This window comes from Bacillus fungorum, from assembly GCF_002746455.1.
Taxonomy (GTDB): Bacteria; Bacillota; Bacilli; order Bacillales; family Bacillaceae_G; genus Bacillus_A; species Bacillus_A fungorum.
The window spans coordinates 57,672-151,676 of the sequence record NZ_NWUW01000011.1 but is presented as its reverse complement, the minus strand read 5'-3'; the positions used below and the strand labels follow the sequence as shown (position 1 = coordinate 151,676).

Below are 94,005 nucleotides of genomic sequence, written 5' to 3'. Positions count from 1 at the left end.
CCGCTAACTTCATAAGAGCAAGCTCTTAATCCATTCGCTCGACTTGCATGTATTAGGCACGCCGCCAGCGTTCATCCTGAGCCAGGATCAAACTCTCCAATAAAGTTAGTTTGTCTAGCATCTAAAAATAAAAATTGACGTTTCACGTTGTTTGTTTCGTTTAGTTTTCAAAGTTCAACATCGCGTTTCAGCGACTTTTATAATATATCATAGTATATTATTTTCGTCAACAAGTTTTTTCAATAACTTGTATGTCTCATTTGCTGACTCTGCCTATTATATAAGCTTTCTCTTATCTATGCAAGTATTATTATAAAAAAATAAAGAGGGGAGAAATCCCCCTCTCTTATTCTTCTGAAGAAACCTCTTCGCTCGTTTCTTCTTCGTCATCTTTTTGTGCTTTTGCTACCGTCGCTACCTCTTGCTCATCTTCTAATCGAATTAGACGAACACCTTGTGTATTACGTCCCATTTGAGAGATTTGATCAACTGGCATACGAATAATAACACCCGCTGCTGTAATTAACATAATGTCTTCTTCACCTGTTACAGACTTAACCGCTACTAATTTACCGTTCTTATCTGTAATGTTACAAGTCTTCAGACCTTTACCACCACGACTCTGTAGTCGATACTCTTCAACCGGCGTACGCTTACCATATCCATTCTTCGTTACAATTAAAACATTCGTATCCTCTTCAACAATTTCCATACCTACGACTTGGTCCTCTTCGCCTAGTGTAATGGCTTTTACACCAGCTGCATTACGGCCCATAGAACGTACATCTTGTTCATTGAAGCGAATTAACATACCATTACTTGTCCCTACGATAATATCCTTATCACCAGATGTTAAACGTACAGAAATCACTTCATCTTCTTCACGAAGCGAAATTGCAATTAAACCGTTCGTACGTATATTTGCAAATGATGAGAGTGGCGTTCTCTTAGAGATACCTTGTTTCGTTGTAAAGAATAGGAACTGGTCGTCACCAAACTCACGAATTGGAATAATGGCGTTGATCCATTCACCCTTATCTACCCCTAATAGGTTAATAATCGGTAGCCCTTTCGCTGTACGACTATACTCTGGAATTTCATATCCTTTTGTACGATATACTTTACCCTTGTTTGTGAAGAATAAAATATGATCATGTGTAGAAGTAGTCAATAAATGTTCTACGAAATCATCATCGTTCGTTCCCATTCCTTGTACACCACGTCCACCACGGTTCTGTGTTTTGTACGTAGAAGCTGGTAACCTCTTAATATAACCGTTATGAGTTAACGTAATTGCAATATTTTGCTCTGGAATTAGATCTTCATCTTCAATAAATTCCATACCGCCGATTGTGATTTCTGTTCGTCTCTTATCATTGAAGCGCTCTTTTACTTCTGTTAATTCTTCTCGAATAATCTCAAGAACTTTCTCTTCATCTGCTAAGATCGCCTTTAATTCAGCAATTAACTTCATTAAATCTTGATATTCTTGCTCGATTTTTTCACGTTCTAATCCTGTTAAACGTTGCAAGCGCATATCTAAAATCGCTTGTGCTTGTTTCTCACTTAAACCGAAACGTTCCATTAAACCTTGCTTTGCGATATCAGCTGTTTTTGAACTACGGATTAAAGTAATAACTTCATCAAGGTGATCTAACGCAATGCGTAATCCCTCTAGAATGTGGGCACGTGCTTCTGCTTTCTCTAATTCGTAAGCAGTACGTCTACGAATTACTACCTTTTGATGCTCTAAATAATAATATAGATTTTGTTTTAGATTTAGGACTTGCGGCTCTCCATTTACAAGAGACAACATATTAATACCGAAGCTCGTTTGAAGTGCCGTGTGTTTATATAGATTATTTAATAGTACATTGGCATTTGCATCACGACGTACTTCCATAACAATACGCATACCATTTCGATCTGATTCATCACGTAAATCTGTAATACCTTCAATTTTCTTATCGCGAACTAATTCTGCAATTTTTTCAATTAATCGCGCCTTATTAACTTGATAAGGTAGTTCCGTTACGATAATAGATTGTTTACCATTTGATTTCTCTTCAATTTCAACTTTGGCACGAAGCATAATAGAACCTCGTCCTGTTTCATAAGCTCTACGAATACCACTTCGCCCTAAGATTAAACCTGACGTTGGGAAGTCTGGCCCAGGAATATATTCCATTAATTCCGCAATGGTAATGTCAGGGTTATGGCTTAATGCCAATACACCGTCAATTACTTCGCCAAGTTGATGCGGCGGAATGTTTGTTGCCATACCAACTGCAATACCCGTCGTACCATTTACTAGTAGGTTAGGGAAACGAGCTGGTAATACAATTGGCTCTCTTTCAGAACCATCATAGTTATCTTGATAATCAATTGTATTTTTTGAAATATCACGTATTAATTCCATAGAAATCTTAGACATTCTTGCTTCTGTATAACGCATTGCTGCCGCTGAATCTCCATCAACAGAACCAAAGTTACCATGACCATCAACAAGCATATAACGTTGACTAAAATCTTGCGCCATACGTACCATCGTTTCATAAACAGCTGAATCTCCGTGGGGGTGATACTTACCAATTACTTCGCCGACAATACGCGCCGACTTCTTATATGCTTTATCAGCTGTAATTCCTAAATCATTCATCGCATATAAAACCCTACGATGAACTGGTTTTAACCCATCACGAACATCTGGTAATGCACGAGATACGATAACACTCATCGCGTAATCTAAAAATGAGGTACGCATTTCATGACTAATATTAATTTCTCGAATTCGTGCTTGTTGTTGATTGTCTGACATCAACGAGCACCTCCTCTTACATTTCCGTTACACATACATTGATTTATATGTAGAAGACAGGAATACTTAGATTCCTGTCATTACTCATTTAAATATCAAGGTTTTTCACGTATTTTGCATTTTCTTGGATAAAGTTACGGCGTGGCTCTACTTTATCACCCATTAAAATTTCAAATGTTTCATCTGCTTCAATCGCATCTTGAAGAGAAACTTGAAGTAACGAACGTACTTCTGGGTCCATTGTTGTCTCCCACAGCTGAGTTGGATTCATTTCCCCTAGACCTTTATAACGCTGAATTCCAGGTTTAGGTTGAGCTGGTAATTCAGCTAGTATTTTTTCAAGTTCTTTATCGTTGTAAGCATATTGAATTTTTTTACCTTGTTGTACTTTAAACAATGGTGGTTGCGCAATATAGATATAACCACACTCAATTATTTGACGCATATAACGATAGAAGAACGTTAATAATAGGGTACGTATATGTGCACCATCCACGTCGGCATCCGTCATAATAATAATTTTATGATAACGGGCCTTCTCAATATCGAAATCCCCACCAATATTTGTACCAATTGCTGTAATAATTGTACGCACTTCATCATTAGATAAAATTTTATCTAATCGCGCCTTTTCAACATTAATAATTTTACCTTTAAGTGGTAAAATCGCTTGAAAATGACGGTCACGTCCTTGTTTCGCAGATCCGCCGGCAGAGTCACCCTCTACGATGTAAATTTCACTGATTGCTGGATCTTTCGAAGAGCAATCCGCTAATTTACCTGGTAAACTCGAAACTTCTAACGCACTCTTTCTACGTGTTAATTCACGAGCTTTTTTAGCAGCTACACGCGCACGCGCTGCCATCGTACCTTTGTCTACAATTTTACGCGCAACATTTGGATTTTCTAGTAAGAACTTTTCAAAGGCTTCCGAGAATACAGATTCTGTAATCGTTCTCGCTTCACTATTTCCAAGTTTCGTCTTCGTTTGTCCTTCAAATTGTGGATTTGGATGTTTAATTGATACGATCGCCGTTAAACCTTCACGAACATCTTCACCAGTTAAATTACTATCCGCATCCTTTAAAATGTTATTTTTCCGACCATAATCGTTGATTACACGTGTTAGGGCAGTTTTGAATCCTACCTCATGTGTACCACCTTCATACGTATGAATATTATTTGTAAATGAGTAAATATGATTTGTATATCCTTCGTTATATTGCAACGAAACTTCAACCTGGATTCCATCTTTTGAACCTTCCACATATACAGGCTCTTCATGGATTGGTTGTTTTGAACGATTTAAATGCTCCACATAAGATTTAATTCCACCTTCATAATGGAACTCTTTCTTTTGCTTATGTTCACGCTTATCTTCAATTGTTAATTTTATATTACGATTTAAAAACGCCAACTCACGCATACGAGTTGCTAACGTATCAAATTCATATTCTGTCGTCTCTTTAAAGATTTCTGGATCTGGCTTAAAGCGAGTTATTGTTCCTGTTTGATTTGTATCACCGATAACTTTTAAATCAGCAACCGGAATACCTCTTTCGTATTTTTGGTAATGGATTTTACCATCACGATGTACAAATACTTCTAGTTCTGTTGATAATGCATTTACAACAGATGCTCCAACACCATGCAAACCGCCAGAAACTTTATAACCGCCGCCGCCAAATTTACCACCAGCGTGAAGGACAGTCATAATAACCTCTACTGCAGGACGTCCCATTTTTTCTTGTATACCAACTGGAATACCACGTCCATTATCGGTTACAAGAATACTATTATCTTCTTCGATGCTAACATTAATTTCATCGCAATATCCTGCTAATGCTTCATCGATACTATTATCGACAATTTCCCATACAAGGTGGTGAAGTCCTTTTCCACTCGTAGATCCAATATACATACCCGGACGTTTCCGAACTGCTTCTAGTCCCTCAAGCACCTGTATCTGACTTTCATCATATGCGTTTTCTTGCATTTGTTTTTGGTCCATTGACACAAAGATCACCTACTTTTCCATTTAAACAGGGGTTATGCCCTATCTATTTCACAATCTACCGTGCCGTTCGTTACATGAATTGTTTTTGCTTCTTTCAATGTTTCGTGTTCAATTCCGTCGACACTCGTCGTTGTCACAAATGTTTGCACCTTACCTTGAATTGTATTTAACAGATGTGATTGACGATAATCATCTAGCTCTGATAAAACATCATCTAATAAAAGAATTGGATATTCCTTAACTTCTGAGTAAATCAATTCAATTTCAGCTAATTTTAGGGACAGTGCGGTCGTTCGTTGTTGTCCTTGCGAACCAAAGACTTGAACATTTTTACCATTAACGAAGAATTGTAAATCATCACGATGAGGACCTATTAAAGTCGTACCACGAAAAATTTCACGTTGTTTCACAGATTGAAAACTTTCATAGTATACTTCTTTTATTTTCGACAACTCCATTGATTCTGATACATCTACGCTTGGTTTATAGATGATTTCTAACTCTTCTAATCCTCTACTAATCCCACGATGGATTGGTGCAGCCCATTCTTGTAGTAAGTGCAAAAACTCAAAACGTTTTCGCAATATTTTTGTACCATGTTCAATAAGTTGAAGTGTAAATACATCCAACATCGTTTCCTCATTTTTGCTATTCCCTTGCATTTTTTTAAGCAAGTGATTTCGTTGCGTGAGCACCTTTTGATATTGACTTAGTTCATACAAATAGACGGGTGCTATTTGTCCAAGTTCCATATCTAAAAAGCGTCTTCTTACTTGAGGGCTTCCTTTTACAAGATTTAAATCTTCTGGGGCAAACATGACAACATTCATCACGCCAATATATTGACTCAATTTTTGTTGTTCAAGTTGATTTAATTTTGCCTTTTTACCTTTTTTCGAGATATTTAATTCCAAAGACAAAGAACTATTTCTCTTTTGTAACTTCCCTTTAATTTGACCGAATTCTTCATCCCAACGGATAAGCTCACGATCATTAGAGGTTCTATGAGATTTCGCCATCGCTAAAACATAAATAGCTTCCATCAAATTCGTTTTCCCTTGCGCATTTTCGCCGATAATTACATTTACCTTATCTTCAAAGGAAAGCTCTAACTTTTCATAATTGCGATAGTTTTTTAATTGTATTTCTGAAATAAACAAAGGGCTCCCCCTTTATGACTGAACTTGGAAACTTCCGCTTCCTGGAATTTCGATAATATCGTTCGCATATAGTTTGCGACCTCTTCTATTTTCAAGTTCTTGATTCACGTACACTTCATATTCTTGTAAAAACCATTTTACAGCGCCACCTGTATCAATTACATCGGCTAACTTTAAAAATTGCCCTAGTGTAATATACTCTGTTGAAATTTTAATATGTTTCATAAAATCGCTCACTTTCTGAAAGTGTTCATTCTTTCATTGTACTAAATAAACTAGCATTAGGAAAGTAATACCCAAAAATCAAATAAGGGCTACTAGCATCTGAAAACTAGCAACCCTTATTTCTTACTTAGTAAGTACGAACCGGTAAAATTAATTGAATAATGGATTCATCATTTACTGTACGAATTAAGAATGGTCTCATTGCTCCAGTAAAGCTAATCTTAATTTCAGTACTATCTAATGCCTTTAGTGCATCCATCATATATTTTGCACTAAAAGATATTTTTAACTCTTCCCCATCTACTTTTTCACATTGAACTTCTTCAACTACTTTTCCGATTTCTGGTGAATTCGAAGAAATTTCTAACATTTCCTGTTCTAAAGTTGATAATTTCACAACATTATTACGACCATCTCTTGCTAACAGAGATGCACGATCGATCGCTTGTAAAAATTCTTTTGTATTTACAAAAATATCTGTTTTACTCTCCGCTGGAATTAAACGAGTTGTATCAGGGTAATTTCCTTCTAACAATCTTGAGAAGAATAATAAATGCTTTGTACGGAATAATACTTGATACTCCGTAATAACGATATCTACCATCTCTTCAGACTCATCTAGAATTTTGCTTAATTCATTTAAACTTTTACCTGGAATAACAACATTCGCTTGGAATTCATCTGCGATGCCTTCGATTTTTGCTTTTCGAAGAGCCAATCTGTGACTATCTGTAGCAATGCAAGTTAGTTCGCTGTTATATACCTTCCAGTTTACACCTGTCAAGATCGGTCTTGTTTCAGAAGTAGAAACGGCAAATACAGTTTGTCTGATCATATGTTTAAGTAAATCTGTTGGAACCTTAAAAACATGATGTTCTTCAATTTGTGGTAACAATGGATATTCTGCAGAATCTAAACCATTTAAATTAAATTCTGATTTTCCAGAAGTTATTTTTGTCATCAAATGATTTTCCACAGAAATTTCGACAGTTTCTTTCGGTAATTTTTTTACAATTTCACTAAAATATTTTGCTTGTAAAACGATACTTCCTGATTGTTTTACTTCTACGATTTCTTTTCCATCTTCTTCGACTGGGATAAAAGATTCGATAGAAATATCAGCATCGCTTCCTGTTAACGTAACGCCTTCTTCTGTAGCAACAACTTTAATTCCTGTAAGGATCGGGATTGTTGTACGAGAAGAAACAGCCTTCATTACATCTTGTACACTCCTTACAAGATAGTCTTTTTGTATTGAAAAACGCATAAAGAAAAACCTCCGGTAAGTATAAGATTTTATTTAATTAATAAAGATAAAAAATAGTAGTAATAGTAGTAGGGCTTGTGGATATGTGGATAACTCTGTTAAAGGATGTAAAAACAGTCTATCTACATGTGGATAGACTGTGCGTAAAACAAGGGAAGTTATTCACACTATTCAGCTACTACTTTAAAATATCGTTAATTTCTTCAACTTGCTTTTGTAATTGCGTATCCGTTTTAAGTAGCTTAGAAATTTTTTCATGGGCATGGATAACTGTTGTATGATCACGTCCACCGAATTCTTCACCTATTTTAGGTAAGGAGGAGTCTGTAAGCTCGCGTGATAAATACATTGCAATTTGGCGAGGAAAGGCAACTGATTTTGTTCGCTTTTTAGCCTTGAAATCTTCCAATTTTACTTGATAAACATCCCCGACAGCCTTTTGAATGTCATAAATAGAGATAATTTTTGGTTTAGAATTTGGAATAATATCTTTAAGTGCTTCAGCTGCTAAATCAGCATTAATATCTTTGTTAATTAAAGATGAATAAGCTACAACTCTGATGAGTGCACCTTCTAGCTCACGAATGTTTGAATCGATTTGATTTGCAATGTAAAGCATGACCTCATTTGGTATATCAAGTCCTTCAGCCTTTGCTTTTTTACGTAAAATTGCAATTCTTGTTTCTAAATCTGGTGGCGTAATATCCGTAATGAGTCCCCATTCAAAGCGAGAACGAAGACGATCTTCTAAAGTTGGAATTTCTTTTGGTGGCCGATCACTAGAAATTACAATTTGTTTACTTTCTTCGTGTAATGCATTGAATGTATGGAAAAACTCTTCTTGAGTTTGTTCTTTTCCTGCTAAAAATTGAATATCATCTATCAATAAAACATCTACATTGCGGTATTTATTACGAAAATCGACCGCTTTATTATCGCGAATAGAATTAATGAATTCATTTGTAAATTTTTCTGATGATAAATATACAACCTTTGCGTTTGGGTTATGTTCAATTACATAATGACCAATTGCATGCATTAAATGGGTTTTTCCAAGTCCGACGCCCCCGTAAATAAAGAGGGGATTATATGCCTTGGCTGGTGCTTCGGCTACAGCCAAGGAAGCAGCATGAGCAAAACGGTTACCAGAGCCAATAACAAATGTATCAAATGTATATTTTGGGTTTAGCATACTCTGTGGTAAATGATTAGCATCATCTTGTGCTGAATTTGGTTTAGAAGAAGGAAAATCAATTTCCTCTTCAGCTTGACTTTGGGGAATAATAAAGCGAATAGCTAATTTTGCCCCTGTTAAATCATAAAGTGTTTCCGAAATTAACTCTGAATAATGAGATTCTAACCAATCACGGGCAAATTCATTTGGAGCCGTAATTGTTAATACGTCTTTCTTTAAATTATGTGCGGTTGTTGATTTTAACCATGTTTCATAACTCGGTTTACTGACCTTTTTTTCTAATTCTTTTAAGGCACTGTTCCATAAATCAGATATGTTTTCCAAAGGTGTCCCTCCTTTACTAAGTTGGTAAAAGAATAAAGTTGTGCAACAAATGTACAACTTAAATAAATATAAAATGTATATTTATACGAAACGTATTTTAAAACCTAAAAACGTCGTTTGTATATGAGATAGGGTTTTCGACAAAAAAAGTAAATGTGGATAATCATTTACCCACATGTGATTAAAACTGTCCACATGTTATACACAAATTGTGGATAAGATAAAGATGTGAAAAACTTATTCAAAGTGAAAACACAACTATAATATCAAAAAAAAGTAGCTATAGCAATGAAATTAAGAAAGTTATCCACAAAATCAATACCTTGTGGAACAAACTTGTCCACAACACGATATACTGTGTAAAAGTACGAAAAGGGTTTGTGGATATAAAAAACAAGAAAAACATTTATCCACAAGGAAATATGAGGTCTGTGAAAAAGTATGTGAATAGGTTCAAAATGAATATTTGATGAAAATTTCGAGAACCATTGACATTTTCCTAGTTGATTAACTATAATTTATAAGACTGTCTTTAACAGATATTCCTCAGGGAGGTGTCATATAATGAAAAGAACTTACCAACCAAATAAACGTAAGCGCAGCAAAGTACATGGTTTCCGCAGCCGTATGAGCACAGCGAACGGACGTAAAGTGCTAGCAGCTCGTCGTCGTAAAGGAAGAAAAGTATTATCTGCGTAGACCACTGATCGTTCAGTGGTCTTTTTTTCTAATAATAGTGAATTTCCGCTGATGAACTACAGGAGTGTCAATTGATATGAAGAAAAAACATCGTATAAAAAAGAATGATGAATTCCAGACGGTTTTTCAAAAAGGAAAATCAAATGCGAATCGTCAGTTTGTTGTCTATCAACTAGATAAAGAAGAGCAGCCAAACTTTCGTATTGGCCTTTCTGTCAGCAAGAAAATAGGGAATGCAGTAGTGCGTAACCGAATTAAACGTATGATTCGCCAGTCGATCACAGAATTAAAAGATGAGATAGATTCTGGAAAAGATTTTGTTATAATAGCAAGGAAGCCTTGTGCAGAGATGACATATGAAGAATTAAAGAAAAGCTTAATTCATGTCTTTAAACGCTCTGGTATGAAAAGAATAAAAAAGTAGCGTAAGGAAATGAATTACACTATATACATACCGATACAAGGAGGAGTAGGCTTTGAAAAAGAAATTAGGTTTACTAGCCATGGTTGTTGTATTAATGGCGATTACTGCTGGCTGTAGTGAAGTAAATCAGCCAATTACACCAAAAAGCACTGGAATTTGGAATGAATACTTCGTATACCCGCTTTCTCAGTTAATTACGTATTTTGCCAACTTATTTGGTAGTAATTACGGTTTAGCAATCGTTGTTACGACTCTTATTATTCGTTTTGCATTATTACCATTAATGATTAAACAAACGAAGAGTACGAAAGCAATGCAGGCGTTACAACCAGAAATGGTGAAGCTAAAAGAGAAATATAGTTCTAAAGATCAAGCGACACAGCAAAAATTACAACAAGAAATGATGCAGTTATATCAAAAAAATGGTGTAAATCCATTAGCAGGATGTTTACCAATCTTTGTTCAGATGCCTATTTTATTCGCGTTTTACCATGCGATTATGAGAACATCAGAAATTAGTAAGCATACATTCTTATGGTTCGACTTAGGACAGGCAGATCCGTTCTATATCTTACCGGTTGTTGCGGCAATTACGACATTTATTCAGCAAAAGCTTGCAATGGCAGGAACTGCTGGACAAAACCCGCAAATGGCAATGATGATTTGGCTTATGCCGATCATGATTTTAATCTTTGCAATTAACTTCCCAGCTGCATTATCACTTTACTGGGTTGTTGGTAATATCTTTGGTATCGCTCAAATGTATTTGATTAAAGGGCCAGAAATTAAGGCTAGTAAGGCTGAGGGATCAGGTAAGTGAGTGTAATCACCACTAAAGGTCAAACAGTTGAGCAGGCAGTAGAGGATGCTTTAAGGCAATTAAATGCTTCAAAAGACCGAGTAGATATAAATATTATCGATGAAGGTAAAAGAGGATTCTTAGGTTTATTTGGGAATAGACCTGCAGTAGTAGAAGTTGTATTGAAGAAAGATCCAATTCAAGAATGTGAAGAATATTTAAAAAATGTTATTCACGATATGGGTGTGGAAGCTGAGATTAGTAAAATTGTAAAAGGACGCGAAGTTGAATTTACAATTTCTGGCGGAAATATAGGTGTTTTGATTGGAAAAAGAGGAAACACCTTAAACTCTTTACAGTATTTAACAAAACTTGTAGCGAATCGTAATACGAAGCAGTATATTGGTATCACACTAGATGCTGAAAATTATCGTAGTAAAAGAAAAGGTACATTAGAAGCACTTTCTTATCGATTAGCAAAACAAGTAGTAAGTACGAAAAAAAGAGTTGTGTTGGAGCCTATGCCATCTTTTGAACGAAAGATTATCCACCAAGCATTATCTAATCATCAAAATATCATTACAACTTCTGAGGGAAAAGAACCACATCGACATGTTGTAATATCTTCCAAGTGACCGGTTACTCAATTGAGTGCCGGTTTTTTTGAGGGGAAAATAGATGTGGATAACTAAAAAACACTAAACTTATCCACTGTGAATAAGTTTAGTGTTTTTTACATGAGGACATAATAAAATGAGTTATTAATCTTTTGTAGATAGGTTCGTTATGGTATTCTAATAATTTAGTGAAGAAAATAATCATGTTGAAATAGAGATAAATAAGCAAGTGAGGTGAAAGGACATGGAATTTGATACAATTGCCGCGATTTCCACAGCGCTTGGAGAGGGTGCAATTGCCATTGTTCGAGTAAGTGGGGATGATGCGGTTGAAAAAGTTAATCGTATTTTTAAAGGGAAGGATTTAACAGAGGTTCCTTCTCACACAATTCATTATGGTCATATTGTTGATTTAGATACAAATCAGGTTATTGAAGAAGTGATGGTGTCTATTATGCGTGCACCAAGGACTTTTACACGTGAAAATATAGTAGAAATTAACTGTCACGGTGGACTTGTTTCCGTAAATAAAGTATTGCAGCTTATTTTAGCGCAAGGAGTACGATTAGCGGAGCCTGGTGAATTCACAAAACGTGCTTTTTTAAATGGCCGTATTGATTTATCACAAGCAGAAGCTGTTATGGATTTAATCCGTGCAAAAACAGATCGTGCAATGAACGTAGCAATTAATCAAATGGAAGGCCGATTATCTAAATTAATCGGCCGTCTGCGTCAGGACATATTAGAAACGTTAGCTCATGTTGAGGTAAACATAGATTACCCGGAATATGATGATGTGGAAGAAATGACACATAATATTTTAATTGAGAAAGCTACACATGTTCGTGCTGAAATTGCAAAAATATTAGAAACATCGAAGCAAGGAAAGATTTTACGTGAAGGTATTGCTACTGCAATCATCGGTAGACCTAATGTTGGGAAATCATCGCTATTAAATAGTCTCGTTCAGGAGAAAAAGGCAATTGTAACTGATATTGCAGGAACAACTCGTGATGTTATTGAAGAGTACGTTAATGTGCGTGGTGTACCACTTAAGCTTATAGATACAGCCGGGATTCGTGAAACAGAAGATGTTGTTGAACGAATTGGTGTAGAGCGTTCAAAAGAAATGATGAACCAAGCTGATTTAGTATTAGTTGTCGTTAATTATAGTGAAGCTTTAACGAATGAGGATGAAGATCTATTCCGTGCCGTACAAGGAAAAGATTTCATTGTTATTGTAAATAAGACAGATTTACCGCAAGCAATCGATATGGAACGTGTTACAGAATTGGCAGCGGGAAATCGTGTTATTACAACGTCGTTAATTGAGGAACAAGGAATAGATGAGCTTGAAAAGGCAATAGCTGATTTATTCTTTGAAGGAACAATTGATTCTGCAGATGTGACATATGTTTCTAACGCGAGACATATTGGATTATTAACACAAGCAGGAAAAACAATTGGAGATGCAATTGAGGCAATAGAAAATGGTGTTCCAATTGATATGGTGCAAATTGATTTAACAAGAACGTGGGAAATACTTGGTGAAATTACTGGTGATACCGTTCATGAAAGCCTAATTGACCAGTTGTTCTCTCAATTTTGTTTAGGAAAATAATATAGCGATGTGTTAGAAAGATAGAGATTATTAGGAGGAATAAACAATGGGATACAATGCCGGTTCATACGATGTCATAGTAATCGGTGCAGGTCATGCAGGATGTGAAGCTGGTCTTGCGGCAGCACGAATGGGCTCCAAAACATTAATGTTAACAATTAATTTAGATATGGTAGCGTTTATGCCATGTAACCCTTCTGTTGGTGGACCAGCAAAAGGGATTGTTGTTCGTGAAATTGATGCATTAGGCGGAGAAATGGGACGAAACATTGATAAAACGCATATTCAAATGCGTATGTTAAATACGGGTAAAGGGCCAGCTGTACGCGCACTTCGAGCACAAGCAGATAAGTTCTCTTACCAGCATGAATTAAAGAAAACAATTGAAGAAACACCAAACTTAACGTTGTTCCAAGGAATGGTAGAGCGTTTAATCGTTGAAGATGGCGAATGTAAAGGGGTAATTACGCAAGCTGGTGCTGAATATACAGCAAAAACAGTTGTAATTACGACTGGAACATTTTTACGCGGTGAGATTATTATGGGGGATTTAAAATATTCGAGTGGTCCGAATAATCAACAACCATCTATTACTTTATCAGAACATTTAGAGGAACTTGGATTTGATCTTGTTAGATTTAAAACAGGTACACCTCCGCGCGTAAATAGTAATACGATTGATTACAGTAAAACAGAAATTCAGCCAGGTGATGATAAACCACGAGCGTTCTCTTTTGAAACGACAAAATTTATTATGGACCAAATTCCATGTTGGTTGACGTATACAAGTACGGAAACACATCGTTTAATAGATGAAAACCTACATCGTTCAGCTATGTATTCTGGTATGATTAAGGGAACAGGACCTAGATATTGTCCGTCAATTGAAGACAAAGTAGTAAGGTTTAATGATAAACCACGTCATCAAATTTTCTTAGAACCAGAAGGACGTAATACACAAGAAGTGTATGTACAAGGTTTATCCACAAGCTTACCAGAAGACGTGCAGCGTGATATGCTTAGAACAATCCCTGGTCTAGAAAATGTTGAAATGATGCGTACAGGTTATGCAATTGAATACGATGCAATCGTGCCAACGCAATTATGGCCAACACTTGAAACGAAAAAAATTAAAAATTTATATACAGCAGGACAAATTAACGGAACTTCTGGTTACGAAGAGGCGGCAGGACAAGGACTTATGGCTGGGATTAATGCAGCATGCCGTTCTTTAGGTAAAAAAGAAGTTATTTTAGGTCGCGAGGATGCTTATATTGGTGTCTTAATTGATGATCTTGTAACGAAAGGTACAAATGAACCATATCGTTTATTAACGTCTCGTGCAGAATATCGTCTATTATTACGCCACGATAATGCTGATCTTCGTTTAACTGAAGTTGGTCGTGAAATTGGATTAATTAAAGAAGAGCGTTATGAGCGATTTACAAATAAAAAATTACAAATTGAACAGGAAAAGGAACGTTTAGGCAGCATTATTATTAAACCACGTCCTGAAGTTCAAGAATTAATTCGTAGCATTGGTGGAAGTGAATTAAAAGACGGAATACGTGCAAGTGACTTATTACGTCGTCCAGAGATGACATATGAGCATATTCATCTTTTAGTACCAAGTGAAGTAGAATTAAGTGATGAAGTGACAGAACAAGTTGAGATTCAGATTAAGTACGAAGGATATATCGAAAAATCTTTACAGCAAGTAGATCGTATGAAGAAAATGGAAAACAAAAAAATCCCTGTGGATATTGATTATGATGCGATTTCTAGCCTTGCCTCAGAAGCTAGGCAGAAATTGAAAGATGTTCGTCCACTTTCAATGGGGCAGGCTTCACGTATTTCTGGCGTAAATCCAGCGGATATTTCCATCTTACTTGTGTATATTGAACAAGGAAAAATTGCGCGAGTATCGAACCAATAAATAGTAAGGAGATATTGTTAGATGAACATAGAACAATTTCAATCTATGCTAGAAGAGAAGGGTATCACCCTCTCTTCTAGACAGTTAGAGCAGTTCGAAATCTACTTCGAAACATTAGTAGAGTGGAATGAAAAAATGAATTTAACGGCTATTACGGAGAAAGAAGAAGTATATTTAAAACACTTTTTTGATTCCATTACAGCTGCTTTTTATTATGATTTTTCAAAACCATTCTCAATTTGTGATGTTGGTGCAGGAGCTGGATTCCCAAGTATTCCTTTAAAAATCTGTTTCCCGCACTTAAAAGTGACAATTGTAGACTCATTGCAAAAACGTATTAATTTCTTAAATCATTTAGCACAAAAGTTGGAATTAAGTGACGTCGCGTTTTGTCACGATCGTGCTGAAACATTTGGGAAAAAAGAAGGTGTACGTGAATCGTACGATATTGTAATGGCACGTGCAGTTGCGCGTCTTTCAGTATTAAGTGAGCTATGTTTACCACTTGTAAAAGTTGGGGGAACATTCATTGCAATGAAAGGTGCCGCAGCAAGCGAAGAAATTGAAAATGGCAAGTATGCTTTAGAGGTGCTAGGCGGGGATCTAAAAGAAATGTCTACGTTCCAATTACCATTTGAAGAAAGTGAACGTAATATTTTATTAATTGAGAAAAAGCGCAAGACACCAAAGAAATATCCACGCAAACCAGGAACACCCAATAAATTACCTATTGAAAAATAAATCTTATTAGACGTAAGATTAAATTATATAAATGAAAACGTAAATGTTTCATAGGAAACATTTTATGGAGAATAGTCAATAGGCCTAAAAGGTGGTGGAATATGTATGAAAAATACGTTTTCTCGTTTATTTGGCTTTGGAGATAAAGAGAGCGAATTCGAATTACAAGACGAAAGCCATGAAGAAATAGATAAAAAGGTATATGAAGAAATACAAGAAATTCCGATAGTAAATATTACCCCTAACCGTTATCAACCACGAACAGTTTTTGACGATGCGCGTATCGAGGAGCTAGCATTAACAATTCGTACACACGGACTTATTCAGCCAATTGTTGTGAGGCAATATGAGGATGATAAGTACGAAATTATTGCTGGAGAAAGACGTTTCCGTGCGGCAACGAAGTTAGGATGGGAAAAGGTTCCTGCAATTATAAAGAACTTAAATGATACAGAGACAGCTTCTGTAGCTTTAATTGAAAACTTGCAACGTGAGGAACTAACAGCAATCGAGGAAGCTGTGGCATATCAAAAGCTAATTGAGTTACATAATCTAACACAAGAAGCATTGGCACAACGACTTGGAAAAGGACAATCGACAATCGCAAATAAGTTGCGATTGTTAAAGTTGCCTGAAGAAATAAAAAGTGCGTTATTAGAAAAAAGCATTACAGAACGCCATGCCCGTGCGCTCATTCCTTTAAAGAATGAGGAATTACAACTGAAAGTTTTACAGGAAATTGTGGAGAAACAACTGAATGTAAAGCAAACAGAGGAACGAATTGCGAAACTACTAGAGGAAGCAAAACCGAAGCGCAAGGCAAAGCAAAAAGCAGTAAGTCGAGATACGAGAATTGCCATGAATACAATTAGGCAGTCATTACAAATGGTTGCTGACAGTGGTTTAAATGTTAATTCTGAGGAAGAAGAATTTGATGAGTACTATCAAATTACAATTAAAATTCCGAAGAAAAAATAATAATGGCGTGTTAGAGACCTGATCCTATTGGATAGGTCTCTTTTACTATATTTTCTTGTGAGATGAAGAAGGAGTTTAGAAATAAATTTTGAAGTTTAATAAGGACGTAAAAGAAAAACTTTTATTTCATGTTACAATAAACGTAATTGTTACTAGAATAAGATAGAAAGGTTGAAAGTAGGTGACATCATGGGAAAAATCATTGCTATTGCCAATCAAAAAGGTGGCGTTGGGAAAACAACAACATCTGTTAATTTAGGGGCTGGATTGGCACAAGTAGGTAAAAAGGTCCTTCTTGTAGATATTGATGCTCAAGGAAATGCAACGACTGGTGTGGGAATTGAAAAATCCGAATTAGATCAATGTATTTACAACGTTCTTGTGGAAGATGCAGATGTTCAAGGAGTTATACGGAAAACCGCAACTGAAAACTTAGATGTTCTACCCGCTACAATTCAATTGGCAGGTGCCGAAATTGAATTGGTACCGACTATTTCCCGGGAAGTACGTTTGCAAAGGGCATTACAGCCAGTTCGTGATGAATATGATTATATTATTATCGACTGTCCCCCGTCCTTAGGGTTATTAACGATTAATGCGTTAACCGCAGCAGATTCCGTTATTATCCCTGTTCAATGTGAATATTACGCACTAGAAGGATTAAGTCAGCTATTAAATACAGTACGACTTGTGCAAAAGCATTTAAATAAAAATCTAGCAATTCAAGGTGTATTGCTAACAATGTTGGATGCCCGTACGAATTTAGGGATTCAGGTTATAGATGAAGTGAAAAAATACTTTAGAGATAAAGTATACCGTTCGATTATTCCTCGTAATGTTCGTTTAAGTGAAGCACCAAGTCATGGGAAACCAATTATGCAGTATGACGCTAAATCAAGAGGGGCAGAAGTATATATAGATTTAGCAGAGGAAGTGATTGCAGGTGGCTAAAGGATTAGGAAGAGGAATCAATGTGTTTTTTCCTGATTTAGATGTGAAAGAAGAAGAGACAATTCAGGAGATTGTGATAACTGAATTAAGACCGAATCCATATCAACCACGTAAACACTTTAATAAAGAAGCGATTCAGGAGTTATCGGCTTCTATTAAAGAGCATGGCATATTACAACCGTTAATTGCTAGGAAGAGTATTAAAGGATATGAAATTGTTGCAGGTGAAAGAAGATATCGTGCTGCCAAAGCAGCGGGACTTGAAAAGGTACCTGCAGTTGTAAGACAATTAAATGAGCAGCAAATGATGGAGTTTGCATTGCTTGAAAACCTACAACGAGAAGATTTAAATCCAATGGAAGAAGCAATGGCGTATCAAATGTTAATGAATGAGCTAAATGTAACGCAAGAACAATTAGCAAAACGTCTTGGTAAGAGCAGACCTTACATTGCAAATTATACGCGGTTATTAAGCCTCCCTTCTTTTGTGCAAGATATGATTGCAAATGGTCAACTTTCAATGGCTCATGGGAGAACTTTACTTACGATAAAAGATGAAGAACAATTGAAATCTTTATTGAAACGAATTGAAAAAGAAGGATTAAATGTTCGTCAATTAGAGAAAATTGTTCAGGCAATTAATCAACGCGTTTCACGTGAAACAAAACAAGTGAAAAAAGAGAGAAATATATTTTTCGTAGAACGCGAAACGTTCTTAAGAGAAAAGTTTGGCACAGATGTAAAAATTAAAGAAACGAAAAAAGAAAAAGGTAAAATCGAAATTGAATTTTTTAATAAAGAAGATTTAAATCGTATTTTAGAATTATTAGCACAGAAAAACTAAAAAGCAAACCATCTTATTATTTATAGATGGTTTGCTTTTTTTAATACAGATAATTTTTGGTCTGTTTCTTTTATACTCTGTGCAATCACATCAGCCATTTTCATGACTAAACTTAATCTTGTATTTTGCAGGACGAAAAACTCCATAAAACCATTTAGATTTACGATGCCATGAATATGTAAATCACCAACTGCAGGTAATTTCTTATTCATCGCAGCTCCAGGTTTACTAGGTCCCATTCCGGTAGTAATAGAACCGATACTTTGAGATTTTCCTAGACAGGCATCAACCGCAATTATAAATGAAGTAGGATTATCTTTCTGTATATTCTGGATTTTTTCTTCTAAATTTAGTGCATGTACTGGTTCATCTAGTGTGCCGAACACCTGGAAGTTTTTAATTCCTACTTGTTCTAGTTTTGTACCAACTAACGGGCCGAGTGCATCACCTGTAGAACGATCTGTTCCGATACAAATGAGAATAATTGGTATATTCGTTTTAATAGGGATATGGGAAAGTAAGAAGTTACTAATTGTCTCGGAGGCTTCTAAGTCTTGGTGCATAACATTTTGAGTTTCTTTTTCGAAAAAAGGTAAGCGAAAACTTCCAATATTCATGAAGCACCCATCCTTTTAATAAATTTTCAAAATATGTTATATGGTGAGTAAAATGGAAAACTATAAGTGCGTACTTTTTGTAAAACTTAAGTGAAAACGGAAATAATAGTACTAGTATATATATATTCGTTCCATTTTATACCTGCATAGAAGTTAACAAATGTAATTAAAGTCATAAAATTTTTTCAGCAATTAGGAGACTTCTGATACAATAAGAAGGATAACTAAAAAGAAATTTTGGCTGGAGAGGTAGAGGTACATGGATGTATTAACAAAGTGGTTTAATGCCACGAAACAGTATTTATTAAATGCTGATCGTTGGGCTGATATTGGAACAGCGACATTGAAAATATGTATTATTTTAATCATTGGTGCAGTTGTTGTACGAGTTGCGCGTGCAATTGTACGAAATGCATTTCGTATGGGAAGTCGTTCTCCAATTCAAATCTCAGAACGTCGTACAGTTACAGTAGCGAAGTTACTTGAAAATATTGTGGCATACGTTGTTATGTTCATTATGTTAATTGCGATTTTAGGTGTATTCAATATTAATGCATCAGGTTTATTAGCCGGTGCTGGGGTAATTGGTTTGGCAGTCGGATTTGGTGCTCAAAGTTTAGTGAAAGACGTTATTACAGGTTTATTTATTTTGCTAGAAGATCAGTTTTCAGTAGGTGACTATGTAAGAATTGGTCAGTTTGAAGGTGTTGTTCTAGAAATTGGACTTCGTACAACGAAAGTAAAGAGTTGGACAGGTGAAATTCATACTTTACCAAACGGAAGTATTATTCAAGTTACGAATTTCTCAGTGAGTAATAGTGTAGCATTTGTTGATGTATCTATTTCGTATGAGGCTGACATAGCAAAAGCAGAGCAAGTCATTGAAGAATTATTAGAAGAATTACCTGCAAAGTATGAGAAAATGGTAACAACGCCTCAATTGTTAGGTGTACAAACATTAGCTGCTTCAGAAGTTATATTACGTGTTATTGCTGAAGTAGAACCAATGCAACATGCAGTTATTGCAAGAGCACTTCGTAAAGAAATTAAAAATCGTCTAGATTTACATGGTATTGAAATTCCATATCCACGTATGGTTTTATATAATCGTGAAGAATTGGTGAGTGGAAAAGCAATTTAGTATGGAGAGGGGTTTGGAGAATGGAGCAAAAGCAGTATAACTTGTACGATGTTGTGGAAATGAAGAAAGCACACCCATGTGGTGAGAATCGTTGGAAAATTATTCGTATGGGAATGGATATCCGCATTAAGTGCGAGGGATGTGACCATTCAGTAATGATTCCTCGACGAGAGTTTGATCGTAAGGTGAAAAAAATACTTGTGAAGCACGAAGAATAGAGAGAAAGTAACAGTTACAGTGGGTAGCTGTTACTTTTTTTCGTTTGGAGGAAACTTGTCATTTTTTTCGTTACTATCTATAATGATGAAAGATTGAGACATAGGAGTGAAAAATATGGGATTAACGGCTGGGATTGTTGGATTACCTAACGTAGGGAAGTCCACTTTATTTAATGCAATTACACAAGCAGGAGCAGAATCTGCAAACTATCCATTCTGTACAATTGATCCAAACGTAGGGATTGTAGAAGTACCAGATGAGCGTTTAAATAAATTAACGGAATTAGTAGAACCGAAAAAAACTGTTCCGACTGTATTTGAGTTTACTGATATTGCAGGTATCGTAAAAGGTGCTAGTAAGGGTGAAGGTTTAGGAAATAAATTCTTATCGCACATTCGCCAAGTTGATGCAATTTGCCAAGTTGTTCGTTGTTTTGAAGACGAAAATATTACGCACGTTTCAGGGAAAGTAGATCCGATTGATGATATTGAAACAATCAATTTAGAGCTAATCTTAGCAGATTTAGAGTCTGTTGATAAGCGTATTGAGCGTGTTGCGAAATTAGCAAGACAAAAGGATAAAGAAGCAGTATATGAGCATGAAATTTTAGTGCGTTTAAAAGAAGCTTTTGAAGAGGGAAAACCGGCTCGTACTGTTGAATTTACAGAAGAGCAGATGAAGATTGTTAAAGGTCTTCATTTACTGACAACGAAAGAAATGTTATACGTAGCAAACGTAAGCGAGGACGATGTTATCGACCCTTCTGAAAATAAATACGTACAAATGGTAAAAGAATTTGCTGCAAATGAAAATTCTCAAGTAATCGTTGTATGTGCAAAAATTGAATCAGAAATCGCTGAGTTAGACGAGGAAGAGAAAAAAGTATTCCTTGAAGAACTAGGCATTGAAGAGTCTGGTTTAGATCAATTAATTCGTGCTGCATATGATTTATTAGGACTTGCTACTTACTTCACGGCTGGTGTGCAAGAAGTACGTGCATGGACGTTTAAACAAGGTATGAAAGCACCACAATGTGCTGGTGTCATTCATACAGACTTTGAGCGTGGATTTATTCGTGCGGAAACAGTTTCTTACGAAGACTTAATGACAAACGGTTCTATGACAGCGGCAAAAGAAGCTGGTAAAGTTCGTTTAGAAGGAAAAGAGTATATCGTAAAAGACGGAGACGTTATGCATTTCCGTTTCAACGTTTAATTTAATATTTCCTAGGAAAAATAAAGATATGAGCTTGGCAAATATATTATGTGTTTGCCAAGTTTTTTATGTATGGGTCAGTTGATTCATCTAACTTACTATGATATAATCTAAACTCGTGAGTAATTACTATAAATTAATTGCTCCTTGCCCATTACGGGCCGTTTAGACCAAAAGGAGGTGAAAGTGTAATGAGAAAGTACGAAATTATGTACATCATTCGTCCTGGCGTTGAAGAAGAAGCTCAAAAAGCTTTAGTTGAACGTTTTGCAGGTGTTTTAACAAACAATGGTGCAGAAATCATTAACACGAAAGAGTGGGGTAAGCGTCGTTTAGCTTACGAAATCAACGACTTACGTGAAGGTTTCTACATGATCTTAAACGTGAAATCTAACGCAGAAGCGATTAACGAATTCGACCGTTTAGCTAAGATCAACGAAGACATCCTTCGTCATATCGTTGTTAAAGAAGAAGAAAAATAATTGATATATAAGGGAGAGTGGTTCGATTGATGAATCGTGTTATCCTCGTTGGTCGTTTAACTAAGGACCCTGACTTACGTTACACGCCCAATGGTGTTGCAGTAGCTACTTTTACGTTAGCTGTGAATCGCGCATTTGCCAATCAACAAGGTGAGCGTGAAGCTGACTTTATTAATTGTGTAATATGGCGTAAACAAGCAGAAAACGTAGCAAATTATTTGAAAAAAGGTAGCTTAGCAGGCGTAGATGGACGTCTTCAAACTCGTAATTACGAGGGACAAGATGGTAAACGTGTATACGTAACAGAAGTTCTTGCGGAAAGCGTGCAATTTTTAGAGCCGCGTAATGGCGGTGGGGAGCAACGTGGTTCATTTAATCAGCAACCATCAGGAGCTGGTTTCGGTAACCAAAGCTCTAACCCATTTGGTCAATCTAGTAATTCGGGTAACCAAGGTAATCAAGGAAACTCTGGATTTACGAAGAATGACGATCCATTTTCAAATGTAGGTCAACCGATCGACATTTCCGACGACGATTTACCGTTCTAATACAGTAAATTTGTTAGTTTTAACAAAGAATGGAGGGAAATAGACATGGCAGGACGCAAAGGTGGACGTGCGAAACGTCGTAAGGTGTGTTTCTTCACAGCTAACGGCATCACTCGCATCGATTATAAAGATGTTGATTTATTAAAACGTTTCGTTTCTGAGCGTGGTAAAATTTTACCTCGTCGTGTAACAGGAACAAGCGCAAAATACCAACGCAAACTTACAGTTGCAATTAAACGTGCTCGTCAAATGGCACTTTTACCATATGTTGGTGAATAATAGCGTATGAAATGCACAGTAGAGTCCGACTCTACTGTGCATTTTGCTATGCTTTTCTTTTTTTGAAAGAGAGGTTAGAGGATGAAAAAGACGAAATTTATTACTGAGGGTGCAGCGTTGTTGGCAATATATGCAATGTTGTTGCTTATATCTATGTATGTTCCGATTTTAGGTAGGGTTGTAACGTTTGCGTTGCCATTGCCATTTATATTGCTAACGATAAGATATAAATTATCTAACGCCTTTGTAATTTTTACAGCGGCGCTTTTTATTACTGTTATTGTCAGTCAGCCGATGAACCTAGTGAAGACAACTATGTTTGGATTGATAGGTATCGTTTTAGGATATATGTATAAAAAACGAAAAAAGCCGGTAGAAATTTTGATGGCAGGGACACTGGCTTACTTAATTGGTATTATGCTCATTTATGTTGCGAGTATAAAGTTTTTTAACATAGATTTAATGAAGCAAATGCAAAATATGTTTAATGAAAGTATGACGCAAAGTGAAAAGATAGTTAGTGCTGCGGGTATGCCGATTAGTAAAGAGCAAAAAGAGCTATTTTCACAATTTAATGATGTGTTACAAACGTTATTCCCAAGTTTACTTGTCATGTTATCAGTATGTTTTTCTTGGATTACAGTTATGATATCAGGTAGTGTTTTGAGAAAGCTAAAACACGATGTTATACCTTGGCCTAAATTTAAAGATATACAATTACCAAAAAGTATTGTTTGGTATTACGTTATATTTATTTTGCTATCAACTTTTGTAAAAGTAGAACCGACATCATATTTACATATGGTATTTTCTAACCTATATGTCATATTTGCTTTACTACTAGTATTGCAAGGTCTGACATTTATCGCTTTTCTAGCGCATAGCAAAGGTTTTACGAAAGGGGTTCCCATTATTAGTTTTATTGTATGCATGTTTATTCCGATGCTGTTTCCTCTTGTGACAATCTTAGGTATAATTGATTTAGGGATTTCATTGCGTTCTAAAATAGGAGGATAAAGTAATATTCCTTATACTATTTTAATCTGTTTAACTAACTGGAAGATGAGTTAGTTTTACTTTATAGGAGTTGTATACATGCCTGAATTTTATAAGAAACAGTGGTTTTTATATCCTGTTTATGTATTGGCATTTTTTGTATTTGTGCTCATTTCAATCCTCTGTTATTTTCATTTAATGATGGGGATAGTCTCCTTTTTTATTTTTTGTATCGTCCTTTTTGTTGTTGTACGATTTGAACTTACCTTTCAAAAGAATTTCGAAAAACATACGACAGATATGATTACAAGGGTAAAGAAAGTGAGTAACGAAGCATTTAACCAAATGCCAATCGGTATTTTGTTATACAATAAGGATTATGGGATTGATTGGGCGAATCCTTATTTATCTTCATGTCTAGGGCAGCATGCATTAGCTGGATGGCACCTTTATGATGTATCAGAAACGTTACTTCTTTTTATTAAAGGAGAGACTTCCGATGATATAGTCTCTTTAAACAATCGAAAGTTTCGTGTGTTTGTAAGGAAAGAAGAAAAGTTAATTTATTTCTTTGATGTAACGGAACAAACAGAGATTGAAAAGATGTACGAGGATCAACGCACTGTTTTAGCTGTAATTTATTTAGATAATTACGATGAGGTTACACAAGGGTTAGATGATCAATTACGTACGAATATAACAAGTCTTGTAACATCACGACTAAATGAATGGGCCGTTAAGTATGGGGCATATTTAAAACGTGCATCTTCAGAAAGATTCTTCGTCGTACTAAATGAAAGTATTTTAGCGCAGATGGAGAAAGGGAAATTTAGCATTTTAGATCAGGTGCGTGAAGAAACATCCAAAAGGAATATACCACTCACCTTAAGTGTAGGTGTTGGATCAGGTGATTTACCTTTATCAGAGCTTGGGGCAATGGCTCAATCCGGTTTAGACCTTGCGCTTGGCCGTGGTGGAGATCAAGTAGCTATTAAACAAGCAACAGGTAAAGTTAAATTTTATGGCGGTAAGACAAATCCAGTTGAAAAACGTACTCGTGTACGTGCCAGAGTTATTTCGCATGCATTAAAGGATTTAGTATTAGAAAGTAGTAATGTCATTATAATGGGGCATAGGGCTCCTGATATGGACGCGATTGGTGCTGCGATTGGTATTTTAAAGGTAGCTCAATTAAATGAGCGCAAAGGATATATTGTGCTAGATGAAAATGATTCTGATAAGGGAATTAAGCGTTTGATGGATAAAGTGAAACAAAACGAAGAGTTATGGTCTCACTTTATTACACCAGAACAAGCGATGGAATTTGCAAATGATGATTCTTTACTTGTTGTTGTTGATACGCATAAACCTTCAATGGTGATGGAAGAAAAGCTGTTACACAAAATTGAAAATGTAGTTGTTATTGACCATCATCGCAGAGGAGAAGATTTTATTGAAGATCCATTGCTTGTTTACATGGAGCCATACGCTTCTTCCACAGCAGAACTTGTTACAGAATTACTTGAATACCAACCGAAAAGTTTAAAAATGACAATGTTAGAAGCAACAGCATTGTTAGCAGGTATTATTGTGGATACGAAGAGCTTTACATTCCGGACAGGTGCTCGTACGTTTGATGCGGCTTCTTATTTACGCTCACATGGTGCAGATACTGTACTTGTACAAGAGCTTCTAAAAGAAGATATGGATCAGTATTTACGGGTTGCAAAAGCTATTAAAAATGCGTACATTTATACAAATGGAATTGCGATTGCAAAAGTTGATAGTGATGATTATTATGATCAAGTGCTTATTGCACAATCAGCGGACACATTATTAACAATGACAGGAATTATTGCGTCATTCGTTATTGCGAAACGTGGCGAGAATTTCATTGGAATTAGCGGCAGGTCTTTAGGTGAAGTGAATGTGCAGCTAATTATGGAAAATTTAGGAGGTGGCGGGCATTTAACGAATGCAGCCACACAAATGAAAAATGTTACAGTAGATGAAGCTGAGGAGAAGCTTCGATTTGTTATTGATGACTATTTACAGGGAGGCACACAATCATGAAAGTAATTTTTCTAAAAGACGTAAAAGGTAAAGGGAAAAAAGGGGAAGTAAAAAACGTACCAGATGGTTATGCAAATAACTTCTTACTAAAACAAGGATTAGCTGCTGAAGCGACAAATAGTAGTATGAAAACTTTAGAAGCTCAAAAACGCAAAGAAGAAAAAGATGCAGCAGCAGAGCTTGAAAGTGCAAAGCAATTAAAAGAAACGTTAGAGAAACTAACTGTAGAATTAAAGGCCAAATCTGGCGAGGGTGGCCGTCTATTCGGTTCAATCACAAGTAAACAAATCGTAGATGCAATGCAAAAATCACACAAGATTAAACTTGATAAGCGTAAATTTGAAATGGATGATGCAATTCGTGCATTAGGCTATACAAACGTTACTGTGAAATTGCATCCGCAAGTAACAGCAACAGTAAAAGTTCATGTTAGTGAACAATAAAAATAAGTTAAGCAAGGAGGATTGCGTATGAGTGATGTAATGGCTGATCGTACCCCTCCGCATAATATAGAAGCTGAGCAGGCAGTCTTAGGTGCTATATTAATTGATCAGGATGCGTTAACATCAGCATCGGAACTATTGGTACCTGACTCATTTTATCGAACGAAACATCAAAAGATTTTTGAAGTCATGCTTGGGTTGTCTGACAAGGGAGAGCCGATCGACTTAGTAATGATGACGTCAGCGATGGCTGATCAAGGATTACTAGAAGAAGTTGGTGGGGTTTCTTACTTAGCAGAATTAGCAGAAGTCGTTCCGACTGCTGCTAACGTAGAGTATTATGCACGAATCATCGCTGAAAAAGCACTGTTACGTCGTTTGATTCGAACGGCGACTCATATCGTGTCTGATGGATATGAGAGAGAAGATGATGTAGATGGCCTTTTAAATGAGGCTGAGAAAAAAATATTAGAAGTATCTCATCAAACGAATGCGAAAGCATTCCAAAATATTAAAGACGTTCTTGTAGATGCTTACGATAAAATCGAGCTTTTGCATAATCAAAAAGGTGAAGTTACCGGGATACCAACTGGATTTACTGAATTAGATAAGATGACGGCAGGGTTCCAGCGTAATGATTTAATCATCGTGGCGGCACGTCCATCGGTAGGAAAAACGGCATTTTCATTAAATATTGCACAAAATGTAGCGACGAAAACGGATGAAAATGTAGCGATTTTTAGTCTAGAGATGGGTGCTGATCAGCTTGTTATGCGTATGCTTTGTGCAGAAGGGAATATTGACGCACAAAGGCTTCGTACCGGGTCATTAACTTCTGATGATTGGGCGAAATTAACGATGGCAATGGGTAGTCTTTCTAATGCCGGTATCTATATTGATGATACGCCAGGGATTAAAGTAAATGAGATTCGGGCAAAATGTCGTAGATTAAAACAAGAACAGGGTCTTGGTATGATCTTGATTGACTACTTACAACTTATTCAAGGAAGCGGGAAATCAGGAGAGAACCGTCAGCAGGAAGTATCTGAGATTTCTCGTACACTAAAAGGAATTGCACGTGAATTGCAAGTACCTGTTATTGCCTTGTCACAGTTATCTCGTGGTGTAGAATCTCGTCAAGATAAACGTCCGATGATGTCTGATATTCGTGAATCGGGGAGTATCGAGCAGGATGCTGATATTGTAGCCTTCTTATATCGTGAAGATTACTATGACCGAGAAACGGAAAATAAAAATACGATTGAAATTATTATTGCAAAGCAGCGTAACGGTCCTGTAGGCTCAGTAGAGCTTGCATTCGTTAAAGAGTTCAATAAGTTCGTTAACTTAGAACGTCGCTTCGAGGATGGGCATGCGCCGCCTGCATAAAGATAGTATAAAAAAGAAACACATTTCTTATAATAAGATGTGTTTCTTTTTTTTTATAGGAAAGATAAGGCTTTCACAATGTAAAAATATAATTCTTACGAACAAAAATGTTTTTTAATAAAAAAATGTTCGCTTTTTGGTTGACTTCTTTTTCCGTTTTGGTACAATTATATTGTTTGAATAGATCGTTTGAAAATTGCGGAGGTGCTTTAATAATGTCTTCAGTAGTAGTTGTAGGAACACAATGGGGCGATGAAGGAAAAGGTAAAATCACTGATTTTCTTTCTGAGCATGCGGAAGTAGTTGCAAGATATCAAGGTGGAAATAACGCGGGACACACAATTGTTTTCGGCGGAGTTAAATATAAATTACACTTAATTCCATCGGGTATTTTTTATAAAGAGAAAATTTGTGTAATCGGAAACGGCTTAGTAGTAGATCCGAAAGCATTACTTGAAGAGTTAAAATACTTACACGATCGTGGTGTAAGTACTGATAATTTACGCGTAAGTAACCGTGCGCACGTTATTTTACCTTATCACTTAAAACAAGATGAGTTAGAAGAAGCAAGTAAAGGTGATAACAAAATCGGTACAACGAAAAAGGGTATCGGTCCTGCATATATGGATAAAGCTGCTCGTATTGGTATTCGTATGGCTGATCTTTTAGACCGTGAAGCATTTAAAGAGAAGCTTGAGCGCAATTTAGCACAAAAAAATCGTTTGTTTGAAAAAATGTACGATACAGAAGGTTTCAGTGTAGAAGAAATCTTCGAAGAGTACTTCGAGTACGGACAACAAATCGCACAATATGTATGTGATACGTCTGTTGTATTAAATAATGCACTAGATAACAATCACCGTGTATTATTTGAAGGTGCACAAGGTGTTATGCTTGATATTGACCACGGTACGTACCCGTTCGTTACATCTTCTAACCCGATTGCTGGTGGTGTAACGGTTGGAACTGGAGTTGGTCCTGCGAAAGTTACTCGCGTTGTGGGTGTATGTAAAGCATATACAAGCCGCGTTGGTGATGGTCCATTCCCTACTGAGCTTCATGATGAAATTGGTCACCAAATTCGTGAAGTTGGTCGTGAGTATGGAACGACAACTGGTCGTCCACGCCGCGTAGGTTGGTTCGATAGCGTTGTTGTAAGACATGCACGTCGTGTTAGTGGTTTAACGGATCTATCATTAAATTCTATCGACGTTCTAACAGGTATTCCAACTCTTAAAATTTGTGTTGCTTACAAATACAATGGCGATGTTATCGATGAAGTTCCAGCAAACTTAAACATTTTAGCGAAATGTGAGCCTGTATACGAAGAGCTTCCAGGCTGGACAGAAGATATTACTGGCGTAAAATCATTAGATGAGCTTCCTGAAAACGCACGAAAATACGTAGAACGTGTTTCTGAGTTAACAGGAATTCAATTATCTATGTTCTCAGTTGGACCAGATCGTAACCAAACAAATATCGTTCGTAACGTATACGAAGCTTAATTGATATTTTTAAGAAAAAACTCATGTTCGCATGAGTTTTTTCTTATTCTTTTATAAAAAAACAAAAAAGGTATTGCAAAAAATAAATAAAATATGTTATGATACATCTTGTCGTCACGAAAATATGACGTTGGTGAACATGAGCCATTAGCTCAGTTGGTAGAGCATCTGACTTTTAATCAGAGGGTCGAAGGTTCGAGTCCTTCATGGCTCACCATTTTATTTTTCGTGGCCCGTTGGTCAAGTGGTTAAGACACCGCCCTTTCACGGCGGTAACACGGGTTCGAATCCCGTACGGGTCATGTTTTTTTTATGTTCATTTTTGGTCCCGTGGTGTAGTGGTTAACATGCCTGCCTGTCACGCAGGAGATCGCCGGTTCGACCCCGGTCGGGACCGCCACTTTTGTTTATACCACCATTAGTGGTTTTATATATAGTTTTGGCTCGGTAGCTCAGTCGGTAGAGCAGAGGACTGAAAATCCTCGTGTCGGCGGTTCGATTCCGTCCCGAGCCACTCTCAGGATATTAAGTGGGCCCACTTAATATCCTTTTTATTTGTGTAATTTTACAAAATTGAGTAGTTATTTTAAAATAGAATGAGGAGCCTCTAGCAGTTGAAGCTAGAGGTTTTTCTATAGATCGTATAGGATTCCGTGTAAAAGTGGATCATACATGAGTCTGTGAGAATAGAGGAGAAAATACTTAAACAAAAGATGTGGTCATATATGGATATACTATGTAAACATCAATGTGTTTAAGGATTATTGACCATATTTTTATAAGGAGGAAATAGACGATGATGGGAAAGAAAATTTTAGTAGTTGATGATGAAAAGCCGATTGCGGATATTTTGAAGTTCAACCTAGAAAAAGAAGGTTTTGAAATTGTAATGGCGCATGATGGTGATGAAGCGATTGAAAAGGCGAATGAAGAACAGCCAGATATGGTTTTATTGGATATTATGCTACCGGGTAAGGATGGCTTAGAGGTTTGCCGTGAAATACGTAAAAACTCAGAAATGCCGATTATTATGCTTACAGCGAAGGACTCTGAAATCGATAAAGTATTAGGGCTTGAGCTTGGGGCAGATGATTATGTAACGAAGCCATTTAGTACGAGAGAATTACTTGCTCGCGTGAAGGCGAATTTACGTCGCCATCAACAAGGTGGTGCTGCAGAAAAAGAAGAAAATACGGAAATGGTTATTGGACCAATTGTTATCAATTCAAATGCGTATAGTGTAACGAAACGTGAGGAAAATATTGAACTTACACATCGTGAATTTGAGTTGCTACATTATTTAGCAAAACATTTAGGACAAGTTATGACACGCGAACATTTATTGCAAACAGTTTGGGGTTATGACTATTTTGGAGATGTACGTACAGTGGATGTAACGGTGCGTCGTTTACGTGAAAAAATTGAAGATAATCCAAGTCATCCTACTTTAATTGTCACTAGACGTGGAGTAGGGTATTACTTGCGTGACCCAGAGCAGGAATAGTATATGAAGAAAGTTGGTTTTTTTCAATCTATTCATTTAAAGTTTGTACTCATATATATGCTATTAATATTAATAGCTATGCAGGTTATTGGGGTATATTTCGTAAGAGAGTTAGAAAAGAGCCTTGTACAAGGCTTTAGAGATTCTTTAACGCAGCAAACGAACTTATTATCGTATAACTTGAAGCAAGAGTTTAAAAAAAGTTATACAAAAGCAGAGACAGAGTCAACAGATGAAACGATTAAAACTTCAATTCGAAAATTTGCCTCTGATCGAAAGAAAGATATCCAAGAGGTAAGTGTATTTGATTCGAATAGAAAGCTACTCGCTATTTCAGATGAGTCAAAGCAAAACAAGGTAAATAGAACATCAACTGATATAGCTGTTCAGCGGGTGTTGGTACAAAAAAAGCCAGAAGTGAAAATTGAGAAGGATGGTCGTACAGGGCATCGTGTACAAGTTATGCTTACTCCTATTCTAGATGATAACGGCAAAGATGCACTTGGTGTTATTTACATTGTTGCATCTATGGAAGATGTTTATAAACAGATGAAGGATATTAATCAAATCTTTGCGACTGGAACCGTTATTGCATTGCTCGTAACAGCTGTACTGGGAATTTTGTTAGCTCAAACGATTACAAGACCAATCTCAGATATGCGAAGACAAGCGATTGAAATGGCAAAAGGAAACTATTCAAGAAAAGTAAAAGTGCATAGCCATGATGAAATTGGACAATTAGCATTATCTTTCAATAATTTATCAAAAAAATTACAACAAGCTCGTTCTTCAACGGAAAGTGAAAGACGTAAATTATCATCCGTTTTATCACATATGACAGATGGAGTAATTGCTACTGATCGAAAAGGGGACATTATTTTATTAAATGATCCTGCGGAAAAGATGCTAAATGTTTCGCGTGAAACGGCGCTCGATCAATCTGTTTTAGAAGTATTAGGGATACAAGAAGAATTTACGCTCGATCATTTATACGAAGAGCCTGATTCTGTTTTATTAGATTTTAGTACAAGAAATGAGCCATATATTTTACGCGCTAGTTTCTCTGTTATTCAAAAAGAGACAGGGAAGGCAAATGGTTTAATTGCCGTATTATATGATGTAACTGAGCAGGAGCGTATAGAAAGGGAACGCCGCGAGTTTGTGGCAAACGTTTCCCATGAATTAAGAACGCCATTAACAACAATGCGCAGTTACTTAGAAGCACTTACGGACGGTGCATGGCAAGACCCGAATATTGCACCGCAATTTTTAACAGTTACACAAGAAGAAACAGAAAGAATGATTAGACTTGTAAATGCGTTATTGCAACTATCTAAACTTGATAGTACAGAACATCGTTTAATGAAAGAATGGGTCGACTTTACTGACTTCTTTAATAACATTATTGATCGTTTTGAAATGTCTAAGGAGCAAAACGTAAGTTTCAAACGATCTTTCTCTAAAAAATCTCGATTTATTGATATGGATACGGATAAAATTACACAAGTATTGTATAACATTATTTCGAATGCATTAAAGTATTCACCAGAGGGTGGAACAGTAACATATCGCTTACGTGATCGCGGGGAATTATTAGAGATTAGTGTAAGTGACCAAGGGATGGGTATTCCGAAAGAAAACGTCGATAAAATCTTTGAACGTTTTTATCGCGTAGATAAAGCACGTTCAAGACAAATGGGTGGTACAGGACTTGGATTAGCAATTGCGAAAGAAATGATTGAGGCACATGGTGGCTCGATTTGGGCGAAGAGTGAGGAAGGAAAAGGGACAACTATTTATTTCACATTGCCAATGGCAGCGGATGAAGAGGACGATTGGGAATGAGTATGGAAAATGTTAAAACGATAGTTTTAATTAATTTGGTTGTAATTAGTCTATTTCTTACTTTTAACTTATGGACGTACGTGCCAGATTCCACGTCTATGCAAAACGCAAAGTTTGTGCAGGGGAATGAAGGAACTACTCAAACTAAAATCGCTGATGTTGTCCGCCCTACTTCTATCATCGTGCATAAAGATAAAAATCATTACGGGAGCAAAAGAGAGGGAGATATAGAATCAATCTATAAACCTTTGGAAGCAGGGGAATTACATGCTTTCAAAGAGATATCGATTGCTAAAGCTGATTTCCTTTCTTATGTGCATGGTGAAGGGAAAATTGAGCTTATTTTCCCTACCAACATCCCATTTGATGCAGTTAAATCTATGTTTAGCATGAAAGAAAAAAGTATAGATAAGCCTAAACATTTTAATCGAATTATTCTTGACCCTTCTAGAAGTAGGGAGCAAGAAATTAAAATTAATTTTGTTTCTGATGGTGATAACTCTAGAATATATGAAGCTAAATTAAGTGGTGTATATTTAAAAGACATTGTAAATGCACAAAATCAATTTATAGTATCGGCGAAACCTTATTTTGACTATCAAATTAATGATATGAAAAAGATATTTTTACCAGATGGAACGACAGAATTAAGTAATATAACATATATTTCATCTAATTTAGCGGTTGATACATTTAAGAATGCTCTTTTTAGTGACCCACGTTATTTAAGCCCTATTACCGAAAAATCAAAAGAAATATTTACAGATGGTATTAGGTCCATGGAGATTGAAAACGATCAGCATATGCTAAAATATAAAAACTCTTCTGTTTCAAGTGAGAAAACAACTGATAATTTAATGCTTTTACAAAAAAGCTTTGATTTTGTAAATGGTCATAGTGGGAGTTTGGATTCATATCGTTTGGACTATATGAATAAAGGACAGACAGTATTCCGTTTACATGAAGATGGATATTCCGTATTCAATACAGATGGATTAGCTGAATTGAGACAAATATGGGGATCAGAGGAAGTAATGGAATATGAAAGACCATTATTGTCTTTAAACATGAAAGGTATAGAACAGAAGGTTACTCTTCCATCAGGTCACGTTGTGATAGCATCCTTGGAAAATAATGAAGCTGTAGATAAACGATTCATTAAAGACATTGGTATTGGATACAAATTATTACTAGATGGGCAAGTAGCTCGACTACAGCCAATTTGGTATGTAAAGTTTGAAGATGAAGCTGGCAAACAAAAAATATATGAGTGGAGTGAGGGAGGACTAAATGGATTGGGATCGGATTAAAACTATATTTATTGTGACCTTTTTTGTTTTGGACCTCTTTCTCATTTTTCAATTCATTCAAAAGCAAGATAGTAATCAATTGGAGCTTATTGCAGAAACAAAGATAGATCAGGAATTAAAAGCAAACAAAATTACTATGGATAATTTCCCTAAAGAGCCGAAAAAAGAGTCATTTATTAGGGCGGAAAACAAGGCGTTTAAAGAAGAAGATGTACAGTCTTTAAAAAATCAAACAGCGCGTATACAAAATATGTACAAGATAGAAAGTAAGCTAAAAGAGCCCTTTTTAAATACAAAATCATTATCTAAAGATAAGTATAATGATTTTTTGAAGAACTATGTATTGGATGGACAAAAGTATGAGTTTGGCGCGATGAAAGACTCTAAAATTTATTTCTTCCAAAAATATAAAGATAAGCCTATTTTCTATAACGATCAAGCAATGATTGTTGTGGAATTAAATGAAAAAAATGAACTGGTGTCGTACACGCAGACGATGCTAACTGATTTAAAAGAAATGGGCGAAAGTGAAAAAACGAAACAACAAGAAATTATTACCGCCCAAACGGCTTTAGAAAACCTGTATTTAAAAAATAAAGTTCATGGGAATACACATGTAAAAGAAGCACAAATTGGTTATGCGACCCTTACCGCATCTACTTCTAATAACCAAGTACTCGCTCCAACATGGAATTTAAAAACGGAGCAGAAGCAGGATTTCTTTGTAAATGCAATTGAAGGACAAGTTATGGAATTAGGGGAAAGGGAAAATCAAGTGGTTGATGAACATACTGGAGTGAGAAAGAATGGGTTTGCATTTTAGCGTACTTGCAAGTGGAAGTACAGGGAATATGCTATATGTAGGAACAAATGAAAAAAAATTACTCGTCGATGCGGGTTTAAGTGGTAAAGCAACAGAGGCTTTATTTAAACAGGCAGAACTAAATATAAATGATGTGTCAGGTATTCTTGTCACACATGAACATAGTGACCATATTAAAGGATTAGGTGTATTGGCACGTAAATATGATTTACCTGTTTATGCAAATGAGAAAACATGGAATGCAATGGAACACTTAATAGGAAATATCCCAACTGAGCAAAAGTTCATTTTTTCAGTTGGGGATGTGAAAACATTTGGTGATATTGAGGTCGAGTCATTTGGAGTTTCTCATGATGCGGCAGAGCCGATGTTCTATGCTTTTCATAACAATAATAGAAAGTTAGCCCTTATTACAGATACGGGATACGTAAGTGACCGTATGAAAGGTGTTATTAAGGGGGCTAATGCTTTCGTGTTTGAAAGTAATCATGACGTGGAGATGCTTCGTATGGGACGTTATCCATGGAGTATTAAGCGACGTATTTTAAGTGATGTGGGACACGTTTGTAATGAAGACGCTGCATTAGCAATGGCAGATGTAATTACAGATGAGACTAAACATATTTATTTAGCCCATTTAAGTTTAGATAATAACATGAAAGAACTAGCTCGTATGTCAGTATCACAAGTATTAGAGGAAAAAGGATTTGGAGTGGGAGAAGCCTTTGAAATTCACGATACAGATCCAAAAATGCCTACAAAAATTCAATACGTATAATTCTTCATTTTAGTAAACAATAAAGGTGAATATAGTTGTTTTCAGGAAGATGGGTGAACAAATATGTCCTTTATTGATGAAGAAAGTTATCGTATGAAACGTGCAAGGAAAAAGAAGCATAAAGGTATTGTTATTTCTAGTATAGCAGGAACAATTGTAGGAGCTTCGTTATTTGCATTTGGAGCTCCTTTATTTTCAAATGATGGGCGCGCGCTTCCGCAAGCTGAAGCAAGTGGAAGTAATGTGGCCGAAGCTCAAGGAATTAAACAGATTAGCTTTGTGGATGCTGTTGATCGTGCGTCTGAAGCTGTTGTTGGCGTTATTAATATTCAACGAGATAATTTTTCAGAGGCAGATTCAGAAGCTGGTACAGGATCAGGTGTAATTTATAAGAAGACAGATGGCCAAGCTTATATTGTAACGAATAATCATGTTGTTGCTGGAGCAAATCGCACTGAAGTAAGTTTAAGTGATGGTAAGAAGGTTCCAGGAAAAGTATTAGGAACCGATGTAGTCACAGATTTGGCGGTACTAGAAATAGACGCCAAGCATGTGAAAAAAATAATTGAAATTGGCGATTCTAATACAGTTCGTAGAGGAGAACCAGTTATTGCGATTGGCAACCCACTCGGGCTGCAATTCTCTGGAACTGTCACACAAGGTATTATCTCGGCTAATGAACGTATTGTCCCTGTAGATTTAGATCAAGATGGACATTATGATTGGCAAGTAGAAGTATTGCAAACAGACGCAGCAATTAATCCAGGTAATAGTGGTGGTGCGCTTGTAAATGCAGCAGGTCAATTAATTGGTATTAACTCAATGAAAATTGCTGCAAAAGAAGTAGAAGGAATTGGACTAGCTATTCCAGTTACTAGAGCTGTTCCAATTATGAATGAATTAGAGAAATACGGAAAAGTAAGAAGACCTTATATTGGAATTGAACTTAGATCGTTAAATGAGATTCCAAATTATTATTGGTCAAAAACATTGCATTTACCGGGCAATGTAACAGAGGGAGTTTGCATTTTAGATGTGAAAAGTCCTTCGCCAGGTGCAGATGCTGATTTACGAGAACACGATGTGATTGTAGCAGTAGACGGAAAACCGGTTCGCGATATTATCGGATTCCGTACGGCCTTATATGATAAAAAAATTAATGATAAAATGACTCTTACGTTTTATCGTGGTACAAAAAGAGCAACAACAACGGTTAAACTAGGCATTCAAAAGTATTAAAAACAGGAGGGCCTACCTCCTGTTTTCTATTGTAGAAAAGTGAGGTGAAGAATATGAATTTACCTTGTTGTTTAGAACATGTTGAATTAGCTTTAGATATTATTGTGGATGAGTGTGAAGTTGCGCCGGTTATCAACAATGTGGATAACTCAGAAAAAGATAAAAAAACATGTGAATTTTGTCAAAATAAGGCGACATATGTTGTATCGAACACAGATTCTCACACAATATGTGGGTAACATTTGTGGATATGTGGATAAGTTATGTGGATAACATGTTTGTAAGGTGGGGAATACGTGTGAATATCTCGATTATTTCAATTGGGAAATTAAAAGAAAAATATTTAAAACAAGGTATAGCAGAATACTTAAAACGATTATCTGCATACGCAAAAGTAGAAGTAATTGAATTGCCAGATGAAAAAGCACCAGAAAATTTAAGTGAAGCAGAAATGTTAATTGTAAAAGAAAAAGAAGGTATACGTATACTAGATAAAATTTCTGATGATACGCACGTGATTGCATTAGCAATAGAAGGTAAGCAAAAATCATCAGAAGAATTTGCAGTAAGTCTAGATCGTCTTGCTACATATGGAAAGAGTAAAGTTGCCTTTGTAATTGGTGGATCACTTGGACTAAGTTCAGAAGTAATGAAGCGTTCAAACGAATCGCTTTCTTTTTCGAAGATGACATTACCACATCAATTAATGCGATTAGTATTGCTTGAGCAAGTGTATAGAGCATTTCGTATTAATCGTGGTGAACCGTATCATAAATAGTAATAGTACATTCAAACGGCTACAGATGTGGCCGTTTTCTATATTTCATCATATGTAATAGGAGAACTGTATGAAGCCAAAACAACTACTAAGTTTACATATAGAAAATTTTTTAGTGGATGAACTACAAAGATTGAAGAAGTATTTTATGCAGTAAACGCTTATTTCCTAAAATAAGTATGTTTCTATTTCTAAAAAAGTGTGATGTAATATGAAGAGGAAAAAAGTATAAGTAGTCATAGAAGTGAGGAGTTAAAGGTGAAGAAGTTTAAGAAGTTTTACTTGGAGATTACGAGCGTATGTAATCTTGCGTGCAGCTTTTGTCCGCCGACGGAAAGGCAGAAGCAATTCATTTCTGTGGAGGATTTTGCTAAAAGATTAGACCAAATTAAACCTCACACAGACTACATTTATTTGCACGTGAAGGGTGAGCCGTTGCTTCATCCGAAAATAGATCAACTGTTAGATTTAAGCCATGAAAAAGGTTTTAAAGTTAATATTACAACGAACGGAACGTTAATTAATAAGAGAAGGCATAGACTGTTAAATAAGCCCGCTCTAAGACAAATGAATTTTTCACTGCATAGTTTTGATGGACACCCAGGTTCGCAAGATAAAGAGGGCTATGTAAGAAGTATACTTTCCTTCATTAGAGAAGCGACAAGTCAATCGGATTTAATTGTTTCACTAAGGTTATGGAATTTAACGCAGGATAATAAAACAAATGCTGAAATCCAGAAAAATAGAGAATTATTATCCATTATTGAAAATGAGTTTGATTTATCTTATCAAATTGAAGAGAAGCTTACACCAGGAAAAGGTATAAAAATTGCGGAACGTGTCTTTATTAATCAAGACTATGAATTCCAGTGGCCAGCATTACATGAAGAAGAGGATGATGGAAGAGGATTCTGTCACGGTCTTCGAAATCAAGCTGGAATTTTAGCGAATGGAACGGTTATACCTTGCTGTTTAGATGGTGAGGGAATTATTAACCTTGGGAATATTAATAATGATTCATTTTCTAACATTATAGAAGGTGAAAGAGCAACAAACATTGTCGATGGGTTTTCGAAAAGAGTTGCAGTCGAAGAGCTATGCAGGAAATGTGGATACCGTAAAAGATTTGGAAAGTAAATATGAAATAAGCCCTCATAAAGCGAGGGCTTATTTTTTATTCTTGATAAGAGCGCTCTAATTCATCAATTAAGGCACCGACGTAAGAAACAGCTTTACGGATTGCATCTGGTTTGGACATATCTACTCCGGCGTGTTTCATTAATTCAAGTGGTTTCATCGTACCACCAGCGCGAAGTACATCTAACCAGCGATCAACGGCAGGTTGTCCTTCCTCTTTAATCATGTGGGCTACCGCAGTAGATGCAGTGAGGCCTGCGGAATAGGTGTAAGAATATAAGCCCATATAATAATGAGGTTGACGCATCCAGGTTAAGCCAGCGCCTTCGTCAATTTCTACGGAATCTCCCCAGAATGTAGAAAGTACATTTGTTTTTATTTCAGTTAAAGTTGTAGCTGTAAGTGCTTCTCCTTCTTCTGCTAGGGCATATACTCTTCTTTGATATTCACCCTCAAGTAGATGAGTAACGAAGTTGTGGTAATATGTTCCAAGTAGTTGTAGAATCACCCATCTGCGCATTCTCTTATCATCAGTAGTCGCTAATAAATGCTGGGCTAATAGTAATTCGTTCATTGTAGATGGTGCTTCAACAAAGTACATAGATGGACGTACATTCATAATACGCTGGTTTTTATTTGCTAAATAAAAATGACCAGCATGCCCAAATTCATGGGCTAATGTAAAGCATCCACGCATCGTATTTTGCCATGTAATTAAAATGTATGGATGAGAACCATAGGGGCTTGAACAAAATGCTCCAGTTGATTTGCCAACGTTATCTGCAAGATCGACCCATCTTTCTTTGAATCCTTTTTCGATAATGGAACTATATTCATCCCCGAGTACTTGTAAAGAGTCTTGAATGAGTTTTCCGGCTTCTTCGTAAGTAATCGTTGGATTAAATTCGGGATCTAAAGGTGCATGTAAGTCGCAAAACAGCATTTGATCGATTCCTAATACTTTCTTTTTTAAATCTGCAAAACGGCGCATATGAGGCGCTAATTCGTTATAAATAATATCAAGTTGATTGTTATACATTTCAAGTGGGACTTTTTGTGGTTCTAAAAGCATATGCGTAACAGATTCAAACTTGCGTAAACGAGAAAGTGTTACTTGTTTTTTTACTTCAGTAGCATATGTTGTTGCCACTGTATTTTTATATCGTTTCAAGGTGGAAACAAATGATGAGTATGCTTTTCTACGTATGTCTACGCTTGGAGAAAACTCATATTTGCTCTCAAATAATGCAAATGAGACAGGGAGTTCGTTTCCTTGTTCGTCCTGTATGGAGGTAAAATCCATATCGGCTAATTTAGTCATACCGTAAATTTTGTATGGAGAACTATGTACTTCGCCAAGCGCAGCAAGAGCTTCTTCTGTTTCAGGAGAGAGCGTGTGCGACCTTTTTTGTAGTATGTCTAGTAATGATTTACGGAAAGGTTCAAGCTGTGTTTCTTCAGTTAAATATTTTTCAATTGTACCTTCATCGAATGAGAGGATTTCATTATGAATAAAGGATAGTGCCGTATGTACTTTCGTCCATAAAGCAGCAATTTTGGAAGAGTTCGCTTGAATAACTGGATTTGTACGATCAGTAGATTCTTTTAAATTTGCATAGGAGTATAGTTTTGTTAACTTCATTAAAAGCTCTTCTTCTAAAAGTAGGCAATGTAATAAGGTAGTAGGGCTAGTATGTAATTGTCCTTTAAACGCATCAAGTTTTTTTATATCATCTGTTAATACACGTAATGCAGTTTCCCACTCTTTATCAGATTCGTATAAATCAGAGAGGTCCCATGTTAGTTCAGTAGGAACTTCTGCGCGAATATGGCGTTTCTCAATTACATCTTTCATTTATTATATCCCCCTTATTATAAGTATATAAAAACATGATACTAGAAAATTCAGTTAAATTAAAATATTTAACATTTTCATACATAAAAAGAAGGACAAGCATAAAAATACTTGTCCTTCGAGTTAAATTTAAAAATTAATATACTTTATCACCGTTGAAAATAGAGTTTTTCACGACTACATAATCTACAGTACGAATTGAGTCTAATTTTGTTCCACCAGCGTAAGAGATAGAAGATTGAAGATCTTGTTCCATTTCGATTAAAGTGTCTTCTAAAGAACCTTTATGCTCAACGAACATTTTCTTACCTTCAACGTTTTTCTTCTCGCCTTTTTGGAATTCAGAAGCAGAACCGAAGTACTCTTTATAAAGTTTGCCGTCTTTTTCGATTGTTTCCCCTGGAGACTCTTCATGACCAGCGAATAGAGAACCGATCATAACCATAGTCGCCCCAAATCGAATAGATTTAGCTACGTCGCCGTGTGTACGAATACCACCGTCAGCGATAATTGGCTTACTTGCAGCTTTTGCACACCAGCGAAGTGCAGCTAGTTGCCAACCGCCAGTTCCAAAGCCTGTTTTAATTTTAGTAATACAAACTTTACCAGGTCCAATACCAACTTTTGTTGCGTCAGCACCAGCGTTTTCTAATTCTCTTACCGCTTCTGGAGTTCCAACGTTTCCAGCGATAACGAAGCTTTCTGGTAAATGCTTTTTAATATGTTGAATCATGTTGATCACAGCATTAGAATGTCCGTGCGCGATATCAATCGTGATGTATTCAGGTGTAAGTTGCTCAGCAGCTAATTGTTGTATGAACTCATACTCGTCCTCTTTTACACCAACGCTAATAGAAGCGATTAATCCACGTGATTGCATATCTCTAATGAATGAGATTCGTTTCTCTGGTTGGAAACGATGCATGATATAGAAGTAATTGTTTTCAGCTAAATAAGTTGCAATTCTTTCATCAATAATCGTTTGCATGTTTGCAGGTACGACAGGTAATTTAAATTTATGTTTTCCTAAAGTGACAGTTGTATCACATTCAGAGCGGCTATTTACAATGCATTTTGCAGGAATTAATTGAATGTCTTCATAGTCAAATACGTTTTCCATCATTTACACCCCTAAAATACGAATGTTTTATTCGTTTTGTTTAAAAATGTTCGTCCAAAGGATAATTTACATTATTTTCACTCATAAGTCAAAGGTTTTCATGTTTATATTTAAAAATTGAGTCTATTTAAGTTAATTATAGGTTTTGTTGTCAAAATAATGTTTCAATAAAGAATTTTCTGATATAAAATTATGTGTGGCAAAGAAAAAATTAAATATACAAAATTGGGAGAGATTTTAATGAAGCGATTAATGTATATGGACTGGTTGCGAGTATTAGCGACAATCGCAGTTGTTACAATTCACGTTGCAGCTGGTTATGTTTCCGTTTTAGATGCAAATAACGTTTCACGCTGGATGGCTGGTAATCTATTTGAATCGATTTCACGTGCGAGTGTTCCGATTTTTGTAATGATTAGTGGAGCTTTATTGTTAAAGGGGACAAAAGATATTTCAGTCGGGGAATTTTTACAGAAGCGCGCAAGTAAAGTGATTATACCTTTTGTAGCTTGGAGCGCTATATTTTATGCATATGGAGCATATGCAGGATATTTCCCAGCATCTTTAAAGCAAGGGATCAAGCACTTTTTAACGGATACTATTGGGGGACATTTGTGGTTCTTATACATGATTGTAGGGATATACTTGATTACACCTCTACTGAAAATCTTTGTGAAGAACGCTAAAAAAAGAGAAATAGAATACTTTTTAATTTTATGGCTATATGCATCTGTTGTAGTCAATTTAGCGAAATATTATTATCCTATCAACTTTAATATTGAATTATTTTACGTTACGAATTATGTAGGGTATTTCCTACTTGGTTATTATTTATCTAATTTTGATATTTCAAAAAAATGGAGAAATATTTCTTACATTGGAGGATTTGTAGGATTTATTAGTACATTCTTTATTACTTATTACTATACAGTAAAAGCAAACGGACAGTTAGAGCAGTTTTGGTACGGCTACTTTGCGCCAGGCGTTGTACTGATGGCAATTGGATTATTTGTATTTTTCAAATATGCTTTCCAAAATTCAGAACGAGAATTACCGTTCTTATTACGTTTTATAAATCAAGCAAGCCTTGGAATCTATATTCTTCACTTCTTCTTATTAAATAACTCATTGTACATGGTTTTCCCTAAAGTAAATGAGCGTGTACATGCAATATTGGCAATACCTATTAATGTAACGATTACAATTGTTTTTAGTATGGTAATCACGTTAGTATTGCAAAGAATACCAGTTGTGAAAAAACTAGTTCCGTAAAAAATGAATATGGTATAGATAGGGCAGACTTATTATTAAGGCTGCCCTTTACTATTTTAAAATTATACTTAAATAAATTTAAGTTGAAACGAATTAAAAACAGTGGATTAATATAGTATCTTACTATAGTCTAAAGTGAGACATGAAGAACACAATTAGTTAAATATAAAATCAAATGAGGTTAACATATGAGTAAAAAAAGCTTTAGTAATTATGCATTAAGTAAAGAAATAATACGAGCACTTACTGGTTTAGGGTATGAGCATCCAACAGAAGTGCAAGGAGAGGTTATCCCAGTTGCATTGCAAAAGAAGGACCTTGTTGTAAAGTCGCAAACGGGAAGCGGAAAAACGGCTTCGTTCGGTATACCACTTTGTGAAATGGTAGAGTGGGAAGAGAATAAACCACAAGCATTAGTTTTAACACCGACGAGGGAACTTGCTGTTCAAGTAAAAGAAGATATTACAAATATAGGGCGATTCAAAAGAATTAAAGCTGCTGCAATTTATGGTAAATCTCCATTTGCACGTCAAAAATTAGAGTTAAAGCAAAAGACACATATTGTAGTAGGGACTCCAGGACGTGTGTTGGATCATATTGAAAAAGGGACCCTTTCTTTAGATCTGTTAAAATATTTAGTAATTGATGAAGCAGATGAAATGTTAAACATGGGCTTTATCGATCAAGTAGAGGCAATTATCGATGAATTACCTACAAACAGAATGACAATGCTATTTTCAGCAACACTACCGGAAGATGTTGAAAGGTTATCACGTACATATATGAATGCACCAACTCATATTGAAATTAAGGCAGCCGGGATTACAACAGATAAAATTGAACATACCCTTTTTGAAGTAAGGGAAGAAGAGAAGCTTTCACTCCTTAAAGACGTAACCATGATTGAAAATCCAGACAGTTGCATTATTTTTTGTCGTACACAAGAAAACGTAGACCATGTGTATAGACAGTTAAAACGAGTTAATTATCCTTGTGACAAAATACACGGTGGTATGGTACAGGAAGATCGTTTTGAAGTTATGGATGATTTCAGAAAAGGAAAGTTCCGTTATTTAGTAGCAACGGATGTAGCTGCGAGAGGGATTGATATTGATAATATTACACATGTTATTAATTACGATATTCCATTAGAAAAAGAAAGTTATGTACACCGTACAGGAAGAACGGGACGAGCTGGGAATAGCGGAAAAGCCATTACATTTATAACGCCGTATGAAAATAGATTTTTAGAAGAGATTGAGGCGTACATTGGTTTTGCAATTCCTAAGGCACACGCACCTTCAAAAGAGGACGTTATGAAAGGGAAAGCTGTATTTGAAGAGAAAATACACGCTAAACCAATTATAAAGAAAGATAAAAATGCGGATATAAATAAAGGAATTATGAAACTGTACTTTAATGGCGGGAAGAAAAAGAAAATTAGGGCGGTGGATTTCGTCGGTACCATTGCTAAAATTCAAGGTGTTTCCGCTGAAGATATAGGTATTATTACAATACAAGATAATGTTTCGTATGTTGAAATATTAAACGGAAAAGGACCGCTCGTTTTAAAGGTCATGAAAAATACAACGATAAAAGGTAAGCAATTGAAAGTCCATGAGGCAAATAAGTAAATAAAAAACTATCCACCTTAATAGGTGGATAGTTTTTTATTTAAGATTCTTTTAAGTCATCGACTAACTTTTCTGCTAAACGTCTATACATATTACTCATATTCACTAAGGAGTTTAGTAATAGAAACTTTTCTAGTTTTGGATCTTCTAAGGAAGAAATCTCACTTACTTCTGAAACACGGTTATTTACGTCTTGTTTAAAGCTTTCGACGTTGTTTTCGGTAAGAGTAAGATAATCTTTATATAGCGTATTTAATTCGAATGAATTATCGCTTAATAAGGATTCATTTATATTTTCTAAGGAGCTTTTTATGTCATTAATAGAAAGGACCCCTTTTAATTGATAAATTAAGCTGATTAAAATCATATGATCTTTTGAGTATTTTTTATTTTTGATTGGAATAAACAATTTCCCTTTTGCATAATTGTTAATCATTGTTTTTGTTAATACTTTTTCATCATCGGTTCTTGTTGTATCCCCATAAGTATTTTCAAATAGTTGGACAACCTGGTCTACATACAAGTCGACATTTGGAATATCCTCAAGCGTAATATTTTTTTCTAAATGTAATGTTTCAAGTAATTTATTTATATTTTCCACGTAGAACCCCTCACTTTTATAACTTAGTGGAGCATAATGTTTAGTTTATCTCTAAATATGGTATTACGAAACAAATGAATTGTAAATGTTGACCTCTAATAATAATGTGTATATAATTACATGTAGTTATCAAAACTACATGTAATTATATGAGGGGTGTTTATATGAATGCGTATATAAGAGAACCAGTTAATGCTTTTACCCATTTGGGAGGAGCTGTATTATCATTTATTGCATTATTAGCTATGCTTGTAAAAGTTTCTGTTAAGATGCCATCTTTTGCGTCAATTACAGCTGTTATTTTGTTTGGTATCGGAATGATGGTTCTGTATACAGCATCAGCTGTATATCATAGTGTTGTAGCCAGTGAACGTGTTATTTATTTCTTTAGGAAGCTTGATCACTCTATGATTTTTATATTGATTGCAGGTACATATGCACCATTTTGTTTAATTACATTACATTCCGCAAACGGTTTATTATTATTTTGTTTAGTTTATGCAACTGCCATTTGTGGTATTGTTTTTAAAATGTTTTGGTTTAGTTGCCCCAGATGGTTATCAACAGCAATTTATATTACGATGGGCTGGTTAATTGTTCTATTCTTTGCACCGTTAGCAGCTAACTTAAGTGTAGGAGGTATGGTGCTCCTAGTGTTTGGAGGTATTCTTTATACAATAGGTGGATTTATTTATGGAACAAAGCTAAAATGGTTAGAGTTTAAATATATGGGGCATCATGAAATTTTTCATGTTTTCGTGTTATTGGGAAGTCTTGCCCACTTTTTAAGTGTATATTATTACGTAATTTAATAATGTGAAACTTCCAAGTGATTGTTATGTTTCTTGATTAATAAAAAAATATATAGACACATATGTATGTTGAAGAGTTGCATAACGTAAACGTTATGTGGCTCTTTTTTGTATAAAAAATAACCGAAAATTTTTTAGAATTATCAGTCTCTTTGTGATAGGATAGATGTGTATTAAGGTATAAAATTTTATAATTAATAATTAGTGGGGGACTATATATATGGCGATACTTATAACAGGTGGAGCAGGATATATTGGTAGTCATACGTGTATAGAATTATTAAATAATAATTATAAAATTATAGTCGTAGATAATCTTTCAAATAGTTCAATAGAGTCTCTAAACCGAGTAGAAGAAATAACAGGAAAACAATTTAAATTTTATAAAGAAAGTGTTTTAAATCGTGAAAAAATGAATGAGATTTTTTTGAAACATAACATTGAAGCGGTCATACATTTTGCTGGATTTAAAGCAGTGGGGGAATCGACTACAATTCCGCTTACATATTATTATAACAATATAATAAGTACAATCATACTATGTGATGTGATGCAGAAACACAATGTTAAAAAATTTATTTTTAGTTCATCTGCAACTGTATATGGAATTCCAAAAACATCACCAATTACAGAAGAATTTCCGTTGAGTGTGACAAATCCATATGGGCAAACAAAATTAATGATTGAGCAAATTATGCGTGATGTAGCAAAAGCGGATGATGAATGGAGTATTGCGTTACTACGTTATTTCAATCCATTTGGAGCGCATAAAAGTGGTCGTATTGGAGAAGATCCAAATGGGATTCCGAATAATTTAATGCCATATGTAACGCAGGTAGCGGTAGGTAAGTTAAAGGAGCTAAATATATTCGGAAACGATTATCCAACAAAAGATGGGACGGGTGTCCGTGATTATATTCACGTTGTTGACCTTGCAAAAGGACATGTAAAGGCACTTGAGAAAGTACTTGAGACGGAAGGAATCGAGGCATATAACCTTGGCACAGGTAAAGGGTATAGTGTATTGGAGATGGTAAAGGCTTTTGAGAAGGTTTCGGGTAAAAAAATACCTTATAAGGTGATAGGGCGCCGTCCTGGTGATGTAGCAATATGTTTTGCTGATGTATCTAAAGCGAAACGAGAATTAGGATGGGAAGCTGAATATGGGTTAGAAGAGATGTGTGTAGATTCTTGGAGATGGCAGGTAAATAATAAAAATGGCTATCAAATGATTTAGGGTAGTTACTAAAGTATTCTTTTATAGGATACTTTATTTTTATTGTATGTATATAATGAATTCTGTGTTTTATGATGTTACCTGAGGTCAGTAATATGCATCTAAATTTACAATGTTTATTACTGCTGAAACTGTTGTAGGATCTCTTGTTAATACACCTGTTGAATGAATAATAGATTCATTTGGATAATGAGGAGGTATATATATCAAACCTTTCTAATTTAATATGATTGTACAATATTTTATACAGATCATTGATAGAATGAGATAGGGAAAATGCATCATTCTATTAATTTTTTCTAGAAATAAAAAATGTAATATTGAAGAGTATTCTAATACTTGTATCATTGTTAAAGTGCGTTTATAATCAAATAATCCTATTAGCTTTTAATTGAGTTATGCATTATTGAAAGCGTTTTTACCATGTGATACATTTCGATTGACATGATTACTGTATGGCATGTATTGAAGGGGTTTTTTATTGGTTTTTAAGGTAGGAAGTCTGACTTATTTTCGAAAAAACTTTGTATGTAGTTGTAAATAAGAAGGAGAATAAGAAATAATATAATTTTTACAAGATGGGGAGGGTACAGTGTGAAAATGTAAGGTTTTCACATGAGGATATATGGGTTACGTAGGATTATTACTTTCGGGTGCAGCTTTATTTTTAAACAGTCTTGTTATATTAGGAAAAGCAGAGATGAAAAGTGCGGGTGTTTTTAATTTATTTGTAGGTGCACTGCAAATTATTATTCCATTCTATTTGATCATGATTTCTGACCAAAGCAATTGGACAGTTTATTCATATGCAGCTACTTTCTTATTTGGATTAACCTATTTATATGTAGGTGTTACCTTTATAAAAGGAATGGATAGTAGCGGTCTAGGGTGGTTTTGTATTTGGGTAGCAATTATTGCTTTATTCTATATGGTTGTTTCATTTGTTCAATTCCACGATGTTGTGAATGCGTTAACGTGGTTTATGTGGGCATTACTGTGGTATTTATTCTTTGTATTAAATACACAAAAAAAGAATATCAATCAATATCTTGGAAGGATTGCCTTCGTACAATCATGGGTAACATTGACATTGCCTTCACTCTTTTATTTTATGGGAGTATGGGGAGAGGGATTCGTATATGAACTATGGGTTTATGTATCAGTAATTTCTATTTTATACTTCTGTTATTGTATTTATAAATATCGAGTACGTTAATATATGTTCTGTAGAAAAGCATGGAATCGTTAAACGAATTCCGTGCTTTTTATATATGAGCATTTATAATAGAGAGGTAGTATTTTACATTTTATCAAAATGGGGATGATGAAGTTGAAAAAAGTATTGGTGCTAGGGGGAACAAGATTTTTTGGTAAACATTTAGTAGAAGCGCTTTTGCATGATGGACACGATGTAACGATTGCGACGAGAGGAATTACAGAAGATTCTTTCGGAAGTACAGTAAAAAGACTGATTGTAGATAGAGAAGACGAAAAACAACTAGCAGAGCGTCTAGAAGATAAAAGTTATGATATTGTATACGATAATTTATGTTATAGCTCGAATGCAGCGAAGTTAATATGTGAAGTGTTACGAGGAAAAACGAAGAAATACGTTATGACATCTTCAATGGCTGTTTACGAGCCAGAAATAGGCTTGTTAGAAGAGAACTTTAATCCGCATGAGTATGCCATTACGTATGGGGATAGGAAGGATTTTAATTATAGTGAAGGCAAGCGATTAGCCGAAGCGGTTTTATTTCAACAAGCAACATTCCCTGTTGTTGCAGTGCGTTTTCCAGTTGTTATTGGAGAAAACGATTATACGAAAAGGTTACAATTTTACGTTGAACATATTGCGGGGCAAGAGCCTGTCGCGGTGAAGCATTTAGATGGAGAGTTGTCATTTATACATGAGAAAGAAGCAGGAGAATTTTTAGCTTGGTGCGGGATGAAGGACATAGAAGGGCCAATTAATGCTTGTAGCAACGGAGTAGTTTCTACTAGAGAAATGATTCATTTCATAGAAGAAAACATGGGAATAAAAGCACTCGTTCAAGAGGTAGGAAATAATGTAGCGCCTTATAATAAAGTGATTAATTGTACATTACATAATGGAAAAGCTAGTGAATTAGGATTCCCGTTCCGAGAGTTGAAAATAGAGATAGAACAAGTATTACGTTATTACATACATGCAATGAAATAATCATAAATCCCCCGGTGGCAATCCGGGGGATTCTGGAGGATTTCGACAATACTAATTTTACATTACCAAACTTACCTTATACGCACGACTAATGTTTTTGTGATTGAATTGCTTGTAAATACTTTTCATTTACCTGGTCCCAGTTCACTGTATGCCACCAATTGGTAACAAATTCTGGACGCCGATTTTGATACTTTAAATAATAGGCGTGTTCCCATACATCGATGACGAGTAATGGAATCTTACCTTCTTGCAGAGGTGTATCTTGATTTGGTGTACTCATAACAGAAAGTTTTTCACCGTCAAGAACAAGCCACCCATATCCACTACCAAAACGACTAATAGCTGCTTTGGACAGCCGATCTTTTAAGTTGTCAAAGGTATTGAAATAATAATCAATGACTTTTGCAACGTCTCCATTAGGCTCACCGCCACCTCGTGGGCTCATTACTTCCCAAAAAAGACTATGACAATAATGTCCACCACCGTTATTTCTGACAGCTGTAACAATTTCCTTTGGTAAAGTATCTAAATTACATAGTAACTCTTCTAAAGATTTATTATGTAATTCCGTATAATTTTCTAAAGTAGCATTTAAATTGTTTACGTATGTCGCATGGTGCTTTCCATGATGAATAGAAAGCGTGTTGCTATCGATATACGGCTCTAGTTCATCATAGTCATATGAAAGCTTTGGTAATTGAAATGAAGACATAACATTACCTCCTTTCTTTTTAAAAGTTGGTCAAGGTAAAAATAATTTACCTGAGTCAAAAATACACCTATTTTTCATGTAAGTCAATAGTAATCCTTTTAATTTTCTGAAAAATATTACAATAAAAGTAACACTTTCACTTTCATTTGTGACTCTTATCCTTTTTGCTTATACTGTAAAGTAGTAACGTTTTGTTGAGATAGAAGGAGATCGTTTATGAGTAAAACGAAACAATTAATAGAGGAAGCAAGTCATTTTATTACGATTTGCTATAAAGAGCTTAATAAAGAACAATTCATAGAAGAGCGTGTGAAAGAAATTCAAGTTGAGATAGAGAAGACGGGGACGTATGAGCATACATTTGAAGAACTTGTTCATGGATCGCGCATGGCATGGCGCAATAGTAATCGATGTATTGGAAGACTATTTTGGAGTAAGATGCACATATTAGATGCACGTGAAGTAAATGATGAGGAAGGTGTATATAATGCATTAATTCATCATATTAAATATGCAACGAACGACGGAAAAGTGAAACCGACAATTACAATTTTTAAGCAATATCAAGGTAAAGAAAATAATATACGAATTTATAATCACCAATTGATTCGATATGCAGGATATAAAACAGAAATGGGAGTGATTGGTGACTCTCATTCCGCCGCATTTACAGATTTTTGTCAGGAACTTGGCTGGCAAGGAGAAGGTACGAATTTCGATGTATTACCACTTGTATTTTCTGTTGATGGAAAAGAACCTGTATATAAAGAAATTCCTAAAAAAGAAGTGAAAGAAGTACCAATTGAACACCCAGAATACCCGATTTCATCACTTGGAGCAAAATGGTATGGAGTACCGATGATTTCAGATATGCGATTAGAAATTGGTGGCATTTCCTATACAGCTGCCCCGTTCAATGGATGGTATATGGGAACGGAGATTGGGGCGCGTAATTTAGCGGATCATGATCGTTACAATTTACTGCCAGCCGTTGCGGAGATGATGGATTTAGATACATCGAGAAACGGTACTTTATGGAAAGATAAGGCATTAATTGAATTAAACGTGGCTGTGTTACATTCCTTTAAAAAACAAGGAGTTAGTATTGTTGATCACCACACTGCTGCACAACAATTTCAGCAATTTGAGAAGCAAGAAGCTGCTTGTGGTCGTGTTGTAACGGGCAATTGGGTGTGGCTCATTCCACCGTTATCTCCAGCTACCACTCATATTTATCATAAACCGTATCCGAATGAAATTTTGAAGCCGAATTTCTTTCATAAATAGTTAGTAATATAGAGTTATCAATCGTGAAATTTAAATTTTTTTAATTCCTGTTAGATAGCAGTTTTGCAGCGATTCTTTTATACATGGGTGAGGGAAGTATGAATGCGTTGCAATCATTCATCGTCGTAACAGCTGTCACAGTATCAATTCTGTTATTCCCAATGCTATGGCTAGCACCTAAAGTTGCAGGGGAATTAGCATTAAAACAAGGTATTGTAAGAGAAGAAGATAAAACTTCCTTCTTGTTCCAAAAAGCTAGTAAATCAAAATAAAGAATAAACAAATTGTATGTTTTATTTATATAAAAAGAGGAAGCATTTCATTTGAGATGCTTCCTCTTTTCTATTTATCCAACTACTCTTCCTGAAGGGGATAGTACTTGAACAAACATTTCGTATAGTTTTAATCTATTCTAATACTTTATCTTTTGTCTCTGGGACACATAATAGCATTGTAACTAAACCGATTGGATAGATAATAAAGATGAGAGATAGTGCTCCCATTATATTACCACCTGCAGCGAGTAAACCGATAATAACAGGTCCAAATCCAGCTAAACCACGTCCTGTACCGAAAATAAAATTTTCTGCTGTAGAACGAGCTTCAGCAGGATAGTTTTCAGCTAAAATTGCTCCGAATCCTCCCATCATGCCATTTGCAAAGAATCCAAGCAATGCACTTCCCCATAATAATAGTGTTGAATCTGTGAATAAGAAGAAGTAAATGAGACAGTATATAGTACCACCGACATAATAGATTGTAAAAGTTTTACGACGACCAATTTTATCGGCTAGAATACCAAAAGTTGCAATTCCAATTAGCATGCCGATTGTAGAGATGAACATCCAACCGCTCGCTTTTGCTAATGTATAGTTATATTTATTCGCTAAAATAGTTGGCATCCATGTGAAAATCCCATAATATCCGAAGTTCTGGATGAATGACATAATAATAAGACCAATTGTCGTTATCGTTACTTTTTTATTTGCAAATAACTTTCGAAGTGGGAACTTTTTCATTTGCTTTAGTTGCTCTGCCTCAGTAGTTGTTAAAGTACCTTCAACTTCTTTTTGTAACAATTCTTTTTTATATCGTTGTTTTTGTTCCCATATTTTCGGCTCACTTAAACTTTTGCGGACATAAACAGCTAATAAAGCGGGAATGAGTCCAAATAAGAAAACAGCTCTCCATCCAAAATGTGGGACGATAAATGCTGGAAGGAGTGAAGCGACTAATACGCCAAATTGCCATCCAAGTGCAACAACTGATGTCGCCTTAGCACGCATTTCTTTAGACCATGTTTCAGTTACGATGGCCATTCCAATCCCGAATTCACCACCAACTCCCATTCCAACTAAAAAGCGAAGAATTAATAATTGCCAATAATCTGTTGCGAAATAAATGAGTGCTGTCGCTAGTGAAAATAGTAAGATTGTGAAGGCCATCGTACGAATACGCCCAAATAAATCAGCAATAAATCCAAATAAATAAGACCCGATTAGCATTCCTATTGTGGTGGCTAATGTTAAGTTTCCACCTTCAACAGGGCTTAAATGAAATTCCTTTAAAATGTAGACGAGTACGAAAGATAAGAGTAACATATCTAAACCTTCCGCTGCATATCCTAGCGCAGAACCAAATAATGTTTTATATCTTTTCTCTTTCGTCTCCTCTATTGTTGATTGTACATCAGTAGTGACGTTCATTATTACTCCTCCTTATTTTTTTCTACAGTCGCTATGGAAGAATAACAAAAGGCCTTCTCACCAGATATGATGAGAAGGCCAAAAAAGCATACGTATCCCCAAAAAAGACCATACGTATAGTATATTCCGACTTCCTTCTCAACCTCACGGGGTTGGATTAAAGGACTGTATTATATTACTTTATTTTTATCACTCTTCTATTACATTGTCAAATAATGAGGGAATTGTGATGTGTAAAATATTTCAAAAGATATTTCATTCTTCTTGACGCACACTTCATTATTTTCCCATAATAAAACTAACTCATATAAAAAGGGATGAATCACAGATGCTAAATTTAGTACTTATGATGATTGAACGTGTCGGACTTATTGTTATTTTAGGATTTTTACTTTCTCATATTAAAACGTTCAGGCGCCTTCTTCATAAGCAAGATGGGTATGTAGATAAGCTTAAGCTTATTTGTATTTTTTCAGTGTTTACAATTGTAAGCAATTACACAGGAATTGAAATTGCAGGGAATACAATTATGAATGAAAATTGGCTACAAGGTGTTTCATCATCGAGTACAATTGCTAATACACGTATTATGGGTGTTGGAATTAGTGGATTGCTTGGTGGCCCTATTGTCGGAATTGGAGTAGGAGCAATTGCTGGTATTCACCGTTATATGCTTGGCGGGACGACAGCGCTAAGTTGTGCAATTTCATCAATTTTAGCAGGCGTTATAACAGGGTATATTGGATACATTTTCAAAAAATATAATCGTACAATTACGCCTAAGTTTTCAGCGATTTTAAGTGTATTTATCGTTTCTTTAGAAATGATTATGATCCTATTAATCGTAGAGGATGGAATTAATATTGTGAAAACAATTGCGATACCAATGATCCTTGTAAATAGTTTTGGGAGTTTTATTTTACTGTCTATGATACAAGCTATTTTGCGCCAGGAAGAAAATGCGAAAGCTTTGCAAACGCATAAAGTATTACGAATTGCTGACAAAACATTACCATATTTTCGCCAAGGCTTAACAGAAGAATCGTGTAAGCATGTGGCACAAATTATTCACCGCTTTACAGGAACAGATGCGGTATCCTTAACAGATACAGAGAAAATATTAGCTCATGTTGGATTAGCATCAGATCACCATATTCCTTCACATAGTTTAATAACCGGTTTATCGAAAGAAGTGTTAAACACAGGGAAAATAATGAAGGCGAAATCACGTGAGGTTATTAATTGCCAACATGAAGGTTGCCCTTTACAAGCTGCTATTGTTATTCCACTAACTTCACATGGAAATACGATAGGGACATTAAAACTGTATTTCAAAAATCCTAACCAGTTAAGTCGTGTGGAAGAGGAATTAGCAGAAGGGTTAGCAAAAATATTCTCTACACAACTGGAATTAGGTGAAGCTGAGTTGCAAAGTAAATTATTGCAAGATGCGGAGATAAAAGCATTACAAGCACAAATTAATCCGCATTTTTTATTTAATGCGATTAATACCGTATCAGCTTTATGCCGAACAGATGTAGAAAAAGCAAGGAAGTTATTACTGCAGCTTAGCGTATATTTCCGTTGTAATTTGCAAGGGGCACGTCAATTATTGATTCCACTAGAACAAGAATTAAACCATGTACAGGCATACTTATCACTAGAACAAGCAAGGTTCCCAAATAAGTATGGAGTAAAGATGTATATCGAGGATGAACTAAAGACAACTTTAGTACCACCATTTGTTCTTCAACTATTGGTTGAAAATGCATTGCGACACGCTTTTCCGAAGAAGCAACCAGTATGCAAAGTGGAGGTACATGTGTTTGAAAAAGAGGGTATGGTTCACTTTGAAGTAAAAGACAATGGACAAGGAATCGAGCAGAAACGTCTTGATCAATTAGGAAAAATGGTAGTTTCCTCAAAGAAAGGGACTGGAACGGCTTTATATAATATTAATGAACGACTTATCGGGTTATTTGGGAAAGAGACAATGCTTCAAATTGAAAGTGAATTAGAGCAAGGGACAAAAATCCTATTTGTAATTCCGAAAAAAGTAGGGGAGGAAAAACGGAGTGTTAAAAGTATTAGTAGTTGACGATGAAATGTTAGCACGGGATGAATTGAAATATTTATTAGAGCAAACAAAAGAAGTAGAAATAATAGGTGAGGCTGATTGTGTAGAAGATGCATTAGAAGAGCTAATGCAAAACAAACCAGATATTGTTTTCCTAGATATTCAGCTATCTGATGATAACGGATTTGAAATCGCAAATATATTAAAGAAGATGAAAAATCCACCTGCAATTGTGTTTGCTACTGCCTATGATCAATATGCGTTGCAAGCATTTGAAGTAGATGCGTTAGATTACATTTTAAAGCCATTTGATGAAGAGCGTATTATGCAGACATTAAAGAAGTATAAAAAACAAAAACAAGCGCAAATAGAAACGAAGCACGAAATAAAGGGGACAGATGTAACAGCAGAGATGCATAAATTAGCATTACCAATTGAAGAATCAATCGTACTTGTGAATATTGAAGATATTATATATGTAGGACTTGTAGATGGGAAAGTGACAGTAAAAACGATGAGGGAAACGTATGTAACACACGATACACTTGTGATTTTGGAAAAGAAGTTGCCACAGGCAAGTTTTATGCGTGTCCATCGTAGCTTTATTGCGAATATTAATCATATTACTGAAATTCAGCCATGGTTTAATTCTACTTATAATTTAATCATGAAAGAAGGATCGAAAGTACCTGTTAGCCGTACATATGCAAAAGAACTCAAGAAGCTGCTTCGTATTTAAGAAGCAGCTTTTGTATTTCATCCTTTTATATTTGTAACTGATTCTGTATATTTGACGCTCTGTTATGTAAACGCTTACCTATTCGCTTACATCCTATACAATAAAGGTACCAAATCGAAAGAGGTGGCCAAAATGAGTACGAAAAAAGTATATAGTTTCTTATCACAAGCATTCATATTTTCAGCTATTATGTTAGTTTCTAATATTATTGCAACACATTTACCAATTCCGATGCCTTCATCGGTGATCGGATTAGTCATTTTATTTAGCCTATTATGTTTAAAAGTTATTAAATTGGAGCAAGTTGAATCACTCGGAACAGCTTTAACAGGTATTATCGGATTCCTATTCGTACCATCAGGTATTTCAGTTATTAATTCTCTTGGTGTAATGGGACAATACTTTGTACAAATTTTAACTGTAATTGTTGTAGCAACAGTTATTTTACTCGCTGTAACAGGACTATTTGCACAATTCATTTTAGGAAAAGATGAAAAAGAAACAAAAGATACGAAAGAATTGAAAGTAGTAAATAAAGGACGCAAGCACGGAAAGGTTGCGTAACCATTGTAGTTATATATTGTTAGGGGGTAATGAACATGGCAAGCACAATGACTCCATATTTCGGAATCGTCGTTTCATTAATTGCATACGGAATCGGAACATTATTATTCAAGCATTCAAAAGGGTTCTTCTTATTTACACCGTTATTCGTAGCGATGGTTTTAGGGATTGTCTTTCTAAAAGTAGGCAACTTTACTTTTGAAGAATATAATACTGGCGGAAAAATGATTAGTTTCTTCTTAGAACCAGCAACAATCGCGTTTGCAATTCCATTATATAAACAAGTTGATAAGTTAAAAAAATATTGGTGGCAAATTTTATCAGCTATCGTAGTTGGATCTATTTGTTCAGTAATTGTCGTGTTCATTGTTGCAAAAGCAATTGGTCTAGATACAGCAGTAATGAATTCAATGTTACCACAAGCAGCAACAACAGCAATTGCGCTACCAATCTCTGAAAGCATTGGTGGTATACCAGCAATTACATCGTTTGCAGTTATTTTTAACGCAGTTATTGTATACGCATTAGGAGCATTATTCTTAAAAACATTTAGAGTGAAACATCCAATTGCAAAAGGTTTAGCGCTTGGAACAGCAGGTCATGCATTAGGAGTGGCAGTAGGAATTGAAATGGGTGAAGTAGAGGCAGCTATGGCAAGTATTGCTGTAACGGTAGTAGGGGTTGTAACTGTAGTTGTCATACCGATGTTCATGCCATTCATTGGATAGTAAAACTTACTTAAAAAATGAGAAAAGCAAGCTATTTGTAGAACAGATTTCTACTGATAGCTTGCTTTTTATGTTACAGTAGTGGTAAGACCTATTTAAACAATATGTAAGTTTCCTTAAATCTTCATTAATACTGTGTAGAATACGTTTTGAATTAGGTCATTGTATTGTAAAATAAGAAGTAAGCTACTATAGACCTGCTAATGTAGGCGTATAATGAGCTTATAAAAATCTTAATATGAATAAATAATTAAAAGTAGAAAAGAGAGAAAAATCTACTTATTAACGTTTTACTTTATAGGACAGGAGAGAGTACTCGTCGATTATGCAAATAAAAAACCTGTTTCAAAGCAAAGGATTTCAGAGGTTACTCGTATTAGTAATACTTGCTCTCGTGTTATATGGGCTGCAAAGTATGTTGAATCTAATATTAATTACGTTTATTCTTACGTATTTAATGGATCGATTCCAAAAGTTTATTTCTCGCAAATTAGACCACTTTATGCCCATTAATCGAAAGCTCATTATCGCATTTCTATATGTAATGTTAATTGGTGGAATTGCTATTACGCTATTTAAATATTTACCAGTATTAACGATACAAATTTCACAATTGATTTATCAATTTAATGTATTTTTAAGAAACCCACCAGATAGTGAATTAATAAAGTATGCAGTTAATGCTGTCAATCATATGGAACTTTCTAAATATGTAGGACAAGGTGTAGACATTTTGTATAAATCGATTACAAATGTCGGGAAGTTCGGACTTCAAGTTTTACTTTCTTTAATTTTAAGTTTATTTTTCTTATTGGAGAAATCTCGTATCGTTGCTTTTACTGCAAAATTTAAAGAAAGCCGACTTGCAATTTTCTATACTGAAATCGAGTACTTTGGTAAGAAATTTGCACGTTCATTCGGAAAAGTAATCGAAGCACAATTTTTAATTGCAGTTGTTAACTGTGTTTTATCCGTTATTGCACTATGGATATTAGGATTCCCACAATTATTAGGTTTAGCATTAATGATCTTCTTACTCGGTTTAATTCCAGTAGCTGGGGTTATCATTTCGTTATTCCCGCTTTGTATGATTGCTTACAATATCGGCGGTATTATGTACGTGGTTTATATTTTAATTATCGTAACAGTCATTCATGCGCTTGAAAGTTACGTGTTAAATCCGAAGTTTATGTCGCAAAAAACAAACTTACCGATTTTCTATACGTTTATGGTATTAATTTTCTCAGAACACTTCTTAGGTGTATGGGGATTAATTATCGGTATTCCAATCTTCATTTTCTTATTAGATGTCTTAGATGTGACAAGTGATGAAATGGAGAAGGAAGTTGGGAAAAAATAAAGTGAAGAAAAGAAAAAGCATCGATGTTCGATGCTTTTTCTTTTATAACATGATGTTTCTTATGCCATACTGTAAGGAGAAGATAGAATAGGGGTGAAGTAATGGCTGTAAATGAAAAAGTAGAGTTAGCTACATTTGCTGGAGGTTGCTTTTGGTGTATGGTTTCGCCATTTGAAGAGATGGAAGGAATTATAAAGGTTGTTTCTGGCTATACAGGTGGTCATAAAGAGAATCCAACATATAAAGAAGTATGTTCAGAAACGACGGGACATTATGAGGCAGTACAAATTACATTTGATGCAAATAAAATGCCGTATGAGGAGTTATTAAATATATATTGGAGACAAATTGATCCGACTGATATAGGTGGGCAATTCCATGATCGCGGACAGTCTTACGAAACAGTGATTTTTTATCATAATGAAGAACAACATAAAAAAGCAGAGGCTTCAAAAGAAGAGCTTGCAAAGAGTGGGCGTTTTTCAAAACCGATTGCGACAAAAATATTGCCAGCTGCTACATTTTATCCGGCTGAAGAATATCACCAAGGATATCATAAGAAAAACACATTCCGCTACGAGTTATACCGTAAGGGCTCAGGGCGAGATGCATTTATTAAGCAACATTGGCCAAAGGATAATGCTCATTTAAAAGAAAAACTCAATGAGATGCAGTTTTATGTAACACAGGAAAATGGAACGGAACCACCATTTCGAAATGAGTATTGGAATCATAAAGAAGAAGGTCTTTATGTAGATATCGTTTCGGGTGAACCTCTATTTACTTCTTTAGATAAATTTGATAGCGGATGTGGATGGCCTAGTTTTACGAAGCCAGTTATGTCAGCTAGTGTGAAAGAAAAAATGGATGTGAGTCATAATATGACACGTACGGAAGTGAGAAGTAAGGAAGGAGATTCACATCTCGGGCACGTATTTCCAGATGGTCCAGGACCGAATGGACTTCGCTATTGTATAAATTCAGCAGCTCTTCGATTTATTCCAAAAGAGGAATTAGAAAAAGAAGGCTATGGTGATTTCCTAATCTTGTTTGGAAATAAAAAATAACCTCGCAGTTAGCGAGGTTATTTTTTGTTATTTTGCTTTTTTCTTTTTGAACTTGCTTAATACTTCATAAACGATTGGAACAATAAGAAGTGTTAATAATGTTGAACTTGTTAATCCACCAATTACTGTTACACCAAGTCCTTTAGAAATTAAGCCGCTACCTTCAAATCCTAATGCGAGCGGGATAAGGGCACCGATTGTTGCAATTGCAGTCATTAAGATAGGACGCAGGCGTGTTGCACCAGCTTCTAATAAAGCTTCACGTGTTGATAGACCTTCATTTTCTTTATGAATAACGCGGTCGATAAGCACGATTGCGTTTGTTACAACGATACCGATTAACATAAGGGCACCGATCATTGCAGAGACACTTAACGTTTCACCAGAGATTAATAAGGCAACAAGAGCTCCGATGATTGTAAATGGTAGCGAGAATAAAATTGCGAATGGTGCAAGAGCACCGCCAAATGTAACAACAAGAACGAAGTATACAATGGCAATCGCAGCTAACATCGCTAAACCAAGTTGTTTAAATGATTCTTCAATATCTTTTGTAACCCCGCCCATAGAAACATCTACGCCGGAAGGAAGATCCATTTTATCTACTTCTTTTTGAACCGCGGCGGATGCTTTTGAAACGTCATCAGATGTTAGTTTTGCACTTACTTCTGCATAAACACGGCCATCGCGGTGTTTCACTGTATTCGAAGTTTCTCCTTCTTTTACAGTCATCACATCTTTCACAGCCACTTCATTACCAAGTGGCGTTGTAATTTTACGATTTGTTAAGTCATCGATTGTTTCATAATTTTGCTTTTCAGCTTCTACATATACATTGACATCTTTACCGTCTTTTTTAATTGTTGTCAGAACAGGGCGATCATGTTGATTAGAAAGTCCCATTCCGATTTGTGCAGCCGTTAGACCCATTTTACTTAGTTTTTCCTGATCTGCGACTAAAGTGTATTCTGCATACGTTTTTGCAATACTAGAGTCTACATCTTTTAAGTCTTTATTTTTCTTCATGATATTTTGAATATCTTTTACGACAGGCTTAATTTCTTCAGAGCTATCTCCGTAAACGTATAGTTTAATTTCATTACTACCGCCACTCGCTCCGAAATCTTGGTTTTTCCATTCACCTTTTCCAGACATCTTCTGTAAATCTTTAACGACTTGTTCTTTCTCTTTTTCAAAGTTTTTCGTGTCGTTATCATATTGTACGAAGAACATTGCTTGATTTGATTGACCAGGGCTCATTGGGTTTTCTCCACCTAATGAGAATTGAATTGTTTTGACGTCTTTATTATCTTGGAAGTGCTTTTCAGCTTTTGTAGCAATTTTTTCAACGTCTTCTAACGTTTGACCTGGTTCAGGATTGTACGTTGTAATGATCATTTTTTCTTCTTCAGCTGGTAAGAAGCTTACACCGATAATTGGCACAAGTGCAAGACTACCAACTAATAGAAGGACAGCAATACTTGATGTAATAATTTTATGATTTAAAGCCCATGCAAGTATGCGTTTATAAATGTTTGCTAATTTACTTGTTTTTTCTTCATGATGTACTTCTTTTTCTCTCATGCTCTCTTTTTTAAATAAAGAGTGAGCTAGCATCGGTACGATTGTAACTGCTACTAGTAACGATGCTAATAAGGCGAAGACGATAGTTAAGGCGAATGGTAAGAACATTTCACCAATCATACCTTTTACTAGTCCAAGCGGTAAGAATACCGCGATTGTTACAATGGTAGAAGACATAATTGGGATAAACATTTCCTTCGTAGCTTCACGAATTAAATCTTTCCCACGTAGTTTTTCTTCTGATAATGACATACGTCGGTAAATGTTTTCAATAACAACAATTGAGTCATCGACGACGCGCCCGATAGCGACTGTCATTGCCCCGAGCGTCATAATGTTAAGCGTAATATCCATTTGCTTTATGACTAAAACAGCAATTAATAAAGAAAGTGGTATGGAAACGACCGAAATTAATGTTGTTCGGATATTTCGTAGGAACAGCATAATAATAACAATCGCAAAGATAGCACCAAAAATGGCTTTGCTCAGCATGGTTTCTACTGATTTCTCAATCGGTGCACCTTGGTCGAATGTTGAAATAATCTCTAAGTCTTTATATTTTTTCTCAAGTTCTTTTACTTTATCTTTAACAGCATTTACAACATCAACTGTATTCGCGTCAGCAGCTTTCACAATTTGAATTCCAATTGCTTCTTTTCCATTTGTTCGAGAAATAGATTCTGCTTTTCCGACTTCTTTAATGTCAGCAATTTCGTCTAATGTAACTGTCGGAATCCCGTTCATAGCGGCTGGATTCATTGGCGGCACTTGTGTAACAGCTCCAGCATTTTGACTACCTTGACCGCTTGCTGATGAAGGAACAGCAGGGATTTTTAATTCTTTTAATGCTTTAATTGTTGTAATATTCCCATCTACAACAACTGATTTTTCTGTGTCTTTAAATGTATATAAGCCAAGTGGTAAAGATATATCCGATCCTTTAATTACATTTTTTACAGTATCTTCACTTAAACCTAATTCTTTCAACTTATCTTTCTTGAAGACAATTTGCACTTCATCTACTTGTTGACCTGAAATTTGAACAGATGCGACCCCATCAAGTCCTTTTAATCCTGGAACAACATTTTTTTCTACATTTTCAGTTAAGGTAGCTAAAGATTCATTTTTACTTGCTACACTTAATGAAATAACAGGAAAGGCATTGAAGTTTACACGTGAAACTTTCGGGTCCTTTACGCCTTCTGGCAGTTTCACATTTGCGAGAGATTCTTTAATTTCTGTTTCAGCCTTTTCCATATTTTTATCAAAATCATATTCTACCTGAATAGAAGATGCGTTTTGAAAAGATGATGAATTAACAACGTTTACACCACTTAAATTTTGCAGTTGCTCTTCCATTGGTTTTGAAACTTTATCAGCTACTTCTTCTGGTGTAGCACCAGGATAAACCGTGGTTACTGTTACAACAGGTGTTGTAATATCAGGAATTGTTTCCAGCTTCATGTTAAGCCCAGAATAAATACCTGCAATGGTAACAATAATGGTTAGTAGCCAAACTGCGAACTTATTTTTTAACGAGAAATTAATGATTTTGTTCATGTTTGCGCTCCCTTTTTATTGTATTGACCAAATGGTCAGTCTAACACATAATATAACTGACCATTTGGTCAGTCGTCAATGAAAAGAGATGGTATAATAAATTCATAATAAGATGCGAGATTAAATTTAGGAGAGAAGATATGAAAGAAAAAGAGCGTTTAATTATAGAATCGGCTATGAAGTTATTTGCGACTAAGGGTGTAAATGCGACATCAGTACAGGAAATTGTGACAGCTTGCGGCATATCTAAGGGAGCTTTCTATTTATATTTTAAATCGAAAGATGAGCTTTTATTAGCAACACTTCGATATTACTATGACAAGATTCAAAATAAAATGATGGATATTGATAAAGAATCATTATTACCACGTGAAAAATTTGCAAAACAATTGCATTGCCAGTTTAACGATATACAGAAGCATAAGGAATTTATTATTATGCATGCGAGGGAAAATGCTATTCCTTTTAATAAAGAAGTGGAAGAGTTTATGATGCGGATGAAGTTAGAGTCTCACGCATTTTATCGGAATAGTTTACTGTCTATTTATGGTGACAAGGTTATGCCATATTTATTAGATTTAGTCATTATGGTAGAAGGAATATGCCGTGGCTATTTAGAACTAATTATTTTACAAGCACCAGAAATTGACTTATCTTATGTCTCTGCTTTTATTTTGAAAAGAGTAGATGATTTAGTAGATGGATTGGTAGAATCTTCGGAAGAACCCGTTTTGCATGAAGAAAAGCTTGGAGAATTTCTTTGTAAATCAGAACTCATTAAGGAACAGGTTAAGGAACATTTTTTAAAGGAAATTATTGTGTTTAAACGCACATTAGCTGATCAACTAGAAGATGAGGAATTGCTTGTTACACTAGATGTTTTGGAGGCAGAAATGAGATTGCAAAATCCAAGGATCCCGGTTATTCAAGGGATGTTATCTAATTTAGAGGTATATCCAAATTTAAAAGAATTTCGTTTGAGGCTTATGGGGTATTACAATATAAAAAGGTAACAATGATAGTTTTCATTGTTACCTTTTTTATTATGCATTCACTTTTTCTTTTGTTTGTGTAGTCTCTTCTTGCTCAATATTAATTGTTTCTTTCACGATATAAATCGGACGGTTTTTACTTTCGTCATAAATACGAGCAATATACTGGCCGACGATGCCAAGGCCAAGTAACTGAATACCACTAAAGAATGTAATAGCAACCATAATGGATGCCCAACCTGTTTGCGTATCAGTGCCAATGATTTTTACAGTAATTGTATATAGTAAAACAATTATTGAAATGAGAACTGATAATAAACCTAAAGTCATAACGATACGTAACGGTTTTGTTGAAAATGCAATAATGCCATCAGATGCAAATTTAATCATTTTCTTTAATGGATATTTTGTTTCACCAGCAAAGCGCTCATCACGCTCATATTCAACATACGTTTGGCGGAAGCCAACCCAAGACATCATACCGCGGATGAAACGATTTCGTTCCGTCATTTGATTGAAAACATCAGCTACTTTGCGATCGATGATTCGGAAATCACCAGTGTCTTTTGGGATATCGATATCAGACATGTAGTTTAAGAATTTATAGAAATATTTAGCTGTTAAAAGTTTGAACCAAGTTTCACCTTTACGTTGTTTACGTTTTGCATAAACAACTTCATATCCTTCTTCCCATTTTGCAATAAGTTCAGGAATAACTTCAGGTGGATCTTGTAAGTCTGCATCTATAATTACAATAGCGTCACCTTTTGCAGCAGCGATACCAGCTGTAACAGCTACTTGGTGTCCAAAGTTACGTGCGAAGTTAACGATTTTTGTACGATAATCATTTGCTGCAATTTCAGATAAGATTTCCATGGTACGGTCTGTGCTACCGTCATTTACAAATACAAACTCGTAATTAATATCATTTTGAAGCATAACGGACTTTAAACGGTTATAACATTCCTGTGCTACTTCTTCCTCGAAGTACATAGGAACTACAACCGAAATTAATTTTTGCATGTTGTATCCTCCGTATTTTTAATAAGTTGTTCAAGTTTAATTAGTAGCCTTTTCAGTTTGGTTGAATGTCCAAATTTTATTAAGGACAAAATTTATAACCATTCCGACACCAATTGCGAAGATCTGTGCAATTAATGCATTAAGAGTAAGTTTGTCTACTAATATAAATAAACATAATGTATTAAAAGCCAATACAATTAAATTTACAGTTAGAAATTTAAAGAACATTGACGTGCTTTTATTATTAGGTTTAAACACCCAATTTTTATTCCAATAGTAGCTATTGGCAACACCAATTAAATAGGCAATGGTATTCGCAATCAGGTAGTTCATACCGAATTTTAATAATATCCAAAAGCTAATAATTGTAATGAGTGTATTAAAGATCCCTACTAAACCAAACTTTAAGAGTTTCTCCATAATAGTATCCTCAACTTTATAAAATGTATAAACAAAACAGGAAATGTAGAAAGGTTACTCGTACATAACAACTATCAATTATAGCATATTTCATGCTTAAACGTTATTTATTTTAGGTAAGATAATTTTCTGAGCAATGAATTTCAATTGGGTTTGGTTTTGGGGAATATGAAAAAGAGTAGGTGATATGTGTAAAATATAGGCGAATATATGGTATGATTTATTTATTATCAACAGTCAGAAAAAGTATAGTGTAAACAAAAATGAAATGGGTATTTTAGTTTTTTTGTATAAATGAATAGCTCTACATATTCAGTACGTTTTTGTAATGGAGTTAACGCTATTCTTATATTAATGTTAAAGGAGTAAATTGTGTTGAACTTATTTTTAAAAGGAATGTCTACTTTCTCTACACGTGCGGTATATATCATATACGGTTTTTTTGCGTCGGTATTACTTATTAATTATTTTTCAGATACTCAAAAATATAACTATGTAACATTATTAGTGGGTGTTTTATTATTATCTATAGTGGGAAGTTTTATCCTTAGAAAAAGTTCGCTGTATCTAGAAAAATTAAATGAAAAAACATGCTTTTTCGTTTTAGTAATCGTTTGTTTAGCAGTTAAATTAACATGGGTACTCAGCTATCAAATCCAGCCATTAGTTGATTATGCAACGTTTTATTATACGGCAGAAGAATTAAGTAAGAACTTCGTTATTACTAATAGATACATAGCACTATTTCCACATATTTTTGGTTATGCTTCATTCTTAAGTATTTTCTTGAAAATATTTGGATCAAGTTATATGATACCACCTATTTTAAATGTCATTTTAACTACAGTATCAATGGGATTAATATATGCTATAGCTAGAAAAATTGGTGGGGTTAAAACTGCAATAACAGCAAGTGTTTTATGGATCGCTTTACCTTCTCAAACAATGTATAATATGTTCGCGATGTCAGAGCCACTCTATTGTACTGTATTGTTGTTGATTTGGATGATTATGATAATTGTTCATGAGAAAATCTCTAATATGAATATAAAAAGATTACTTGTTTATGCCATTTTAATAGCAGCATTACTTTCGTTTATGAACATGGTACGACCAATTGCGGCAGTTCCAATTATAGCTGTAGTAATATGGACCTTTATTATATGTACAAAGCAGATAGGGAATAAAAAAATATGGTTAAACAAGATAATACATGTAGGTGTTATCATTGTTGGATACCTTATTTTTTCTTCGGCGATAAATCAGTATATAACATTACGTCTAGGTGAGGAGATAGCATCAGCTCCAGGATATAACATTTATGTAGGCTTTAATGAGGAAAGCTCGGGGAAATGGAATCAGCCAGATGCTGAACTATTGTTTCATTATAGCGATAAACCAGGATGGAGTGCTGATGACGCTCAACAGAAAATGCTAGAAGAAGCAAAGAAAAGGATACAAGGTGGTAATATCAATTTTGTGAAATTATTCTCTGATAAATTCTTTGAGTTTTTAGGTGAGGATAGTGCAGCTGTTTCCTATGCTGGACCTGTATTAGATCATAAAGTACGATATACTATAGCATCTAATATGTTTTATTACTTCTTAATTGCTACCTCATTACTAGGTGTATTAGTAGCCATAAGAAATAAAAATAAATCCGCTTTATTTATTATTTGCTTGTATGCGATAGGGCTAACAATGGCGCAGTTGTTAGTAGAAGTGGCATCAAGATATCATTATTCGGCTACAATATCAATGATAATTTTGGCTGCTTTCGGCATAAATCATGCTTATAGTAAAAAAGAGAATATAGATATAAATGAAAAGGCATGAGTTCGGTATTGCACTGGGCTCATGCCTTTTTATTTGTTCTTAATTTTTTTTGATATTTAAATCCTTATTGTATTTTATAGTTTTGAGGTTTTTCTGTTCGATATAAATCGATAACATAAATATAGGCCATAGCTCTGAATGATTGTAAAGCTAGGAATGATGAAGTATCGATATCTTGTTTGGTACTCGATTAAGAAATGAACAGTTACGTAACCAATTATCAATAATAAAAATAGTGTGTAATGCGTGTTGTTTTGCTTAGTCAAGATGAGATAAAGAAATGCTAGCGTACCAAATAACATAGCTGTAATATACATATACTTTTCATATTTCATAAGGTCGTTTTGTAAAGTAATCATATTATTATCTGTGTTCCCCAGTGTTAGTAGACTCCACGATGGGGCTGAGTCGTAATCTGCCCACATGAGCGTGAATTTATCGCCAAATAAAGATAAAACTTTTTGTGGATCAGCTAGTCGCTCTTGAATTAGTTCCTTTTCAGCAGCTTTACGTTCTTCACCGATTTCAATGGACATAATATATTCTGCATCAGCTGCAGAATAACCACCCTTTGTTTCATGATTAAATCCTACTGTGAATTTCCAAAGAGGATCACGGTTAGATAGCGGATATTGTGTAATTCCAGCAGATATAAATGAATAACTTATAATGTAATGTATAAGGTAAAACACGATGAAAATCCCAAAAAGTTTCTTAATGGAATTGAAAATGTCTTGTTTTGATTTGCCTAGCATACCTTGTAAAAAAACATAAATAGTTACCGCAATCAGGATGATAGCACCAAGAGGACGCATGATATCCCCTAAAGAAAGTGAAATCCCTATGAAAATCCACATGTATTTATGGCTTAATCCTTTTGTAATTAATAAATAAAACCCAAGATAAAATAAGAATGTAGCAAGATGCTGATTTGTTAGGACTGAGCTTAATACAATGCTTGGGATATATATTGCGTACAGTAATCCAGCTATGCGCCCAGACCACTCATTAAATATATGAGAAGTTATTTTGTAAACGAGTAATGTTGTTCCTGTGCAATATATCACATTTAAGAGCTTTAAAAGGAAGGTACCTTCACCAAATAAATTGATAATAAAAGCTTGGTACATTGTAAATCCAAGTTGGTAAACCCATGAAGTATAATATATACTTTGGGCAAAACTAAAATCTCCTTTAGTTGCTTGTATAGCGCCGTTGTACATCAAAGCAAAATCTGATTCGACAGGGGTTTGGATATTAAGAACCCAGATTAATCGAATAGAGAAGGCTAAAATGATAAGTGAAATAGTAAATACTAGCGTTGACATATATTTATTAGAAATATAACCAATTAGTAAAAATAGAAGACCTATTATAATGATACTTGGGATTATTATAAGTAAACGAGTGTTAGCTTGATTTCTAACCACAGCTACTGATTGAAATGTAATAGCTGCTGAAATAATAAGACATAGCACTAATAAACATTTCACAAAAAATGTATTGAGTTTTGGAAAAAATGTACTTTGCATTATATATAAAAACTCCTTATCAAATTGCATGGTTATTTAAAACGAAATCCCTTTACACATTAAATATGAGTGTAAAGGGATGTTGTTAGGGGATTAAGAATTTTCTTGGGCCCATTTCTCTACATCCCAAGTTTTTGTTACCCAATCTTCATAAAAATCAGGTTCGTGGCATACAAGAAGAATTGTTCCTTTATATGCTTTCATCGCCTTTTTTAGCTCTTCTTTCGCTGTAACATCAAGGTGATTTGTTGGCTCATCAAAGAGTAACCAGTTACTTTCTTCACCCATTAGTTTACATAAACGAACTTTTGCTTGTTCGCCACCACTTAATTGGTTCAGTGGACGAGAGATATGTTCATTTTTTAAGCCGCATTTTGCTAACATTGCACGGATTTGATGTTGGTCTAAGCTAGGGAATGTATTCCAAACATCATCAATTGGTGTTATATTATCAGCTTTTACTTCCTGCTCGAAGTATGATGGATTTAAGAAGTCACCAAGACTTGTTTTTCCGCTTAATGGTTTAATCTTACCTAAAATTGTTTTTAACAGTGTTGATTTACCGACACCGTTACATCCAACAATTGCAATTTTTTCACCACGTTCAATTGTCATTGTTAATTTCGGTAATAACGGATGTGTATATCCGATCTCCACATTTTCCCCTTCGAAGACAAATCGACTACTTGCACGACTTTCTTTAAAGGAGAACTCAGGCTTAATAGCTGTTTCAGGACGATCAATACGCTCCATACGATCAAGTTGTTTTTGACGGCTCTTTGCACGGCCAGTCGTTGAGTAACGAGCTTTATTTTTGGCGATAAAGTCTTCTTGCTTTTTAATAAATTCTCTCTGCTTTTCATAGGCGTTGATATGTTGATTTTTATTGATTTCTGCTAGCTCTAAGAATTTTTCATATGTTGCTGTGTAACGCGTCATTTTTGTGAATTCTAGATGGAAAATAACATCAACACATTTATTCATAAATTCCGTATCATGGGAAATCAATAGGAACGCATGTGGATACTCTTTTAAATAATTTGTTAACCAATGAATATGTTCAACGTCTAAATAGTTGGTAGGCTCATCTAATAGAAGTACTTCTGGTTGCTCAAGTAGTAACTTTGCAAGTAATACTTTTGTACGTTGTCCACCACTTAATGCCGCAACATCACGATCTAGCCCAATCGCGTCAATTCCAAGACCACGTGCTGCTTCTTCAATTTTAATATCTAATAAATAGAAGCCACCTGCTTCAAGAGCATCTTGAATTTCTGCCATTTGCTCAAGAAGTTCCTCTAATTCTTCTGGTGTAGCAGTTCCCATTTTCTCTGTAACTTCATTTAAAGCTTTTTCTTTTTCAAATAAAGGTAAAAATGCATCTGCTAATACATCACGAATTGTGCGACCAGGTGTTAAAATAGTATGCTGGTCTAAGTAACCGTAATTTGTACCAGGTGTCCATTCAACGCGACCTTCGTCATGGATAAGCTGACCAGTAATTATATTCATAAATGTTGATTTACCAACACCGTTTGCTCCAACTAATCCAACGTGTTCTCCTGCAAGTAAGCGCATGGATACATCTTTAAATAATGTACGATCACCAAATGTATGGCCTAATTTTTCAACAGTTAATAAGCTCATAATGTCCTCCGTTCATTTCTAAATAGTGTCTTGAATCATGATACTAAATTCTTGGATATAATGCTATCATTTCAAAAATATATAATGTAATTGACCAGTGGGGGATGCGATTATAAAAGAATGATGGGTTACTTTGCAAGAAATAAGCTATGCAAGAGAAATAAAAAAATAAGGTGTAACCATTTAATAAAAGTGGTTACACCTTGTTTTTATTTTAAAAATCCACGAACAATTCCGCGTAAGCGATTTGCGTGGAACTTGCGCTTATCATTAGAAATATTTTGTGTCATACGGAATGTTGCGGCAGCGACAGCACGTAAGAAATAAGGGAATCCATAGTGTAAGCGAATAACCCTACCAAAACCACCAGCATAAGAAATGGCACGTTTTAATGATTGTTCATTAATAATTTCCTCTTTTACAGGATGGTATACGAACAGATCTTTTCTAAATAAACCAGTATAATTTTGTTTCATACCGCGTAGTACAAAGTCAGTTTCTTCACCAGCTCCATAAATCGTGCCAGAACCAACACCTAAATCTTCATCAAATGTACCTACATCTTGTACAAATTGCTTTGTGAAGAATAGGGTGAAAGAAGGCCCCATGAATCCATACTTATTATTTAAAATAATGTCTGTACTCGGTGCGTGTATTAAAGAACCAGTTCCTTCAACATTTGTCGTGTTTGTTGAGATGAAATGCACATCTTTATTAGAGTTGAAAGTTTCTAATATACTCTCTAAAACATTCTTTTCATAAATACAATCATCATCTGGAAAAGCGATAAAATCGCCATCTGCTACTTTTAAGCCCGCATTACGAGCTCTTGATAGTCCTTTAATAGGTGTATAAATGTAATTTATAGAAAATTTATCTTTATATTCATCAAATAAATCAGAGATTGGCGTATCATTTTGATCTACTACGATAAGTTCAAAGTTTTTGTAAGTTTGTTGTTCAAGTGATTTTAGTAAGTCAAGAATATCATCACGTCTGCCACAAGTAGCCATGATTAAAGAAAATTTCAAGTTTAACAGCTCCTTTTAGAGATTGCGTTTAAGCTTTTTTGAATCGTGCCAGTATCTTTTCAAGTAGTGAAAATAGAATTTCATCCTTTGTTATAAAGAGGATAAGGGCATACGTTAATCCACACGTTATTATGACTAGGATAACTTGTAGTATTTGTCCAGATACTACCATATCAATAACGAATGCTATGGGGACAAATGTTAGTGAATAAAATAGATATTTAAGTTTTTGTATATTGAATAACGTATAATTCACTTTTAATTTCTTTTTCACATAAATATATTCAAATGTGATTAAGAAACAATTCGCAATTGTTGTTGTGAAAATTGCGGTTGTTGGTGTAAGTACATGGAAGTATATTAGTGCAATATTGGATGCTAAGTTGATAAATCCACAAATGAATAAAAATCGCACTAAAATGCTTTCTTTCTTTTTTACATAAATAATTTGATTCGATAAAATGGACTCAATACCGACTGTAATCATATAGAAGGCGAAAACAATTAATGTATTACCAGCCTCAGCAAATTGTTGTCCACCGTAAATAACAACAGCTCCATGAGCAATGAGCATTAAACCGATTGCAGCAGGGAATAGGGTAATGAAATACACTTTTGAAATTTTATTTAGTAAAGATTCATACTCCAGTTCAGATGCATTTCCTGATAAATAAGACAATCTTGGAACGGTTACTTGTACAACACTTAACATAAGTGTATTAATAATCATCATAATTTGAAAAGCCATTACGTAATATGCAACTTCTTCTTTTCCAACATATACTCCTAAAACAAGACGATCTAATTGAGTATATAAAATATTAGCATTTGAAAAAATCAAGACTAATAGTAACGGTTTTAAATGAGGAATAATCGTTAAGTTGGAAAAATCAAATTTCACTTGGCGTTTCACATATATAAAGCTAATAGAGTGGTTTAAAAATGTTGATAATACTAATAAACCAGCATATGTTTTGTAATCGTCAACCCCATGAATCAAAGAGAAAAGAAGTACGACATAGATTAATCGAACGATAACTGTTTTTTTAGTGATGAAATCATAATTTTCATATGCCTCATTGAACCATTCTACATAAAACATGTTAGATATAAAATTAAAACCGAAAATAAGAAGAACAGGAAATAGACTATGATGTCCATATCCAATATAACTAAAGAGCACAAAGGCTGATAAAGCCAAAATACTAGTTGTGAAGTTAATTACATAGAGGCTTGTAAATAACTTAGAAACTTTCTTCTTATCGTTTTTAATTAAGCTAATTTCACGTAAACCATATTGATATACACCAAATACGGCGAACACGAAGAAGTAATTGAAAAAAGTTTCAGCAATATTAACGGTTCCGATTGAAGTTGCTCCTAACGTTCGATATGCGTAAGGACCAACTAAAATTGGAAGGATAATATTAAACGTATTGAGCAGTATTTTATAAAAAATATTTGAAGCAATTGATTTCTGCATAATTTCACCTTTCCATTAAAATAATCCAATTTAATTAAAATACTTGCTATGTCATAGTAAGGTTTTTAACTACAGTTAATTCTTTCAATATAATGAAGTGTAAGGTGTTTTCTACACGATTTACAAATCCTTAAATTGTTTTGTTGACCACCCGTATAAGTGTACCCTACATAAACTTTGTAAAGCAACTATTGATAGGATAGAACCGTATTATAAATGAGATTTTATTCATTAGAAAAAGTTAATAGCAAACGGGTATGTATAAAAATATTACATAGTATGTGTGAAAAGGAGTAATGGTTGTATGAAGGTGGGAAGTTGTTTATAAAAAATGAGCGAATACATGATCGTTATTCGCTCAGAAGATGTCTTAATGGTGAAGGCCTACATACTCCAAGGTTTACTTAAAGTTAGAACTTCAGCCATTTCTTTGCTTTTTACACGCCCTTTTTTTCTACTTTCTGCACGCTCAGCACCAGTTGTGTGTAGCCAATGTTCTTCTTCCGTTTCGGGTAGTACTTGTGGAACAGAAGAAGGTTTTCCATCTTTTAATGCAACGAATGTAATGAAACATGTTGCAGCTATTCTACGTTCTCCTGCTAATAAATTCTCTGCAATTACTTTTACGAACACTTCCATTGAAGATTTTCCTGTATAACATACGAATGCTTCGTAACAAACAGAATCTGCTTGGTGAATGGGAGTTAAAAAATCAACAGAATCGATAGATGCTGTTACGCAATGTTTACGACTATGCCTTGCAGCTGCAATTGAAGCGATACTATCAATTTCTGCTAATAATTTTCCTCCGAAAAGTGTTTGATGATTATTTAAATCATTCGGAAAAACACGTGTTGTTTTAATTGCTTTGGATTCTCGCATGAATTTCTTTTCCATATGGTCAGCCCCTATTTTCTGTTTTCAATCAGAATGACATGTCTTGTGAGTGGAGTACAAAAATATTAAAAATCTATAGATGTTTAATGAAGTAAAGAATTCCAGAAGAGAGTTAGCAAAACTTCTGTATTTGTATTCATGTAACTGAAAGAAAATTTATCATATATAAAATGTAGTGTAAAAGAGGATTCGCTTACATTGCAAGTGAAAAAATTAGGACCCTGTATTTGTCATAGAAATTCCCTATCAGCCGTGCACCTATTCATGATAGAATCGTTTTGTTATGAATGGAAATAGAGGTGCAATGGAAATATGAATCATATACAAACAAATTTTTCGTCTTTTTTCAGTAAAATAATGATTGGTGCGATGCTTGCATTTTTTGTTTATAGTTGTTGGTCTGCATTTGAAATAAGTAAACAATTTTTTGGAGACAGTACAACAAGTGTAACAATCGTATTGGTTATTTTCGTTATTCTCATGCTGTTAGTGGCATCGATTTTACAGTATCGTTTTACAGATAAACAATTTCTTGGTTTTCTTATTGGTACATCTATAGTCGTGAGACTTAGTATGGTTTTATTTGTAGACGTTCCGATAATCGGTGATATGAAATCTATGTTTGAGTCTGCAAAACAGGTTGCAATTGGTAATAGTGTAGAGAATGTAACGCAGTTACCTTTTATTATTTATGAATCAATTATCATTCGTATATTTGGCGATACAGTATCCGCATTGCAGTTATTTAATATTTTATTTTGCACAGGGACTGCATTTTTCATTTATCGTATTGCAGCAATAGTTTTTGGAGAAGAATGCGGTCGTATTGCGTCTGTATTTTACGCTTTATATATTCCAAATATATTTATGAGTTCTTTATTAACATCAGAATCGCTCGCAATATTTTTATTTTATTTAGCTTGTTACATACTTTTATATAAAGGTTTAGATCATCCTTATATGTGGGTGCTTTCAGCAATTTTATTTGCATGTAGTAATATGATTTTCCCATTGGGATTATTTCTTCCTATTTTTATTGTTGTATATGTGTTGTTAATTGAACTTTTTCAATCAGCAATGAAGCAAAAAGTATTACTAAAGATGATAGGGATACTTATTCTATTTTATAGTGCCCATTTTGGTGTGAGTTACGGAATTCAGACAATGGGAATGTCACAATATACGATTTCAAATGAAACGTATGTTCAATCTGTTTTGATTGGAAAAGGTAAAAATGAGAGGGAAATAACAAAGAATCAAAGCGTAACAGAGCGTATTGATCAAAGGCTAAAAGAGATTGAAGAAGAAAGATTTAAACTTTTAAAGCCAGTAATGAATCAATTCTCAGATGAGGGAATACATTCTATTCTATTTAAATGTGAAAAACTTATATATATAGCGGTAACATTGTTTATGTCTATTGCTTTATTACACTTTTTTATTAAGAAACAACAGAACGAAGGATATATGTTGTTCTTATTGTTAATTAGTGGATACGTATTGTTAAGGCTCTTCCAAGTAGATATGGCATATTACAATCTTATTGTACCAGCTTTGTTTATTTTGCAAAGCTTTGGTGTTTATATGAGTTATGTGTACTGTCAAAAAATATTCTTCAGAAAATAAAAAGAATCCAATTTGGATTCTTTTTTTTGAATGGACGATGAGGACTAAGAGTCAGCAGCGATAAAGTACCTCTACTGACATAATCTTCACTCTATCGGTTCAGTTCCAGTTGTAAACTATCGGCTGTTAGAGCCATTTTTGAGGAATCGTCTTGAATTCCTTTCATTACTTGTGAAATGGTTTCTAACTCATTTTCGATTTTTTTATTCTGCTCTTTCGAGTTAGACATGTCTTTTACAATTTCTTGGAAGTATTGATCTGTTGCAGACATACTATCCGTTCCTTCAGATACGAGGGAGCTAATTTGTTTCACTGAAGAAGAGACACGAATAATTTGTTCATTTGTTTTTTCGACGAGCTTTGTCACGTTGAATATAGATTCTTTCGTTTGCTCTGATAACTTTCGAATTTCTCCAGCTACAACAGAGAAGCCCTTACCAAATTCCCCAGCACGAGCAGATTCAATCGCAGCATTTAGTGCGAGTAAATTCGTTTGCTCTGCAATTGATTTTACAATATCTATAATTTCATTAATTTTGTTAGAAATATTGAGAAGTTCATGAGTATCTGTAATAATCGTTTCCATGTTCATTTGAATGTATTCCATTCGTTTATTTTGCTTATTTAATTGTTCTTTACCTTTATTCGCTTTTTCTTCTGATGTTGTAGCTAATGATGTGCCTGTTTTGGCAATTTCTACAATCGTTTCAGATTTAGCCGTTAGCTGTTGAATAGAAGCGCTCGTTTTTTCAGATACAGATGCTAATTCTGTTGCAATATGCGTAATGGTCATAGCTGTTATTTCTTTTTCTTTTTCAAGTTCTTTTTGCATTCTTTCATATTCAGATTCATAAGCCGCAATAACAAGTTCTTGTTCAAGTGTGAATAATTTATTTATTACGTTTATAGAATAAGAAAAATCTTCAATTGTTGTAATTTTTGTTTGCAAAATCTTCATGATAGAGCGGAATAATTCTTGATAAGCAGCTGTATACCATTTTCTATGTAAGCCAATTTGTACATGTCTTTTGGCAATCCTAACACGTTGTTCAATAAAATCTTCATGCATATCTCCGCTGAATAATTCTTTTATATGCGTTTTTAAAGTTTGCTTTAGTTTTGGAATAGAGCTATAACGCTCAATAATAGTAATTAAATTAGGCTGTTTTGTAATATTGACATAGAATTTTTCCGTAATCCAATCAATTTCTTCATAAATAAAGGGTTGTAGTACCTTTACGACTTGTAAATCTTCTTTTGAAATATGTAGCATATCCATTTGAATCTTCAGTTCAGAATTAGTAGGCACGTTAAAAGTGATTTTTTGATCCTTACTTAATTCAAGTACACTGACGTTTGTTTTATTTGTATGTTTTTTAAAAACCCCAAGCATTGTTCTTCCCCCCTGTGTGTAAAGCGTTTTCATTTTTTAGTTACAATATAATTATATATTTTTATATACAATTACTCTACATTAGTGTGTAGAATAGTATATAAATTAAGAGAATTCTATGTAGAATTCTCTTAATGGCCTTTATTAATTTTAGCATGTGTTTTAAAGAAAACTGGGAAATGTACATTATATATTACAGTGACAACACGAATAATGAATGTTACTAATAAACAAACATAGAAAGCTAATACGTGTGCCCCCATTGCATGTGTGATTAGGAAACTAATAGCTCCTAAAATAGAAGCGATTGCGTAAATTTCTTTTCGGAATACGTAGGGGATATCTTGAGCGCAAATGTCACGCAAAATACCGCCTCCAATACCTGTAATGACTCCCATTGAAACAACTAAAAATGAGGCGTCAACATGATGTGACATTGCCGCATTTGCACCAATAGCTGTAAAAACACCTAAGCCAACAGCATCAGAAAGCATAATAACGACTTGCAGTTTATTGATACGCTCAAAAAACATACAAGTAAATAATGCTGATAATACGCTTACGAAAAAGTAAATGGGTTTAACAAATGCGACGGGAGGCAGGTTACCAATCATAATATCACGAATAATACCGCCGCCGAGCGCAGTAGCTACAGCTAGACAAAGGACACCGAATAAATCTAAATCTTTTTTTAAACCAACTAATGTACCGGAAATAGCAGCGGCGATAATGCCAAGAAACGTAAATATGTCGATTAATAACATTGCTGTAATCCCTTCCTCCTAAAGATGTTCCAGAGAAAAAATATACACTAAAGTTATGTAAATAACAATGCATTTTCGTTACATGTAGAAAAAAAGAAAAAATGAGGAAAGAAAGCGCTTGAAAATACAAATACGCTTTTTTCTATAAGGTAAGATTGGGGAGAAATGTGGGACGTTTAATTAAAAAATATGTGTTATAATAAATATTTGAGATAAGAAAAAAATATTAACTATATAGATTGAAATTTGGTAATCGTTATGGAGGTTCTAGATGTTAAGCGAAAATAGTAAAAGTAATAAATTTGAAAATTTTCTACTAATCTTTATTTTGTTGCAACCGATTTTAGATTTACTTACAGCGTTCTGTATCATGGTTTTAAAAATTGATACGACCATTGGAGTTATTACACGCTTATTCGTTATGTTCCTAAGTGGGATATATATTTTAATTCAAACGAAGAAACAAGGAAATATAAAATATATATTGTATATAATCTTAGTAGGAATAGTCTTCACTATCGGATTGGTAAATAACAAGCTTACAAAAAATCCTATGGTACTTACAGAAGAAATTAAGTTTATAGCAAAAGCATTATATCCGTTTGTTATGCTTACTTGCTATGTGTTTGTATTTAAGTCTTTAAAAGAAAAAAGTCATTCGAAAATGCGTAATTATATTACGTATGCATCGCTAATTATAGGAGTAGTAATGGTAGCTTCGATTACTACTGGTACAGATTATAATAGTTATGAATGGGTAAAATTGGGGTCGCGCGGCTGGTTTTATGCAGGTAACGAGCTTGGATCTATTTTAGCTATCATGTGTCCAATTGTTATTTTGTACTCAATTGAAAAAACAAAAAGTATAGGCAAAGCATACTATTGGATTCCTTCAATTTTAGTTGTATATTCTCTATTTGCAATTGGGACAAAGGTTGGCGTAGGAGCAATTTTTGGAACAATGGCTATCGCAGTTATTATGTGCTTTATTCAAGCATTTACACAACGTAAAGATGGAAAAAAACATGCTTATTTATTAAATGGTTTTCTTGCAATGACTGTATTTGTAGGCATATTGGCATATACACCTTTTTCACCATTTATGAAAAATATGGGATTTCATTTCCAATTAATTGAACAAGAACAGAGTGCGAAAAAGGAAGAGAAAAAGAAAGAGGAAGCTAAAGAGCATAAAAAACATCCTGTGACAGAGCAAGCAAAAGAAAAAGAGAAAGAAAAAGAAAAAGTAGCGGAGAAAAAAGAAGAAACGCAAGCACTTATTTTTAGTGGGCGTCAATTATTTGAACAGATGTATAAAGATTTCTATAATGAAGCCCCAATGTCTCAAAAATTATTAGGAATGGGTTATGCTGGTAACTATAAAGAACAGCCGAAATTAATTGAACGTGATTTCCACGATTGGTTCTATTCTTTCGGAATCATAGGGTTTATTTTACTTGTAATTCCATTCTTATACTTCGGTATTAAATTTATTGCATGTGTATTTACTAAATTTAAAGAAATATTCACAGTGAAATATGCATTGGTGATTGCAGCGATACTTCTCGGATTAGGTATCTCATTCATGGCTGGTCATATTTTAATTGCACCTGGAGTGAGTTTCTACTTAGTATTAATCATGGCATATTTAATAGTTGACTTGGAAATTGAATGATAGAAAAATAAAAGCTAGCATATGTTAGCTTTTATTTTGTTATAGTAAATAAAAAGAAAAAAATGGGGGATGTAAGAAATGAAAGTGTTGCATATGAATGCTGGTGCAGAAGAAGGTGGGGGGAAAACACATATTATTTCACTTTTATCTCAGTTTTCAAAGGAAGAAGTGGAATTAATGGTATTTGAAGAAGGTGCGATTGCTAGAGAGGCGAGAAACCTTGGCATTCAAGTGCATGTTTTTACTCAATCATCTCGGTACGACCTATCAATTCTTTCAAAAATAAAGGCATTTATTAATGAAAATCAATTTGACATTGTGCATACACATGGCGCACGAGCAAATTTCTATCTCTCCCTCTTGAAAAAAGGTATAAAAGCGAAATGGATAATGACTGTCCACAGTGATCCAACTTTGGATTTTATGAAGAGGGGATTAAAAGGATGGGTATTTACGAAGTTAAATTTACGTTCTTTCAGGAAGGTAGATTTATTCTTTGCAATTACGGAAAACTTTAAGAGAAACATAATAAAATTAGGTGTACCAGAAGAGAAGATTTGTACGGTTTATAATGGAATTGAGTATGATAGTACTCCAGCAAAACCTTATGATAAGAGTGAATTTGGCATTGATGAAGGAGTATTTACAGCTATTCAAGTAGCGCGTCTTCATCCTGTTAAAGGTCATGATATTTTATTTGAAGCGTTACAAAAAATTAAAATTCCAAATATAAAGGTGCTCTTGCTTGGTGATGGACCTATAGAAGCAGAATTAAAAGAGATGGTGAAACAAAAGGGCTTAGAGGACAAGGTGATGTTTCTAGGTTTTCGAACAGATTCCAAAGAATTATATGCATCTGCAAACATTAATTTGTTAACCTCTTATAGCGAAAGCTTTCCTCTTGTTTTATTAGAAGCGGCTAATCAGCGCTTAACGTCTATTGCAACAAATGTAGGTGATATGAGAAAGTTAATAGTTGATGATACGTATGGGTGGGTTGTACCGATTGGTGATGCAGACTCATTAGCAAATGCATTAGAAAATGCATATGAAAAATGGTTGAATGGTGAATTAGAAGCGATGGGAAATCGTTTATATAATCACGCATCTACTCACTTCTCGCTAAAGAATTTGTATGAAGATACTTATAATGCATATAAAAAACTTTTACTGAAATAGAGAGGATAGTTAATCATGGAAGTAAAAACGGTTGATATTTTGGGTGTTCCTTTTTCTACAATGACAATGGATGAAACAATCCAACATTTGAAGGGACAACTAGAATTGGAGCGAACTCATACTTTTCAGGTAGTAACAGCAAATCCTGAAATTGTTATGTGTGCAAAAAAGGATGAAACATTCCATAAAACATTATTAAATACAGATTTAATTACACCCGATGGTATCGGAGTTGTAAAAGCAAGTGGCATGCTAGGTACACCTGTAAAGGAACGTGTAGCAGGTTTTGATTTAATGTGTAATTTATTTGCGAAGCTATCAGAAGAGAATAAACCGGTGTCTGTTTTCTTGCTTGGTGCAAAACCGCATGTTGTACAAGCTGCAGCAGATCATTTAACGAAGACGTATTCAGCTGTATCTATTGTGGGTATACAAGATGGGTATTTTAAACAAGAAGAAGAAGAGAAAATCGTTTCTCGTGTTCAAGAAGCAAAACCAGATCTATTACTTGTCGCACTTGGTTTCCCAAGACAAGAAAACTTTATCCAAACTAATAAGCATCGTTTAGAAACAAAAATGGCTGTTGGAGTGGGCGGAAGTTTAGATGTATGGGCTGGGGAGGTAAAACGTGCACCAAAATGGATTCAAGCGATCCATTTAGAGTGGTTTTATAGATTGTGTAGTAATCCAACGCGCTGGCGTCGTCAGTTAGTATTAGCGGAATTTTTAAAAGAAGTCATGCGTGCGAAAAAGTAGCGTTCTATCGCTACTTTTTTATTTGGTCATTTTTGATAAAGTGAGGTTTTGTTCATCTACCATTGATTGTGGACCTTCACTAATTCGGCGTTTAATGGCAGGTAGTGCATTTTCAATTTACCTTCTTTGCTCCAGCTGAATTTTGAGGCGGGGGTCTTACTGCCCTCAAATAGTGGGATAAGTATTTTATCTTTTGGGAATGATGAAGGAGAATTTTTTACACGAAAGTATTTTACTTATACAATTCACACATGTAAAATGATGTGTAAAGACAGCTGTGTAAGGAGGACTTCTTGTGGGTAAGGTGAAAGAAATTTCGAAGCGAAAGCTACTTGGCATAGCAGGGCTTGGATGGTTATTTGATGCAATGGACGTTGGAATGCTTTCATTTGTAATGGTAGCGTTGCAAAAAGATTGGGGATTAAGTACGCAAGAAATGGGCTGGATAGGCAGCATTAATTCAATTGGTATGGCAGTCGGAGCGCTCGTTTTTGGAATACTATCAGATAAAATAGGGCGGAAATCAGTCTTTATTATTACATTATTACTATTTTCTATCGGTAGTGGTTTAACTGCTTTAACGACAACACTTGCGATGTTCCTTGTTTTACGATTTTTAATTGGTATGGGGCTTGGCGGAGAGCTTCCAGTTGCTTCTACATTAGTATCAGAGAGTGTTGAAGCACATGAACGTGGCAAAATAGTTGTGCTATTAGAAAGTTTTTGGGCTGGTGGATGGCTAATTGCAGCTCTTATCTCGTATTTTGTTATTCCGAAATATGGTTGGGAAGTTGCAATGGTATTGAGTGCGGTTCCAGCACTATATGCTTTATATTTAAGATGGAATTTACCGGATTCCCCAAGCTTCCAAAAGGTTGAAAAAAGACCATCCGTTATTGAAAATATAAAATCAGTTTGGTCTGGGGAATATCGTAAGGCAACAATTATGTTATGGATTCTATGGTTTTCTGTTGTCTTTTCCTATTATGGGATGTTCCTTTGGTTACCTAGTGTAATGGTATTAAAAGGATTTAGTTTAATAAAAAGTTTCCAATACGTACTTATTATGACGTTAGCTCAATTGCCAGGGTATTTCACAGCTGCTTGGTTTATTGAACGTCTTGGTCGTAAGTTTGTTTTAGTTACGTATTTAATTGGTACAGCGTGCAGTGCTTACTTGTTTGGAGTGGCGGAGTCATTAACAGTATTAATCGTAGCAGGCATGTTACTATCCTTCTTTAATTTAGGTGCTTGGGGTGCATTATATGCTTATACACCTGAACAGTATCCAACAGTTATTCGTGGTACAGGCGCAGGGATGGCTGCGGCATTCGGCCGTATTGGTGGTATCCTTGGGCCGCTATTAGTAGGATATTTAGTTGCTTCACAGGCTTCACTATCACTAATATTTACGATTTTCTGTGGATCAATTTTAATTGGTGTATTTGCTGTAATTATACTTGGGCAAGAAACGAAGCAACGAGAATTAGTATAAGGTGAAACTTTAATTAGTGAGAGATGTATTCCCACTTGATTTTTGGCCCACACTATGATAGTAAGACTTGCACCTCATTTCTTCGCATTCAGCGAGTCTTGCAGTGTGAGTTTTACTGCCTACAAATAATGGAATAAAAGGGCAGGGGGAACCGTGATGGTTCCCTTTTTTCTGTTTTTTTAGATAAATAATGGTATAGTAAGAAAAAAGGGAATGTTCCTTATAAAAGCGAATGTATACAACAAGACATACGGACAAAAGAATTAGGTGGTTGTAGAAATGAAAATTTTACTGGTCATGGAAGAAGTAGAAGAGCGAAGAAGTTTAGCTGAAAAATTTACTGAAAATATAAGGAATGTAGAATGTTTTGAAGCAAATACAGGAACAGAATCATTATTTATCATGAAAAAGCACACACCAGATTTTGTTTTTTTAAATTCAAAATTAATAGAGGGAACGGGTTTTGAATACGCGAGTTTATTACGGGAAGTAAATTGTTATACGAAATTTATTTTTATGGGTGAAGATATAGAAGAGTCCATTACGGCATTTCGTTTTCAAGCATTTTATTATTTACTACGCCCATTTCGTGAAGAAGATTTGCAATTCCTTTTATATAGAATGGTGAAAGAGCAAGGCGAGAAAGCAAAGAGTTATTTGCGAAAACTACCGATAGAAGGTCAAGAGGGAATTAGGTACATTTTCCCTGAAGATATTGTATATGTAAGCAAAAATAAGGAAAACAAAACGGTTTCAATTTATACAACAAATAATCAGTATATTTCAACATATACACTTCAGGAACTGGAAAATAAGCTAAATGTATATGATTTTTTACGCGTACATAAAAGTTATTTAATTAATATGTCATATGTACAAGAATTAAAGCCTTATTATAATGGCACATATAATCTTTATTTAGATAAATATGATGAGCAACCGATTCCGGTTAGTCGGAATTATGTGAAAAAGCTTCGGAATAAAATTGAATTATAGCAGATAATGCGAAAATTTTAACATGATAACCTAAAAATCCTTCATGATAAGGAGGATTCAAATTAAATATTCAGAAAATTTAGTACAATCCCACTAAGAAATAGTATTGGGGGGATTGTATGTGAAAACATTGAAGTCGATTTTACTTTGGGGAGTTATTGCAGCAGTAGGAGCAGGTGCTTTTGGTGTAATAGCTTTATCACAAGGTGAAACTATTAATGCCGTGTGGCTCTTAGTAGCTGCGGTATGTGTGTATGCAGTTGCTTATCGCTTTTATAGTAGATTTATAGCGAGAAAGGTATTTGGTTTAGATAATAATCGGCAAACACCAGCCCATACTTTAAACGATGGAAAAGATTATGTTCCAACAAATAAGTGGGTATTATTTGGACATCATTTTGCAGCCATTGCTGGGGCAGGACCTTTAGTAGGACCGATTTTGGCGGCACAAATGGGATATTTACCAGGGACAATATGGATTATTGTTGGGGTAGTTGTCGCTGGAGCTGTACAAGATTTTGTAATTTTATTTGCTTCTATGAGACGGAATGGTAAATCATTAGGAGAAATGATTAAAGATGAGATCGGTCCTGTTACAGGGCTTATTGCAATGATAGGTATTTTAGGCATTATGATTATTTTATTAGCGGTATTAGCATTAGTAGTAGTAAAGGCGCTTGTTGGAAGTCCTTGGGGAATGTTCACAATAGCGGCGACGATTCCTATCGCTATTTTAATGGGAGTATACATGCGCTACATTAGGCCTGGGAGGGTTGGTGAAGGGTCAGTAATCGGAATTATTCTACTTATACTATCTCTTATTGGAGGACAGTATGTAGCAGAAAATCCAGCGCTTGCAAGTATGTTCACGTTTAGCGGTGAAACAATTGCTATTATGCTTATTGTATATGGATTTATCGCATCGGCATTACCAGTTTGGATGCTTTTAGCACCGCGTGATTATTTAAGCACATTTTTAAAAGTCGGAACAATTGTTGGATTAGCAATTGGTATTTTAATTGTAGCACCAGAGCTACAAATGCCAGCAGTTTCGAAATTTATCGATGGAACTGGTCCTGTGTTCTCCGGAAACTTATTCCCGTTCTTATTTATTACAATTGCTTGTGGTTCGGTGTCTGGATTCCATGCTCTTGTTTCATCAGGTACAACGCCAAAGATGATTGAACAAGAGGGACACGCACAGCCAATCGGTTATGGAGCAATGTTAATGGAGTCGTTTGTAGCGGCGATGGCGATGATTGCAGCTTGTGTATTAACACCAGGAACTTATTTTGCAATTAATAGTCCCGCAGCGCTTATCGGTACCGATGTCTCGCAGGCAGCTCAAGTTATTTCTTCATGGGGATTTGCTATTACACCAAATGAACTAAAAGACCTTGCGATAAACGTTGGAGAGCAAACGATTTTATCACGTACGGGTGGTGCACCAACGTTAGCGATAGGTATGGCATATATTTTCTCACAAGTAATAGGTGGAACGGCCATGATGGCATTTTGGTATCATTTTGCGATTCTCTTTGAAGCGCTATTCATTTTAACAACGATTGATGCTGGAACGCGTGTAGGCCGATTTATGATTCAAGATATTTTAGGGCATGTATATAAGCCATTTGCGAAAACGGATTCTACATTAGCGAATGTAATAGCTACAACGTTATGCGTATTAGGATGGGGTTATTTCTTATACCAAGGGGTAGTAGATCCACTTGGTGGAATTAATACATTATGGCCACTTTTCGGCATTGCAAACCAAATGTTAGCGGGTATTGCATTATTACTTGGAACGACAATTTTGTTCAAAATGGGGAAAAAGGCATATGTTTGGGTGACACTTATTCCAACTGTCGGATTGCTTATTGTAACGATGACGGCGGGTTATCAAAAGTTATTTCATGAAAATCCTAAAATAGGATTTCTATCCCACGCAAAGGTGTTTCAGGGAGCATTAGATGAGGGTAAAGTGTTAGCACCAGCTAAAAATGTCGCTCAAATGAAGCAAATTATTTTCAATGATTATATTGATGCAGCACTTTGCGGGATTTTTATGATAGTTGTAATCGCTGTATTAATTTCTGCAATTCGAATTTGGATTCAAGTATTAAGAAATAAGCCGATGCCGTTAAAAGAGGCACCATATATACCTAGAGATGAAAGTGAGTCGAGGAACTATGCTTAAAAGGCTACAGCAAGTATGGGGACAAAGGAAACACTTTATTAGTTTACTTGTTGGGGTACCGAGCTATGAAACATATGTAGAGCATATGAAAAAGCATCATCCAGAAGAAGAAGTTGTATGTCAAAAGCAATTTTTCGCTGAGGCGCAAGAAGCTAGATTTAATGCAAAGGGCGGAAAAATATCACGTTGTTGTTAATAAAAAAGGGACGAAATTTCGTCCTTTTTTATTTTTTCTGTTTCACGTGGAACAGAAAAAGATAAATGAAAAGATTTGGGAATTATAGGGATTTCGTATACAATAAAATAAGGAAAGGTATAGACGAAAAAGTAGGGAGCTTATTTTATGTTAAGGGATTTATTTGTAAACACAACAATTATTCTTTCCTTTATTTTTGTTGGAGGTCAGCTTTTAAGAGATAAACCGTTAAAAGAAGGATTCTCTTTTTGGCAGAAATGTGTAGTAGGTATTTTTACTGGGATATTAGGTATATTACTAATGTATTTCGGTGTTCATGTTGGTACCAGCCTATTGGATTTACGCTACTTAGCTGTTATTCTAGCCGTTATAATTGGAGGACCAATAGCGAGTACTATAACTGTTAGTATGATTTTAGTAACTAGGTTAGTATTCATGGATTATTCATTAGCGTCTCAAGTAGCCTTTTATACACTTATTGCGATAGGAGTAGGTAGTATCTTTATTTCGCGTCTAAATCTTTCTCTAGGAGAAAAATGGTTATGGTTACATACATATATTTTGTCTATTCTAGTCCCCTCAATATATATATGGTTAATTAAAGATATTAACATAGTGGGATTATATTTAATTTCTAGTATTATTACAGGCTACATAACATTCATAAGTGCAAATTACGTTTTACAATCCAATGAGTTATTTCAAACGATGAAGCAATATGCAACGATAGACGCATTGACAGGTTTAGGAAACGTAAGACAGTTTTATTTAGAGATGAATCGTCATATTAGTAATAAACGCATGAAAAATGATTCGCTTTGTTTACTACTTATAGATATTGATCATTTTAAGTGTGTAAATGATACGTATGGGCATCCAGCAGGAGATGAAGTATTAAAACAAATAGGACGTATTTTACGAGAAGTTTCAACGTTTCCAGGTTTGGCCTTTCGAAAGGGTGGAGAGGAGTTTGCGCTTTTGATACCGCAGAAGGGATTAGCTTATGGAATGCGTATGGGGGAACAAGTTCGCACAGCTGTTGAAAAAAATTCATTCCAATTATTAAATGGAACAAAAATAAAAGTTACAGTTTCAGTAGGAATTTCGGTATATGAAGCATCACCGGAGCAATTTATTCAAGCTGCTGATGACGCGTTATATTACTCCAAAAGAAATGGCAGAAATCAGGTTAGTTCTGTATCTTAAAGATAAGATGACTGGAAGATATAAAGGTTATTAAAAAACACCCACAGAGGAAATATATTTCCTCTGTGGGTGTTTTCATTTATATGTTAGACAAGTTCTTTCGATGCAACGAATTTACGGTATGCACCATGATGAGTCGGGCCTACGTACTCGTTGATCTTGAATGAATAACGGATAGCAGCTGTGATAAATTCTTTAGCTGTTTTTACCGCTTCTTTCACAGATTTTCCTTTTGCAAGTTCTGCTGTAATTGCAGCAGAATATGTGCAACCTGCGCCGTGTGTATTTGTCGTATCAATTTTTTCTGATTCTAGAAGATCGAATGTTTCTCCATCATATAGGACGTCGATTGCAGCTTCCGTACCAAGTTTGCTACCGCCTTTAATTAGGACGTATTTCGCACCTAAAGCGTGAATTTTTTTCGCTGCTTCTTTCATGTCTTCAAGAGAATTAATCTTTACACCACTTAATTGGTAAGCTTCAAATAAGTTCGGTGTTACAACTAATGCTTTTGGAACAAGAACGTCACGTAAGCAATCATTCGTTTCAGGATGTAATGCTTCATCAGCACCTTTACATACCATAACAGGGTCAACTACTACATTTTTGAAATTATGTTTTTCGATTGTTTCTGCAACCATTTCAATAATTTCTACTGATCCAAGCATACCCGTTTTTAAAGCATCTACTCCAACACCTTCAATTGTCGTTTCTAACTGTGGTTTTAATGTAGAAGCTGGGATTGGGAATACGTTATGTGCCCAACCGTTATGTGGATCCATCGTTACGATTGTCGTAAGAGATGTCATGCCGTATACACCAAGTTCTTGGAATGTTTTTAAATCTGCTTGTATACCAGCACCGCCACTTGTGTCAGAACCAGCGATAGTAAGTGCTTTATTTAATGTCATTATGAAAGCCCCCTCAGGTGATATAATGAAAACTATGTTTTCACCATTATATCAATGTTATGAATAAGTACAAAGTGAAAAGTAGATGATTTATTTGAGGAGCTATTTAAAATCTTGTATGTAGGAGACGAATTATGTTTCAAGAGAATCGTACAAATGAATTAGTTATATTAAAAGAAATTGCAGAAACATTAAATACATCAAATGATATGTATCATGTACTGCAAGCGGTGTTAGAAAAATTGCTCAGTGTAACAGGTCTAACGACGGGCTGGATTTTTCTTGCAGATGAAAATGGGAAATATACAAAGTTGATCGATTACCAGTTACCAGAGGCACTTACATATGAAAACAAACGCCCGATGTGTGAAGGTGAGTGTTGGTGTTTACGTGGCTTTGTGGATGGGAAATTAGAGCGGGCAGTTAATATTATTGAATGTAAAAGAATTAATAATGCAATTGAATATAATTGGGGAGATACAGAAGGAATCCTTCATCATGCTACGGTTCCTTTAAAGGCTGGAGGAGAGAAATTTGGTGTTTTAAATGTAGCTAGCCCAGGTAAAACACATTTTTCGGAAGAAGAATTAGTATTGCTCCAATCAGTTGCTTTCCAAATCGGGACGGCCTTAAAGCGAACAAAATTATATGAAAATGAAAAGCGAAGAGCACATTATTATGTGAAATTGGAGCGGTTTATTCAAGCTTTAAAAACGATTCATAAGTTTAATATATTACCTGAAAAAGTGGTAAATCACGTAGGTGAAGTATTTCAGTGGAATCAAGTGGCATTTTTTATTAGGGAAGAAATAGAGTTATCTTTGCGGGCTTCTTATGGTCAGGAAGAGTTACAAGAGGATGTAAAAGAAGCGGCAAATAAGGCGTTAGAACAAGGCGGGCTAGCTCTATTAAAACATGTAAATGGAGCTGTTATTGCTACACCAATACATATCCAAAATCGTATATTTGGTGTTTTATGTGTTAGTTTAAATAATGGGGAATTTGATGTTAATACAATAGATGTAATTCAAGCATTATCGAATCACGTTTCATTAATAATAGAGAATTTAAGATTAAACGAACAGCGTCGTGAACTCGTACGAATGGAAGAAAGAAACCGATTAGCAAGGGATTTACATGATTCTGTTTCGCAAAAATTATTTTCATTAACCTTTATGACAAAAGGGGCTGAAGCTGTTTTAAAAGGTCAAAATGAAAAGGTTGATCAATCTTTGCATGAGATGCGTGAACTAGCGCAAGGAGCTTTAAAGGAAATGAGAACATTAATTTGGCAGCTTCGTCCGGCAGGTTTAGAAAAAGGCTTATTACCAGCTTTAAAGCAGTACGGTGAAAACTTGGGATTGAAAATTCGGGAACAAGTTACAGGTGTTCGTGATTTGCCGCGTGTAGTAGAGGAAGCGCTATGGAGAATTGGACAAGAGGCTTTAAATAACGTAAGTAAACATGCGAATGTCAGAGAAGCAACGATTTATTTCAAAGTGACGGAGAAGAATGTATCATTAGAAATTGTCGATCAAGGAAAAGGCTTTGTAGAAAAGGATATAAAAGAGAAGAATTCACTCGGCATGACTACGATGCGCGAAAGAGTAGAATTAATTGGTGGAACAATTAAAATTGTAAGTGATAAGAAAAGAACCAGTATAAAAGTAAACGTACCATTATGATGTGAAAATGAGGGAAGTTTGTGAAAATAAAAGTATTGTTAGTTGATGATCATACAGTTGTTTTAAAAGGATTAGCATTTTTCTTAAGTACGCAGGAAGATTTAGAGTTAGTTGGAGAAGCAAGTAATGGGAAAGAGGCATTAGTGAAAGTAGGAGAGACAAATCCTGATGTTGTACTAATGGATTTATATATGCCCGAAATGGATGGTGTTGAGGCGACAGCGTGTATTAAAAAAGAATGTCCAAATGTGAAAGTAATTGTATTAACTAGCTTTTCTGATCAGGCGCATGTTTTACCAGCATTAAGGGCGGGAGCAAGCGGGTATATTTTAAAAGATGTAGAACCGGATCAACTTGTTGAAGCAATTCGAAGCGCATATAAAGGTAATATTCAATTACATCCAGATGTAGCAAATGCTCTTCTCTCTCAAACAGTACCTGTGGAAGAAAAAGAAGAAGAACCTTCTATTCAAGTGGATGTGTTAACAGCGAGAGAAAATGAAGTGTTGCAGTTATTAGCGAAAGGGATGAGTAATAAAGAGATTGCTTCCGTTTTAGTTATTACAGAAAAAACGGTAAAAGCTCATGTAAGTAGTATTTTGAGTAAATTGAATTTATCTGATCGCACGCAAGCGGCATTATATGCAGTGAAAAACGGAATTGTATAAGACAAAAGTCGTAAGACCTAGTTCGCCTTTAGAAGGTGGACTTTTTTTATGGAAAAATACGTCTATGTGAGGACGAAATTGTCTTGATATAAAGATAAAATATGTTTGTAAGCAACAAAACAACAATTACAAGGGATACCTTTTTTGAAAGCATATAACAACAGAAGAGTGAGTACTAGGAGGAAAAACAATGGCAACAGTTTTATTTGTAAAAGCAAACAACCGCCCAGCGGAACAAGCAGTTAGTGTGAAATTATACGAGGCATTTTTAGCAAACTATAAAGAAGCACATCCAAATGATGCAGTAGTAGAACTTGATTTATATAAAGAAGAATTACCATATGTAGGCGTAGACATGATTAATGGTACATTCAAAGCAGGTAAAGGATTTGATTTAACAGAAGAAGAAGCAAAAGCAGTAGCAGTAGCTGATAAGTACTTAAATCAATTCCTAGAAGCTGATAAAGTTGTTTTCGGTTTTCCATTATGGAACTTAACGATTCCAGCAGTACTACACACATATATTGATTATTTAAACCGAGCTGGTAAAACGTTTAAATATACGCCAGAAGGTCCAGTTGGTCTAATTGGAGATAAGAAGATTGCATTGTTAAACGCGCGCGGCGGTGTATATTCTGAAGGTCCAGCAGCTGAAGTAGAAATGGCTGTTAAATATGTAGCAAGCATGATGGGCTTCTTCGGTGCAACAAATATGGAAACAGTAATTATTGAAGGACATAACCAATTCCCAGATAAGGCAGAAGAGATCATTACAGCGGGTCTTGAAGAAGCAGCTAAAGTAGCAAGCAAATTTTAATTAAAAATAGAATCGTCACTCGAAAAAAGTAGCATTAACGTCTATATGTTAATGCTACTTTTTTATATTTTAAGTTCGTCAGCCAATTTTTCTCCTGAAGAAGGGCTCATTATTGGGGATTCGTTAAGTGCTGATATTAAAGGTGGATATGTAGCGGGAATTGATACTTGTTGGTTTAATCCAGAAAAGAAATCAAATAATAGCGAGATTGTGCCAACATATGAAGTGCAAAATTTTGAAGAGTTATATGCAATATTGAAGCAGCATGTGTAATGAAAATAGGCAGTGGAACTTTTGTCCCTACTGCCTATTTGTATTAGCTTGTAGTTTCGTTGTTTTTAGGAAGTGGAAATGCATTACCAATCGCTGCCGCTCCAAGCATAGGTAATAGTAAGTTGAGCGGGAAAAACATGAGTAATAGTAGTGTTATAGCAATTGGTTTTCTTAATGCATAGCTTGAGATTGCTGTTGTGACAATGGCTACCGAGGCGATTGGATCTATAGGGATAATGGAAGCTATAGCATATCCGATACTAGATCCAGCGAATATAATTGGGAAAATATGTCCGCCGCGCCAACCTGTATTTAAACAAACAGCAGTAATACATAATTTTAAAACCCCTGAAAGAAGTAGTACCCAGAAGGATAAATGGCTCCATTCAACGACTAAATCTTTTAATTGATGTTCTCCGGAGAATAATGTGTATGGGAGAAAAGTTCCTGCAATCCCTAATAAAATACCACCGATAATTCCAAGTGTAAGTTTGTATTCCCTAAAAGGATGAATGAATTTCTCTAATGTGAATTCTAATTTAAAATAAAAGAATCCAACTATAGCACCGATACTAGCAAGTGGTAGAAAGGCAATCCATTCATTAAGAGAAAGGGAACCTTCCCCAAAATTAACGATAAAGGATCCACGATTATCAAATTTACTAAGTAATAAATAAATGGAAAAACCAGCGAAAGTAGTAGCTAAATATACAATTGCTTTTTTCCCTTTAGAAAATTCATTAATTTGTTCACCCTCATTTTCATTTGGAGCTAAATAACCGAATAATGGCGCGTTAAAAACTACACTTAAAGTAGCACCAATTCCAACCTCTGTTAGTTCATTCATTCCTTTTAAGGCGAATGTAAAGCGATCACCAACCCATGTGCAAAGTCCGCCAATAATTCCAACAAGTGCGGCTTCTGGACCGAGACTAGCCCCGAATATTAAAACGATAATCGCAGTTAAAGTAGCTTTATGTACAAAACGGTATTCAATTCTACCTGTTTTTTTATATTCACCCATTACTTCCGGCATAAGACGTGGATATGTGCCGAAGTATTTTTGGGTTAAGCCAACGAGAATACCACCGATAGTTGTTATACAAATGGTGTAATAAGGGGGAGAAGAGAAAATACTAGGTAAATATCCCCAAATAAAGTGGATTCCGATATTTATTGTAACTAAAAATAGCCAGACTGTAGCGCCTACTATGGATCCTAGAAGAATGCCATATAAGATGATTATATAATGCATGTCTTTTGTATTTGTCATGTTATACCTCCACTATGCAAGTTTTAGTAGGAAAAGGTTGCAGATGTTAGTGTGAAATGGATTGAATATGTATAGTATCTTTTGGAGAGGATTGCTTATTCAACATGTAGGGCGATTTTTTGAATTTATAGGTTAAATTACTTATTTAATTTTATAGATCGATTTGAGTTTTTTAAAGGTCTTTTTTGAAATAGAATGGAATATATTTCTTTTATTTCTTTTATTGCTTTCTATAAAACTGTTAATGTTTATTTTGGAACATTCAGAAAAAACTGATTGACATTAGGAAATTATTGCTATAAAATCAACGGTAATTGCATAGTCTTATCAAGAAAAGGTGGAGGGACAGGCCCGATGAAACCTTGGCAACAGCCGTATAACGGAATTGTGCCAAATCCTGCAGGTAATAATCCTGAAAGATAAGAAAGAGCCTTTAGAGCGTGTTTTCAAACTGCTCCTTTCTTGTTTTCAGGAAAGGGGCAGTTTTTTATTTTGTATAAGAAGAAAGGAGAATGAGAGATGGGAGAATCATGGGGAAAAGGAACAATTTGTGTGCAAGGTGGCTATACGCCCAAGAATGGTGAACCGCGTGTTTTACCGCTTTATCAAAGTACAACGTATAAATATGATACTTCGGATGATTTAGCAGCACTATTTAATTTAGAGGCAGAAGGATATATCTATACGCGTATTGGCAATCCTACTTTAGCTGCATTTGAGCAGAAGTTATCAGATTTAGAAGGCGGTGTAGGAGCTGTTGCAACGGCTTCTGGGCAGGCTGCTATTATGCTCGCCGTTTTAAATATTTGTAGTAGCGGAGACCACTTGCTTTGTTCTTCCACAGTTTATGGCGGGACGTTTAATTTATTTGGAGTGAGTTTGCGTAAGCTTGGTATTGATGTTACGTTCTTTAGTCCCAATTTAACAGCTGATGAAATTGTGGCCCTTGCTAATGATAAGACGAAACTCGTTTATG

General features: G+C 35.0%; 82 protein-coding genes, 4 tRNA genes, 1 rRNA gene, 3 pseudogenes and 1 riboswitch (1 of these 91 cut by a window edge). Of the genes and pseudogenes, 64 read left to right on the top strand and 26 right to left on the bottom strand.

What is annotated here, in order from left to right; translation table 11 throughout:
- From CO726_RS17250 to dnaA, 7 genes are all read right to left on the bottom strand, one after another.
- Nucleotides 1-103: ribosomal RNA gene (locus CO726_RS17250) — 16S ribosomal RNA — on the bottom strand; the annotation flags it as partial.
- Between the two features lie 243 nt (nt 104-346).
- Nucleotides 347-2,818 carry a DNA gyrase subunit A gene (gyrA, locus tag CO726_RS17245; protein WP_063224002.1) on the bottom strand — a complete coding sequence of 824 codons (2,472 nt, stop codon included), beginning with the start codon at nt 2,816-2,818 and terminating at the stop codon, nt 347-349.
- A gap of 88 nt (nt 2,819-2,906) precedes the next feature.
- Nucleotides 2,907-4,829, bottom strand: coding sequence for a DNA topoisomerase (ATP-hydrolyzing) subunit B (gene gyrB / locus CO726_RS17240; protein WP_063224001.1), 1,923 nt, complete (start codon nt 4,827-4,829; stop codon nt 2,907-2,909).
- Between the two features lie 38 nt (nt 4,830-4,867).
- Nucleotides 4,868-5,995 carry a DNA replication/repair protein RecF gene (gene recF, locus CO726_RS17235; RefSeq protein ID WP_099685047.1) on the bottom strand — a complete coding sequence of 376 codons (1,128 nt, stop codon included), beginning with the start codon at nt 5,993-5,995 and terminating at the stop codon, nt 4,868-4,870.
- 12 nt (nt 5,996-6,007) lie between these two features.
- On the bottom strand, nt 6,008-6,220 hold the full coding sequence (gene yaaA, locus CO726_RS17230; RefSeq protein ID WP_098759630.1) for a S4 domain-containing protein YaaA: 213 nt from the start codon (nt 6,218-6,220) through the stop codon (nt 6,008-6,010).
- Between the two features lie 127 nt (nt 6,221-6,347).
- The gene (gene dnaN, locus CO726_RS17225; RefSeq protein ID WP_098759629.1) at nt 6,348-7,487 is read right to left on the bottom strand and encodes a DNA polymerase III subunit beta; all 1,140 of its coding nucleotides are present in this window, start codon (nt 7,485-7,487) and stop codon (nt 6,348-6,350) included.
- A 178-nt stretch (nt 7,488-7,665) separates the two neighbouring features.
- A complete protein-coding gene (dnaA, locus tag CO726_RS17220) occupies nt 7,666-9,006 on the bottom strand; it encodes a chromosomal replication initiator protein DnaA (RefSeq protein ID WP_099685046.1) in 1,341 nt (446 codons plus the stop codon).
- A gap of 564 nt (nt 9,007-9,570) precedes the next feature.
- Between dnaA and rpmH the strand changes: the two genes are divergently transcribed.
- From rpmH to spo0J, 10 genes are all read left to right on the top strand, one after another.
- Complete coding sequence (gene rpmH, locus CO726_RS17215; RefSeq protein WP_000831901.1) at nt 9,571-9,705, top strand: 50S ribosomal protein L34; 135 nt, start codon at nt 9,571-9,573, stop codon at nt 9,703-9,705.
- 76 nt (nt 9,706-9,781) lie between these two features.
- Nucleotides 9,782-10,129 carry a ribonuclease P protein component gene (gene rnpA, locus CO726_RS17210; protein ID WP_000726627.1) on the top strand — a complete coding sequence of 116 codons (348 nt, stop codon included), beginning with the start codon at nt 9,782-9,784 and terminating at the stop codon, nt 10,127-10,129.
- Between the two features lie 52 nt (nt 10,130-10,181).
- Complete coding sequence (gene spoIIIJ / locus CO726_RS17205; RefSeq protein ID WP_099685045.1) at nt 10,182-10,949, top strand: YidC family membrane integrase SpoIIIJ; 768 nt, start codon at nt 10,182-10,184, stop codon at nt 10,947-10,949.
- Nucleotides 10,946-11,563, top strand: coding sequence for an RNA-binding cell elongation regulator Jag/EloR (jag, locus tag CO726_RS17200; protein ID WP_099685044.1), 618 nt, complete (start codon nt 10,946-10,948; stop codon nt 11,561-11,563). Before spoIIIJ ends, jag begins: the two co-directional genes overlap by 4 nt.
- Nucleotides 11,564-11,789: 226 nt before the next feature.
- A complete protein-coding gene (gene mnmE / locus CO726_RS17195; protein WP_098759625.1) occupies nt 11,790-13,166 on the top strand; it encodes a tRNA uridine-5-carboxymethylaminomethyl(34) synthesis GTPase MnmE in 1,377 nt (458 codons plus the stop codon).
- A 46-nt stretch (nt 13,167-13,212) separates the two neighbouring features.
- Nucleotides 13,213-15,102, top strand: coding sequence for a tRNA uridine-5-carboxymethylaminomethyl(34) synthesis enzyme MnmG (mnmG, locus tag CO726_RS17190; RefSeq protein WP_098759624.1), 1,890 nt, complete (start codon nt 13,213-13,215; stop codon nt 15,100-15,102).
- Nucleotides 15,103-15,123: 21 nt separating this feature from the next.
- On the top strand, nt 15,124-15,843 hold the full coding sequence (rsmG, locus tag CO726_RS17185) for a 16S rRNA (guanine(527)-N(7))-methyltransferase RsmG (protein ID WP_098759623.1): 720 nt from the start codon (nt 15,124-15,126) through the stop codon (nt 15,841-15,843).
- 105 nt (nt 15,844-15,948) lie between these two features.
- Entirely contained in the window at nt 15,949-16,821 is an 873-nt protein-coding gene (gene noc / locus CO726_RS17180) for a nucleoid occlusion protein (protein ID WP_000799026.1), read from the top strand.
- A gap of 189 nt (nt 16,822-17,010) precedes the next feature.
- On the top strand, nt 17,011-17,772 hold the full coding sequence (gene soj, locus CO726_RS17175; RefSeq protein ID WP_000516117.1) for a sporulation initiation inhibitor protein Soj: 762 nt from the start codon (nt 17,011-17,013) through the stop codon (nt 17,770-17,772).
- Nucleotides 17,765-18,616 carry a stage 0 sporulation protein Spo0J gene (spo0J, locus tag CO726_RS17170; RefSeq protein WP_099685043.1) on the top strand — a complete coding sequence of 284 codons (852 nt, stop codon included), beginning with the start codon at nt 17,765-17,767 and terminating at the stop codon, nt 18,614-18,616. Before soj ends, spo0J begins: the two co-directional genes overlap by 8 nt.
- 20 nt (nt 18,617-18,636) lie before the next feature.
- On the opposite strand, the gene yyaC is transcribed toward spo0J, so the two are convergent.
- Nucleotides 18,637-19,233, bottom strand: coding sequence for a spore protease YyaC (gene yyaC / locus CO726_RS17165; RefSeq protein WP_098759619.1), 597 nt, complete (start codon nt 19,231-19,233; stop codon nt 18,637-18,639).
- A gap of 259 nt (nt 19,234-19,492) precedes the next feature.
- On the opposite strand from yyaC, the gene CO726_RS17160 reads away from it, so the two are divergent.
- The 24 genes from CO726_RS17160 (at nt 19,493) to CO726_RS17045 (ending at nt 38,937) form a co-directional block, all read left to right on the top strand.
- Nucleotides 19,493-20,374 carry a mechanosensitive ion channel family protein gene (locus tag CO726_RS17160; RefSeq protein ID WP_098759618.1) on the top strand — a complete coding sequence of 294 codons (882 nt, stop codon included), beginning with the start codon at nt 19,493-19,495 and terminating at the stop codon, nt 20,372-20,374.
- Nucleotides 20,375-20,394: 20 nt separating this feature from the next.
- Nucleotides 20,395-20,592 carry a DUF951 domain-containing protein gene (locus CO726_RS17155; RefSeq protein ID WP_000436051.1) on the top strand — a complete coding sequence of 66 codons (198 nt, stop codon included), beginning with the start codon at nt 20,395-20,397 and terminating at the stop codon, nt 20,590-20,592.
- A gap of 115 nt (nt 20,593-20,707) precedes the next feature.
- Complete coding sequence (gene ychF / locus CO726_RS17150) at nt 20,708-21,808, top strand: redox-regulated ATPase YchF (RefSeq protein ID WP_000524669.1); 1,101 nt, start codon at nt 20,708-20,710, stop codon at nt 21,806-21,808.
- Between the two features lie 191 nt (nt 21,809-21,999).
- Nucleotides 22,000-22,290, top strand: coding sequence for a 30S ribosomal protein S6 (gene rpsF, locus CO726_RS17145; RefSeq protein ID WP_001233778.1), 291 nt, complete (start codon nt 22,000-22,002; stop codon nt 22,288-22,290).
- Nucleotides 22,291-22,316: 26 nt separating this feature from the next.
- Nucleotides 22,317-22,838, top strand: coding sequence for a single-stranded DNA-binding protein (ssb, locus tag CO726_RS17140; protein WP_000981967.1), 522 nt, complete (start codon nt 22,317-22,319; stop codon nt 22,836-22,838).
- A 45-nt stretch (nt 22,839-22,883) separates the two neighbouring features.
- A complete protein-coding gene (rpsR, locus tag CO726_RS17135) occupies nt 22,884-23,117 on the top strand; it encodes a 30S ribosomal protein S18 (RefSeq protein WP_000918873.1) in 234 nt (77 codons plus the stop codon).
- A gap of 81 nt (nt 23,118-23,198) precedes the next feature.
- Complete coding sequence (locus CO726_RS17130; protein ID WP_099685042.1) at nt 23,199-24,134, top strand: YybS family protein; 936 nt, start codon at nt 23,199-23,201, stop codon at nt 24,132-24,134.
- A 78-nt stretch (nt 24,135-24,212) separates the two neighbouring features.
- Entirely contained in the window at nt 24,213-26,186 is a 1,974-nt protein-coding gene (locus CO726_RS17125; RefSeq protein ID WP_099685041.1) for a DHH family phosphoesterase, read from the top strand.
- Entirely contained in the window at nt 26,183-26,629 is a 447-nt protein-coding gene (gene rplI, locus CO726_RS17120) for a 50S ribosomal protein L9 (RefSeq protein ID WP_000864235.1), read from the top strand. The genes CO726_RS17125 and rplI overlap by 4 nt, the downstream gene beginning before the upstream one ends.
- Before the next feature lie 27 nt (nt 26,630-26,656).
- A complete protein-coding gene (gene dnaB, locus CO726_RS17115; protein WP_001286244.1) occupies nt 26,657-28,018 on the top strand; it encodes a replicative DNA helicase in 1,362 nt (453 codons plus the stop codon).
- A gap of 215 nt (nt 28,019-28,233) precedes the next feature.
- Entirely contained in the window at nt 28,234-29,523 is a 1,290-nt protein-coding gene (locus tag CO726_RS17110) for an adenylosuccinate synthase (protein WP_098759615.1), read from the top strand.
- Between the two features lie 141 nt (nt 29,524-29,664).
- Nucleotides 29,665-29,740, top strand: a tRNA-Lys gene (locus tag CO726_RS17105).
- Between the two features lie 13 nt (nt 29,741-29,753).
- Nucleotides 29,754-29,825: transfer RNA gene (locus CO726_RS17100), tRNA-Glu, on the top strand.
- Nucleotides 29,826-29,847: 22 nt separating this feature from the next.
- Nucleotides 29,848-29,923, top strand: a tRNA-Asp gene (locus tag CO726_RS17095).
- A 41-nt stretch (nt 29,924-29,964) separates the two neighbouring features.
- Nucleotides 29,965-30,037: transfer RNA gene (locus CO726_RS17090), tRNA-Phe, on the top strand.
- Nucleotides 30,038-30,319: 282 nt separating this feature from the next.
- The gene (walR, locus tag CO726_RS17085) at nt 30,320-31,027 is read left to right on the top strand and encodes a cell wall metabolism DNA-binding response regulator WalR (RefSeq protein WP_098760981.1); all 708 of its coding nucleotides are present in this window, start codon (nt 30,320-30,322) and stop codon (nt 31,025-31,027) included.
- Between the two features lie 3 nt (nt 31,028-31,030).
- Nucleotides 31,031-32,872, top strand: coding sequence for a cell wall metabolism sensor histidine kinase WalK (walK, locus tag CO726_RS17080; RefSeq protein ID WP_098760982.1), 1,842 nt, complete (start codon nt 31,031-31,033; stop codon nt 32,870-32,872).
- Complete coding sequence (locus CO726_RS17075; RefSeq protein WP_098760983.1) at nt 32,869-34,182, top strand: YycH family regulatory protein; 1,314 nt, start codon at nt 32,869-32,871, stop codon at nt 34,180-34,182. The genes walK and CO726_RS17075 overlap by 4 nt, the downstream gene beginning before the upstream one ends.
- A complete protein-coding gene (locus CO726_RS17070; RefSeq protein WP_098760984.1) occupies nt 34,163-35,005 on the top strand; it encodes a two-component system regulatory protein YycI in 843 nt (280 codons plus the stop codon). Before CO726_RS17075 ends, CO726_RS17070 begins: the two co-directional genes overlap by 20 nt.
- Nucleotides 34,989-35,783, top strand: coding sequence for an MBL fold metallo-hydrolase (locus tag CO726_RS17065; RefSeq protein ID WP_098760985.1), 795 nt, complete (start codon nt 34,989-34,991; stop codon nt 35,781-35,783). Before CO726_RS17070 ends, CO726_RS17065 begins: the two co-directional genes overlap by 17 nt.
- Before the next feature lie 63 nt (nt 35,784-35,846).
- Entirely contained in the window at nt 35,847-37,022 is a 1,176-nt protein-coding gene (locus CO726_RS17060) for a S1C family serine protease (RefSeq protein ID WP_099685040.1), read from the top strand.
- A 53-nt stretch (nt 37,023-37,075) separates the two neighbouring features.
- Complete coding sequence (locus CO726_RS17055; protein ID WP_098760987.1) at nt 37,076-37,261, top strand: CxxH/CxxC protein; 186 nt, start codon at nt 37,076-37,078, stop codon at nt 37,259-37,261.
- A 59-nt stretch (nt 37,262-37,320) separates the two neighbouring features.
- On the top strand, nt 37,321-37,800 hold the full coding sequence (rlmH, locus tag CO726_RS17050) for a 23S rRNA (pseudouridine(1915)-N(3))-methyltransferase RlmH (RefSeq protein WP_001027003.1): 480 nt from the start codon (nt 37,321-37,323) through the stop codon (nt 37,798-37,800).
- Nucleotides 37,801-38,058: 258 nt separating this feature from the next.
- Entirely contained in the window at nt 38,059-38,937 is an 879-nt protein-coding gene (locus CO726_RS17045) for a radical SAM/SPASM domain-containing protein (RefSeq protein ID WP_098759000.1), read from the top strand.
- Nucleotides 38,938-38,974: 37 nt separating this feature from the next.
- Here the strand turns inward: CO726_RS17045 and pepF are convergent, their stop codons facing one another.
- The gene (pepF, locus tag CO726_RS17040) at nt 38,975-40,792 is read right to left on the bottom strand and encodes an oligoendopeptidase F (RefSeq protein WP_099685039.1); all 1,818 of its coding nucleotides are present in this window, start codon (nt 40,790-40,792) and stop codon (nt 38,975-38,977) included.
- A gap of 136 nt (nt 40,793-40,928) precedes the next feature.
- Nucleotides 40,929-41,912 carry a GMP reductase gene (guaC, locus tag CO726_RS17035; protein ID WP_098577431.1) on the bottom strand — a complete coding sequence of 328 codons (984 nt, stop codon included), beginning with the start codon at nt 41,910-41,912 and terminating at the stop codon, nt 40,929-40,931.
- Nucleotides 41,913-42,152: 240 nt separating this feature from the next.
- Here guaC and CO726_RS17030 point away from each other — a divergent pair, with 240 nt between their 5' ends.
- On the top strand, nt 42,153-43,184 hold the full coding sequence (locus CO726_RS17030; protein WP_099685038.1) for an acyltransferase: 1,032 nt from the start codon (nt 42,153-42,155) through the stop codon (nt 43,182-43,184).
- A gap of 188 nt (nt 43,185-43,372) precedes the next feature.
- A complete protein-coding gene (gene dbpA, locus CO726_RS17025) occupies nt 43,373-44,818 on the top strand; it encodes an ATP-dependent RNA helicase DbpA (protein WP_099685037.1) in 1,446 nt (481 codons plus the stop codon).
- 40 nt (nt 44,819-44,858) lie between these two features.
- Here dbpA and CO726_RS17020 read toward each other — a convergent pair whose 3' ends face one another.
- Complete coding sequence (locus CO726_RS17020; RefSeq protein ID WP_098759005.1) at nt 44,859-45,419, bottom strand: DUF1836 domain-containing protein; 561 nt, start codon at nt 45,417-45,419, stop codon at nt 44,859-44,861.
- Between the two features lie 164 nt (nt 45,420-45,583).
- Here CO726_RS17020 and trhA point away from each other — a divergent pair, with 164 nt between their 5' ends.
- From trhA to CO726_RS17000, 4 genes are all read left to right on the top strand, one after another.
- Nucleotides 45,584-46,231, top strand: coding sequence for a PAQR family membrane homeostasis protein TrhA (gene trhA, locus CO726_RS17015; protein ID WP_099685036.1), 648 nt, complete (start codon nt 45,584-45,586; stop codon nt 46,229-46,231).
- Between the two features lie 220 nt (nt 46,232-46,451).
- On the top strand, nt 46,452-47,468 hold the full coding sequence (gene galE / locus CO726_RS17010; protein ID WP_099685035.1) for a UDP-glucose 4-epimerase GalE: 1,017 nt from the start codon (nt 46,452-46,454) through the stop codon (nt 47,466-47,468).
- 625 nt (nt 47,469-48,093) lie between these two features.
- Entirely contained in the window at nt 48,094-48,684 is a 591-nt protein-coding gene (locus CO726_RS17005; RefSeq protein WP_000542569.1) for an AmiS/UreI family transporter, read from the top strand.
- Between the two features lie 99 nt (nt 48,685-48,783).
- Nucleotides 48,784-49,671: an NAD-dependent epimerase/dehydratase family protein gene (locus tag CO726_RS17000; RefSeq protein ID WP_136699694.1), complete on the top strand. Its 888-nt coding sequence runs from the start codon at nt 48,784-48,786 to the stop codon at nt 49,669-49,671.
- Between the two features lie 88 nt (nt 49,672-49,759).
- Here the strand turns inward: CO726_RS17000 and sodA are convergent, their stop codons facing one another.
- Complete coding sequence (gene sodA / locus CO726_RS16995) at nt 49,760-50,386, bottom strand: superoxide dismutase [Mn] (protein WP_099685034.1); 627 nt, start codon at nt 50,384-50,386, stop codon at nt 49,760-49,762.
- Nucleotides 50,387-50,602: 216 nt separating this feature from the next.
- On the opposite strand from sodA, the gene CO726_RS16985 reads away from it, so the two are divergent.
- Together CO726_RS16985 and CO726_RS16980 are read left to right on the top strand one after the other, a co-directional pair.
- Entirely contained in the window at nt 50,603-51,673 is a 1,071-nt protein-coding gene (locus CO726_RS16985) for a nitric oxide synthase oxygenase (protein WP_099685033.1), read from the top strand.
- Between the two features lie 62 nt (nt 51,674-51,735).
- Nucleotides 51,736-51,945 (top strand): annotated as a pseudogene (locus CO726_RS16980) (BCCT family transporter); the annotation flags it as partial.
- Between the two features lie 135 nt (nt 51,946-52,080).
- On the opposite strand, the gene CO726_RS16975 reads toward CO726_RS16980, so the two are convergent.
- A complete protein-coding gene (locus CO726_RS16975; protein WP_099685032.1) occupies nt 52,081-53,379 on the bottom strand; it encodes an MFS transporter in 1,299 nt (432 codons plus the stop codon).
- A 328-nt stretch (nt 53,380-53,707) separates the two neighbouring features.
- On the opposite strand from CO726_RS16975, the gene lytS reads away from it, so the two are divergent.
- The 6 genes from lytS to msrB all read left to right on the top strand — a co-directional run bounded on the left by lytS (nt 53,708) and on the right by msrB (nt 59,914).
- A complete protein-coding gene (gene lytS, locus CO726_RS16970) occupies nt 53,708-55,477 on the top strand; it encodes a two-component system sensor histidine kinase LytS (protein WP_099685031.1) in 1,770 nt (589 codons plus the stop codon).
- Nucleotides 55,455-56,195 (top strand): LytR/AlgR family response regulator transcription factor, encoded by a 741-nt coding sequence (locus CO726_RS16965; RefSeq protein WP_099685030.1) that lies wholly within the window; start codon nt 55,455-55,457, stop codon nt 56,193-56,195. The genes lytS and CO726_RS16965 overlap by 23 nt, the downstream gene beginning before the upstream one ends.
- 132 nt (nt 56,196-56,327) lie before the next feature.
- Complete coding sequence (lrgA, locus tag CO726_RS16960) at nt 56,328-56,759, top strand: antiholin-like murein hydrolase modulator LrgA (RefSeq protein ID WP_098759014.1); 432 nt, start codon at nt 56,328-56,330, stop codon at nt 56,757-56,759.
- Nucleotides 56,760-56,794: 35 nt separating this feature from the next.
- Nucleotides 56,795-57,487, top strand: a complete 693-nt coding sequence (lrgB, locus tag CO726_RS16955) for an antiholin-like protein LrgB (RefSeq protein WP_000168869.1) — start codon at nt 56,795-56,797, stop codon at nt 57,485-57,487.
- A gap of 325 nt (nt 57,488-57,812) precedes the next feature.
- Entirely contained in the window at nt 57,813-58,847 is a 1,035-nt protein-coding gene (locus tag CO726_RS16950) for an AI-2E family transporter (RefSeq protein WP_099685029.1), read from the top strand.
- A 101-nt stretch (nt 58,848-58,948) separates the two neighbouring features.
- A complete protein-coding gene (gene msrB / locus CO726_RS16945; RefSeq protein ID WP_099685028.1) occupies nt 58,949-59,914 on the top strand; it encodes a peptide-methionine (R)-S-oxide reductase MsrB in 966 nt (321 codons plus the stop codon).
- A gap of 27 nt (nt 59,915-59,941) precedes the next feature.
- On the opposite strand, the gene CO726_RS16940 is transcribed toward msrB, so the two are convergent.
- Nucleotides 59,942-63,058, bottom strand: a complete 3,117-nt coding sequence (locus tag CO726_RS16940; protein ID WP_099685027.1) for an efflux RND transporter permease subunit — start codon at nt 63,056-63,058, stop codon at nt 59,942-59,944.
- Nucleotides 63,059-63,198: 140 nt separating this feature from the next.
- Between CO726_RS16940 and CO726_RS16935 the strand changes: the two genes are divergently transcribed.
- Nucleotides 63,199-64,071: a TetR/AcrR family transcriptional regulator gene (locus CO726_RS16935; RefSeq protein ID WP_098759018.1), complete on the top strand. Its 873-nt coding sequence runs from the start codon at nt 63,199-63,201 to the stop codon at nt 64,069-64,071.
- 30 nt (nt 64,072-64,101) lie between these two features.
- Here the strand turns inward: CO726_RS16935 and CO726_RS16930 are convergent, their stop codons facing one another.
- On the bottom strand, nt 64,102-65,073 hold the full coding sequence (locus tag CO726_RS16930) for a glycosyltransferase family 2 protein (RefSeq protein ID WP_099685026.1): 972 nt from the start codon (nt 65,071-65,073) through the stop codon (nt 64,102-64,104).
- Nucleotides 65,074-65,109: 36 nt separating this feature from the next.
- Complete coding sequence (locus CO726_RS16925; RefSeq protein WP_061680095.1) at nt 65,110-65,493, bottom strand: GtrA family protein; 384 nt, start codon at nt 65,491-65,493, stop codon at nt 65,110-65,112.
- Between the two features lie 375 nt (nt 65,494-65,868).
- Here CO726_RS16925 and CO726_RS16920 point away from each other — a divergent pair, with 375 nt between their 5' ends.
- The gene (locus CO726_RS16920; protein ID WP_099685025.1) at nt 65,869-67,329 is read left to right on the top strand and encodes a glycosyltransferase family 39 protein; all 1,461 of its coding nucleotides are present in this window, start codon (nt 65,869-65,871) and stop codon (nt 67,327-67,329) included.
- A gap of 74 nt (nt 67,330-67,403) precedes the next feature.
- Here CO726_RS16920 and CO726_RS16915 read toward each other — a convergent pair whose 3' ends face one another.
- The 5 genes from CO726_RS16915 to CO726_RS16895 all read right to left on the bottom strand — a co-directional run bounded on the left by CO726_RS16915 (nt 67,404) and on the right by CO726_RS16895 (nt 73,919).
- Entirely contained in the window at nt 67,404-68,861 is a 1,458-nt protein-coding gene (locus tag CO726_RS16915; protein ID WP_099685024.1) for a glycosyltransferase family 39 protein, read from the bottom strand.
- Nucleotides 68,862-68,954: 93 nt separating this feature from the next.
- Nucleotides 68,955-70,508 carry an ABC-F family ATP-binding cassette domain-containing protein gene (locus CO726_RS16910; protein WP_000055390.1) on the bottom strand — a complete coding sequence of 518 codons (1,554 nt, stop codon included), beginning with the start codon at nt 70,506-70,508 and terminating at the stop codon, nt 68,955-68,957.
- A 209-nt stretch (nt 70,509-70,717) separates the two neighbouring features.
- On the bottom strand, nt 70,718-71,539 hold the full coding sequence (locus tag CO726_RS16905) for a glycosyltransferase family 2 protein (RefSeq protein WP_099685023.1): 822 nt from the start codon (nt 71,537-71,539) through the stop codon (nt 70,718-70,720).
- A 28-nt stretch (nt 71,540-71,567) separates the two neighbouring features.
- The gene (locus CO726_RS16900; RefSeq protein ID WP_099685022.1) at nt 71,568-73,022 is read right to left on the bottom strand and encodes an oligosaccharide flippase family protein; all 1,455 of its coding nucleotides are present in this window, start codon (nt 73,020-73,022) and stop codon (nt 71,568-71,570) included.
- A gap of 384 nt (nt 73,023-73,406) precedes the next feature.
- Nucleotides 73,407-73,919, bottom strand: a complete 513-nt coding sequence (locus CO726_RS16895; protein ID WP_000412133.1) for an acyl-CoA thioesterase — start codon at nt 73,917-73,919, stop codon at nt 73,407-73,409.
- 312 nt (nt 73,920-74,231) lie between these two features.
- On the opposite strand from CO726_RS16895, the gene CO726_RS16890 reads away from it, so the two are divergent.
- Nucleotides 74,232-75,545, top strand: a complete 1,314-nt coding sequence (locus CO726_RS16890) for a glycosyltransferase family 39 protein (RefSeq protein ID WP_099685021.1) — start codon at nt 74,232-74,234, stop codon at nt 75,543-75,545.
- A gap of 91 nt (nt 75,546-75,636) precedes the next feature.
- Here CO726_RS16890 and CO726_RS33185 read toward each other — a convergent pair whose 3' ends face one another.
- The 3 genes and pseudogenes from CO726_RS33185 to CO726_RS16880 form a co-directional block, all read right to left on the bottom strand.
- Entirely contained in the window at nt 75,637-76,443 is an 807-nt protein-coding gene (locus CO726_RS33185) for a methyl-accepting chemotaxis protein (protein WP_425427800.1), read from the bottom strand.
- A pseudogene (locus CO726_RS33180) lies at nt 76,441-76,818 on the bottom strand (protoglobin family protein); the annotation flags it as partial. The pseudogene CO726_RS33180 and the gene CO726_RS33185, both read right to left, overlap by 3 nt.
- A gap of 251 nt (nt 76,819-77,069) precedes the next feature.
- The gene (locus CO726_RS16880; RefSeq protein ID WP_000924369.1) at nt 77,070-77,702 is read right to left on the bottom strand and encodes a trimeric intracellular cation channel family protein; all 633 of its coding nucleotides are present in this window, start codon (nt 77,700-77,702) and stop codon (nt 77,070-77,072) included.
- A gap of 271 nt (nt 77,703-77,973) precedes the next feature.
- On the opposite strand from CO726_RS16880, the gene CO726_RS16875 reads away from it, so the two are divergent.
- The 8 genes from CO726_RS16875 to CO726_RS16835 all read left to right on the top strand — a co-directional run bounded on the left by CO726_RS16875 (nt 77,974) and on the right by CO726_RS16835 (nt 87,402).
- Nucleotides 77,974-79,377 (top strand): O-antigen ligase family protein, encoded by a 1,404-nt coding sequence (locus tag CO726_RS16875; protein ID WP_099685019.1) that lies wholly within the window; start codon nt 77,974-77,976, stop codon nt 79,375-79,377.
- Between the two features lie 78 nt (nt 79,378-79,455).
- Nucleotides 79,456-80,556 carry a glycosyltransferase family 4 protein gene (locus CO726_RS16870; RefSeq protein ID WP_098759028.1) on the top strand — a complete coding sequence of 367 codons (1,101 nt, stop codon included), beginning with the start codon at nt 79,456-79,458 and terminating at the stop codon, nt 80,554-80,556.
- Nucleotides 80,557-80,571: 15 nt separating this feature from the next.
- On the top strand, nt 80,572-81,312 hold the full coding sequence (locus CO726_RS16865) for a WecB/TagA/CpsF family glycosyltransferase (RefSeq protein ID WP_099685018.1): 741 nt from the start codon (nt 80,572-80,574) through the stop codon (nt 81,310-81,312).
- Between the two features lie 295 nt (nt 81,313-81,607).
- Nucleotides 81,608-82,807 carry an MFS transporter gene (locus CO726_RS16855; protein WP_098759030.1) on the top strand — a complete coding sequence of 400 codons (1,200 nt, stop codon included), beginning with the start codon at nt 81,608-81,610 and terminating at the stop codon, nt 82,805-82,807.
- 279 nt (nt 82,808-83,086) lie between these two features.
- Entirely contained in the window at nt 83,087-83,803 is a 717-nt protein-coding gene (locus tag CO726_RS16850) for a LytR/AlgR family response regulator transcription factor (protein WP_099685017.1), read from the top strand.
- A 121-nt stretch (nt 83,804-83,924) separates the two neighbouring features.
- On the top strand, nt 83,925-86,000 hold the full coding sequence (gene cstA / locus CO726_RS16845) for a carbon starvation protein CstA (protein WP_099685016.1): 2,076 nt from the start codon (nt 83,925-83,927) through the stop codon (nt 85,998-86,000).
- Nucleotides 85,993-86,196 carry a YbdD/YjiX family protein gene (locus tag CO726_RS16840; protein WP_000919816.1) on the top strand — a complete coding sequence of 68 codons (204 nt, stop codon included), beginning with the start codon at nt 85,993-85,995 and terminating at the stop codon, nt 86,194-86,196. Before cstA ends, CO726_RS16840 begins: the two co-directional genes overlap by 8 nt.
- A gap of 147 nt (nt 86,197-86,343) precedes the next feature.
- Nucleotides 86,344-87,402: a GGDEF domain-containing protein gene (locus CO726_RS16835; RefSeq protein WP_098759033.1), complete on the top strand. Its 1,059-nt coding sequence runs from the start codon at nt 86,344-86,346 to the stop codon at nt 87,400-87,402.
- Between the two features lie 86 nt (nt 87,403-87,488).
- Here CO726_RS16835 and pdxK read toward each other — a convergent pair whose 3' ends face one another.
- Entirely contained in the window at nt 87,489-88,313 is an 825-nt protein-coding gene (pdxK, locus tag CO726_RS16830; RefSeq protein WP_099685015.1) for a pyridoxine/pyridoxal/pyridoxamine kinase, read from the bottom strand.
- Between the two features lie 134 nt (nt 88,314-88,447).
- Here pdxK and CO726_RS16825 point away from each other — a divergent pair, with 134 nt between their 5' ends.
- The 4 genes and pseudogenes from CO726_RS16825 to CO726_RS16805 form a co-directional block, all read left to right on the top strand.
- Nucleotides 88,448-89,998 (top strand): GAF domain-containing sensor histidine kinase, encoded by a 1,551-nt coding sequence (locus CO726_RS16825; protein ID WP_099685014.1) that lies wholly within the window; start codon nt 88,448-88,450, stop codon nt 89,996-89,998.
- Nucleotides 89,999-90,018: 20 nt separating this feature from the next.
- Nucleotides 90,019-90,666: a response regulator gene (locus CO726_RS16820; protein ID WP_099685013.1), complete on the top strand. Its 648-nt coding sequence runs from the start codon at nt 90,019-90,021 to the stop codon at nt 90,664-90,666.
- A gap of 190 nt (nt 90,667-90,856) precedes the next feature.
- A complete protein-coding gene (locus tag CO726_RS16810; protein ID WP_099685012.1) occupies nt 90,857-91,483 on the top strand; it encodes an FMN-dependent NADH-azoreductase in 627 nt (208 codons plus the stop codon).
- Nucleotides 91,484-91,567: 84 nt separating this feature from the next.
- Nucleotides 91,568-91,756 (top strand): annotated as a pseudogene (locus tag CO726_RS16805) (HAD hydrolase-like protein); the annotation flags it as partial.
- A gap of 43 nt (nt 91,757-91,799) precedes the next feature.
- On the opposite strand, the gene CO726_RS16800 reads toward CO726_RS16805, so the two are convergent.
- A complete protein-coding gene (locus CO726_RS16800) occupies nt 91,800-93,029 on the bottom strand; it encodes a chloride channel protein (RefSeq protein WP_099685011.1) in 1,230 nt (409 codons plus the stop codon).
- A gap of 321 nt (nt 93,030-93,350) precedes the next feature.
- Nucleotides 93,351-93,455, top strand: a riboswitch (SAM riboswitch).
- Nucleotides 93,456-93,548: 93 nt separating this feature from the next.
- Between CO726_RS16800 and CO726_RS16795 the strand changes: the two genes are divergently transcribed.
- Nucleotides 93,549-94,005, top strand: the 5' end (the start) of a protein-coding gene (locus tag CO726_RS16795; RefSeq protein WP_098759040.1) for a bifunctional O-acetylhomoserine aminocarboxypropyltransferase/cysteine synthase. The gene runs 842 nt beyond the window's last position; 457 of the gene's 1,299 nt are visible here — the first part of the coding sequence; its start codon is at nt 93,549-93,551; its stop codon lies off the right edge, out of view.

Bases quoted from the DNA above. Each gene is read 5' to 3' on its own strand.
- walK (WP_098760982.1), top strand. From the start codon at position 31,031: ATGAAGAAAGTTGGTTTTTTTCAATCTATTCATTTAAAGTTTGTACTC.
- CO726_RS17130 (WP_099685042.1), top strand. From the start codon at position 23,199: ATGAAAAAGACGAAATTTATTACTGAGGGTGCAGCGTTGTTGGCAATA.
- CO726_RS16940 (WP_099685027.1), bottom strand. From the start codon at position 63,058: ATGAACAAAATCATTAATTTCTCGTTAAAAAATAAGTTCGCAGTTTGG.
- CO726_RS17065 (WP_098760985.1), top strand. From the start codon at position 34,989: ATGGGTTTGCATTTTAGCGTACTTGCAAGTGGAAGTACAGGGAATATG.
- guaC (WP_098577431.1), bottom strand. From the start codon at position 41,912: ATGGAAAACGTATTTGACTATGAAGACATTCAATTAATTCCTGCAAAA.
- pepF (WP_099685039.1), bottom strand. From the start codon at position 40,792: ATGAAAGATGTAATTGAGAAACGCCATATTCGCGCAGAAGTTCCTACT.
- rplI (WP_000864235.1), top strand. From the start codon at position 26,183: ATGAAAGTAATTTTTCTAAAAGACGTAAAAGGTAAAGGGAAAAAAGGG.
- dnaN (WP_098759629.1), bottom strand. From the start codon at position 7,487: ATGCGTTTTTCAATACAAAAAGACTATCTTGTAAGGAGTGTACAAGAT.
- CO726_RS16835 (WP_098759033.1), top strand. From the start codon at position 86,344: ATGTTAAGGGATTTATTTGTAAACACAACAATTATTCTTTCCTTTATT.
- CO726_RS16930 (WP_099685026.1), bottom strand. From the start codon at position 65,073: ATGCAAAAATTAATTTCGGTTGTAGTTCCTATGTACTTCGAGGAAGAA.
- CO726_RS16810 (WP_099685012.1), top strand. From the start codon at position 90,857: ATGGCAACAGTTTTATTTGTAAAAGCAAACAACCGCCCAGCGGAACAA.
- sodA (WP_099685034.1), bottom strand. From the start codon at position 50,386: ATGTCTTCATTTCAATTACCAAAGCTTTCATATGACTATGATGAACTA.
- rsmG (WP_098759623.1), top strand. From the start codon at position 15,124: ATGAACATAGAACAATTTCAATCTATGCTAGAAGAGAAGGGTATCACC.
- pdxK (WP_099685015.1), bottom strand. From the start codon at position 88,313: ATGACATTAAATAAAGCACTTACTATCGCTGGTTCTGACACAAGTGGC.
- yyaC (WP_098759619.1), bottom strand. From the start codon at position 19,233: ATGAATATTGGAAGTTTTCGCTTACCTTTTTTCGAAAAAGAAACTCAA.
- lrgB (WP_000168869.1), top strand. From the start codon at position 56,795: ATGGCAAGCACAATGACTCCATATTTCGGAATCGTCGTTTCATTAATT.
- CO726_RS17060 (WP_099685040.1), top strand. From the start codon at position 35,847: ATGTCCTTTATTGATGAAGAAAGTTATCGTATGAAACGTGCAAGGAAA.
- CO726_RS17055 (WP_098760987.1), top strand. From the start codon at position 37,076: ATGAATTTACCTTGTTGTTTAGAACATGTTGAATTAGCTTTAGATATT.
- rpsF (WP_001233778.1), top strand. From the start codon at position 22,000: ATGAGAAAGTACGAAATTATGTACATCATTCGTCCTGGCGTTGAAGAA.
- rnpA (WP_000726627.1), top strand. From the start codon at position 9,782: ATGAAGAAAAAACATCGTATAAAAAAGAATGATGAATTCCAGACGGTT.
- noc (WP_000799026.1), top strand. From the start codon at position 15,949: ATGAAAAATACGTTTTCTCGTTTATTTGGCTTTGGAGATAAAGAGAGC.
- galE (WP_099685035.1), top strand. From the start codon at position 46,452: ATGGCGATACTTATAACAGGTGGAGCAGGATATATTGGTAGTCATACG.
- CO726_RS17075 (WP_098760983.1), top strand. From the start codon at position 32,869: ATGAGTATGGAAAATGTTAAAACGATAGTTTTAATTAATTTGGTTGTA.
- rpmH (WP_000831901.1), top strand. From the start codon at position 9,571: ATGAAAAGAACTTACCAACCAAATAAACGTAAGCGCAGCAAAGTACAT.
- CO726_RS16895 (WP_000412133.1), bottom strand. From the start codon at position 73,919: ATGGAAAAGAAATTCATGCGAGAATCCAAAGCAATTAAAACAACACGT.
- CO726_RS16875 (WP_099685019.1), top strand. From the start codon at position 77,974: ATGTTAAGCGAAAATAGTAAAAGTAATAAATTTGAAAATTTTCTACTA.
- CO726_RS16880 (WP_000924369.1), bottom strand. From the start codon at position 77,702: ATGTTATTAATCGACATATTTACGTTTCTTGGCATTATCGCCGCTGCT.
- CO726_RS16935 (WP_098759018.1), top strand. From the start codon at position 63,199: ATGAAAGAAAAAGAGCGTTTAATTATAGAATCGGCTATGAAGTTATTT.
- CO726_RS16890 (WP_099685021.1), top strand. From the start codon at position 74,232: ATGAATCATATACAAACAAATTTTTCGTCTTTTTTCAGTAAAATAATG.
- CO726_RS17125 (WP_099685041.1), top strand. From the start codon at position 24,213: ATGCCTGAATTTTATAAGAAACAGTGGTTTTTATATCCTGTTTATGTA.
- gyrA (WP_063224002.1), bottom strand. From the start codon at position 2,818: ATGTCAGACAATCAACAACAAGCACGAATTCGAGAAATTAATATTAGT.
- CO726_RS16865 (WP_099685018.1), top strand. From the start codon at position 80,572: ATGGAAGTAAAAACGGTTGATATTTTGGGTGTTCCTTTTTCTACAATG.
- CO726_RS16840 (WP_000919816.1), top strand. From the start codon at position 85,993: ATGCTTAAAAGGCTACAGCAAGTATGGGGACAAAGGAAACACTTTATT.
- dnaB (WP_001286244.1), top strand. From the start codon at position 26,657: ATGAGTGATGTAATGGCTGATCGTACCCCTCCGCATAATATAGAAGCT.
- CO726_RS17030 (WP_099685038.1), top strand. From the start codon at position 42,153: ATGAAGCGATTAATGTATATGGACTGGTTGCGAGTATTAGCGACAATC.
- walR (WP_098760981.1), top strand. From the start codon at position 30,320: ATGATGGGAAAGAAAATTTTAGTAGTTGATGATGAAAAGCCGATTGCG.
- CO726_RS16800 (WP_099685011.1), bottom strand. From the start codon at position 93,029: ATGACAAATACAAAAGACATGCATTATATAATCATCTTATATGGCATT.
- mnmG (WP_098759624.1), top strand. From the start codon at position 13,213: ATGGGATACAATGCCGGTTCATACGATGTCATAGTAATCGGTGCAGGT.
- yaaA (WP_098759630.1), bottom strand. From the start codon at position 6,220: ATGAAACATATTAAAATTTCAACAGAGTATATTACACTAGGGCAATTT.
- CO726_RS16975 (WP_099685032.1), bottom strand. From the start codon at position 53,379: ATGAACGTCACTACTGATGTACAATCAACAATAGAGGAGACGAAAGAG.
- CO726_RS16825 (WP_099685014.1), top strand. From the start codon at position 88,448: ATGTTTCAAGAGAATCGTACAAATGAATTAGTTATATTAAAAGAAATT.
- CO726_RS16950 (WP_099685029.1), top strand. From the start codon at position 57,813: ATGCAAATAAAAAACCTGTTTCAAAGCAAAGGATTTCAGAGGTTACTC.
- CO726_RS16915 (WP_099685024.1), bottom strand. From the start codon at position 68,861: ATGCAAAGTACATTTTTTCCAAAACTCAATACATTTTTTGTGAAATGT.
- CO726_RS16925 (WP_061680095.1), bottom strand. From the start codon at position 65,493: ATGGAGAAACTCTTAAAGTTTGGTTTAGTAGGGATCTTTAATACACTC.
- lrgA (WP_098759014.1), top strand. From the start codon at position 56,328: ATGAGTACGAAAAAAGTATATAGTTTCTTATCACAAGCATTCATATTT.
- CO726_RS17005 (WP_000542569.1), top strand. From the start codon at position 48,094: ATGGGTTACGTAGGATTATTACTTTCGGGTGCAGCTTTATTTTTAAAC.
- CO726_RS17070 (WP_098760984.1), top strand. From the start codon at position 34,163: ATGGATTGGGATCGGATTAAAACTATATTTATTGTGACCTTTTTTGTT.
- gyrB (WP_063224001.1), bottom strand. From the start codon at position 4,829: ATGGACCAAAAACAAATGCAAGAAAACGCATATGATGAAAGTCAGATA.
- CO726_RS16850 (WP_099685017.1), top strand. From the start codon at position 83,087: ATGAAAATTTTACTGGTCATGGAAGAAGTAGAAGAGCGAAGAAGTTTA.
- CO726_RS16985 (WP_099685033.1), top strand. From the start codon at position 50,603: ATGAGTAAAACGAAACAATTAATAGAGGAAGCAAGTCATTTTATTACG.
- rpsR (WP_000918873.1), top strand. From the start codon at position 22,884: ATGGCAGGACGCAAAGGTGGACGTGCGAAACGTCGTAAGGTGTGTTTC.
- CO726_RS16900 (WP_099685022.1), bottom strand. From the start codon at position 73,022: ATGCAGAAATCAATTGCTTCAAATATTTTTTATAAAATACTGCTCAAT.
- mnmE (WP_098759625.1), top strand. From the start codon at position 11,790: ATGGAATTTGATACAATTGCCGCGATTTCCACAGCGCTTGGAGAGGGT.
- CO726_RS17160 (WP_098759618.1), top strand. From the start codon at position 19,493: ATGGATGTATTAACAAAGTGGTTTAATGCCACGAAACAGTATTTATTA.
- soj (WP_000516117.1), top strand. From the start codon at position 17,011: ATGGGAAAAATCATTGCTATTGCCAATCAAAAAGGTGGCGTTGGGAAA.
- CO726_RS17000 (WP_136699694.1), top strand. From the start codon at position 48,784: ATGGGGATGATGAAGTTGAAAAAAGTATTGGTGCTAGGGGGAACAAGA.
- dbpA (WP_099685037.1), top strand. From the start codon at position 43,373: ATGAGTAAAAAAAGCTTTAGTAATTATGCATTAAGTAAAGAAATAATA.
- CO726_RS17110 (WP_098759615.1), top strand. From the start codon at position 28,234: ATGTCTTCAGTAGTAGTTGTAGGAACACAATGGGGCGATGAAGGAAAA.
- CO726_RS16870 (WP_098759028.1), top strand. From the start codon at position 79,456: ATGAAAGTGTTGCATATGAATGCTGGTGCAGAAGAAGGTGGGGGGAAA.
- lytS (WP_099685031.1), top strand. From the start codon at position 53,708: ATGCTAAATTTAGTACTTATGATGATTGAACGTGTCGGACTTATTGTT.
- CO726_RS16910 (WP_000055390.1), bottom strand. From the start codon at position 70,508: ATGAGCTTATTAACTGTTGAAAAATTAGGCCATACATTTGGTGATCGT.
- trhA (WP_099685036.1), top strand. From the start codon at position 45,584: ATGAATGCGTATATAAGAGAACCAGTTAATGCTTTTACCCATTTGGGA.
- ychF (WP_000524669.1), top strand. From the start codon at position 20,708: ATGGGATTAACGGCTGGGATTGTTGGATTACCTAACGTAGGGAAGTCC.
- msrB (WP_099685028.1), top strand. From the start codon at position 58,949: ATGGCTGTAAATGAAAAAGTAGAGTTAGCTACATTTGCTGGAGGTTGC.
- CO726_RS17155 (WP_000436051.1), top strand. From the start codon at position 20,395: ATGGAGCAAAAGCAGTATAACTTGTACGATGTTGTGGAAATGAAGAAA.